We start from the raw sequence: 115,343 nt of genomic DNA on the forward strand, positions 1-115,343 counted from the left end.
TCGATCAGGCGGCCGAGTTCGTCGTAGCCGTATTGCCATTCGCCGCCTTGCGGGTTGATGCTCCTGAGCAACTGGCCGCTGAGTACGTCTTCCTGCCAGCAGTGGCCCATCGGGTCTATGTGTTTGTAGATCTCATAGAAGGGCCCCCAGTAGTAATGGTCTTGGCGACCGAGGCTGTCGGTGACTCGGGTTTCGCCTTTTTCCAGGTCGTACTCGAAGCGATAGTCCTCGCCATCGCTGCCCCAATGGCGGATGACGCGCCACTCATGATCGGGTTGAGGTTCGAGCAGGGGCGGAAATTTGCAGAGGCTGCCGTCTGCGCGCACCGATTGCGGGCGTTGTGCGGGAACTTCGAAGCGTTGCCATTGATACTGCCGAGTCGCCCCGCTGGGGAGGGTTTGGCTGTCGAGGTAGCCTTGCGCCGTGTAGGTGAAGCTACGCAAGACCTGGCCGGTGGCATTGAGCACGTCTTGCAGCTGGCCGCTTAGGGTGTAGCGATAGCTGGCAAGGACTTCGGTGTGTTCGATCTGCGGATTATCGCCAAGCTTGATGTAGAGTCGTTCCACTTGGCTAACCCGCTTCGGGTGCTGGGTGTCATAACTCAGCCGAACGGTGGTGTGACTTAAATCGTCGCACACGTAGTGCAGCCGGCCTGTTTGATCGTAGAGCAAGCCCAAGGTGTTGAGATTGCGGTCACCCAGCTTGATCAAGCGTGAGCGTTTCGGGTTGTGCGGGTCGATCAGGAAGACCTGGTAGAGACCGGTGTAGATGTCCTCGACCACGGTCTGCCCGTCTTCCAACTGAAAGAACGCCAGCCCGTCCAGCACGCTGACGAAGGCATCACCTGCCTTTAGCCGACCCAGTTCCAGACGGGTGCCTTCTTCGTCGACATAGATCCACAATTCGCCACCCTCGGGATGAGGCACGCGCAGGATCTCCACTTCATAGGGCACGCTCCAGCCCATGCCGAACAGGCCGTCGCGGCGCAGGTCGTTGCTGTCGTAACCCCTGGTCCATTCGATGGGAAGCAGGCCCGGCAAGGTGAAGTCGAGGTCTTCGGGGCCTCCAAGAATTTTGCCGCCGGTTGAGACAAACACAGGGTTGCCCTTGCATCCCCCAATGCGCCACCACGGTTTGGGGCTACCTTTCGGTCGCGGCCGAAGCTTGATTTTGCGCGAGATCAACATACCGGCCACCATGCCGGTGAACTGCGCAATCTTGCTTTTGCCATTGCGGATATCCCGCACGGTCAGTGGCTCGCCACCTATGCGAACGTTGGGGGAAACATTGGCATCGTTGTCGATGGCAGCATCGCACGTGGTCTTGTCGCCGGCTCGGGCGGCAGGCTGCCCGTTGATGAAAACCTTGCTGGATCCTTGCGCGATGTAGGCATCGGGCATGGGAGGATGGCGTTCGCAGGTGACCTTATCCTGTTCCGCCGGCTCCGTTCCTGGGGCTGCTGGTGTTGTGACCGGCGGATTGAAGATGTCGTAGATCGCCATGCCCAGGCCGAGCACAGGAAGGAGCATGGGCGCGGCGGCCATCGCCATTGCGCCGATATTCTCCAGAAATGACGGTTCTGCCGCCTCTTCGGAAGCGTCCGCGTCGCCACCTCCTGAGCTGCGCCCTGCGGCCCGGGCAGCGGGCTTTCCGTTGATGTGGGTATTTTGCGAGCCGCTTTCAATCTTGCCAAAAGGCTCTGCCGGGAACACGCTGTTGGCGAGAGAATCACACCCGTCGGTGATGGCTTCACCGATGCTCTTTTCGCCTACGGGAATCATGCTGGCACCACCTACCAGGGCTCCGGCAATCACAGGGACAAGCACTGCCGCCGCACCGCCCGTGCCCACAACCGCGACAACGGTGCCGGCGATAGCCGCCGCAACGAGAGCGGTAGCGGCGGCGTAGGCCACCGCTTCTGCCAATGCACTCATCAGCTCGGCAGCCAGTGGTGGGTGAAGGATCGCGTCTCCTTCCCTGGCGGCATGTACGTTCTGCGCCATTGATGTGTGCTCCTTGCTGAACGGGCGTGTATGCAGATGGGTTGGGTGACCTGATCAGGCAAAGTGCAGGCTGTCTTTGATCGCGCGCCAATGGCTGATATCTGCCTCGGTAAGCGCGCTGTGTTTGCTGTAGTTCAGGACCAGCAGGCGTTGTTGCCCAGGCAGTTGGCAGGCCAACTGAAGCTGGTACATGGGCTGATTTGCGTGCGTGAACTGGAGGGCTGCTTCACGGCCTTCGACTTGTTTGTCTTTTCCAATAAAAACGGTCACGGCATCAGTGCAGGTCAACGCATTAAGCCGTTTGTGCAGCAGGTCCAGTTGAAAGGCGTAGGCCTCATCTAACGTCTGCTGGGCAGGCAATGCGCTGCGGGCAATAACCAAGGTGGTTTGCCGCTCGCGAAATTGCAGCATGTTCAATGTCGTGTCTTCAGGCATTTCATCGCCGAGGTCGACGGTGAGGTCCTGGGTCAGGTATTCGGCCATTCAGGTGTTCCTTGTTTGGAGAAATACAGGTCAGTTATCAACGGTCTCATTCCTGCTGAAAGTGGCTATTGGCTTCGTCCAGGAGCGCACTGGCATCTCGCCCGTCAGCGGCAACGGCAGCGGTGCCGCCTTCCACGTTGAGATCCAACATGCCGTCGGGGGTGTTGATTTGGCCGGACTTCAACCCGGTGATATTGAAGTTCTCGCAGGTGATGTTCAGCGTGCCGTTGGCCTGCAACTCGATCACCGTCTTGCCGCATTTCAGGCGTAAAGCGTTGCCCACTTCGACGGTGTATTCGTTAGCGACGGCGTCACTTTTGTTGCCACCTACTTTCAGCGTGTCATTGGCCTTCACCACCCGCATGCGGGTGCGGCCAACGGTGATGGTCTCGTCCTGACCCACCTGGCTGCTTCGGTCTGCACCAATCGATTGGGTCTGGTTGTTCTTGACCACCGTGTTCTGATCTTTCTGGGCATGGATAAACACTTCCTCCTGGCCCAGCTCATCCTCAAAACGCAGCTCATTGAAACCTTCACCCTTATGGGTTCGGCTCTTGATGGTCATCCGCGTCTTGTGTTTTGGAAGTTGATACGGCGGCAAATTGGTCTGTCTGTACGCGGTCCCCGTGGCGATCGGCTGGTCGGGATCACCGTCTAAATAGCTGATCACCAGCTCTTGACCCACACGCGGGATGGCCATGGAGCCCCAGGTCGCCCCGGCCCAGCCCTGGGTGACGCGGATCCAGCACGAGCTGTGGTCGTTGTTCTTGTCCGAGCGATCCCACGGGAACTGCACCTTGACCCGCCCCCATTCGTCGCAATAGATCTCCTCACCGGGAGGGCCGACTACCGTGGCGATCTGCGGGCCGTCGATGCAGGGTTTGTCGCGCAATGGGGCTTTCCACTCGGAGGTCCAGCGGATGGCACTGGCTTTCAACCTGTAAGACGTGCCCAGGCCGCTACCAAACGATTCCTCTTGCAAGCTGGTGTGTTGTTTACCCTCGTGCTTGATGGCGATGGTGCGCCAGCGGTCATTGAAGTCTTCACGGGGATGATCGTTGAGGTCGAAGGCCAACCCCGGTTGCAGGCGTTCATCATCGCCTTCCAGATGGGCCAGTTTGGCGTCATTGCGCAGGGCGGCCAGACGCGTCTTGGTGAAGGGCTTACCGGCGATATCACGCTTGTAACGACCGGGGTAGTCGTAGCGTTCGTAATCCTTGTGCTGGTTGTTCAGGTCCTGGTCGCCAGTGGCGGTGTGCTGCTGGTTGTAGCGTGGGTGGGTGAAGGTGTAGTCGCGCTGCACCTGGCGCGCAGTACGCACTTGTTCGGTGTAGTGGAAGCGGTTCAATGCCGGTTCCGTGGAATCACCGCCACTCATGGGTTGATAGATCACCGGGCAATTGGTGTGGGTGCCGATGGTACCCAGGCCGCCAACGCGGTCGGTGAGGACCAGGGTGTGTCCGTCGGCGCGGTGTTCGAAGGTGTAGAGCAGGCCTTCTTCGGCGGCGAGGCGAGCGATAAAGTCGAGGTCGGTTTCGCCGGCCTGCACGCAGTATTCGCGGGGTTGGTGGTCGAAGCAGATTTCGCTGCGGATGTCGGTCAGTTTCTGCTCGGCCAGCACGCTGGTGATGATGTCGGGCACGGTTTGGCCCTGGAATATGCGCCAGTTGGAACGCAGGTTGAAACGCGCCAGGGTCGGTTCGACCCCGGCGGTGTAGCGGGTACGGCGAAAGCCGGTGTCGCCCTGTTGGAACAGGCTGACCAGGCCGTGGACGTAGCGCACCGGGGTGTCGTCGCGCCAAATGGTGAACACCGCGGCCAGGTCGAGCACGCGGTAGAAGTCGATGGCCGGGTGGTGACTGACCAGTTCCAGTTCAAGTTTGAACGGCTGGGACAGGCCTTCTTCAAGGGTGAACGAAACCACTTCGAAGGGATCGCCCCGTAGCGGTTCGAAGGTGTAGCGCAAGTCGCTTTGGCGGGGCATGAAACCTCCTTGTGGTGAGTCCGGATCAGTTGATCAACCAACTGGCATCGCCGTTTTCCAGGATGCCTTCGTGGTCGGTGCTATCACCGACACGGGCTACGGCTTTGCCGTTGATGACCATTGAGGGCGAGCCGCTGATGATCACGGCACCGCAGCCCAGGGTGTCGCCGACACGGGCGATGGCGCGGCCGTTGACGGTGACGTTGCGCGTACCGCTTTTGACGGTGGTGGGGCCACACATAGGGCAATCATGGTCGTGACCGACCAGAACGACAGCAGGCATAGAGCCTCCTGATAAATGTCGCGTCAGTGAGTATTCCGCCGCCTGTGCGGCGGAACGTGCCGGTGGTGGTTAAGCCGGTTTACGCCAGTCATCCGAAGCTTCGGTACCCGCCACCACATGGCTCCAGCTGACCTTGCGATAGGCCAGGCTGGTCTTGATCAGTTGGGTGTAGTTTTCGTTATCGCTGTTTTGCGCGTGGGGCAGTACGGTATGAATGTCGACGACGGTGGCGTCCTCCAGCTTGGTGGTAAAGAAGTGCTCCTGCTTGCCGTCGCCCGAGGTGCGGAACCACTTGACCTCGACCGTGGGCAGCATTTCGCCGGTGGCCAGGGCCTGGTAGAGCATGGGCGAGGCTTTGCTCAGGGCGCTGGTAAAGATCAGCGGTTTATGCACGCGCTGGCCGACGGGCTGACCGCTTTGCGGGTCAGTCGGCGCGGAGATCTGGTGGTCGATTTCCTGAGCAAGGATTTCATCCTCGTGGCCTTCCACATAACCGTTGCCCACCGAATCGGCGGTGAAGGCGCCTTTGGTGATATGGCCCTGGTTTTTGCCGTGGATACTGATGTACGCAGGTGTTGGCATGACAAGCTCCTTGTCGCGATCAAATGAACGACCCGATGAGGTCGCAGGTTCTGGCCCAAAGGCCATGGCTTTGCAGGCGCTCGGATGAGCACGCTGAAAATCGGTTACAGGTTGAGAATCTGTTCCAGGGAGGCGAGCACTTCCTGGGTGATGCTGTTCAAGCGCATCGAGTAGATTGTGTAGGCGACCGTCAGCACGACGGCTGCCAGCGCCCACGGCGTCCACAACGGCCAGGCACGTTTGATCCGGTAGTTGCGCGGCGCGACGTTTTTCAGCGGGTCGGTCAGACGTTTGGGCGTCTCGCCGCGCAGGGGACGCAACAGGCCGTGCAGTTGGTCGATGATCTTTTGAATTTCGTCATCGCCCTTGATGTGAGCGCCGTATTTGCCTTTGAGGCCGGAGATCAGGCACTGGTACATGAACTCCAGCACATGTTGGTACCGGGCCGCTTCGGGGATCATGTTGTTCATGACGGTGAAGAACCTTTCACCACCTCGGGTTTCTTCATGAAACTGGCTGAGCAGGGAGCGGGCGCTCCAACTGGAGAGCCTGCCCCAGGTGGTGCTCATGACCACCTCGTCCAGCAGCAGGCACAGGCTGTAGGAGTAGGCTTTGAGCGTGCCGGCGTCGTAGTCGAGCCGGCTGACTTCTTCCATGATCGTGGTGATCTGGTTGCTGACGCTCTGGTACAGCGCGGGCACGTCATCGTGCTGGTCCAAACGACGCAGGCGGATGACCAACCCGATCAGGGGCGTGGCGGCATCGCACAGCGGGTTCCAGGCCAGGCCGCGCATGTCGAACTCGGGGTCTGCGAGCAGCGGTTCGGGTTTGGGCTTGGCCGGTTCCTCTACGGCGCCGGATTCCGTACTGCTGGTGGCCTGTTGCAAATAGCTGAAAATCCGGTTGCTGTCGTCCGTTGGCGGGTTGGTTTCGGTGGGCATGGTCTCACTCATCTTTCTCACTCCTGATCGCCCAGAACTGCAACTCCAGCTCCGGGAATTCGCCGGCGATGTGGAAACCGAACCCGCTGCCGTTGCTCAGGCTCTCCCAGGTGGGGTGATGGCGCTCGAGTTCGAAGTAACTGAAGCCGGCATGGAACGGCAGATGACGTGGCGCCACGGGCAGTGGGATCAACGGAATGCCCGGCAGTTGCAGACTGACCAGTTGTTCCAAACCTTCGGCAGAGCTGATCTTGATCTGCCGGGGCAGTTGCTGGCGCAGAGCCTCCGCGGGTAAGTCGGCGCGCACGGCGAGGATGAATTCGGCGTTGTCCAGCAGGCGCTTGTCATTCAAGGCAGCGGTGCGTACGCCGTATTGCTGCACCACGATCGGCAGCGACACTGCACGCGGTTGCAGCACGGTGCCCAGGGCACGGCGCAGGGTGTGTTCCAAAAGCTGGAAAGACTCGCGCAGGTTGTCGTGCTGGTAGGCCGGGTATTCCTGGGGCAGGTGGCCTTCATCGGTAAAGGTCACCAGTTCGCCGCAGGCCTGGGCCAGTGCGAGGTACAGCCGTTCCGGATGGACCTGGCGTTGACGAGTTAAATGCTGGAACAGCGGAAACAAGCGGTTGAGGGTTTGCAGCAGGTTGAAGTCGGTCACATCGGCCACCCCCGACTGCCCCGGCGAGCCGATGCGCTGGGCCAGGTTCTTGGCCCGCTCGCGCATCAAACCGGCCACTTCACCCAGGTAGCGGTGCAAGGCCGGCACGGCCTGCAAGGACAGGCTGGTGGGGTAGAAGTGCTCGTCCATCACCAGGCTGCCGTCCGGGCGCTTGTCCTTGATCCTGCCCAGGGCGATGCCGGTAAAGGCGCTGCGGTCGCTGCGTTCGAGCATCAGTTGCAGGTTGGGCACGGCCAGGTCCATGCCCACCTGGTCGCCGTCATCGCTGTGGGTATCGCGGATCTCTTCGCGGCGGGCGATATAGCGGCTATTGCCGTATTGGTCGGGCCAACGCACTTCGAGGGCGCCGTTGGAACGCAGCGGCAGCACCAGGTAGACGATCTGGTTGACGGCACTGCTGTCGGCGATTTCCAAAGGTGCGGGCGGTGCCAAATCATGGGGAATGTCGAAGACACTGCCGTCGGGCATGATCCCGCGGGCCTGGGTAATGGCGACCTTGCCGAAGCTCAAATACTCGGTGTTCAACACCAGTTCGCTGAAGCCGTAGAGGGCGTCATTCAGGCTGTGTACGCGCTGATGCACGGCGGCTTCGGCGGCGCGGGCCTGTTGCTGGAAGTGCTGGGGTTTGACGAATAAACCTTCATGCCAGATGACGGGGTTGCGTGAACTCATCGGTAATTACTCTGGGCAAAAGCGGCTGAAAAGGGCGTCATCGGGTTTCCCCTTTGAGGCTGACCTGGGTGGCGTCCAACTGCACCAGCACGGCGTATTGCCGGCCCTTGGGCTCGACGCGCAGATGCTGTTTCCACTGGCCGACATCGGCGCTGTGGTAGTTGGCGATCACTGCGATAAAACGGGTGTCCTCATCCAGGGGGCGCAGCTCGACAAACTTGAATTGGCCCGGCTGGAGCAGGTAGTCATCGGCGCGGATGTAGGTGCTGCCCAGGGTTTTTTTCAGATCCTCGGCCAAGGCCTGCGGGCTGGCGTTGACCAGCAGCGAATCATCGGTCAACTGCAACACCTTGAAGGCGATCGGCGTGGCGACGTGCTGCAGCGCCGGGTTGCCCCAGGGCGTGCTCAGGCTGACGCCTTGGGCGTCGTAGTCGCCCAGCAGCGTGTCTTCGAGGGGCGACATCGGCACCACAGGTTCGGGTTCCAAGATCAGCGGCGACTGGGCCGGTACGCTCTCGTAAAGGTGGTTGAGCAGGGTTTGCACTTTGTCGGTCAGTGCCTGCGGGCTGCTCGCCTGAACGTTGAGGGTGTAGGGCGAGCGGTTCGCGTCGTCATCGGGTGCGGTACCGGTGCTGATCAGGCGCGGATTGACGTGGTCGCTGGCGTGCAGGCTCAGGGAGTAACGGCTGGGCTGATCGTCGGGGCCGCCGACCGGAATCGACGGGGTCCAGATCACTTGGCCGACTTTGCCGAGCAGGGTGCAGCCGCCGAGGGTGAGGCAGGCCAGCAACAAGGTGCCCAGGCGCAGGTTGCTGAGCAGGCTGACGGGCTTCTTGGGTGCAGCCGCGCAAATGTCGGCCGGCGGTTTTGGTGGCTCCGCCGCATTCATCGCTCGCAGCGGATCCCCTTGTTCCACCCAATCAACGGGCTGGCAAAGGCGTTCGAACTCCGGGCAAGCAGCAGGTCGCGGATCGGGCAGGGGCAGTCCCGGTAAATCCTCCACGTGCCAGGCTTGCATACCTTCCGGCTGGCCCGAGAACAGCTCATCGAGCGAACGCTGACCTGGGCCGTGCTCACCGAGCTGTACCGCGACCCGGTACGCACCAATCTGCAACAGGTCGCCATCGTTCAGGCTCACCGCAACGTTGCGCCCTAGCGGCAAATCATGGCCATTGGCATAGGTGCTGCCACTGCGGTCGATCACGCAGAAGCGCCCTTCGACAACCCGGATTTCGCAGTGGTTGGGCTGTACGCTGTTGTGGCGATCCTCCAGGCACCAGTCCGCCGCGGCACTGCCGATGCTGCCGCCCTGTGGACCAAAGCGATGCGTGGGCAGATAGCCGTGCAGCAACTGCGCAGGATTACGGATAACCAAGGTCAGTTTCATGCGCGCCCCCGAATCCGCACCACGGCGGGATGACGTTGGTGCAGATGTTCGATAAAGCTGGTCCAGCCCAGGTGGGTGCCGTTGTCGCGTTGCAGGTTGAACGGCGGTACGTCCTCTTCGCGCAGCCCCAGTTCCAGGTCGTAGGCGGTGACGTCGCGCAGCAAAAAATCCATCAACTGGCGCAACCGCCCGAACTGTTCACCACTGGGCAAGAACTGCCGAAAACGTGCCTGGGTCAGGTTGGGAATCACCAAGGTGAACTTACTGGCGCGGGTCTTGCTGCGGTCACCCACCACAAAGTCGCTGCCCAGGGTGCCGTTGGCTTTGCCCAACACCGTGCGCTGACGCTGCGGCAAGGTCACCGAACGCGCCTCGAATTCACGGATGTACACGCCGTGCAGGTCGAAGCAGTGTTCAACGATGCCGGACACCACCGAAGGCGAGCGGCTGCGGCTGGCGATCAGGCCGGCAAAGCTCAACAACCGGCCCCAGGGCAGCGGCGTCGCGCCACGCAGATCGTTGTCGTTCAACCCGATCAGGGAAAACACATAACGCGAAAAGCGGTCGCTGGCCTCGGCCTGAAAGCGGATGTAGTAGCGGTACTTGCGCCAACTGTGGTGCAGCAGGGTCAGCAGGCGATGATTGAAAAAGTCCATGAACGCCGGGCGAATCCCACGTTCCTGGGCCTGCTCGTAGGCCAGGCGATCCAGGTAGTAGCCGGGCAGGGGCGAGTCGGTGCCGTGCAGGCCAAAGAAACTGGTCTGCAAGCGATAGCGCACTTCGTCGTGGCCGTCTTCCAGGCGTGCGGCCACGACCACGTCGGAGGCCGGAAAGCCCAATCCCGCATGGCTTTGCAGGCGCACACGGCGGCGCGCCGCCGCACTCAAGGGCTGCGCTTCCAGGTCATCGTCATGCAGGGCGTGCAGATGCTCCAGCAGACGGTGAAACGAGTAGTTCCGCGCATCGGCCAGCAGCACGTCGGCTAGATCACGGGTTGTCTGCCGGTCAACAGGGGCCATTCGTAGCACTCGTTGTTGGTGGTATTGATCACTTCCAGGCGATGGAAGGAGTTGATGCTTGCGTACAGGGCGAAGAAGTGCGAAAGCACGCTGCCGAACAGGTACAGCTCGCCCTCGCAGAGGAAGGCGTTCTGGTCCAGTTGCAAACGGGTCTGCAAGCCGCGCACCGGCTGGCCCTTCATTAACCAGTCGATGGGGGTGGTCACGGCCTCGCGGACGCCATTGAGGCGCTTGCGGGTGGCGCGGGCCTGTTGCAGGTCGTGCAAGGCGGCGAAGTCATAGGCGCGGATCACCGCCTTGAGCGGCTCGGCCGACAGCAACGACAGGTAGTTCAGCGACAGGTTGGAAATCAGCGTCCAGTGCAGGCTGCTGTCCAGCACCGGTCGGTAGCTGCGCGTCGGAGCAATCAGGTTGGTGTAGGTGGCAAACGACGGCGTGACTTCGGTGGACAGCGACACATCCCCTGCGCCCAGCATCTGCGGCAGGTCGCGATTGCTGCAGGTCAACTCGATGGACGCTGCTTCATGTTCGCCGATGTACAGGCTTTCATCGCCGCGCACGAAGGCGATGCGATGGCGCAAGCCCTCACGCCCGTGGGATTCCTCGATATGCGTGCGGAAATACAGCGCCGTGCGGCCCCGCGCGTGTTCGATCTCATGCTGGAACGACTCAAACGGAGTAAAGCGCCGCAACGGATCGCCCTTGCGCTCCTTGTCGGCGGCATCCCAACCGGCCACCTGGTCGACACTGAAAATCTCGTAAGCCTCAGGCTGACTGCCACTGGGGCTGATACGCCGTTCCAGGCTGCGCCCGTCCAGTGCGATAGGGTTGGCATCGTGGCGGAACAGGTTGACCGCCGGCGCGCAGTACAGGTGCAGGTCGCTGGTACGCAGGCGAATATCAGGCGGCATGGGCCGGCTGAACTGAAACTCGAAACGCAGGGTGCTGGCGCTGACATCGGGCCAAACATGAGCCAGCCGGGTCAGGCTGAAAAAGTGGAACCGCTGCGGGAATACAAAGTACTCCTGCAGGATGCGGTAGCCATCGAACACATTGCGCGGGTAGGGCAGCAACGCCTCTTCGGGGGTGAAGCCGGGAAAACCGATGTCCTTGGCCGACAGGCGATAGCGTTGCTTATTGATGTGCAGCGTCACGCTGTCCAGGTAATGGGCAAGCCACAGGTACAAGGTCAGCGCGGTGGCGTTATCGCCACCTAGATGAAAATCCAGCTGGTCGCAGGCCATGCTGGTCAGCGGTTGCTCCGTCAGCACCTTGAGGTCGATGCGCATCACCGAGGCCTCACGACTGTGGGCGTCGCTGACTTCCTGCAAGGCCAGCGGGTACAGGTTGACGTCGGTGCAGGTGCGAAACTGGCAGGAGATACCGTTCACCGGTTTGGCGAACAACGGCGTGCCCTTGGGAATCACCTGGCGCTGGCTGATCGCATTGGGCAGTGGTGTAAAGCGAATGATGGTCGCGCTGGGCAGAGGGCGCAGGTAGTTGGGCCAGAGCATCTGCAACAGCGGATGGGTCAGCTCTGGCAAGTCGTCGTCGATCTTCATCCCCAGCTTGGCGGTGAGGAAGGCAAAACCCTCCAGCAGCCGTTCCACGTCCGGGTCGCCGGCCTGATCGCCGAGAAATTGCGCCAGTTGCGGGTTGTCCTCGGCAAACTCGCGGCCGAGTTCACGCAGGTAGCGCAACTCCTCGGCAAAGCGTTGTTTCAAGTCCATCGCGTCCTCATCTCACGCGGGTGTAGCCGTCGCGGCCATGCATGGCCACCTCGATCTGCACCTGTTCTTCCTTGTGGTTGACCCGCACCTGACAATCCAGGCGAAAGTTCAGCTCCAGCGGCAGGTCCGGGTCGGGCTGATAGCGCACGCCCGTCACCGTGATACGCGGTTCAAACGCCTCCACCGAACGCCGGATATCGGCGCTGATGGCGACCACCAAATCACTGCTGGCCTGGGTGACGCCGTTGAAGTCGCGCAGGCCCAGTTCAGGGCTGCTTTGTGAGCAGCCCTGGCGTGAGTTGAGCACCTGTTCCAGGTGGCGTTTGATCGCCTCGACGCGCTGGCGCGCCTGCTCATCCGCGCTGCCTGGGCGGTAGCGCGGTGCGTCGGGTTCCAGGCGCTCGAACAGGCTGCCGCCCACTTATTGGGTGTCCAGCCGACCGACCAGCGAGATCTCGAAGTTGGCGCCCATGTACTTGAAGTGCGGGCGCACCGACAGCGACACCTGATACCAACCCGGATTGCCGGCCACGTCCTGAACCTCGATCTTTGCCGCGCGCAGGGGGCGTCGGCTGCGCACGTCGGTCGACGGGTTTTCCTGGTCGGCGATGTACTGCTTGAGCCAGGTGTTCAGTTCGCGCTCCAGGTCCTGGCGTTCCTTCCAACTGCCGATCTGTTCGCGCTGCAGCACCTTGATGTAGTGAGCCAGGCGATTGACGATAAACAGGTACGGCAACTGGGTGCCGAGCTTGTAGTTGGTCTGGGCTTCCTGGCCTTCGCGGGTCTTGGGGAAGTTCTTGGGTTTTTGCACCGAGTTGGCCGAGAAGAACGCCGCGTTGTCGCTGTCCTTACGCATGGTCAGCGGGATGAAACCGGCCTCGGCCAGCTCGAATTCCTTGCGGTCGGAGATCAGCACCTCGGTGGGGATCTTCGCCTGCAATTGGCCGAGGGATTCGTACAGGTGCACCGGCAGATCGTCCACCGCGCCGCCGGATTGCGGGCCGATGATATTCGGGCACCAGCGGTAGCGGGCGAAGCTGTCGGTGATGCGCGAGGCCATCAGGAACGCGGTGTTGCCCCACAGGTAGTTGTCGTGGTTGCCGTCGACGGTTTCGTTGTAGCCGAAGCTGCGGATCGGGTTTTCCAGCCCATCGTAAGGCGAGCGCAGCAGAAAGCGCGGCAGCGTCGCGGCAATGTATTTGGAGTCTTCCATTTCACGTAGGCTGCGCCACTTGGTATGGCTTGGCCCTTCAAAAATGTCGCTGACTTCCTTGACCGACGGCAGGTCCTGATAGCTCTTGAGGTTGAAGAACTCAGGACCGGCAGCCATCACGAAAGGGGCATGGGCCATGGCGCCCACGGAGGCGACGTAGCTCAGCAGCTTCATGTCCGGGGACGACGGGCCGAAGGTGTAGTTGCCGATCATCGCCGCGATCGGCTCGCCACCGAACTGACCGTAGCCGGACGTGTAGGCGTGCTTGTACAGGCCGCTGCGGGTGATGTCGCCAGCGTTGTCGAAGTCGTCCAGCAGTTCCTCTTTGGTGACATGCAGCACTTCCAGCTTGATGTTCTCGCGAAAATCCGTGCGATCCACCAGCAGCTTCAGCCCACGCCACGACGACTCCAGTTGCTGGAATTGCGGCTGATGTAGGATCACATCCATCTGCTTGCTCAATGCGCGGTCGATTTCGGCAATCATCTGGTCGACCCGGTGCTTGTTCACCGGCTGCTGGTGATCGCCGCTTTGCAGGATCTCGCTGATGAACGCAGCCACGCCTTGACGGGCAACGGCATAGCCCTCCTGGGACGGGCGGATGGTGGTGTTGGCCAGCAGTTGGTCGAGCAACGACGGCGGTTCGTCAGCCACCAATACTTGGGCGGCGGCGCTTTCCATAGGCATGCGGAGTACTCCGTTGAGAAGGGCGTTCAATTCAGTTGTTTGGCGTGTCGAGCACCAGGTTCAGTTCACTGGCCAGGCGTTGGCGGGCGGTTTCATCGGTCAGCAGGCTTTGCAGGTGTTTGCGAAAGGCCGGGACATTACCCATAGGGCCTTTGAGCGCAACTAAGGCTTCGCGCAGTTCCAGCAACTTATTCAACTCAGGTACTTGGCGGGCGACTGCGTCCGGGCTGAAGTCATTGATGCTTTTGAATTGAAGCTGAACGCTCAATTCAGTGTCGAAGTCGTTGTTAAGAACGGACGGAACAGTCATGCATAGAGCAACTTCTGCTTTGCTCAGTACTTCATTGAATGTGTCTTTATCTATTCGAATGGATTGCCTGTCTTCAAGGGCGCTTAGTTCACCATGGCCTTTGAAATCGCCCGTAATCAAAAGCTTCAGGGGCAGCTCAACTTCAGCTTGTTGATCACCGGTGGCCGGGACGTACTTGATGTTGACGCGTTCTTTGGGCGCGACGGAACCGTGAGTTTTCGACATGAGAAAAATCCATTTCGTAAGGTCGGCATATTAAAAACAGCTGTTTAAAGATTTGTCATGTAGGACGGTGCGGATGCGATTTGTGGGCGGTGGATGTAAGAAAAAAAAGTTGAGACTATTGCTGTAAGTTTTCTTACGCATTTGGCAGGTGTATCTGAGAGATGCTTCTTTTTGTTCGCGTTTAGCAGAAAGTAATGGGTCTTTTAGTTGCCTGTTTAATCGAACTTGGGCGACGCTTTTAAAGTTAATCAAAAGAACTTTGAGGGGAGGCGCTCATGTGCAACGGATGGCGAGGATGGAAGTGGGGGCTTTGCCTGACGGTCGTGGCCGTAATGGACGTGCAAGCAGCGACTCAAGATTGCCCTTCCATCGTCTCGCCCTTGAAGCGTCTGGAGTGTTTTGATCTGGCCGCTGGTACGCCCATCCATCACGCACCAGCGGCGCCACGTGCCCTTGGCCGGGTACTGCCGATTGTTGACCTAGTCCAGCGCAATGAGGCCAAGCGTCCGCCCGAGGATCAGCGTTTTCTATTGTCGTCATTCCCAGAGCCGGACAACGACCAGCAACACCGTCTGGTGATTTCAGCCCCAGCCTTGGGCGCGTTGCCGCCTCGGCCTTACTTGGCCATCAGCTGCGAATCGAAAATTTCCCGCCTGCAACTGGTGTTGGATGAACCGGCCAAGCCCAACAAGATACGCATACAGCTGTTCAAGGATGAGCGCCCGGTGTCCGAGGCCTACCAGTGGCAGGTCTTGGACGACGCTGGTCTGGTGGTGGATGCCGGGCGCGGGCTGCAGGCCATTGCCTTGTTGCGCAATATGGGCGGCGGCCAGCGCCTGCAACTGGAGAGTGACTATCCCCGGTTGCACGGCTTGGTATTCGACGCTGAAGGGCTGGGCGAACTGATCGAGCAGGAGCGCCAGGTATGTCGCTGGTGATCGACGTGCCGGTAGACACCGTCAAGCTGTTGCTGACTCCCATCGACCCGGAGCAACCCGCCGGGCATTTCGATATCGAGGACGAAACCTACCAGGCCATCGACCAGGAAATGGTCAAGCTCGGCGGCCTGCGCGAAGGCGACATCGACTGGCCGTATATCGACGAGGCGTCCCGTGAATACCTGGCGACCCAGTGCAAGCACTGGCGCATCCTCGGCCATCTGCAAGTGGCATGGCTGCGCACCCGACAGTGGGCGCGCTGGGCCGACTCCCTGGGCTTGATAGCCGGCATGGTCGAGCTGTATTGGGACAGTGCCTACCCCAAGCCTGGCCCGACCGGCTACCTCAACAAACGCAAGCAGGTGCAGCGCCTGTTGGGCGACTTGGGGCAGGTGTTGCCGACCCTGGAGCGCAGCAGTTTTGAGCCGGCCTATCAGGCGGCGGCCCAATTGGCCCTGGCCAACCTGCAACGGTGTGCCGAAAGCGCCAAGCTCGACCCGGCCCCGCTGGACGCGTTGCAACGCCAACTGGACAAATACAGCGAGCCGGTCGCTGCCACCGAGCCCGCCCGTGCGGCCACCTCCGGCGGTTTGCTGGAGTCAGCCTTTTTCAACAGCCCCAAACCGCAGGCGCCGAGCAATGAGCGTGAACAACGCCGCGCTGTGTTGAATATGGCCGAGCAGATCAATCAGCAAGACCCCTACGACCCCACCGGCTACCAATTGCGACGCTTCGGCCTGTGGTCGCATTTGCGCACCGCGCCGCTCATCACCCGTGACCGTCGTACCGAATTGACCGCTGTGCCCAAGGACATTGTCGATGGCTATCAGGACGCGCTGAACCACAACGCCCTGGACCCGAACCTGCTGCTGCGTATCGAAAAAAGCGTCTGCGCCTCGCCGTACTGGTTGCGCGGCAGCTACCTGGCCGCCCAGGTCGCCTCGCGCCTGGCGATGGATGAAGTAGCCGCAGGCATCCGTCAGACCTGCGAGCGGTTTGTCTGCCGCCTGCCAGCCCTGTTGGAACTGTGTTTCAGCGACGGCACACCGTTCGTTGATGCACAAACCCAGGCTTGGATCACCGGCGCCGATCAGGTGCAAACCACCGGTAGCCCGGTGCAGGAATACGCCGGCCTGCGCGACGAACTGACCACCCAGCTCAACAGTGAAGGCGTCGAAGTGGTGCTGCTGCGCCTGCAGGACCTGCACGCCAGCCATGACGCCCCGCGCCAGCGCAGCTACGCCACGGTGATTGCCGCCGACCTGCTGGCCTCGCGTGGCCTGTCATGGCTGGCGGATGATCTGTACGCCAGCGTTGCGCGACTGATGCGCGATACCACGGCGCAGGGCTGGGAGCCGGAGCTGTACCGGAAAGTGGCGCAACCCATCGACGACAGTCATTTGATTAAAGCGGTTAAGGAGTAGGAGCGATTTATGGGGATGGTCTGGGGTTACCTCAAACGCTGGGGCCTGCCGGTACTGCGCCAATTCAACCAGGCGGTGCCCGTACTGGTGCTGCTGGGCGTGGTGTTTTTATTGATTGCCATTTGGTGGCTGGGCCCACAGTGGACTTGGCGCGAGCACCAGCCGCTGAGTGAATTGGCGATGCGCGTCTCGGCCAGCGTTGTGGTGTTGGTGGTGCCGTTGTTGATCTGGGCATGGCGGGTGCGTAATCGCTACCACCGGCTGCAGCTTGAACGCCAACATGAGGCCGCCGTACAGGCCGACCCCTGCCTGCCTTATATCGAGGCGCAGGAACGGGCGCTGGACCGCAGCCTGGGCAATCTGCTGAACAACATGGAGCGCCGCCGTTCGCTCTATCAACTGCCGTGGTACCTGGTGCTGGGCGAGGAAAATGCCGGCAAGACCAGCCTGATTACCCGCTCCAACCAGAGCTTTGCCTTGTCCCATGTCACCAAGGCTGGAGTTCGGGTGCACCAGGAAGAGCAACTGGCTTATCCCGTGGACTGGTGGATCGGTGACGAGGCGGTATTGATCGACCCGCCGGGTGAGTTTCTCAGCCACCCGGAGCCAACGGCTGACAGCGTTGCGTCGCAGGGCAAAGTCAAACCGGTATTGCCGGCCGGCACCCACCCGCGCCTGTGGCGGCACCTGCTCGACTGGTTGGCGCGCAACCGCAGCCGACGGGCACTCAACGGGGTGGTGTTGGTAATAGATGTGCAGGCCTTGTTGGCGCAACGTCCCGAACAACGCAAGGCCCACGCCAACCTGCTGCGTACCCGGCTGTTTGAGCTGACCCGGCAACTGGGCACGCGCTTGCCGGTGTACGTGACGCTGAGCAAGTTCGACCTGCTGGAAGGCTTCGAAGAGTTCTTCGCCCGGTTGTCGCGCAGTGGGCGTGAAGACCTGCTGGGCTTCACCTTCAGCCTCGACGCGGTGGATGATTTCGATGCCTGGCTGGCGGAGCTGACGCGCCAATACCAAGCCTTTGTCGCCTGCCTGAGCGAACAGATTTTCGACGGCGTCAGGACCTCATCTGGGCTCACCGAACGCGATCGTTTACAGGCGCTGGTGCATCAGATGGCGGGCCTACGCCCGGCGCTGTTTGGCTTCCTGAGCGAAATGCTCGGCAGTGATCGTTTCACCACTCCGGCGTTGGTGCGCGGGCTGTATTTTTCCTCGGTCTTGCAGCAAGGCACCCTGAGCAACGTCTTCGTCAAAGAAGCCGGGCAGGCGTATCAACTGCCGCCCCCGCCCCCCGAGGTCAAACCGGCCGGTGGCACGGCGATCTACTTTGCCCAGCAACTGTTCCAGCGGGTGATCTACCCCGAAGCGGGCCTGGCCGGCGACAACATCAAGGTGGCTCGCAACAAGCGGCGGCTGCTGATCGCCGGGTTCAGTGTCGCGTCTTTGGGCGTTCTGGTGGTCATCGGAACCTGGCAGTTTTACTTCAATATCAACCGCGACAAGGCGGCCAGGGTATTGGCCAAAAGCCAGGAATTCAGCGGTCGCGATATCGATGCCAAAGTCGATAGCACCGGTCGCAACCTGTTGGCACCGCTGGACCAGATCCGCGACGCGGTGCTGGTGTACGGCGATTACCGCGAGGCCTGGCCGTTGCTGTCGGATATGGGCCTGTATCAGGGCCGGGCGATAGGCCCGACGGTGGATGAGGCTTATCTGAATCTGCTGTCCAAGCGCTTCCTGCCGGCGATTGCCAGCGGTGTGCTGGACGCCATCAATGCCGCGCCCGCCGGCAGCAATCAGCAACTGGCGGCCCTGCGTGTGTACCGCATGCTCGAAGAACGCCAAAATCGCCGCCCGGCCATCGTCGAAGAATGGGTCGCCAAGCAGTGGCAGCGCGCCTATCCGGGCCAAGGCCAACTGCAGGCCGACTTGATGGGGCACCTGGGCTACGCATTGAAATACGCCGACGCCGATCTGCCGCACTACCGGGAACGCATTGCCCAGGTGCAACAGCAATTGCGCCAGTTGCCCATGGCCGAACGGGTCTACATGAGCCTGAAACAGGACGCCCTGGAGCGATTGCACCGTCCGCTGGACCTGCGCAACGAAGTCGGCCCGGCGTTCGATATCGTCTACCGCCCGCTGAACACCGATCAAGAGGGCAGCGGCCTGCAGTTGCCGCCGCTACTCACCGCCAAGGGCTTCAAGGACTACTTCGAGCCCGGCACCGAGGGCATCATCGAACTGGCCATGATCGACCAGTGGGTGCTCGGCGAACGACAACGCCTGGACTACTCCGACGAAGACCGCAAAGTGCTGACCCAGCGGATTCGTGCGCTGTACAGCGCCGACTACGTGGACAGCTGGCGACGCGCACTGAATCAGTTTGCGGTCACCGACTTCGACGACCTCAGCCATGGCGTGGCGGTGCTGGAACAAGTCACCGGCCCGGCCACCCCCCTGCGGCGTCTGCTGGAAACCCTGCGCGACAACAGCGTGATCTACCCGGCGGTGCCCGTGGCCGAAGGCCAGGTGCCGCTCACGCTGGACAAGGTATCGGACGGCCAGCAACAAGCCGCCGGCATCCGCCGCGCGTTCTCCAACCTGGCTGAGCTGATCACCGCGCGAGGCGAGCAGCCGTCCTATTACGAAGAAACCCTGCGCTCGGTCAGTGCTGTCTACGACTACGCCAAAGCCGTGCACGACAATCCCGACCCCGGCAAGGCGGCGCTGAAAACCGTGCTCAACCGCTTCTCCCTGGGTGGTGCCGACCCGATTGCCAACCTGCAACGTGTCGCCGTGGGCCTGCCCGAGCCACTGAACCAACAGGTCAAAAAACTCGCCGATCAGACCTCACAGGTACTGGTGATTGCCGCCTTGCGCGAACTGGAAAAACGCTGGGACAGTGAAATCTACAGCTTCTACCGCGACCGCCTGGCAGGCCGCTATCCGTTCAAGGCCAGCGGCGAGGACGCCTCGCTGGAAGACTTCGAAGCCTTCTTCGGCCCGCAAGGTCGCCTACAGCAGTTCCACGATCAATACCTGAACGTGTTCCTCAAAGACAACCTCGACGCCCTGTACTCCGACAGCCTCGGCGGCTACCTGGTGCGCAGCGACGTACTGGAACAGCTCAAGAAGGTCGAGCGCATCCGCGACACCTTCTTCAACCACCGCGGCCACTTGGCCGTGCAACTCACCATCGAACCCCTAGCCCTGAGCGCCACCCGCCTGAGCAGCATGCTCAGCGTCGACGGCCAATTGATCCCCTACCAGCACGGCGCGCCGCAACGCACCGGGTTGGTGTGGCCCAACAGCCTGGGCAATAGCCAGGGCAGTCAATTGACGCTGGTGCACAGCACCGGCAACACGGCGAGCCTGAGCTATCGCGGGCCATGGTCGCTGTTTCGGCTGCTTAGCCGCGGGCACCTCAATGGGCGTACCGATACCCGCGTGGACCTGACCTTCGCCGTCGCCGAGGGGTTGATGCGTTATCGGATTTGGGCGGAGAAGGCCAATAACCCGATCACTCAGCGCAGTTTTGAAGGGTTTGTGTTGCCCAGGACGTTGTTGGAGGTGCGTCGATCAAAGAACACCATCAACAAGGTCGGGGATGTCGCTGCAACAGCGTTCAGCGAAGAGGGCAACTAAATAAGCGAATGCTGCATACAAGTAATCACAAGTGAAACAGGACGATTAGATGGCAATCAAGCTACAAATATTGACTGACGATCCAAAAGAAATTGAATTGATTAAGCGTTACTGGGCAGTCGATGAGTCAGGGCAATATCTCGAAAAGGTGAGTGCTCTAGGGGGCATTATTGAAATGGCTCAGGGTGTCACACTTGCCAGCTTCATACGGCAACGTTGCAATGCGTTCGATGAAAATCAGGTCTGTACTAGTTGCGCAAAATTGATCGAAATCAAAAATCGCTCCGAGGCCAAAAAGGTCCCTGCGCGATCCACTAAACTTTGTACCCCCTGTCAGAACGACCAGGACGCGATTGCGTTTGAAGCTGAAAAGGCGAAAGCCGCAGAGCTTGAACGGCAGTTGATCGAATATGCCCGTAAGCAGTCAAGCCGTACGGTGGACTATTCAGAGATACCGGATAATCAGGTGCTCCTTCTGTTGGCGTTAAACAGGGCCATTACGCCGAGATTGACTAACGGCGGCTTCACACTAGGTGACTGCCGCGGACTGGCACCTAGGTATGTCGGCGACTTTGTTATGCAATTGCGTGAGGCTGGACTGATTCTTGATGATCCCAGTAAAGCCAGGCCGGGCACTTATTATTGGGAGGGCGATGAGATTTGGATGTTGAGGGACCAGGTGGTCTACCGTTTGGTTCCAGATGCCGCATCAAGGAGTGCGGATGAGGTCATTCGTAGCCTGTTGGATAGGGTGTACACAAATGCTGAAGGGCTTTTTAACCTGTGGCTTGATTACTCAGTCGCTGATGTCATGCGCTATCTGGCTAACCAGTGCGACCTTTACCATCATGATCTGTCGGGACAAGAGCTGGAGGAAATAAAAAGTACGATGCGCTCAGCATTGGAAACCTACAGCGTTTCACAACTTTGGTCGGTGGTCTGGAAGGTCGTCAGAGACGCCGCAAGTTTAGCCAATCGCGAGTACTACAACCGTCCCAAAGCGGCTGCGACCATTCCTGGAAAGATTCGGCGTAACTTGGAGAAGGTGCAGCGCGAGTCTATTGAACTCAAGGCATGGAGTCGCCCGGACCAGCATCCCGTAGGCACATTGGGGATGGTGCTGGGTGAAATTCTGGGTGTTGACGAAAATAGCTCAGGGCACATGGTCTCTTCCCTTGTTAACTGGCTCACCGGGCAAGGGTGTTCACCTAGTGCCGGAGCAGAGCTTGACGAACCGATACGGGAATTGATGACCATAGCGTTGGCCCTCGATGTCAGCTCCTCAGTGATGCTGCGGTTTGCGGAGTTGATTCGTGCCGGCCATGACGTTGGTTCTGCCATTGAGGAAATTGGTGAGACGCTTCGGTCGTAAAGGCAGCGGGGAAATTTCAGAGGAAGAAGATGCGGGTAGCAAGCCTGTCCATCACGGCGTCTGGGTGGGGTGGGAGAGACGCTGCTGCTGAAGGCTGTCGCTATCATTTTGTGCGTTCTATGATCCGCAATGTTATCGTGCTATCACGTATGACTGCTTCGTCAGGGACTGAAAGGGGACAAGATGACCGATTTTGAGCAGCAACCTTTTGCGGACGCCGAGTTTGCAGAGAATCCGGAGCAACGATGCCCCTGCATACTGCTGTTGGACACGTCGTCGTCCATGAATGGCGCGCCAATCCGCCAATTGAACGATGCGCTGCAATTCTTCAAAGAAGAGTTGTATGCCGATGCAATGGCAGCGAAGCGGGTAGAGTTGGCAGTGGTGACCTTTGGACCGGTTAACGTTCAAACCGAGTTCACGACCGTTGATGGTTATTTCCCTGAAATGTTAGAAGCCAGTGGTGTTACGCCAATGGGAGAAGCCGTTGAGCGTGCGTTGGATCTGTTGCGTGAACGCAAAGAGCGTTACCGAGCCAACGGCGTCAAGTATTACCGGCCTTGGGTTTTCCTGATTACAGACGGTGCACCTACGGATAATTGGCAGGAAGCGCGCCGACGTGTTCATGAGGGCGAAGAGCGAAAGGAGTTCATGTTCTACTCCGTCGGTGTTGAGGGGGCGGAGATGTCGACTCTCACTCAGTTGGGAACACGTCAACCTCTCAAGCTGAAAGGTCTGGCGTTTCGAGAGCTCTTCGCTTGGTTATCGAGCTCGCTGAGCGCCGTATCGCAATCGAGTCCGGGGGATGCGGTTCCTCTCGCCAATCCGACAGGGCCAACGGGGTGGGCAGTTGCAGAATAGACTGCATTGGCGCTGGGCTGCGGCATCGTGTATTGGCACGTCGCATCTACGAATGGGTACGCGCAAGCAGGATGCGTTTAGCGTCATGCGCGTCCACCCAGATGCAATGTGTGCAATCGTTTCTGATGGTGCGGGCAGCGCCAGCCACGGTAGGCAGGGGGCAGCGTTAGTCTGTCGCACTCTGCTGGTCGATTTTCGTAACTGGTTTAAACAGCATGAGGTTTTACCAGGCGACGAAACGATCATGTGCTGGATTGACCACCTCCGCGATCATCTTTCTATGGTCGCGCAGAAGCGAGGCGTAACTCGGCGACAATTTGCTGCCACACTGGTCATGCTCGTGGTGTTCAAAGATCAGGTTTTGGCCTTACAGATCGGCGATAGTGCACTCGTGGCGCGCAAGGCGGGTGTGTGGGAGGCCATTTGCTGGCCGGAGAATGGTGAGTTTGCTTCGACGACCTATTTCGTTACCGATGATCCTGAAGTTCGTCTGCACACCTATCGCTTCGATCGGGAGCACGACGCGTTCGCGCTTTTTTCAGATGGGCTTGAGTCCGTTGCGCTGGAGCAGGCTACGCGACAACCTTTTGCTCGCTTCTTCGACCCGATGATCAAACCGGTGGATCAAGCACGGGCGGATGGGCGCCTTGCTGAGTTATCAGACGCACTCGCGCGTTATTTGCAAAGCCCTTCGCTATGTGAACGCACGGATGATGACAAGACGCTCATTTTGGTGTCGTATCGATGAGTTATACGCAGGTCAAGATCGGCGGTAAAACCGAGCGACTCGACAAGCAACTGGGCAAAGGCGGCGAAGGCGATGTGTACGCGCTGGTAGGGCGCGGAGATTGCGCGGTCAAGATCTACAAGTCCGAGTTGCGAGGTTCCCGCGAGAACAAAGTTCGAGCGATGATTGACGGGCGATTGGCTGGTGCAACAACCCTCGTGGCTTTTCCGGCCGAAGTGGTGACTGATGGCTCTGGCAACTTTCTCGGTTTTACCATGCGGCTGGTGGCGGGATACCGAGCGCTGCATGAGCTATACAGTCCAAAATCCCGCAAGATGCACTTTCCAAAGGCTGATTATCGCTTTCTGGTCCGCGTGGCTCAGAATGTCGCACGTGCTGTCGCCACAGTGCATCAGGCCGGGTGTATCATCGGTGACCTCAATCACTCTGGGGTTCTGGTAGGTCCCGATGCGACGGTCGCATTGATTGATGCCGACAGTTTTCAGTTTAGTTTGAAAGGCCACGCTTATCCTTGTGTGGTGGGCACCGAAGACTTCACACCACCGGAGCTTCATGGAGGTAGTCTTGCAAATGTCGTCCGCACTCAGGCTCACGACAATTTCGGCCTTGCGGTTGCTATTTTCCAGTTGATTGCGATGGGTAAGCACCCCTATGCCGGCCGTTATAGCGGCCCGGATCTATCTTTAGGCCAATCGATCGCACAGAATCGCTTTGCATTTTCAATGGTTCGACGGAACGATACACGTACCACGCCGCCGCCCGGCTCTGTGCTGCTCGCGGATTATCCTGGATCAATAGCGACGGCAATGGAAAGCGCGTTTGGTCTCTCACCATCGTCACGTCCGGACCCCGCTACTTGGGTCAGTTTGCTCCAAGGACTCGAGAGGGGATTGCGCCGCTGCGCAGACGTATCAACCCACTATTTTCCAGGCTCGGCAACTTCTTGTTTGTGGTGTCGGCTGGCGAGTCAGTCTGGGGTCGAAATGTTTCCCCAAGGTCTGGCTGTTGGTACTGTGCCGTTGGCAGGGCCTTTCGATTTAGAACGCGTGTGGGCGGCTATTCGAGCAATGCATCTCCCTGTTCCAGAGGAGGTTCTGCCGGTTTGGAATGGCACCATCGCTGCCCCCAGCGTTGCTGTGACGCAAGCAAAGGGTAAGCGTCATGATCCAGCGATCATGGGAGGCGTCGCTTTACTAATTGCAATTATTGGTTGTGTTTTCGCTCCAAGAGCAGCCTTGCTGTGGGGCGGTCTCGGCCTTTTCAGTTTAATTCGGGTCTTTGCTACCAATAAAGTGGACTCAACGCCTTTCCGCAAAGCCTATCAAGATGCTGACAGTAATGTGCGCTTGGCGTCTCAAGCTTATCTTCAAAAAATTGGTCTGCGAGAGATGCATATCTTGCATGCTGATTTGGAAGATACAGTCATTCGATATCGGCAGGTCGAAACGGGTCTTGCTCAGGCGCTCAGCCAACTGAAGTTGACACGCGAGGAGCGCCAGCGCGTAGTTTTCCTGGATCGATTTTTGATCCGACGGGCGTCCATACCTGGCATCGGAGCGGGGAAGACTGCCACGCTTGCTTCTTTTGGTATTGAGACGGCTGCGGACATCACAGCTTCAGCAGTTCGAGCGGTGCCAGGTTTCGGAGAGGCGCTGACAGCAAAGATGTTGGCTTGGCGTCAGGGACATGAGAGCAAATTCCGCTATAACGCCACACCCGATCCGTCCGATCTACAAGCAGAGCAGTCCACTCGTGCGGCGTTCGCAACTAAACAAATAGAGTTCCAAAGAAAAATTCAGTCGGGATTGGCTGCTTTGCAAGCTGCTATACCACGCTGCCTTTCTGCCAAAAACGCACCAGATCAGGCGCTCTCGCATGCACTCCAAGCGCGTGCAATCGCCCAACATGATTGTGCTGCGTTGGGGATTAGTGTGCCTGCGCCAGCTGCAATCTCCATCGATGTTCCCAAAAGAACGCAGATACAGCCGAGCAGAGCCCAGCCAGCGCCGGTGACCTCTCGTTCGTCGGTGTCGATTACCACGCGTTCATCTGCAACAAACGCTTGCCCGAGTTGCGGCGCTTCCATGGTTCGTCGTACCGCACGTAAGGGGAAGCATGCGGGGCGTCAGTTCTGGGGGTGTTCCAAGTTTCCCGCATGTAAAGGCACGAGAAGCTAAGGCTTCACTAGCCGGTCAACTGCGCTTTGCCGCGTCTCCCGAAGGTCAGAACGGCCAATGCAGTAAGCCGCGCTATTCACAGGCTTGCCATGCCCAAAGAAGTAGTCAATAATCCGGTCCATAGAAAGCGTTGTGATCTTAAAACTTCAACGATTTCATAGGGATAGATGGCTAGTAAGCGTCTCGTTTCCCGCTCCACTATCTGATTTTTATTCTCATCGTCAATCTGTCGTCACTCGCGCGGCGTTCTGTCTTAACAGGTCCAAATAGTCAGCCCACTGTTGAGCCGCTTCCCGGCGCTGCGCTAGCAGTTGCGCGCGTGCATACACAGCCCCCAGTGCACCTGGCATCCGGTGGGACAGCGACAATTCAAGCACGATGGGATCAATTCCCAGGTGCTCGTGGGCAATAGTCCTGTAGGTGGCACGAAAGCCGTGGGCAGTGATGCCGTACTCCGGCCAGATATGCTGAAACGACTTGAGCATTGACGTCGGGTTGATCGGGCGGCCTGGATAGACCGGCGAGACGAACACCCAACCTTGACCTTTGTCGTCCACCACGCGCGTTTGTCTGAGCTTACGCAACAGGATGAGTGCTTGTTCAGGTAAGGGCACGATGTGTTTGCTTTTGTCCAGATGTCTGGTCTTGCTCACTACGTAGCGCCAATCGGCGCCGACCAGGTCGACATCTTCCCAGCGCATCCGCACGAGATCGCCAGGGCGCACTGGCAACATGACCAACAGGCGCATCGCGTTGGCCACACTGCCGTCATCGCATTCATCCAGGCGTAAAAGGAACCTGCCCAGATCGGCTGGCCTTTCAATCGCCGGATTGCTGGTAACGACGTGGCGAATCCTCAACTCCTCGACATTGCTGAGCGCCACGTTGCGCTCCACCCAGCCGCGGCCTTCAGCGAAGCCGAGGATGGAACGGATGATTGTGCGTACACGGCGGGCCATAGCCATGAGACGTTGCTGGCGCAGTGCCGTGATGATGGCGGTGACGTGTTCAAGCTTGATCTCGCTGACCGGTTTACTGCCGACTGCGGGCAAAATGTGGTTTCTCAAGGCTCCGCGAAAACCCGCGATGGATTTGCTCACCAGATGGGCAGACTTGAAAGTCATCCACTGCTCAGCTACGAAGGCGAAGGTGCGCTGTTCACTGAGCCGCTGTGCCTCGATCTTGGCGGTTTTAGCCTTAAGCGGCGCGATGCCGTTCGCCACGTCGCGGCGTGCTCTGCGGGCAATCTCTCGCGCCTCCTTCAGGCCGATATCCGGGTACGAACCAATCGAAAACTGGTTTTCCTTGCCATACAGGCGATATTTCAAGCGCCAGAACTTGGAAGGAGGGTTTCCGATTTTGCGTGACGCGCTCACCTCCAAGTAAAGACCGGGGACTTCGCCATCGGCATGTTTGCCAGGGGTAGTCAGTGCGCGTACGAAAGCGTCGGTCAGTTTACGCTTGAACAGAGCGCCTTCTCGGGCGTGCATAAGTGGGGGCATCATTTTTTAAAAAATGAAAATATGCCCCCAATTATGCCCCCAAAAGCGTCAGAACCCCTTGGTATTGGACGGACGTCCATGGATTACAGATGCTGTAAGCAGATGTTTTATAAGCCTTTATAGAACATAGTAGAACTCTGTTACAAACTCTCGGGGTCCCCGAAGAACATCTGAATACGCGACCGCAACCAGCGCTCTCCCGGATCGTTATCCTGTGAACCGCGCCACGCCATGTGCAGTTCAAAACTGCGCACCGGCAGCGGCGGGTCTTCTGCGCGCAAGCCGCCGGCCGAGGTCAGGGCTTCGGCCGCGTAGTCCGGTACGGTGGCGAGGATGTCGGTGCCGGCCAGCAAGGTGCCCAGGCCATTGAATTGCGGCACGGCGAGTACGACGTGGCGCTTGCGCCCGAGTTTTTCCAGCTCTTCATCGATAAAACCGCTCAGGTCGCCGGCGAACGACACCAGGGCATGGGGGCGGGCGCAGAAGTCGTCCAGGCTCAGGGAGCCGGGCACGCTGTCGGCGCGCAGCAGTTTAGGCAGGCTGCGGCGCAGCACTTTGCGCTTGGCGTTGGCCGGCAGGTCGGCGGTGTAGCTGACGCCGATGGAGATTTCGCCGGAGGCTAGCAGGCTCGGCATCAGGATGTAGTTGACGCGGCGCACCACCAGCACGATGCCGGGGGCTTCGGCGCGCAGGCGCTTGAGCAACTGGGGTAGCAGGGCGAATTCAACATCGTCGGACAGGCCGATGCGGAATACCGCATTGCTGGTCGCCGGGTCGAATTCGGCGGCGCGGCTGACCGCAGTGGAGATCGAGTCCAGGGCCGGCGAGAGCAGGGCGAAGATTTCCACTGCGCGGGCCGAAGGTTCCATGCTGCGCCCGGTGCGCACGAACAGCGGGTCGTCGAACAAACCGCGCAGGCGCGACAACGCGGCGCTGATGGCCGGCTGGCCGAGGAACAATTTCTCGGCGGCGCGGGTCACACTGCGCTCGTGCATCAAGGTTTCGAATACGATCAAGAGGTTCAGGTCGACACGACGCAGGTCGTTACGGTTCATCTTGTGTCCTGGAAGAGTCAGCAAACTTGACGAGAGCAGTCACAGGGAGCCGTTGGGTTCCCTCTTGCAGCATGACCGGCATGAATCTTACGGGGAAAGACTGGTACTCTGCACCGGCTAATTGAGTTTTCCTACGATACTTAAGGTCTATTCATCAGACGCGGAATCAATGACAGGCATGTCGACTATTAATGGTGACCGATGGTCTTGCCAGGAAAGCCCAGATAAAGTTCATGGCATTAGAGGTTAATTTGGCGAGGTTTGCGATGTCCCGCACGATCCGTTTTCACAAGTTTGGTCCGGCCGAGGTGCTCAAATGCGAAGAGCATGCAGCCGCGCTGCCCGCACCGGGCGAAGTGCAGGTGCGTGTCGAAGCGATTGGCATCAGTTGGTATGACATTTTGTGGCGCCAGAACTTGGCGTCTTCCCACGCACGTCTTCCTTCGGGCCTGGGCCATGAGATGGCAGGGGTGGTCGTCGCCTTGGGCGATGGCGTGGAGGATTTGGCCGTGGGCGATAAAGTGGCCAGTTTTCCGGCCGAAAGCCCCAATGACTATCCGGTGTATGGCGAGCAGATCGTCCTGCCCCGTTCGGCCCTGACGCGCTATCCGGACGTGTTGACCCCCATCGAAGCGAGCGTGCATTACACGCCGCTGTTGATTGCCTATTTTGCTTACATGGATCTGGCACGGGTCAAACCGGGGCAGTTTGCATTGGTCACGGATGCCAGCCACTGTGCGGGCCCGTCCTTTGTGCAGTTGGGCAAGGCCTTGGGTGTACGGGTGATCGCCGCGACCAAGGACAGCGCAGAGCGCGAGTATCTGCTGTCGCTTGGGGCCGAGAAGGTAATCGTCACCGAAGAGCAGGACCTGCTTATGCAGATCAACAAGTTCACCGACAATCGCGGCGTAGACGTGGTATTCGATGGCCTGGGTGGTCCGCAGATGTCATTGCTTGGCGATGTACTGGCGCCGCGCGGCAGCCTGGTTCTGTACGGGCTGCAGGGCGGCAACCAGACGCCGTTCCCCGCGTGTGCGGCGTTTCAGAAGAATATTCAGTTCTATGTGCATTGCATCGGCAATTTCACCGGCAAGCCGGAACTGGGCATTGTCCAGGATCAGGTCGCTTTGCAACGGGCCTTGCGTGACATCAACCAGTTGACTGCTGACCGCGTACTGGTGCCGCTGAAAACCACGGTGTTCCCGTTCAATCAGTTCGTGGAAGCACACCGCTATATGGACGAATGCCCGTGCCGAGAGCGTGTGGCGTTGCAGGTTGAAGCTGTTTAGCGCGTAGGAAGATTCGTAATCGGCTGTTTCGGCCAGCTGGCGCATGGGGCAAATGCGCCATTTGACAGGGCTTAAGCCTCGCCCTTCGTGAAGTGCCGATCAGGCTCTTCAGTCCCTGAATCCTGCTCTTGTCCCCCGACGCCGCACTGAATCCCAGGGCGGCGTTGTTGTGTATGCCCATTCGACATGCCTTCGGCTGTTCATCTGCACTGGTTTTCGACCAAGTTCTGTATCTATTAATCATTAATCCATCACTGATAATTGCGACTTCACATTCATCTCAAGGATTGAGCAATGATTGAATTCATGATGCCGCTACCGACCATCACTCGAACTACGAGTGCATCACTCATTTGGACTTTTGAAAAAAAGTGGGTTGATAACAACTCACTGATCGAAAGCCTGGAAAGTTGCTTGAGTGTATTTGTCGGACGCTTCTTTAAATAATTGGTTAAAGCTGTGTAGGAAAATGTCAGAGCCTTCCTAGGAATGACAAAAATATGAAGTTTATCCACTGATATCAGTGGGTTGCGCAGATCATGCTGGCAACGCTTCTCGGTGATCAAAGCGAGTCATTTCGTTGCGCGGTGCTAGTGTCTAGTTATCGGCGCACGGTGCGAAGGGCGAATTTCCTACATGCGCAATGGGTCAAGCGGAAACTGTCAGCAGTAGCTTGAAACTGATATTTCAACTCAGGTAGTACAACTATGAGCACTATTCACGAACAGGCTATGAATCATGTTTATCAGCAAGTTCTGCAGCGTTTGATCGGGCACTTTACTCGTTCGGGCAGGACGGCACTCCAGTTGTTGGTCCAACGCATTGTGGTGGCCGCAGGGGGCATGGAGCAGGTCGGGGATTACAAAGTGCTGGTGGCCCATGGGGGAGGCGAGGTCAGCAGTTACACGTTGGCGCTGTTACGCGCCGCGCAGTTGACGATCGCTGGTCGCGCTCCCCGAACGTTTCAGTTACGCGTGGCGACGTTACGCCACGCCGGCATGACCGAAGGGCAACTCGATACGCTCAATCGGGGTTACAACCGCCTGTTTCTGCACGATGACTCACGCGTCGAATTACTCATGGTGGAAAACCAGGAGGTCCATCCCTTCAATCACCTGCGTCCCGCGTCTGCGGTCGGGCGCGCGAACAGCCAGCGCAATATGCTGATGGTGGGGCACCTGAGTTCCGGGGACTGTCGCGCGGCATTGTGCAATGAAACCTACCTGGCTCTCGGCGATTTCTACCAGCGCGTCACGACTTGGAACGGCGGAGTTCACGCCTTGGTCAGCGGTGACTCCCCACGTAAGCAAAGCCAGTTTCTCGCCTGGCTGAAAAGAACCGCCGAAGGCGCTGGCATCCCCCCAGCCAAGGGGCGGTCGCGGTCGCTTACCGAATTGTTCGCACGCATGGACGAGTGGAGCACCGGCTACTACCGCGATGTCTATGGCGAACACTACGTTGCGCATGAGAACCCCAGCCCTTCAGGACACCGCCATCTGGCTTACATCGGCATTGACGATCTGCTCAAGGACGTCGACCTGCAATCCGCGACGCTATTGTCCGATTTCATGGCGTATACCCCCGATCCGCTGGGCTTTCATTTCAGCCACCCAAGCTATTCCAATCCGTTGCTGATGGCGCATTTGCGGGGCCTGCAAGCCGAATGCCTGCGCGATCTCGATTATGAAGACGGTGTAGACGGCTTCGTCCAGCAGGCCGCTCACTACATGCGACGCCTGCGCATGCCCGAGGAATTGTTCGCCGAGGCCAGCTCCCGCGAAGGGCGTTTGTTGTCGAGCACCTTTGCCCAGCAATTCTTCGGCCTGGATGAAACCCAATTGGTCTGCCTGCTGTCTTCACCGTTCATTCATCACGGTCAGCGGCTGGAAGGTTATCTGCGCCAGTGCCATCCCGGCATGCTTGTGGCACTGCCCGAACTGCACAAAGCGTTGCAGGGCAAGCCGTCGGCCGAGATGCTGCAACAATGGTTTACCGACACCAGCGGCCTACCCCTGCCGTTGTTGCAACACCTGTATCGCAAACGACCCTTGACCTGCGCCAACGGTCAGCGGCGCAGTGACCGTGCCGTGGCGCATGGCGCGATCCCGGCCTTTCAATTGTCCGGGCGATGACCCAGCGCGGCGAGCGCCAGGCGGATTTCGCTTATCAGGCGGTCTATCGCTACATGATCAACCTGATCAACGAGGTCAGCACGGACACCCGGGTAAAATTGCCGTCGCTGCGCCAGTTGGCCGCTCGCATGAACGTGTCGATATCGACGATCCAATACGCCTACTCGTTGCTGGAGAAAGAAGGCCGGGTCTATTCGGTGGCCAAGTCCGGTTATTACGCTTGGCCGATGTCGGCCAATCCTACGGCGTGGTTGGGCGGGGACTTGCTCGACCGGCTTTACGCTGCGGCCCGGCGCCCCGCAATGGTGGTGCTCAGCGGCGATGAGCCTGCGCTGCAAGCTTCATTGGATGCCACCTTGCTGCGCCTGGAGCGTGAGTTGGTGCGCCAGTATCCCGGCCATTTGCAGCCGTGGGTCCAGCCGTGCGGGGTGTGGGAGCTGCGGGCAGCGCTGGCCGCGCGTTATACCTCGTCACCCACGCGGTGCTGGCACGCCGACGATGTTTACATCGGTGCCGATTTGCGTGGCGTGTTGGATATTTTGGTCGAAGTGCTGGGGCTCAAAGGCACCACGGTGATCGTCGAATCGCCTTGCGACTGGCTGATTCTGCGGCTGTTGCAGGATGCCGGCGTGCGCGTGATCGAGCTGCCCTGGACTGTCCAGGGGCGCTTGGACAGTGAAACCCTGGAGCGGCTGTTGCGCGATGAACCTGTGCATCTGGTGTTGCTCTCATCGGCGGTCAGCTTGCCTTCAGGCGTGGCGATGTCGGCCGAGGATCGTCTGACCGTGGCGCAGCGCTTGGATCACTACGGCTGCTGGCTGCTGGAAAACGACAGCCTCGGCGAGTTGAGCCGGGAGGTGCCACACACGCCTTTGCGCGACCTGGTCAACCCTGATCGGCTAATCGTGTTTTCGTCGTTCGAGAAAATCCTCGGCTCGGAAGCGCCCTACGGCTACTTATTAAGTCGGCGCATGAGTGCGGAGTTGCAACGCCAGTTTCTTTTGCGTTCTTTCCGCTTATCGTCAATACGGCAGCGCGCCATCGCTCGTTTGTACCAGAGCGGTCGTATCGAGCAGCATCTGTGCGCGTTGCGTCAGCAACTGCGCGAGCAAGCCGCGCACATGGGCTTGCGCCTGGCCCACCACCTGGGGGATCAAGTGACGTATCGCGTACCGGCGGCTGGCGCTACGTTCTGGCTGGGCTCGAACCGTGCGGTGGATATGCGCCAGGTATTCCAGTATCTGCTGGCGCGGCAGGTCGTGATCGCGCCTGGGGAACTGTTCAGCGTCAGCGGGTTGCATCATCAGTATTTGCGTGTAAGTCATGCCTTTAATGGGCAGCCGAGCCTGGAGAGTGCGCTGATGGCTTTGAGCGACGCGTTGCGCCAGGCGCAAACGGGTTGAAAATTCTGTTGTGTGTGTAGGATCGATACCGTCGCGCAGTAGTCCAACTCTCAGTAAACTGGCATTTTTTCCGAATTCTTCCTTTCCGAGGTTTATGCATGACAATCAGTCCTTTTGCGGGCAAACCGGCACCGGCCCAATTGCTGGTGGATATCCCGCGACTGGTCACGGCTTACTACACCGGCCAGCCTGATGCAGCGATCTCCACCCAGCGCGTGGCGTTTGGGACCTCCGGGCACCGTGGCAATTCGTTCGAGCTGAGCTTCAACGAATGGCATGTTCTGGCCATCAGCCAGGCCATCTGCCTGTACCGCGAAGCCCAGGGCATCAACGGCCCGCTGTTCGTCGGCCTGGACACCCACGCATTATCCACTCCCGCCGGTGCCAGCGCGCTGGAAGTCCTGGCCGCCAACGGCGTCCATGTCATGCTGGCCGAAGGCGACGAATACACACCGACCCCGGCCATTTCCCACGCGATCATTTGCTATAACCGCGGGCGGACCAGCGGCTTGGCTGACGGCATTGTGATCACGCCCTCCCATAACCCGCCGCAAAGTGGCGGCTACAAGTACAACCCGCCTAACGGTGGTCCGGCGGACACCCACGTCACCAAGTGGATCGAAGCCAAGGCCAATGAGCTATTGGCCAACCGGCTCGTTGGGGTCAAACGTATCACCCACGCCCAGGCGCTCAAAGCCGACACCACCCATCGCCATGACTACCTCAATAGCTACGTGGCCGACCTGATTAACGTGATCGATATGGACGCCATCCGCAGCGCCGACCTGCGCCTGGGCGTCGATCCGCTGGGCGGAGCAGGGGTGCGCTATTGGTCGGCGATTGCTGAGCACTACCGTCTGAACCTGGAGGTGGTGAACACCGAAGTCGACGCCACCTTCCGCTTCATGAGCGTCGACTGGGATGGCCAGATCCGCATGGACCCGTCCTCCAGCTACGCCATGCAAGGCTTGATCGGCCTCAAGGAGCGTTTCGACGTGGCCTTCGCGTGCGATCCGGACCACGATCGCCACGGCATCGTCACCCCGTCCGGCGGCCTCTTGGCGCCGAACAACTACCTGGCCGTGTCCATCGATTACCTGTTCCAGAACCGTCCTGACTGGCGCGCCGACGCTGCCGTAGGCAAGACCGTGGTCAGCAGTGGCCTGATCGATCGCGTGGCCACGCGCATCGGCCGACGTTTGTACGAAGTGCCGGTGGGCTTCAAGTGGTTTGCCGACGGCCTGTTCGAAGGCTCCCTGGGCTTCGGCGGTGAAGAAAGCGCCGGTGCATCGTTCCTGCGCAAAGACGGCACGGTGTGGAGCACCGACAAAGACGGCCTGATCCCGGCGTTGCTGGCGGCGGAAATGACCTCGCGCAAAGGCCTGGACCCCAGCCAGCTGTACCGTGGCCTGACCGATGCCCTGGGCGAACCGTTCGCCATTCGTGTCGACGCCAAGGCCACCCCAGCGCAAAAAGCCCTGCTGGGCAAACTGTCGCCGGAACAGGTGACCTCCACCGAACTGGCCGGCGAGCGCATCCAGCAGATCCTCAGCCACGCGCCGGGTAACAACCAGGCCATCGGCGGCCTGAAAGTGATGACCGAAAACGGCTGGTTCGCCGCACGCCCATCGGGCACCGAGGACATCTACAAGATCTATGCCGAGAGCTTTGTGGGTGAAGAACACCTTAAGCGATTGGTGCAAGAGGCGCAGGTGTTGGTAGACGGCGCCATCGCCGAATAACACCGCAACGCTTTGTAAGAGGGGGCTTGCCCCCGATGGCGGCATTTCAGTCCACTGGTCCAGGGACTGACCTGCCGCCAAGGGGGGGCAGGCGTCGCCGCCGATTTTGGCTGTAAGGCGTCAGGTCAAGCCAGATCGACCAGCACGATCTCACTGTCCTCAATGGCCGTAACCCGTAACAGCTGTTCATCCTCGATCGCTACGCCATCACGGGCTTGCGCCCGTACACCATTAACCTCAATCACCCCGGTGGCTGGCACCAGATACGCTCGGCGCCGGCCCTCCAGGCGGTACTCAGCGACTTCACCGGCTTTCAGGTTCGCCGCCACCAGGCGCGCATCCGCACGAATGCGCAGGCTTTCGCTATCGCCGGCCTTGCCACTGGCCAAGGTGACGAAGCCTTCGCGCTCACCCTGTGGAAACGGCTTGGCACCCCAGGATGGGGGCAGGCCTGCTTCATTGGGGATAATCCAGATCTGGAAAATCTTGGTTGGCGTGGCTTCCAGGTTGTATTCGCTGTGGGCAATCCCCGTGCCAGCGCTCATGACCTGCACATCGCCAGCCTCGGTGCGGCCTTTATTGCCCAGGTTATCGGCGTGGCTGATGGCGCCTTCGCGTACATAAGTGATGATTTCCATATCGCGGTGCGAGTGCTGGGGAAAGCCCGTGCCCGGGGCAATAATGTCGTCGTTCCATACCCGCAGGTTGCCCCAGTGCATGCGCTTGGGGTCGTAGTAGTCGGCGAAGGAAAAGTGGTGATGGGCATCGAGCCAACCGTGGTGGGCGCCGCCCAGGGCGCTGAAAGGTCGCAGTTCAAGCATGATCGTCTCCTATGGATGGTGCCTATCATCCAGCAGCGCTTGATCGAGAAAAAGCGTAAAAAACGCTCCATTCTTATCGACTGATTCGATTGGATTGCCGCGTTTCAACTTTCACTTCATCGCCTAACTGCCTGATGGCACAGCAATTGGCTGGTACTGCGCGGCGATTCCGGCGACCATGGGCACTGCTCACATCCCAGCCCATTGCAGGAGTCCGCGTGTCGCAACAAAAGCCTGATCTGCCCCCAGAACTGCTACCCCTGGCTCAGATGCCGTTGTTCAAACGCCTGGCGGCGCGTCTGTTTGGTCATGGCCTGACCCGCCTGCGCGCCCAGCACCGGTTTTCCTGGCTGCATGGGCAAGCCGATGGTTTTCGCAGTGGGCATGAAGCGGGCGTGGAATACGGTTATCGCGAGGGCAAGGCCGATGGCATCGAGGAGGGGCGGCAAGTATTGCTGATCCGCGATTTTCGCCCGGACGCGCACACAGCTCCCGGAATAGACGACAGCCTGTTCGATGACTGGCGCCTGCCGCTGACCGCCGACATCAAGAAGCGCATCAAGGCCGACGTCGCCCGTCTCTTACCGCCCCACGCTCAACCGAGTACGGCCCAGTGGAAGATGATCTTCAGCGAGACACCCTCAACCTCGGTGATCGCCGGGGCCGGCGCGGGCAAATCCACGTCATTGGTGTTGCGTATCCTGCTGCTGACCCATTACCTGGGCTTCGAGCTCAGCTCGATGACCGTGGTGACGTTTACCCGCGAGTCACGCCAGGATTTCATTCGCAAGCTTATGGAGATTATGAGCCTGTGGGGCCAACCCCTTGATGCCAAAGAGGCACAGGCGGTGGTGCGCACGTTCCACTCGCGCATCCTGCCGATGGTGCGCAGCCTGCCGGGCTTCGAGCGTTTGCAGGCGTTCGAAAACCTCAAGGCGGGCTTCGACGATGCCGACAGCAACCCGTTCGATCTGCGTATCAACGATGCCCAGCGCCAGCACCTGAACGCCTGCTACCAGCGTCTGCATCGCCAGCATCCGCGTTTTCGCGAGTTGATCGCGCCGCTGGCGCGCCACGGGTTACAACTCAAAGAACTGGAGCGCGACCATCCGGACGTGCAAAAACGCATGGCGGTGACTGAGCTGGCCGCCCAGCGTGACGAAGAATTGTGCGATTTCATCGAGGACCTGTGGTTTCGCGTCGGGGCCTGGCCGATCAAGGGCATTGAGCCGAATCGCCAAACTGTTGAAATCAATGGCGCGCATTTCCACTGCCATGGCTACATTGCCGAATTGGACGCGTGGGTAGTACTGGGCTTCGACCCACGGGAAAACCCCCAGGTCAGCCGCCCCAATGCCAAGCTGTCAGTGCGCGCAGAGTGGGCGGTAAAGCGCACCCTGTTTCAAGCTTTCTGTCGTAAGCCGTTGATATGGCTAGATAGTTATGAGTCATCCAAGCGCATGCTCAGCTGCCTGGCCGATGATGCCAGTGCCGGGCCAGGGTTTGATTACAAGGTCAAAGGTGAGCTGACATCGGCGCCGCTGCTGGACTGTTTTGTCACGGCCGCAGGCTTTATCGAGAACCTCGGACTGGACGTGCCCAGCGCCGTAGGTCGCATGAGTTTCGCCAAGGATGATCCGGACCGCTTGTTCTTCGAAGCGTTGAGTATTTTCTGGAAGGCGTTGGAAGACCATTTGCTCGACCAGAAGCCACCGATCATGACCTACAACCGCATGTTCTCGCTGTTCGGCGAAAACACCCCAGAAAACCTCAAGCTGCTCAGCGACCCGCTGTTAAGACCGTTGTCCCACTTGATGATCGACGAATTTCAAGACGTATCACCGCAAATCGTTGGATGGATTCGCGCCAGCCTGCGGGAGATCCGCAGTCGCGGCCCGGCCATGCACGTGGGGCGCGGCGCGCAATACTCGTCGTTGCTGTGTGTGGGTGATGACTGGCAATCGATCTACGGCTGGCGGGGCAGTTCGCCCAAGTACTTTATGGCCTTCGACCAGGAATTCCCGTCACCGAGCACCACCCGGGTGATGCTGAGCGAGAATTATCGCAGCCACCAGCACATCATCGACGCAGCCGAGCACATCGTGCGTGCCGCGCCGTCGATCCCGGGTAAGAAGGCTAAGGCCAGCGGTGCGCCCAAGGCTCTGGTGCCGGTCAGTGTGCTCGAGCGTGACGATGCAGCATTGGGGCGACGCTTGCTGGAGCATTATCAGCGTGGCGAATCAGTGTTGATGCTGTATCGAAAAAGTAGCGATAAGTTATTGATTCAGGAGCATATTCAGTCTGTAGTTAATCTGGATTCTAGCTTGCCCGCTCACTCGCGTCGGCTCAAGCAACTGACCTTTCACAGTGCCAAGGGCCTGCAAGCGGACGCGGTTTTCCTGTTGGGGGATTGTCAGCACGTCACCCGCTCGCCGTATAAAAACCAGGTGTATCGCATGGCCGGCTTGGGTAAGGACGGCGACAACGAGCCCTATGACACCGCGCAAAAGGACGAGGTGCTGCGCTTGGCGTACGTCGGCATCACGCGGGCGGTCAGCCATTGCTATTGGTACGTGGAGAAGCCCGAAGGCCAGGCGGCGAATATGCCCAGGGCCTCGGAGCGGGTGGATGGCAAAAAGGCGTTTTTCGACGATCACCGTCACTGAAGGCCCTGCGGGAGGGAGCATGCCCTCCCGGTGCTGTGAATCGGTTCAGGCCTGCAACGAGAGCGGTGGCACAAAGGATTCCAACTCATCCTCCACTGCCTCGATAATCCGCTCGACATCGGCGGCGTTCATCACCGTGGCGCAGGGGATGCCGGCGATGGCGATCAGGGTTTCGCCGCTGGCGCGGTCGAACAGGCGGGCGACCATGCTGCCCGGCGCATCCATGCTGCCTTCAAAACCCATCGGATGAAAATGCCAGCGCATCAGCTGGCAGGCGTTGGGGAACGTCACTTTGTTCATGTTGCCCACCTTGTTCATTGAGCGCTTCCTTTAGCTCGCGGCAGGGGGCCAGGACCGTCACTGGTCGAGGCGTGTAGGACTTAAAAATAGCATTCGTTCGCAACGCCAATGTGACTTTTTTCGCCCCGTTCGGCGGTTGTTTGCCTTTCCCTTGACATGGATCATGCCCTGTCCAAAAGTTGGCTAAAGGCCATTATTCGGCTGCAGTGCCTGCACATTGAAGGCAGGGCGGAATTTCGGCAATCTCCACGCTTTATCCGCCCCCAGAGCCCTTTATGCCCGACATCGCCCCCGACGCCGACAGCCAGCTCACCCACGCCACGGGCGAACTGGTGCTGCGTCATCACCTTTGCTGGCGTCATCGCGACCTGGACGGAGTAATGGCCTACTACCATCCGGACATCCAATACCACGACTTTTTCCAGAACCGTGTGATCGGTTACGCAGAGCTACGTGAATACCTGCAGGCGAGCATGCCGCGCGCGGCGGACGAGGCGATCGAGCACACCGACCGCATCCGTGCCGACGGCGACACGGCGTTTATCCAGTACCGCATCACGCTGCGTGGTGGTCAGGGGCTGGTGTCCTTCCGCACCAGCGAGGCGATTACCGTGCGTGATGGGCTGATCTGGCGCGTCAATGAATACGCTTCGCTGGTGCATGAGCAACCGGCCCAAGCCCTGCGGCCCACGGTCAGCCGCCTTGGGCTGTCGCCCCAGCAACTGGGGCATATGGCCAACGACTTGCAGCAGTATTTCGACAGCAAGCAACCCTATCTCGACCCGGAACTGGACTTGCAGCGGGTGGCCAAGGAATGCGGTTACAGCCGCAACCAAATTTCCTACCTGCTCAATCAGGTGCTGGGGCAGAGCTTCTACCGCTACGTCAACCAGGCGCGACTCCAGCATTTGCTGGCCGCGCTGAACACCGCCCAGGCGCCGATCAAGGTCGACGAACTGGCCTTTGCCGCGGGCTTCAATTCCCTCTCGGCGTTCTACAGTGCCTTTCGGCAGCACACCGGCCAGTCGCCCAAGGCCTATGTCAAACAAATTTCTCTGCGTGCACGCGCGCAAGACAGCCCCTGACGCCGCCCTCTAGGATCCCGTCTATCGAAACGCGGTAGAGGGAATGGGCATGTCGGTATGGCGCAACATCAGCTTATGGATGGATCAGGTGGACGAGCCGCTGGTGGCGCGGCCATCCCTGACGCATGACCTGGATGTCGACGTGGCCATTATCGGCGCCGGTTATACCGGGTTGTGGACGGCCTATTACCTCAAGCGTCAGGCGCCGCAGCTGAACATCGCAATCATCGAGGCGCAAACCGCCGGCTTCGGCGCATCGGGCCGCAATGGTGGCTGGTTGATGGGCAACCTGTTGGGCGAAGACCGTCTGCTGGCCGGGCTGTCTGCTGAGCAGCGCCGTGCTTCCTTTGATTTGCTGCACGGCATCCCCGACGAGGTGGCCCAGGTACTGGCCCGCGAAGGCATCGACTGCGACTACCGCAAGGGCGGCGCGCTGTATTGCGCTGCACGTTACCCCGAGCAGGAAACCAGCCTGCGCCGCTATCTGGACAAACTCTACGCCCAGGGCCTGACCGAAGCCGACTATCGCTGGCTGAGCCCGCAGCAACTGGCCGCGCAACTTCGCATCGCCAAACCTTATGGCGCGATCTACGCCCCCCATGTGGCGACCATCCAACCGGCCAGGCTAGTGCGCGGCCTGGCGCGGGTGGTCGAAGGCATGGGGGTCACCCTTTATGAAAACAGCCCCGTCACCCATTGGCAGTCCGGCAGCCTGCGCACTGATAAGGCCAGCGTACGCGCCACCTGGGTGGTGCCGGCTGTGGAGGGCTATGCCAACACCTTGCCACCTCTGGGCCGTTACCAACTGCCGGTGCAAAGTTTGATCGTCGCCACCGAGCCGCTGCCGAACAGCACTTGGGATGAGATCGGCCTCAGCCAAGGCCAAGCGTTCGGTGAGAGCAGCCGCCAAGTCACCTACGGCCAGCGCTCGGCCGATAACCGTTTGGTGTTCGGTGCGCGGGGCGGCTACCAGTTCGCCGGGAAGCTGCGCCATGACTTCGATTTGACCGACAGCGAAGTGCAACTGCGTCGCTACCTGTTTGGCGGACTCTTCCCACAGCTCAAGAACGTACGGATTACCCATTCCTGGGGCGGCAACCTGGGCATGTCGCGACATTTCCGACCGCACATGCTGTGTGATCAGCGCGCCGGTATTGCGCTATCCGGCGGCTACGGCGGGGAGGGTGTCGGTGCCACCAACCTGGGCGGGCGCACCTTGGCCGACCTGATTCTGGGCCGTGACACGCCGCTGACTCACCAACCCTGGGTGATCCGCGAGGGTGGTCTGGACGCCCTCAAGGCCTGGGAGCCCGAGCCGTGTCGCTGGCTGGGTTACAACGCGATCATCCGCAGTTTTGTCCATGAAGACCAGGTGTTGGCCAACCCCAACACCGCGCCCTGGCGGCGCAAGCTCGCCACGGGCGTGGCGGGGTTCATGGAAGGTTTTATGCACTAAGTCGTTTCATACACACGGGAGCCCCCATGAGCATCACTCAGTTCAAAGACGCGCTGAATGCGCATTTGCCGGATTCGTCCCCGGTCGCCGTGCCCTTGGGCGAGCCGATCGCGGTGGCGTCCACCTTGAGCGTCGAGCGCAACGACGGCGTCGAGACGGGCATCTGGCAATGCTCCCCTGGCCGCTGGCGGCGCCAGATCCGCGCCCAGGAGTTTTGCCACTTTATACAGGGCCGCTGCACCTTCACCCCCGACAACGGTGAAACCCTGCACATCCAAGCCGGCGATGCACTGATGTTGCCGGCCAACAGCACCGGAATCTGGGACATCCAGGAAACGGTGCGCAAGACCTACGTCTTGATGCTGTAACGCTTTGATCCTTGATCGCCTGCCATAACAACAGCCCTAAAACCGCCAGGAAATCGAACCATGAAAGCCATTGCCCTGTTGCCCTTGATGTGGGTGGCCTGCGTCAGCCAGGCCGCCGAAACGGTGAAAATCTACAACTGGTCGGACTACATCGCGCCGGACACCACCAAAAACTTCCAGAAAGAGACCGGCATCGGTTTTACCTACGACGTCTACGACAGCAACGAAACCCTGGATGGCAAGCTGATGACCGGTAAATCCGGGTATGACGTGGTGTTTCCATCCAACCACTTTATGGCCCGGCAGATCCAGGGCGGTGCGCTGAAAAAACTCGATAAGAGCCAGTTGCCCAACTGGAAAAACCTCAACCCGGTGCTGCTCAAGGCCCTGGAAACCAACGACCCCGGCAATGCCCATGGCTTCCCGTACCTGTGGGGCAGTACCGGTATCGGTTACAACATCGACAAGGTCAAAGCCGTGCTGGGAGACAATGCCCCGGTGGATTCCTGGGACTTGATCTTCAAACCCGAAAACATGGCCAAATTGCAGAAATGCGGCGTGGCGATCCTCGACAACGGCCCGGAACTGCTGCCGGCGGCGCTCAACTACCTGGGCTTGCCGCACCACAGTAAAAAGCCTGAGGACTACAAAAAGGCCGAAGCCCTCCTGATGAAAGTGCGCCCTTACGTGGCCTACTTTCACTCCTCGAAATACACCGCCGACCTGGCCAATGGCGATATCTGCGTGGCCGTCGGTTTCTCCGGCGACATCCTGCAGGCCGAAAGCCGCGCCAAAGAAGCCAAGAACGGGGTGAATATCGGCTACAACATCCCCAAGGAAGGCGCCGCGATCTGGTTCGACATGGTCGCCATGCCCGCCGACGCCCCCAACGAAACGGCCGGCTACGCGTTTATGAACTACCTGCTGCGCCCGGAGGTGATGGCCAGCATCACCAACTACGTGCACTACGCCAACGGCAATCAGGCGGCGGATAGCCTGGTGGACCCGGCCATCAAGGCCGATACCAAGGTTTACCCAAGCCCGGACATGATGGGCAAGTTATTCGCCCTTGAAGCGATGCCGCTGAATATCGACCGTGTTCGTACGCGGGTGTGGAACACCATTCGCACCGGGCGCTGAGCCACTGTGGAGCGGGAAATCCCGCTCACCACAAGTACTCTTCTGCTTATGTCCCGGTATTGGGGGACAAGCGGGTTAATACATTTAAGTAGTGGCGGTTTAATGTTGCCAATGACACCGTGACAATATAATCGCCAGCCTCTTGTGTGACGCTGTTCAAATTGAGCAGCGTTAAGGTTATTTAATATTTAAATAGGAGCGCTGTGTTTTTTGTCGGACGACAACCACCACACCCAATGAATACGGCCTGAGACTTCCAAGTGTTGTTTGCGTTGCACTTATTAAGCCGGCAAATAGATGTAGACGGAAGATTTCAAGTTGTGTCAGTTTTCTTACGCCTTCAAAAGAGGCGAGTGATAGGACGATCTCGCCAGCGGGGTTCCTATCGACCAAAGACTGATGCACTTGCAAACAAGGAAGTACGTTTATGTCAAAAGTAAAAGACAAAGCTATCGTGTCACTGGCGCAAGCCAGCACCGCTTACTCGCAAATCGATAGCTTCAGCCATCTGTATGACCGTGGCGGCAACCTCACGGTCAATGGCAAACCGTCCTACACCGTCGATCAGGCAGCCACCCAGCTGCTGCGCGACGGTGCCGCGTATCGGGACTTCGACGGTAACGGCAAGATCGATCTGACCTACACCTTCCTGACCTCGGCCTCTTCGAGCACCATGAACAAACATGGCATCTCGGGGTTCAGCCAGTTCAACGCGCAGCAGAAAGCACAGGCCGTACTGGCCATGCAATCCTGGGCGGATGTGGCCAATGTCACCTTCACCGAGAAAGCCAGCGGCGGTGATGCCCACATGACCTTCGGCAACTACAGCGGTGGCCAGGACGGCGCGGCGGCCTTCGCCTACCTGCCCGGCACCGGCGCAGGTTACGACGGCACCTCGTGGTACCTGACCAACAGCAGCTACACGCCGAACAAAACCCCGGACCTGAACAACTATGGCCGGCAGACCCTGACCCACGAAATCGGCCACACCCTGGGCCTGGCTCACCCTGGCGACTACAACGCCGGGAATGGCAACCCGACCTACAACGACGCGTCCTATGGACAGGACACGCGTGGCTACAGCGTCATGAGTTACTGGAGCGAAAGCAACACCAACCAGAACTTCAGCAAAGGCGGCGTGGAAGCCTACGCCTCCGGCCCGCTGATCGACGACATCGCCGCGATCCAGAAGCTCTACGGTGCCAACTACAACACCCGTGCCGGCGACACCACCTACGGGTTCAACTCCAACACCGGGCGTGATTTCCTCAGCGCCACCTCCAACGCCGACAAACTGGTGTTCTCGGTGTGGGACGGTGGCGGCAACGACACCCTGGACTTCTCCGGTTTTACCCAGAACCAGAAAATCAACCTCAATGAAACCTCGTTCTCCGACGTGGGCGGCTTGGTGGGCAACGTGTCCATCGCCAAGGGCGTGACCGTGGAAAACGCGTTCGGTGGCGCGGGTAACGACCTGATCATCGGCAATAACGCGGCCAATATCATCAAAGGCGGGGCCGGCAACGACCTGATCTACGGTGGTGGCGGGGCGGATCAGCTATGGGGCGGTGCGGGCAGCGACACCTTTGTGTTCGGTGCCAGTTCCGATTCCAAGCCCGGTGCGGCGGACAAAATCTTTGACTTCACCTCCGGTGCGGACAAGATCGACCTCAGCGGCATCACCAAAGGCGCGGGCCTGACCTTCGTCAATGCGTTCACCGGGCATGCCGGCGACGCCGTGTTGAGCTACGCCTCAGGCACCAACCTGGGTACTCTGGCGGTCGACTTCTCCGGGCACGGCGTGGCGGATTTCCTCGTCACCACCGTTGGCCAGGCAGCGGTCAGCGACATCGTGGCGTGATGCACGGGCGCGGCGTTCCGGCGCCGCGCCTCCAGGATGGAGCATAAAGATGCAGCGTTTTTCCCTATTTTTAGTCGCCTGCGTGGTGCAGGCGACGTGCGTATCGGCAGGAGCCCACGCCATGGCGAGCAGTCTTGTTTTACCTTCCAGCGCCCAGCTGGCCGGGCATTGGCAGATGCAGCAACAGGATCAGGTATGCGCCCTGGACTTGATCGAACAGGCCAACGCCTTGAGCGGCGATGTTGACTGTGTGGCGCAATGGTTGGGCGATAAGCCCTTGAGCTGGTCGCCGACCCCGGACGGGATCTGGCTGATGAACGCCGAAGGCACGGGCATCACTCACCTGAACCGGCAGAAAGAAGGCGAGTATCAGGCTAAGACAGCAACCGGCGCGGTAGTGAGACTGCACCGTAAAACTTAGTTGCAGTTATAACGCTATAACCCGTACTTATTAGTTGGCCGCTCCTTATATAAGGGGTTGGGGCAACTATTGCGTGTCGTTTGGTTCAAGGAAGAGCAGAAGATATGGCAAAGCCCCATGCCGTCGCGCCGTTATTCAAAGCGCTGGGTGAATACAAGAGCATTCTGATCAGCATCGGCTGTTTTACCGCGTTGATTAATCTGCTGATGCTGGTGCCGTCGATTTATATGCTTCAAGTGTATGACCGGGTGCTGTCCTCCCAGAATGAAACCACTCTGGTGATGTTGACGCTGATGGTCGTCGGCTTCTTCGCGTTTATTGGCACCCTGGAAGTCATCCGCAGTTTTATCGTGATCCGCATCGGCAGCCAGTTAGAGCGGCGTTTCAACTTACGCGTGTATAAAGCTGCGTTCGAACGCAACTTGCAACGTGGCCAGGGGCATGCCGGGCAATCCCTGGGGGATTTGACCCATATCCGCCAGTTCATCACCGGGCCGGCGCTGTTCGCGTTTTTCGATGCACCGTGGTTTCCCATCTACTTGTTTGTGATTTTCCTGTTCAACGTGTGGCTGGGCGTGCTGGCCAGTGCCGGCGCGTTGCTGCTGATCGGCCTGGCGTGCCTGAACGAATACCTGACCAAAAAACCTTTGGGTGAGGCCAGCGGTTACTCGCAGCAGTCGACCCAACTGGCGACCAGCCATTTGCACAACGCCGAAACCATCCAGGCCATGGGCATGCTCGGCGCGCTACGCCAACGCTGGTTTGCTGTGCACTCGCAATTCCTGGGCCTGCAAAACAGCGCCAGCGACACCGGTTCGGTAATCACCTCCCTGAGTAAATCCCTGCGTCTGTGCCTGCAATCCTTGGTGCTGGGCTTGGGGGCGTTACTGGTAATCCGTGGCGACATGACCGCCGGCATGATGATTGCCGGTTCCATCCTCATGGGCCGGGTGCTCAGCCCCATCGACCAGTTGATTGCGGTATGGAAGCAATGGAGTTCGGCCAAGCTGGCGTATCAGCGCCTGGACGCATTGCTGCGCGAATTCCCCCCTGAGGTCGAGCAGATGGCCTTGCCGGCGCCCAAGGGCCAGGTGAGTTTCGAGCAGGTCAGCGCCGGCCCGCCGGGTCAGCGCAATGCAATCTTGCATCACGTCAGTTTCACCCTCGGTGCCGGCGAAGTGCTGGGGGTGCTGGGTGCTTCGGGTTCCGGCAAATCGACCCTGGCCCGCGTGCTGGTGGGCGTGTGGCCGACCCTGGCCGGCACGGTGCGCCTGGACGGTGCGGATATCCACCGCTGGGACCGCGACGACCTCGGCCCGCATATCGGCTACTTACCCCAGGATATCGAGCTGTTCAGCGGCAGCATTGCCGACAACATCGCGCGCTTTCGCGAGGCCGACCCCGAACAAGTGGTGCACGCCGCGCAGCAAGCCGGTGTGCATGAGTTGATCCTGCGCTTGCCCCAGGGCTACGACACGATACTGGGAGACAACGGCGGCGGCCTGTCCGGTGGGCAAAAGCAACGTGTGGCCCTGGCCCGTGCCTTGTACGGCGCACCGCGCTTGATCGTGCTGGACGAGCCCAACTCCAACCTCGACACCGTCGGCGAAGCGGCACTGGCCAGTGCCATCGTGCAGATGAAGGCCCAGGGCAGCAGCGTGGTGCTGGTCACCCATCGCTCATCGGTGCTGGCCCAGGCCGACAAATTGCTGGTGCTTAACGAAGGGCGCTTGCAAGCCTTTGGGCCGAGCCAGGACGTGCTGCGCGCATTGTCCGGCCAACAGGAAGCGCCGAAGGAAAAACCCGGCGTGAGTTTCAGTCGTCAGTACCAGGCCGGAAGGAATCCAGGCGCATGAGCAGTATCACTCTTGAACAACGCGACGCCGGTTTCTTTGTGCGTATGGGCTGGCTGCTGACGGTGGTCGGCGCGGGCGGTTTCTTCCTGTGGGCCAGCCTGGCGCCGCTGGATCAGGGCATTCCGGTGCAGGGTACGGTAGTGGTGTCCGGCAAGCGCAAAGCCGTGCAAACCCTCAGCCCTGGTGTGGTCAGCCGCATCCTGGTGCGCGAAGGCGAGGTGGTCAAACAAGGCCAGCCGCTGTTCCGCCTCGACCAAACCCAAAGCCAGGCCGATGTGCACTCGCTGCAAGCCCAATACCGCATGGCCTGGGCCAGTGTGGCGCGTTGGCAGAGCGAGCGGGATAACCAGAGCAGCGTGGCATTCCCCGCCGAACTGAGCGCCAACCCCGACCCGGCCCTGGCGCTGGTGCTGGAAGGTCAGCGCCAACTGTTCAGCAGCCGTCGCGAAGCGTTTGCCCGCGAACAAGCCGGCATCCGCGCCAATATCGACGGTGCCGTGGCGCAACTGGGTGGCATGCGCCGCGCGCGCAGCGACCTGACCGCCCAGGCTCAGTCCCTGCGCGAACAACTGAGCAACCTGCAACCCCTGGCCGACAACGGCTACATCCCGCGCAACCGCTTGATGGAGTACCAGCGTCAGCTGTCCCAAGTGCAACAGGATCTGGCGCAGAACAGCGGCGAAAGCGGCCGGGTGGAGCAGGGCATTGTCGAGTCGCGCCTCAAGCTGCAACAGCACCGCGAGGAATATCAGAAGGAAGTGCGTAGCCAACTGGCCGATGCGCAGTTGCGCAGCCTCACCCTGGAACAGCAACTGGCCTCCGCCGGTTTCGACCTGCAACACAGCGAAATAACCGCGCCGGCCGATGGCATCGCGGTCAACCTGGGCGTGCATACCGAAGGCGCCGTGGTGCGCGCCGGCGAAACCCTGCTGGAAATCGTGCCCCAGGGCACGCGCCTGGAAGTGGAAGGGCATCTGCCGGTGCACCTGGTGGATAAGGTCGGCACCCATTTACCGGTCGATATTCTGTTCACCGCCTTCAATCAGAGCCGTACACCCCGGGTGCCGGGGGAGGTCAGCCTGGTCTCCGCCGACCAGATGCTCGATGAAAAAACCGGCGCACCTTATTACGTGCTGCGCACGCGTGTGAGCGACGCGGCGCTGGAAAAACTCCACGGTCTGGTGATCAAACCGGGCATGCCCGCGGAGATGTTTGTGCGCACCGGCGAGCGCTCATTGCTCAATTACCTGTTCAAGCCCTTGCTGGATCGTGCCGGCTCGGCGTTGACCGAGGAATGAGCATGAGAACCCTGTTCTTCGCCTTGCTGCTCACCTGCGCCAACGCCCAGGCGGCCATGGGCCCGTTCGATGTGTACGAGCAGGCCCTGCGCAACGACCCGGTGTTCCTCGGCGCCATCAAGGAGCGCGACGCCGGCCTGGAAAACCGCACCATTGGCCGCGCCGGGCTGCTGCCACGGCTGTCCTACAACTACAACAAGGGGCGCAACAACTCCCAGGCCACCTTGCCTGACGGCCGTGGCGGCAATTATCACGACGACCGCAACTACAACAGCTACGGCTCCACTTTTAGCCTGCAACAGCCGTTGTTCGACTACGAGGCTTACGCCAACTACCGCAAAGGCGTGGCTCAGGCGCTGTTCGCCGATGAAAGCTTTCGCGACAAGAGCCAGGCCTTGCTGGTGCGGGTGCTGACCTATTACACCCAGGCGCTGTTCGCCCAGGACCAGATCGACATCGCGCGGGCCAAGAAAAAAGCCTTTGAGCAGCAATTCCAGCAGAACCGGCACCTGTTCCAGCAAGGCGAGGGCACCCGCACCGATATCCTGGAAGCCGAATCGCGCTATGAGCTGGCTACCGCCGAGGAGATCCAGGCCCTGGATGAGCAGGACGCCTCACTGCGCGAACTGGGCGCGTTGATCGGCGTGCCGAGCGTCGACATCCATGACCTGGCGCCGCTGAATCAAGGGTTCACCGCCTTCACCCTGACCCCGGCCAATTACGACACCTGGCATGAGCTGGCGATCAGCAATAACCCGGTGTTGGCGTCCCAGCGCCAGGCCCTGGAAGTGGCGCGTTACGAAGTGGAGCGCAACCGCGCCGGGCACTTGCCCAAGATCACGGCCTATGCCAGTTCGCGCCAGCAAGAGTCCGACAGCGGCAACACCTACAACCAGCGCTACGACACCAACACCATCGGCGTGGAAGTCAGCGTGCCGCTGTATGCCGGCGGCGGCGTGTCGGCGTCCACGCGCCAGGCCAGCCGCGCCATGGAACAGGCCGAATACGAGCTGGAAGGCAAGACCCGCGAAACCCTGATCGAACTGCGGCGCCAGTTCAGCGCGTGCCTGTCAGGGGTGAGCAAGCTGCGCGCCTACCAGAAGGCCCTGGCGTCGGCCGAAGCCCTGGTGGTGTCGACCCAGCAAAGCATCCTCGGTGGCGAGCGGGTCAACCTCGACGCGCTGAACGCCGAGCAGCAGCTCTACAGCACCCGCCGCGACCTGGCCCAGGCGCGCTACGACTACCTCATGGCCTGGACCAAATTGCATTACTACGCGGGCAACTTGCGTGATACCGACCTGGCCAAAGTCGACGAGGCCTTCGGCCCGGTGAACCCACGCCCATAACAATAAGGACACCGTTTGATGAGCTCTGACTCCTTGCGTTTCAAACCCTTCACCGCCGGTTCGCTGTTGCTATTGTCCATGACGGCCCAGGCGCAGTACCTGGAGGCCGGCCAGCCCGGTAACCCGGCCAGTTGGCGCTCGGCCGAGTACCTGAGCGACTGGGGCCTGGACCGCCTGCACGCCAACGAAGCCTACGCCGCCGGTATCGATGGCACAGGGGTCCGGATCGGCGCGCTGGACTCGGGCTTCGATGCCAACCACCCGGAAGCTGACAAAGCCCGATTCCATCCGGTCACCGCCACCGGCACTTACGTGGATGGCACTCCGTTTAACACCACTGGCGCGCTGAACCCCAACAACGACTCCCATGGCACCCACGTCACTGGCACTCTGGGCGCGGCGCGCGATGGCGTGGGCATGCACGGTGTGGCCTACAACGCCCAGATTTATGTGGGCAACACCAACGCCAACGACAGTTTCCTGTTCGGCCCGACCCCTGACCCCAAGTACTTCAAGGCGGTGTACAGCGCTCTGGTGGATTCCGGCGTGCGCGCGATCAACAACAGCTGGGGCAGCCAGCCCAAGGATGTCAGCTACCAGACCCTCGGCGACCTTCACGCCGCCTACGCCCAGCACTACAACCGCAGCACTTGGCTGGATGCAGCCGCAGACGTAGCCAAGGCCGGCGTGATCAATGTGTTCAGCGCCGGCAACAGTGGTTATGCGAACGCCAGCGTGCGCTCGGCGCTGCCGTATTTTCAGCCGGAGTTGGAGGGGCATTGGTTGGCCGTCTCGGGGCTGGATAAAGCCAATAACCAGAAATACAACAAGTGCGGAATCGCCAAGTACTGGTGTATTTCCACGCCGGGTGCGCTGATCAACAGCACCATTCCCGACGGTGGCTACGGGGTCAAATCCGGTACATCGATGTCGGCGCCCCATGCCACCGGCGCCCTGGCGCTGGTGATGCAACGCTACCCCTACATGACCAATGAACAGGCGTTGCAGGTGCTATTGACCACCGCCACCCAGCTCGACGGCTCGATCACCCAGGCGCCCAACACCACGGTTGGCTGGGGCGTCCCCGACCTCGGCCGGGCGATGCACGGGCCGGGGCAATTGCTGGGGGCGATGAACGTCAACCTGGCGGCCGGGCAGGCCGATGTGTGGAGCAATGACATCAGCGACCAGGCGCTGCTCCAGCGCCAGGCCGAGGACCGCGCCGAACACGCCGCCTGGCAGCAGACCCTGATCGATAAAGGCTGGCAGAACGGCGTCAGCGCCAATGCCAGCCAGCAGGACCAGACCGACTATGGGGTCGGCAACGCCCGCGACCAGGCTGCCGCGACGCGTGTCTATGAAGGCAGCCTGATCAAATCCGGCGCCGGCAGCCTGGTGCTCAACGGCGACAGCACCTATCGCGGCGCGACCACCGTCAACGGCGGCCTGCTGGCGGTAAACGGCACATTGACCTCGGCCGTGAGCGTCAACGACAGCGGTACCCTTGGCGGCTCGGGGCGTATTGGCGCGCTGACGGTTAATCGCGGAGGCCGGGTGGCGCCGGGCAACTCCGTGGGGACCCTGCAAGTGGCCGGTGATGTGACGCTGGGCGCAGGCTCCACCTATGCCGTGGAGCTGACCCCCAGCAGCAGCGACCGCATCGTGGCGGGCGGCAAGGCGCTGCTCGACGGCGGCACGCTGACCCTGGCCCTGGAAAATAGTCCGACCTTGCTCAGCGGCGCACAGGCGCAGAGTCTGGTCGGTCGCCAGTACAGCATCCTCCAGGCCGCTGGCGGTATTGAAGGCCAGTTCGGTCAGGTGCTGCCCAACTACCTGTTCCTCGGTGGCAGCCTCGATTACGCCGCCGGCGGTGTGCAGTTGCAAGTGGTGCGCAACGACGCCCGTTTCGCCAGCGTCGGCGCCACGCGTAACCAACGCAACGTGGCCACCGCCGCCGAGCAACTGGGCGCGGGTAACCCGGTGTACGAAAGCATGGTGCGCAGCGAGTCTCTGGCCGCCGCGCAACAGGGGCTACAGCAGTTGTCGGGGGAGATCTACCCGGGGATCGGCGCGATGCTGATCAACGACAGCCTGCAATTGCGCGATGCGGTGGGCGAACGGCTGCGCCATGTACCCACCAGCGGCGAGCGCAACCTGTGGCTGAAGGCGCTGGGTGCCTGGGGCAAGACCGATGCGCGCAGCGAAACGGCGGGTGCCACTACCTCCCTTGGTGGCGTGCTGGCCGGTGTGGACGGCGCACTGGACGAGCAGACCCGTGTCGGCTTGGTCGCCGGCTACAGCGACAGTTCCCTGAGCCTGGGTAGCGGCACGCACTCATCGGCTTCCATCGACAGCTACCACGTTGGCGCCTATATCGGGCGGGAGTGGGGCAACTGGCGCATGACCGGCGGCGCTGCCTACAGCTGGCATCGCGGCGATGTGAAGCGCGACCTGCAATACGGCGACGTCAGCGGCAAACAGAAAGCCAAGCTGGAGGCGCGCACGGCCCAGCTGTTCACCGAAGCGGCGTATCGCATTCAACTGCAACCGCTGGCGCTGGAACCGTTCGCCAACCTGGCCTATGTGCACCTGGACAGCGATGGCTGGCACGAAAAAGGCGACGCCGCCGCCCTGCACCGCGGCAGCGACCGTCGCGACGCGGTACTCAGCACCCTGGGCGCACGCGTGTTGAAAACCGTCGCGCTCAATGACCACCAGCAGTTGGAACTCTCCGGTTCGCTGGGCTGGCAGCACAGCCTTACCGCCGTCGAATCCGAAGAGCACCTGGGGTTTGTCGCCGGCGGGCCTTCGTTCGCCGTGCGCAGTTCGCCGCTGTTGCGCGATGCCGCACTGGTAGGTGTGCAGGCCAGCCTGGCGCTGAGTGCATCGACGCGGGTCAACCTGGATTACCACGGCCAACTGGCTGGGCGTGAAAACACCCAAGGCGTGGGCCTGAGTTTGAACTGGCAGTTCTGAAGCGATCTACACACCTGCAATAAGAAAACTAAGGAAGGTCACCGTGAATATACGCAAATCAGGGGTCATCACCGCCGTACTGGCCAGCCTGGGGACGGCCCAGGCCGCGCCTTATGTGGAAACCGGCAAGCTGGGCGACGCGGCGAGTTGGCGCAGCAACGAATTCAAGGCCGACTGGGGCCTGGGCGCCGTCAACGCCGACAGCGCTTATGCCGCCGGCTACACCGGCAAGGGCGTCAAACTGGGGATCTTCGACCAGCCGGTGTACGCCCAGCACCCGGAGTTCGCCAGCCCCGGCAAGGTGGTGACGATTGTCACCGAGGGCATTCGTCAATACACCGACCCGTATATCCCGGTCAAAGCCGGCGACGCGTTTCGCTATGACGGCACACCGTCCCTGGGCTCCAACGGCAAACTGGGCAACCACGGCACCCACGTCGGCGGTATTGCCGCCGGCAACCGCGATGGCGGGCCGATGCACGGCGTGGCGTTCAATGCGCAAATCATCAGTGCCGAGAACGGCGATCCTGGGCCGGAAGACGGGATCATCCTGGGCAACGACGGCGCGGTCTACAAAGCCGGCTGGGACGCTCTGGTGGCCAGCGGCGCGCGCATTATCAACAACAGTTGGGGTATCGGAATCGGTGACCAATACGCCCAGGGAGGCCGCGACCCGGCGTACCCGAATTTCACCGTCAACGAAGCCCAGGCGCAGTTCGACAATATCCGGCCGATCCTCGGCACCCTGGGCGGCGGTGCCTATGACGGTGCGATCAATGCCGCGCGCAGCGGGGTGCTGACCATCTTCGCCGCCGGCAACGATTACAACCGCAACAACCCGGACGCGATCTCGGGCCTGGCGTACTTTGTGCCGGACATCGCGCCGAACTGGCTGTCCGTGGCCGCATTGCAGCAAAACCCGGATACCAGCAGCGCCAATCCGTACGTGATCAGCACCTTCTCGTCGCGCTGCGGTTACGCGGCGAGTTTTTGCGTGTCGGCACCGGGCACCAAGATCTACAGCTCGGTGATCAACGGCACCAGCCTGGACAACCTCACCACCGACTACGCCAACTTCAACGGCACGTCCATGGCTGCGCCTCATGTGGCCGGTAGCGCGGCGGTGTTGATGGAACGCTTCCCGTATATGAATGGCGAGCAGATCTCCACGCTGCTGAAAACCACCGCCACAGATCTGGGCGCGCCGGGCATCGACTCGTTGTATGGCTGGGGCATGATCAACCTGGGCAAGGCGGTCAACGGCCCGGGGATGTTCGTTACCGCAGAGGATATTCCTGCCGAATTCCGTATCGACGGCGCGTATGGCAGCGGCCAGTTCGTTGCGGACTTGCCGGGCATCGGCGCGGTAGTAGATGCCGGCAAACCGACCCAGCGCGTCTGCAACGACGTGCACTGTGGGCTGGATGTATGGAGCAATAACATCAGCGGGCATGGCGGCCTGACCAAACAGGGCATCGGCGCCTTGGTGCTCACCGGCACCAACACCTACAGCGGCCCGACCCTGGTGAACCAGGGGCTGCTGGCGATCAACGGTTCGGTGACATCGGCTGTGACCGTCGGGCAGAGCGGTGTGCTGGGCGGCTCCGGTCGCGTCGGCTCGCTGCTGGCAACCCGCGGCGGCACGGTGGCGCCGGGTAACTCCATCGGTACGCTGAATGTGGCCGGTGACGTAACCTTCGAGCCCGGCTCGACCTATGCGGTGGAACTGTCTCCTACCAGCAGTGATCGCATCGTGGCCGGTGGTACCGCCACCCTCAACGGCGGCACTGTGACCCTGGCTCTGGAAAACAGCCCGACTCTGCTCAGCGGCGCCCAGGCGCAGAGCCTGATCGGTCGCCAATACAACATCCTGCAAGCCGCTGGGGGTATCAACGGCAGCTTTGGCGCGGTTCTGCCGGATTATCTGTTTATCGGCGGCACCCTGGACTACGCCGCCTCGGGCGTTCAACTGGATGTAGTGCGCAATGCCAACAGCTTCGCCAGTGCCGCGGTTACCGATAACCAACGCGCCGTTGCGGCTGCCGCTGAGCAATTAGGGGCGGGCAATGCGGTGTATGAGAGCCTGCTGACCGCGCCGAATGCCGCTTCGGCGCAGGATGCGTTCCAGCAATTGTCCGGTGAAATCTACCCGGCGCTGCAGACGGCACTGCTCAATGACAGCCGCTACCTGCGCGAAGCCGTGGGCGAGCGCTTGCAGAACGGCGAGATGGGCGCCACCAGCCAGACTGTCGACAGCCGTGGCAACGTGTGGGTCAAGGCACTGGGCGCGTGGGGCAAGACCGACAGCCGCAGCGACACCGCAGGCTATACCACCTCCATCGGCGGCATGCTCGCCGGGGTCGACGGCGCGCTGGATGACGACACCCGCCTGGGTTTGGTCGCCGGTTACAGCGACACCTCGCTGAATATGGGCAGTGGCACCCACTCGCGGGCAGCGGTGGACAGCTACCACTTCGGTGCGTACGCCGGGCATGAGATCGGCGCCTGGCGCCTGAGCGGCGGCGCTACCTACAGCTGGCATCGCGCCGATGTGAAACGCGACCTGCAATACGGTGAAGTGGCTGGCAAGCAGAAAGCCAAAGTCGATGCGCGCAGCACCCAGGTGTTCGGCGAAGCGGCGTACCGCGTCAACCTGCAACCGCTGGCGCTAGAGCCGTTTGCCAACTTGGCCTATGTGCATCTGGACACCGATGGCGTCAACGAAAAAGGCGACGCCGCCGCACTGAAAACCCGTGACGACCGCCGCGACCTGGTGCTCAGCACCCTCGGTATGCGCGCTCTGAAAACCTTCAACGTCAATGACCACCAGACACTTGAGGTGTCCGGCACCTTGGGCTGGCAGCACAACCTGAGCAGCGTGGACGCCGAACAGCACCTGGCATTTGCCTCGGGCGGTCCGTCGTTCGCCGTGGAAAGTGCGCCGATGGCCCGTGATGCGGCCTTGGTGGGCGCTCGCATAAGCCTGGCGTTGAGCAAGGACGCGCGGGTGAATTTTGACTACAACGGCCTGTTGGCGAGCAAAGACAAGGTGCATGGCGTGGGCTTGAGCCTCGACTGGGCATTCTGAGCCGAGAGCGGGTTTGCTGTGGCAAGCCCGCTCACTACCAGGGCAAGCGTTTAGAGGGTGATGGACGTTCTCGATAAATTTAACAACAAGAGAGGCAATATCATGGGCGTGTTTGACTATAAAAACCTTGGGGCCGAGGGCTCCAAAGCGTTGTTTGCCGATGCCATGGCGATCACGTTGTATACCTACCACAACCTGGATAACGGCTTTGCCGTGGGCTACCAGCACAATGGCCTGGGCGTCGGCTTGCCGGCTACTCTGGTCGGCGCATTGCTCGGCAGTACGGACTCCCAGGGTGTGATCCCAGGCATTCCCTGGAACCCGGATTCGGAGAAGGCCGCGCTCGAAGCGGTGCAGAAGGCCGGCTGGACGCCCATCAGCGCCAGCACCCTCGGGTATACCGGCAAGGTCGACGCCCGGGGCACGTTCTTCGGCGAAAAGGCCGGCTATACCACGGCCCAGGTCGAGGTGCTGGGCAAGTACGATGACGCGGGCCAGTTGCAGGAAATCGGCATCGGTTTTCGCGGCACGTCTGGCCCAAGGGAGACGCTGATCACCGACTCCATCGGCGATCTGGTCAGCGACCTGCTTGCGGCGCTGGGTCCCAAGGATTACGCGAAGAACTACGCCGGCGAAGCATTCGGCGGCTTGCTCAAGAACGTCGCCGAGTATGCGGCGGCCCACGGTCTGAGCGGCCAGGATGTGCTGGTCAGCGGCCATAGCCTTGGCGGCCTGGCGGTCAACAGCATGGCCGATTTGAGCGAGGCCAAGTGGTCCGGGTTCTATAAGGACGCCAACTACTTGGCCTACGCCTCACCGACCCAGAGTGCCAGCGACAAGGTGCTTAATATCGGCTACGAAAACGACCCGGTGTTCCGCGCTTTGGACGGCTCATCCGCCAACCTGTCGACGCTCGGTATTCACGACAAACCCCACGAGTCCACCACTGACAACATTGTCAGCTTCAACGATCACTACGCCTCGACCCTGTGGAATGTGCTGCCGTTTTCCATCGCCAATCTGCCGACCTGGATCTCGCACTTGCCGACCGGCTACGGCGACGGCATGGGGCGCATTCTGGAGTCCGGGTTCTATGAACAGATGAACCGGGACTCGACGATTATCGTGGCCAATCTATCCGACCCGGCACGGGCCACCACTTGGGTGCAGGACCTGAACCGCAACGCCGAACCGCACACAGGCGACACTTTTATCATTGGCAGCGATGGCGATGATCTGATCCAGGGCGGCAAGGGCGCGGACTTTATCGAAGGCGGCAAGGGCAATGACACGATCCGCGACAGCAGCGGGCATAACACCTTTTTGTTCAGCGGCCAGTTTGGGCAGGATCGAATTATCGGTTATCAGCCGACGGATAAACTCGTGTTCGAGGGTGTGGCGGGCAGCGGGGATTACCGTGATCACGCCAAGGTGGTGGGTGGGGATACGGTGATCAGTTTCGGGGCGGATTCGGTGACGTTGGTGGGCGTTAGCGGGGTGTTGGGGGAGGGGGTTGTGATCGGCTGAAGGGGCAGGGAGGGGGCTGGTTGGGTGTTACCGGGGGCTAGCCCCCTCCCACCTTGGTCCCCCTTCCACAGTGTGCTTTCCTTCAGACTGGCGCTTTTGCGCGTTGGGATCAGTCTTCTTTGCGGACGGTGGCCACGTCATCGGCTTTGACGCGGATGCGCTTGCCGGCGATATCGGTGAATTCGTAGAACCCGTCTGCGGTTTTGGTTTTAGGTGAGTCTTTGGTCAGGTATTGCGTGCCGTTTTGCAGCGTGACGACGGTTTGCGTGGCGCAACCGGCCAGTGCCAGAAAAGTGAGCGCAACCAGTGGCAGACCCAGATTCTTCATGTTCATAACCCTTACCTTTAACCTTGAAAAGTCCCGCGCCAGACGCAGCGGGGTATAAATGTTACGCCATCGGCTTCCCCATCAGATCACTTTTATACAAAAAGTTGCGTGCGCCATTTATCTATTACCGATTGCAACACAGCCACGGCAACGGCACTCTGTATGCATAACCAGTATTTGATCACCGCGCGCCATGGCCAACCCCCTCGACGATCCGCTCTACTACCTGCATAACTTCCGCCAGGTCCTGCGTTGGCTGGGGCAGCGCTATGCCGATTTGCTCGATACTGACGAACAGCATTTCATTCAGCAATTCGACAGGTTGCCGCAGCCTTCCCAGGCTCTGTTGGTGCGTATGGTGATGCGCAAAGGCGTGCACTTTCGTGCGGGCAAACTCAACTATGTCGAGATAGGTTGCCCCCATGCGGCCGCCGCGCCGTTATTGGCGCTGGGCTGGGTGGACGGCCACTGTCTGCTGGCCATTGAGGAGCTGTTCGCGCTGTTGCAAAAAAGTGAATTGCTCAGTGCGTTCAAACCCTGGATCGAACAACCCAAAGGCAAGAAAGCCGACTGGCTGGAAGGGTTGGCTGCGCGATTCAACGAGCCGCGCAGTTTTGCGCAGTGGTGCCCGGACCTGGTCGACACGCTCTACAGCCTCACGGTGATGGAATTGTGCGACCGCCTGCGCCTGATGTTCTTTGGCAATTTGCATCAGGACTGGTCCGAATTCGTATTGGCGGACCTGGGCATCTACACCTATGAAAAAGTCGAGTTCTGCGCCGAGTCCCGTGGCCTGCGCAGCCGTGACGACGTGCACGGCTATCTGTTTCTGCACCAGTGTCAGCACGCCTTTGAAAGCGGCGAGGCCGTGGACGAGGTCCTGGCTCGGATCGCCAGCCTGCGTACCGACAACCCGTGGCTGGAAAAGCGTCGGGCCAAACTGTTGTTCCAGGTGGGCCAATCCTGTGAACGCAGCGCCGAATTGGGGTTGGCGCAGCAGATCTACCGCGCCTGCACCTACCCCGGTGCCCGCGCGCGCTTGATCCGCGTACTGGAACGCCAGGAGGATTACGTCCAAGCCTTGGCCCTGGCCAGCGCCGCGCAGCAGGCACCGGAAAGCGCCGCCGAACAGCAGCACTTGCTGCGTGTGGTGCCGCGCCTGCGGCGCAAACTGGGTGAACCGGCGCTGCCCAAACCCAAGCCGCGTCCGGTCACGCGCCTGGACCTGGACCTGGCGTTGCCCGAGCCGCAGATGTCCGTTGAATACTGCGTACAGGCCCATCTCAGCGCGCCGGACGCGCCGGTGCATTACGTGGAAAACGGCCTGATCAATTCGCTGTTCGGCCTGCTGTGCTGGGAGGTGATTTTCGCGCCGTTGCCCGGTGCGTTTTTCCACCCGTTCCAGCGTGGCCCGGTGGACCTGCACAGTGAAGACTTCCACCAACGCCGCGCACCGCTGTTCGCCGCCTGTTTCGAGCAACTGCAGGACGAGCGCTACAAAACCACCATTCGCCAGCGTTACCGCGATAAATGGGGCATCCAGTCGCCGTTCGTGTTCTGGAACCTGCTCAGCGAAGAGCTGCTGGAGCAAGCCCTCGCATGCCTGCCCGCCGCCCACCTGCGCTACTGGTTCGAGCGCTTGCTGTTGGACATCCGCGCCAATCGCTCCGGCATGCCGGACCTGATCCAGTTCTGGCCGGCGCAAAAAACCTACCGCATGATCGAGGTCAAAGGCCCCGGCGACCGCCTGCAAGACAACCAACTGCGCTGGCTGGAGTTCTGTGGCGAATACCAGATGCCGGTCACGGTCTGCTACGTGCGCTGGGCGGAGCAACCGGCTTGAGTTACAGCGTGGCGGTACGTGCCTTGTGTGAGTTCACCGCCAAGGTCGGTGACCTGGACCTGCGTTTCACCCCGTCGCCCAGCGCCCAGGAAGGGATCGTCGGCCACCGCACCGTGGCGTCGCGCCGCAGCCCGCATTATCAAAACGAAGTGGCCCTGGAAGGCGAGTACCAGCAGCTCAAGGTGCGGGGCAGGGCGGACGGCTACGACCCGGACAGCCAGCGCCTGGAAGAGGTCAAAACCTACCGCGGCGACCTCGACGCCCAACCCGCCAACCACCGCCAACTGCACTGGGCTCAAGTCAAGGTGTATGGCTGGCTGATGTGCCAGAAACTGGGGCTGACAGAGATCGATCTGGCGCTGGTCTACTTCGATATCGTTGGCGAGGGCGAAACCCTGCTCAGTCAGCGCTTCCAGGCCCACGCCCTGGAAGCGTTCTTCAACCAGCAATGTGCGCTGTTTCTGGATTGGGCCCGGCGGGAGATGGATCACCGAGAGGCGCGCGACCGCGCGGCGCAGAACCTTGGCTTCCCCCATGCCGACTTTCGCCCCGGCCAGCGGGTTCTGGCCGAGTCGGTGTACAAAGCGGTCAGCACCGGCCGGTGCCTGATGGCCCAGGCGCCCACCGGCATTGGCAAGACCATCGGCACGATTTTTCCGCTGCTCAAGGCGTTGGCGCCGCAGCAGTTGGACAAGGTGTTCTTTCTCACGGCCAAAACCCCTGGGCGCAAGCTTGCTCTGGATGCCGCCCAGGTGCTGTTCACCCGCAACCCGGACTTGCATGTGCGTGTGCTGGAACTGGTGGCACGGGACAAAGCCTGCGAGCACTTGGACAAAGCCTGTCACGGCGAATCCTGCCCCTTGGCCAAAGGTTTTTACGACCGCTTGCCCGCCGCACGTAGCGCTGCGGCCAAGCTAAGGCTGCTCGACCAGCGCAATCTGCGTGAGGTCGCCCTGGCCCACAACGTTTGCCCGTATTACCTGAGCCAGGAAATGGCGCGCTGGGCTGACCTGGTCGTAGCCGACTACAACTATTATTTCGACTTCGGCGCCATGCTGTTCGGCCTCGCCCAGCTCAACCAATGGCGCGCCGCGGTACTGGTGGACGAAGCTCATAACCTGGTGGAGCGCGCGCGCGGGATGTACAGCGCCAGCCTTGATCAGTACCGCCTCAAGACGTTGCGCGACGAGGCGCCCGAGGCCCTGAAAAAGCCTTTGCAGCGCCTCAATCGCGAGTGGAACGCGCTGCACAAGGCGCAAGTGGCGCCGTACCAGGCTTATGACGCCAGGCCCGATAAAATGCTCAGTGCCTTGAGCCTGTGCGCGAGTGCCATGGGCGATTACTTCAACGATCACCCCGAAGCCCTGGCCGGCGACCTGCAAGCTTTTTACTTTGACGCGCTGCAATTTGCCAAAGTGGCCGAGTTGTTCAACGAACACTTCATCTTCGACATCACTAAACGCTCCTTGGGCGGCAAACGCAGCAGCTCGACCCTGTGCCTGCGCAATGTGGTGCCCGCCGAGTTCATCCGCCCACGACTGACCGCTGCCCGCAGCAGCGTGTTGTTTTCCGCCACGTTAAGCCCGCGCCATTACTACGCCGACTTGCTGGGCTTGCCTGCGGACACGGCGTGGGTGGACGTGGCGTCGCCGTTCAAGGCCGAGCAATTGCGGGTGCGCATTGTCGATGAGATCTCGACCCGATTCGTGCATCGCGAGGCGTCGGTGGGCCCCATCGTTGAGCTGATCGCCCAGCAATACGCGCAGCAACCCGGTAACTACCTGGCGTTTTTTTCCAGCTTCGATTACCTCCAACAAGTGGCGCAGCGCCTGGCCGAACAGCACCCGCACATCCCGCTGTGGCAGCAGTCACGGGGCATGGCCGAGGCTGAGCGCCAGGGCTTTCTCGACCAGTTCACCGAACATAGCCAAGGGGTGGGGTTCGCCGTGCTCGGCGGCGCGTTTGGCGAGGGTATCGACTTGCCCGGCGCGCGCTTGATCGGCGCATTTATCGCCACCCTGGGCCTGCCGCAGCTGAACCCGGTCAATGAACAGATGAAGCGGCGCATGGCCGCGATTTTCGGTTCAGGCTACGACTACACCTATCTGTATCCAGGCCTGCAAAAAGTCGTGCAGGCAGCCGGCAGGGTTATCCGCAGCCAGCAGGACCAAGGCGTGGTGATGTTGATCGACGATCGTTTCGGTGAGGCGCGGGTACGGCCGTTGTTGCCGAGCTGGTGGGCAACTTCGTCCTGACCTCATGCACCCCGGTTCTTGGCTATCAGCCCCCGAGCGGCGCTGATGACCGAGCATTTGGCGCAAATGATGCTGGTGCAAATCCCGCACCTCCCTCACTCTTTCCTCGCATTCTGGGCCATTCCAAGGAAGCCAACCATGAACGATAGCCAGATGAGCACCCTCAAGGTCAACGGTATTGAACTGTGCGTGCATATCGCCGGGCCGGAAAATGGCGCGCCCATCTGGTTGCTTCATGGCTTTCCCGAATGTTGGCACTCCTGGCGCGAACAGATCCCGGCCCTGGCTGCGGCAGGCTATCGGGTGTTCGTGCCACAGATGCGCGGTTACGGGCCATCCAGCTCGCCGGCCGAGATCGCTGCCTATGACCTGTTGACCTTGTGCGCCGATATCCAACAGGCCATGGATCATTTCGGGCATACCCAGGTGGTGATGGTCGGGCATGACTGGGGCGCAGTGGTGGCCTGGCATTTGGCATTGCTTGAGCCTGAGCGCATCACCCGCTTGATCACAATGTCGGTACCGTTTGCCGGGCGTGCGCGCCGGCCGGTGATCGAGATCATGCGCGAGCTGTATGCCGATCGCTTCAATTACATTCTGTATTTCCAGGCGCCTGGAGTGGCCGAACGCGAACTGAACGCCGATATCGAGCGCACGTTGCGGCTGTTTATGCAGGATCAGGATGTGTTCCTCCAGCAAAAACCTGCCGACGCCACCTTGCTTGAAGGCGTGCCTGTGCCGGGTCCGCTGCCCGGTTGGTGTTCCCAAGAAGATTTGGATGTGTACGTGCAGACCTTCACCGAACATGGCTTTCGCGGCCCGTTGAACTGGTACCGCAATTTCGAGCGCAATTGGCAGCGCACCGAGTTCTTGGCCGGGCGGCAGGTGATGCAGCCGACGTTGTTCCTGATCGGCGACCGCGATCCGGTAGGTGTCTTCGAAGCCCACACACTCAAACGCATGCCTGACTGCGTGCCGCAGTTGGAGCAGCATGTGTTGCCCCACTGCGGTCACTGGATCCAGAACGAGCAGGCCACGCAGGTGAATGCGCTGCTGCTCGACTTCCTGGGCCGCCCCTGAGGCCTCAGACCACTTCGAGATAGGAGCTGTGAATCGCCCGCGCCAATTCGCGCACGGTGTCGATAAACTCCGTAAGCCGGCTGTGCAGGCCGTCTTCGAGAATTTCATCGATCCCGGTGTAGCGCAGCCGCGCTTCAAACTCCGCCGCCAGGCGTTGCGCCGTGCGCCCGTAGCTGCCGGGCAGGTCGGCGAGGATGTGGTTCAGTTCCTCGACACAGGCATGCAGTGAACGCGGCACGTCGCTGCGCAATAACAGTAGCTCTGAGACCGAACGGGCATTCAGCGCGTTCGGGTACAGCTGCGTATAGGCTTCGAACGACGACAACGCGCGCAGCAGAGCGCTCCACTGGTAATAACCGCGCGCCGAGAGGTCGCTGACTTCTTCCGATTCTTCGCCAAACATCTCATAGCGCGCATCCAGCAGGCGCAACGTGTTGTCAGCGCGCTCGACAAACGTGCCCAGGCGGATGAAGCGATAGGCATCGTTGCGCATGATGGTGCCCGATGTTGCCCCGCGAAACAGGTGCGACCGCTGCTTGACCCAGTCACAGAAGTGGCTAATGCCGTGTCGGCCCAGGCCGCCGGCGGCGATGCTGCGCATTTCCAGCCAGGTGGCGTTGAGGTTCTCCCACATATCGGCGGTGATACGTCCGCGTACCGCATGGGCGTTGCCCCGCGCGGCGCGCAGGCAGTTATAGATGCTGGCGGGGTTTTCTTCGTCAAGGGCGAAGAAGTGCAGCATGCGCTCGGCGTCCAGTTGGGTGTGACGTTCCAGATAGCTGTCCAAAGTGCCGCTGCTGAGCAACGACATGGCCAGTTCGTCCAAGCCGTCGCTGCGCCCGGCCTGGGGCATCAGCGACAGCGAATAACTGACTTCGAGCATGCGCGCCAGGTTTTCGGCGCGCTCCAGGTAGCGGGACATCCAATACAGGTCTGCGGCGGTTCTACTCAGCATGATTCAGTCCTCCACCACCCAGGTGTCCTTGGTTCCGCCGCCTTGCGACGAGTTGACGATCAGCGAGCCTTCCTTGAGGGCCACCCGCGTGAGCCCGCCAGGTACCAGGCGGGTCTCCTTGCCCGACAGCACGAACGGGCGCAGGTCGATATGCCGCGGGGCGATGCCGTTTTCCACAAAGGTCGGGCAGGTCGACAGGCTCAGGGTCGGTTGAGCGATGTAGGCGTGAGGGCGGGCCTTGATGCGCTGGCGGAAGTCCTCGATTTCGGCGGCGGTGGATGCCGGGCCGACCAGCATGCCGTAGCCGCCCGAGCCCTGGGTTTCCTTGACCACCAGTTGCTCAAGGTTGGCCAGCACGTGAGACAGTTCCGCCGGTTTGCGGCACTGAAAGGTCGGCACGTTCTGTAGCACCGGCTCTTCATTCAGGTAGAAACGGATCATGTCCGGCACATAGGGGTAGATCGACTTGTCGTCGGCCACCCCGGTGCCGATGGCGTTGGCCAGTACCACGTTGCCGGCGCAATAGGCGGCCACCAGGCCAGGCACGCCGAGCATGGATTCGGGGTTGAACGCCTGCGGATCGAGGAACGCATCGTCGATACGGCGGTAGATCACATCCACCGCCTTGGGCCCGTCGGTGGTGCGCATGAACACTTTCAGGTCCTGCACGAACAGGTCGGCGCCTTCCACCAGTTCCACGCCCATTTCCCGGGCCAGGAAGGCATGTTCGAAAAATGCGCTGTTGAAGCGGCCAGGGGTCAGCACCACCACGTTGGGGTTGTCCAGGCGGCTGGAACTCTTGAGGGTCTTGAGCAGCAGGTTGGGGTAGTGATCCACCGGCGCGATGCGCTGCCGGGCGAATACCTCAGGGAACAGGCGCATCATCATTTTGCGGTCTTCGAGCATGTAGCTCACGCCGCTGGGGGTACGCAGGTTGTCTTCAAGCACGTAATAAGTGCCGTCGCCATCACGCACCAGGTCGACGCCGGAGATATGCGAGTAGATATCGCGGTGCAGGTCCAGCCCGACCATCGCTTTCTGGTAACCCTCGTTGCCCAGCACTTGATCCGCCGGAATGATCCCGGCCTTGATGATGCGTTGATCGTGATAGATGTCGGCGAGGAACAGGTTCAGCGCATTGACCCGCTGGATACACCCGCGCTCGATCACGCGCCATTCACTGGCAGGGATGCTGCGGGGGATGATGTCGAAGGGGATCAGGCGCTCGGTGTCCTGTTCGTCGCCGTACAGGGTGAAGGTGATTCCGGCGCGGTGAAACAGCAGATCGGCTTCACGACGACGCTGGGCCAGCAGTTCCGGCGGCGTATTGGCCAGCCAGCGGGAGAAATCCTGATAATGCGCACGGCACACGCCGTTTGCGTCATTCATCTCATCAAAGAAAGATCGAGCCATTCCGGTACCTTGTCAGTGCCTTGGGTTGCGCGAGCGGCACTGCCGTTTTGAACAACGCATGTTTTTATGAGCCCGTGGCGCGGGGTGCCAGCGGGCCTGGTCCTTACTTTCTCAGGATGTCGGCTCTGGGTGGGGGGGGGGTAACGAATGCTCCTGTTTCCAAACAGATGAATCCATAAAGCAATGCCTGTGCCGAAACCCCACGTTCCAACACATCCGCCCGCGTAGTGAGCGAGCCTGCTCGCGCCAGGCTGCGCAGCGGCGCCCCGCCAGCCACCCAGAAAGGTGCACCCCACCTTCAACAAACACGCCACGCACCAACGCGGTGCACAACAAACTTGAACTCCCCACACGGCCTGTTCCTCTAACGGGGTCTATACACCCCGTGGACCATCCCCGTGCCCAGAATCATCTCCCCCCACACTCCGGAAGCGGCGCTGAACGACCACAGCGAACACAACGCCAAGATCTTCGGTTCGCCCAAGGACCGCCTGGACTTCTATCGCCGCGAGATCCAGTACGAAACCTCCATCCTGGCCAACCGCACCGACGCTTACCTCACCGCCCAATCGTTCCTGGTGATCGCCTTCGTGTCAGGCATGGGTAACCTCAACCCAGAGTGGGGCAAGCTGTTTACCCTGATCGTGCCGCTGTTCCTGGCACTGCTGGGCATTCTCAGCTCGCTCAACGCCTGGCCGGGCATCCGCGCGGCGTATGACATCATCGATCACTGGCACTTCAAGCAAAGCCAATTGCTGCACAGCGAACCGGTGATGGGCCTGGCCTATGACGAGTCGCCGCTGTTTTCCGAGCGCGAGTCGTCCCACAAGGGCTATCGCAAGTCCCTGCTGTTTTCCGTGCGCACGCCGTGGATTTTCATGGTGTTCTGGATTCTGCTAGGGGCTTATGCGTTCTATATCCAGGTCGACAACCCAGGCGGTTGAGCAATCCGGCGGAACTTCGGGGCAGGGCGCGGCACCTTATGTCTATGCAGGCTGTAGTTACCCAATCACTGCGCAGAGGTGAAACATGAGCACTAGCAACGATCCCCAAGTCAGCGACCGTAACGATCCCGCCATCGACGGTGGCGAGCCGGCACCCGGCACCGCCGCCGATGCCCCTAAGGACCCCAAGCCTGCCGCCGACCCCAAGGCCAAGGACAACGACTACAGCCCCGACTTCAAGCCCGAGCGCGAGCCCAAGCCTGAAACCGACGCCGACATCGACACCCAGGGCGGCTAGTTAGAGGAGACGATCATGGCTCATCAACCGGATGAAGAACTCAACGACCCAGGTAACGAAGACCCGGGTTCATTGATGGATGACGCCGAGGTGCCGCTGATCGAAGCGGATGAAGAGGGCGCTGCTGGCGACATCGGGCATCTCTGACTTCTCATTCACTTCAAACGCCTCCTTAACAGGGGCTCCAGCGTGTCCACCGGCAACGGCCGGCTGAACAGATACCCCTGGATCTGATCGCAACCGGCCTCTTTCAAAAACGCCCATTGCGCCTGGGTTTCGACGCCTTCGGCCACCGCCAGCAAGCCCAGGCTGTGGGCCAGTTGGATGACGATCCGAACAATCGCGGCGTCCTGGGGGTTACTGGTGACTTCGCGGATAAAGGCAATGTCGATTTTCAGCGTGTCGATGGGAAAGCGGCGTAGGTAGGCCAGGCTGGAATAGCCGGTTCCGAAGTCGTCGATGGCGATTTTCACGCCCATGGCACGCAAGCGTTGCAGGCTGACGATGCTGTGCGCGGTGTTCTCCATCAGTGTGCCTTCGGTGATTTCCAACTCCAGCCAATGGGCGGCAACCCCGGTGCCGGCCAGTATGTCGGCTATCTCTGCGATCAGATCGCCCTCGATCAATTGATGGCCGGAGACGTTCACCGACACCTCCACCGCGCCGATATCGCAACGCTGCCAGGCCGCTATCTGTCGGCAGACAGTCTCGATCACCCAATGCCCGACTTGGCCAATCAGGCCGAGACTTTCCAGGACCGGCACGAACACCGCCGGGGACACCGGCCCATAGTCGGGCCGATCCCAACGCAGCAGCGCCTCCAGGGCACAGATTTCACCGCTGGCCACGTGCACTTTGGGTTGGTAATGCAAGGCGAACGCCTGGCGCTGCACCGCTTGGCGCAAGGCGTTTTCCAGGTCCTGGCGCACCGGGTCGTAGACGTTCGAGCGTGCGGTTTGATCGTGGTGCCGTTGCAGGCGCTGTTCGAGCATCGCGCTGTGCTGTTTCAACTGGTCGCCATGGGCTTTGAGCCGCAGCAGGTTGCGCACCCGCAGCCACAGCTCGACACGATCCACCGGTTTGCTGATGAACTCCTCTGCGCCGGTCTCCAGACCGCTGAGGCGCGCACTCGATTCACTCAAGGCCGAGAGCATGATGATCGGTATGGTCGCGGTGGCTGGGTTGCCCTTGAGCTGGTTAGCCACTTCGTAACCGTCCATGCCGGGCATCATGATGTCCAGCAGGATCAGGTCCGGCGGCTGCTCGGCCACCCTAAGCAGGGCTTCCTCGCCGGTGCCCGCGCTCAGGGTCTGGTAGCCCTCGTGCTGCAGCAGGGTTTCCAGCAACTTGCGAACCTGGGGTTCGTCGTCAACGATCAACAGCGTGGCGGGTGAGCTGGCCATGGAGAGGACTCATACGAATGGTGTGGGGGGCGGGTGGAGCAGCGTTTCAATGACCTGGTACAGCGCCTTATAGCGCAGAGGCTTGATCACATAGGCGTCGCACCCGGCCAGGCGGGTTTTTTCGCGGTCTTCCTTCATGGCCATGGCGGTGAGCGCGATGACCGGGATATGCGCGGTCAGGGCGTCCTGCTTGAGCACGCGGGTGGCGGCCAGGCCGTCCATGCCCGGTAACTGAATGTCCATCAGGATCAGCGCCGGCTGTTGCGCGCGGGCCAGGGTCAGGCCGGACTCGGCGTCGGCGGCCCATACCACGCTGTGGCCGGCACTGACCAACAGCAAACGGGCCAGGCGCATATTGGCTTCGTTGTCTTCGATGATCAGGATATGGGCCATGGTGCCTCCGTCGTCCGATGCAGCGGTAACCACACCACGAAGCGCGTACCCAAGCCTTCGCGACTGGCCACCGCGACACTGCCGCCATGCAGCTCAGTCAGTTGCTTGACCATGGCCAGGCCCAGCCCGGTGCCTTCGAATTTGCGCGCCAGGCTACTGTCGATCTGGCTGAAGGCCTTGAACAATTTGCCCATGTCCTCTTCCGCGATGCCGATACCGGTGTCGCTGACGCTCAGCTCCAGGAAGGTGCGGTGCGCGCCGGTCTGCAAGGTATCAGCGTGGCTGGGCCAGTCGCCGGGAATCAGACCGACCTGTTCGCGAGGGGCTTCACGAACCGCCAGGGTCACGCAACTGCCGTGCTCGCTGAACTTCACCGCGTTGGCCAGCAGGTTGTAGACGATCTGTTTGGTCTTGCGCAGATCCAGCACCAGTGTGCCGAGGTCCACCGGGCTATCGAGCTTGAGCTGGATGCGTTGCAACGCGGCCTTTCCGCGCACGATCAGCAAGCTATTGGCCAATACATCGGCCAGCGCCACGGGCTCCAGCTCCAGGTCCATCATCCCGGCTTCGACCTTGGACAGGTCGAGGATGTCGTTGATCAGCGACAACAGGTGCTGGCCGCTGGTGAAAATGTCGCCGATGTATTCGCGCTGGGTGTCGCTCATTTCGCCGACCAGCCCATCCTTGAGCGCCTCGGAAAAGCCGATCACCGCGTTTAATGGGGTGCGCAGTTCGTGGGACATGGTCGCCAGGAACTCGGATTTCATGTGGCTGGCGTGCTCCAGCTCCAGGTTTTTGTCTGCCAGGGCGCGTTCGAAGTCTTTGCGTTCGGCCTCAACCTGCTTGCGCGCAGTGTTGTCGGTGCCGATAAGCAGGTAGCCGATGAGCGTGTCGCTGCGGTTGCGCAGTGCGGTTACCGAGACCATCGCAGACAAGCGGCTACCGTCCTGGTGGATATAAGTCAGCTCGTAAATGTCCTCAATGCCGCGCGAGGCTTTAAACACCAAGGCTTCGAAACCCGGCGTGATCGGCGTGTCGAGTTCCAGGCTGAGGGCGGCGGCGCGGGTGATCAGTTCGGCGGGATCGGAAATGTCGGCGGGGGTGACGCGGTTGACCACATCGGCGGCGGCGTAGCCCAGCATGCGTTCGGCGCCGACGTTGAAGATCTGGATCACACCTTTTTCGTCAGTGGCGATGCTGGAGAAGTGCGCGCTATTGAAAATGGCGTCTTGCAGCGCGCCGGTCTTGATCAGGCTTTTCTGGCGTTTGAATTCGTCGATCTTGGCCGCGCGTGACTGCAGGTCGGGCGGGCTGTGGGTGGTTTTTTTATCCATCGCAAGGGCGGTTCCATGACGTTCAGGCCCGACACCGTTCATGACCGTGTCGCAGAGCATGCTCACAGAAAATCGCGCACAGGCGATGAGGAGGAGATGAGGTCTTAGGACAATAGCAGCCTATTGCCATAGACCTGCAAATAAAACAGTGGGCGTTTGCCTACGCTAAAGCGCAGTGGCCGCGCTTGCTCGACCTGCAACGCAGCAAACGCCCCATGACGGCCATGTGGATGGGTTTAAAGCTGCACGCTGCTGATCACCTGAGTACCGTCATCCGGATCGGTGACACTCTCGAAACCTAGATCATGGGTCAATTGACGCATATGCGCATTGGTGGCCGCGTCCACCGTATACATGCGCGTGTAGCCATTTTTTTTCGCCGCAGCCATCAAGTGCTGCATCAGCACGCGCGCCAGGCCCAGGTGCTGCCAGGCATCGGCCACCACCACCGCGCATTCGCACGCCTGGTCCTTGGCGGCGGCGTAGCGCGCCACGCCGATTTCCACCAGTTGGCCGTTATCGTGCACCAAGGCGATATACGCCAGGCGTTCCTGGTTATCGACGTCCATCAATTGATCGAGCAATGTCTTGCCCGGCTCGCAGACCTCGCCCAGAAAACGCTGATGCCTGGACTCGCGGGACAAGCCCTTGATGAAGTTGTATTCGCGCTCGCGGTCTTCGGCGGTCAATGGACGCACCAGCACGTGGCGGCCATCGTCGAGCCGGTCGATCCAGTGTTCGTGGGGCACCGCCGCATAAACAGGCGCGGCTTGCCGGTTGAGTGCTTCAGTATTAGACATGACGGAACCTCCATGGGGTGAAATGGCCGGGTTATTCCAGCATCTCGGGTGACACCACCCACACACTGCAGGGCATGCGGTACAGCAGCGTTTCAGTGGTACTGCCCAGCAGCCGCGACAGACCGTGATGACCGACCCGGCCCATGACGATCACGTCGATGTTGTAGGCGTCGGCGAAGCTGGACAACACCTTCGCCGGGTTGCCCAGAATCATGTGGCGCTGTTCCGGCGGGATGCCGTTACGCGCCGCCAGGTCGTTGAAGGCTTCGCCCTGGGCGGCGAACAGCTGCTTGGCCGCCTGCGACGAGAAGAACGCCGCGCCACTGCCGAACTCATATTCCTGGGTGGCCAGGTCGGACAAGTCATGGGCGTAAACCATCTGCACATCGGCCTCGCAGGCCGTCGCCAATTTGCTCGCTTCATGCAGGATGCGGTCGTTGAGGCCCTGGTAGCGACCGTCGCGGTGGAATGGATCGACCGCCGCCACGATCCTGCGTGGCAGAGCGTGATGCACGCCGTGCACAAAGTGCAGCGGTACGGGGCATTCGCGCAGCAGGTGCACATCCATCGGCGTGAACATCAAGCGCGAGAGTCGCGACTCATGGGCCAGTGCCTTGATCACCAGGGCCATGGGTTCTTCCTTGAGGCGAATCAACAGCTCCTTGAGCGGATCATCGACCCAGGCCACCTCGGTAGTCACCGTCAGCCCCAGTTTGCGCAACGGCCGCGCCTGGTCTTCAAGCCATTGGTGATGGCGCTCCACATAGCCCAGACGCATCTGCTCCAGGGCCTGTTCGTTGACCAATCCAGCGGTGGCCAGACCTTCCAGGTAGTCGAACGCCAGAATATGCAAGGCGGCGCCTTCGGCCTTGGCCAACGCGGCGGCGCGCTCGAAAGCGGGGCTGTGTTCCATCAACGGTGAAACCAGCAGCAAGAAACGGGCTTGAGCAGACATGTGCGATCTCCCTTGGATTACCAGTGGCATCTAGGGTCGATCATGGCCCCGACCGTTGGGCGGCGTTTGATCTGCATCAAGTCGCCGCCACGCCGGGCGGAGCGAGCGACGTGCGGTCAACGAGGGGATCGTTGATGATAATCAACGCGGCGTGCGGCATCCTGGCGCAGACTGCGAAGAGCGATGCCGGTCCGGGCGTCCATCGAAGCCGAGAGGTTGTTTATGTCCATCACGCCAGGGGTGCTGTTATGAGCCAGACCTTGGGCCTGGCCGGCGCCGCTGCGGCGTTGGGTATTGGCATGCTGGTGGGGCTTGAGCGCGAACGCCACAAGGGCGAAGGCGAGCATCGCGATTTTGCCGGGTTGCGCACCTATTCGATCACCGCATTGCTCGGTTATGTGACCCAGCAGGTCGGCGGCGCCTTGCTGTTGGGCCTGATCGCGCTGTGCCTGGCGCTGCTGGTCAGTACCGCGTACTGGAAAAGCCAGGCCAAAGACCCGGGCATCACCAGCGAAGTGGCGTTGTTCACCGTGCTGGTACTGGGCGCCCTGTGCGGCGCGGCGCCCGAGTTGGCCACGGCGATTGGGGTGGTGATGGCTGGATTGCTGGTCTATCGACAGAAACTGCACGAATTCGCCCGCAGCCAACTGAGCGACGCTGAAATGCGCGACGGCCTGTTGCTGCTGGTGGTAGCGCTGGTGGTCTTGCCGCTGGTGCCGGACCGCTTTATCGGCCCTTATGCAGCGATCAATCCGCGCACCATCTGCACCTTGACCGTACTGCTGATGGCGGTCGGCGCCCTGGGGCATGTGGCGGTGCGGGCGTTGGGCCCGCGGTATGGCTACGCGGTCGGTGCCATTGCGTCCGGGTTCGCCTCCAGCACCGTGACCATCGCCGCCATGGGCCATATCGCCGCCAGGGAACCGCAGCAGTTGCGCACGCTGGCGGCTGCGGCGGTTTTCTCCAACCTGGCCACGGTGGCGCAGGTGGCCTTGATTCTGGGCACGGTAGAGCCGGCGTTGCTGGCGCAAATGGCCTGGCCGTTGCTGGCCGGTTTTGTCGCCATCGCGGCTTACGGCATTTGCCTGATGCTGCGCACCCCCACGTCGGCCGCCAGCGAGGCTATCAAGGTGGGCGGTGCATTCGATCTCAAACTGGCGTTAATCATGGTGCTGATGATGACCGGCATTACGTTTGTCTCATCGGCGATGCTGTATTACTTCGGCGAATGGGGCGTAATGGTCACCGCCACCCTCAGCGGCTTCGCTGACGCGCATGCGTCTACAGCTTCGATTGCCGCCCTGACCGCCAGCGGCCAATTGGCCGTGCAGGCGGCGCCGATTCCGGTGTTGTTGGCGGTCAGTTGCAATTCCCTGAGCAAGTGCCTGGTGGCCTGGGTCAGCGACGGCCGCCGCTTTGCCGGCTATGTGATTGGCGGCCAAGCATTGCTGACCGCCGCGACATGGCTGGGCCTACTGATCGGTTGAAACGGCTCAAAGAGGGATGTGCAACGTGGCCCGCAGCCCGCCGCCGGCACGGTTGTCCAGACGGATCTGACCGCCCAGGCGCTGGGCGATGGTGTGGACGATGGTCAAGCCCAGGCCTGCACCGTGGGCATTGCCACGGCTGTAGAAGCGCTCGAACAAGCGCTCGCGGTCCTGTTCGTCGATCCCGGGGCCCTGATCGTCCACCGTCAGCTCGAATGCCGTGTCGGTTTTGTGCAACCCGACGGTAATTACACCCTGTTCCGGAGAGAAATTCGCCGCGTTGGTCACCAGGTTGGTCAGGGCGATCGCGATGGCCGCGCCGTCGGTGGTCACGGTGCAAGGGGCATCGTCCGCGTCGAACGCCAGTTCCAGGCCCTTGCTCAACAGCCAGGGCGTGAGTTGGATCAGGCTGTCGCGCACGGCGGCGGTAAGGTCCAGGGGCTGTAAGGGCGGTTGCCCCGCGCTCGGCTCCAGGCGCGCCATGGTCAGCAACTGGTTGACCAGGCGGCTGGTACGGTCCACGCCAGTGATCAGGAAGGCCAGGGATTCGCGGCGTTCAGCCTCGGTGCCGGCCTCCAGCAGGTTTTGCGCATGCACCCGCAGCACCGCCAGCGGGGTTCGCATTTCGTGGGCCGCATCGGCGATAAAGCGTCGTTCGCGACCCAGCAGGTCCTGGAGCTGCGCGAGCATACGGTTCAGCGCGGCCTGCATGGGTTCCAGTTCGGTGGGCAAGGGCGTCAGTTGCATCGGCTCCAGGGAGCCGGAGTGCCGGGCGCGTAACGTCGCGGCCATATCAGCCAGGGGCTTGAGCCCCCAACCGATGGCCAGCCAGACCATCATCGCCAGGATCAGGCTGCCCAGCACGTTCGGCCACAAGGTGTGGCGCACGATACGACCGACCAGGTCGGCGCGCACGTCGTCGCGTTCGCCGACCCAGATGCGCAGGCCGCTGTTCTTGTCCTTGAGCAAAAAACCGCGCCATTGCCGGCCATTGAGGTCGTCCACATTGCTGTAGCCGGGCTGTTCGGGCGGAGTGGCGAACGTGGGAGCGCTGGAGGTGAACACCAGGCGTTCGCCCTGGGGGCTCCAGACCTGGAAAGCCACCTTGCTTTCGTATGGATGCCCGTCGACTTTGGGGTTGGCCTCGGCCAGCGCCTTGTTGAAGGCGCGGTACAGGTCGGCTTGCTGCTCGTTCGCCAGCGGCAGGCTCATCAGGCCTTGTAGCAACCGGGCGTTTTGCGCCAGTTGCGCATCGTAGACTTCGGCAATTTCGTGGTTGCTGTCATGCAGGTTCAATGCGCTGATCAGCAAAAAACCGCCGAGCAGCAGGCCGATAATCAAGGTCAGGGTGCGGCGGCGAATCGAGGTCACACGCGATCCTCCACCAGATAACCCACGCCGCGCACAGTGCGGATCAATTCGCTGGAGAACTTTTTGCGCAAGTGGTGGATATGCACCTCCAGGGTGTTGCTTTCGGCTTCTTCGTTCCAGCCATACAGCAACTGGATCAACTGGTCGCGGGTCATGACCCGCCCCGGGGGCGAAAGCAGTTCATGCAGCAGTTGGTATTCCTTGGGGGTCAGCGACACCGGTTGATTGTGATAACTGACTTGCTGGGTGCTGGGGTCCAGGCAAATGCCCGCATGTTCGATCAGCACCCGCGCCCGGCCGGCGCTGCGCCGCAGCAGGGCGCGCAAGCGGGCCTTGAGTTCGGCCAGGTCGAAGGGCTTGATCAGGTAATCGTCGGCACCGGCGTCGAGCCCGGCGATGCGGTCTTCGGTGGCATCCCGCGCGGTCAGGATCAGCACCGGTACGGTGGCACCGCTGTCGCGCAGGCGGCGCAGCACCTCCAGCCCGCCCATGCGCGGCAGGCCGAGGTCGAGCACCACCACGTCGAAGGTTTCGCTGAGCAGGGCATGCAGGGCGCTGCTGCCGTCCTTCAACCAGTCGACGGTGTACCCCTCGCGCGCCAAAGCCTGGTGAATCCCTCCGCCCAGGGCTTCGTCATCCTCGATCAGTAATAGACGCACGCGCGCTCCTGTCAGTTGAGTTGCTTGGCGATCTCGGCCAACAGGCTCTCGATCTCTTTGCGCCGCCCGGCGTCGGCGCGTTCCCGACCTGGGCGGGGAGCCGCCAGTAGGGCCTTTTGCAGGGCGTCGCGGGCTTGGTCATAACGTTTTTGCCGGTACAGGTGATCGCCCCAGAAGTACAGACTATCAATGCCTGTCGGGTTGACTTGCAAGGCCTGTTTAAGCAACTGCTCGGCCTTGTCGGCGTCACCGAAACCAATCGGCCAGCCCGGAACGCGATCGTACAGCGCCGCCAGGCTGGTATAGGCCGAGCCTTGCAGGGCGGTGGGGTCGAGGCCGAGCGCGCGCTCCAGGTCGGCCTTGGCGGTCTTGGCCTTGCTCAACGCCCCGAGTCCGCCCTGGGCACCGGCCCAACTGCTGGTGACGATACCCGACCAGATCCAGGCTTCGGCGGCCTGCGGACGGGCCTGGGTGAAGGCATTCGCCTGGCCGGCCAGTTGCTCGAAGGCCTGGGTGCGTTGTGCCTCAGGCAGGCCGTATTGGATCTCGGCCCAGCGTTGTTGGATCGTGGTCAGCCGTTGCTGGTCGGCGGCGTCCAACGCCCAGGTGAGGGGGCTCAGGGCACTGAGCACAAGGGCGGCAATCAGTGTTCTCATGGGGTTAGTCCTTGTTAACAGGGTTATCGCTCAAGCGGCGCACCAGCGGCAGTTGTTTACGCAGGCCACGGTCGACCAGCTTCGGCAGCAGGCTGTTGAGGCGCACGAAGAAACGCTCCGGCCAGCCCAGGTACAGGTCGCGACGGTCGTCCACAATCGCCTTGATCACTGCCGACGCCACGGTGTGCGGGTCGTCGACGTTGGACTTGAGCGCCTCGTTCAGGGCCTCGGCCGCCGCGCTGTTCATTGAGGTGCGGGTGGCGCGCGGCGCTACGTACAGCACGCCGACGTGGGTGTCGGCCAGTTCGCGGCGCAGGGCTTCGGAAAACCCGCGCAAGGCAAACTTGGTCGCGCAGTAGGTGGCATAACCGGGGTAGCCGATGGAGCCATAGGTGGAACCGACATTGACCACCCTGGCGCCCGCCGCTTGTTTGAGCATCGGCAACAGCAGCCGAGTCAGACAGATCGGCGCGCCGATATTCAACGCGAGCATCTGGTTGATCTCGGCGTCGTCCAGTTGCTCAAGCATGGCGAAGTGGTTGATCCCGGCGGTATTGATCAGCAGGTTGATACCGCCGATGGCTTCGGCCGCCGCCAGTACCTTGCGCCGGTCGGCCAGGAATGTCAGGTCGGCGCTGACCCAGCACAACTGCTGCGGGTATTGCGCAAGCAGCACATCCAGCGGCGCACGGTGGCGCGCCACCGCCAGTACCTGCGCGCCACTGGCGCACAGCATCGCCGCTATCGCCAGGCCGATGCCGCCGCTGGCGCCGGTCAGCACCACTCGGGCCTCAGACAGGCGCATGGGTGGTCTCCCCGAGGCGTGGCAGGTTGCGGAACATATCGGTATAGAGCGCGTAGACCACCTTGGACGCACGGATCACCGCGGCTTGATCCTCCGGGTCGTCGAGACGGTTCATCAGGCCGCGATAGGTCTGCATATGGCCGATATCCAACGCCCCGTGGGAGTTCAGATAACTGAACGCCTCGGGCGGCAGCTGCAGGCGCTCGCGGATGCTGCCAGCGGCGTGGGTGGCCAGGGCGATACTGGTGCCTTCCAGTACGTTGACCATGCCGAACAGGCCGACCGGGTTATCGCGGGCGATCAGGTCGTAGAGGTAGCTGACCATCAGCTCAATGGGCAAGCCAGGGCGACCATCGCGCACGGCGAGCCTGTCACCGCCGCAGGCCTCGATATCATCCAGTACCCAATGTTCATGGCCGTATTCGTCTTCGATGTACTCGCACACCGCCTTGCGCAGCCATTCCAGGCGTGACGGCAAGCGTGCGCCGCAGGCCATCATCAACGGCACTGTGTGGCGGACGTGGTAATAGGCCTGGGCCAGAAAGGCGCGGTAGCTGTCGAGGCTGACCTTGCCTTCCAGGGCGTCGCGAATGATCGGCAGGCTGAACAATGCCTGGCGTTCGTGCTGGGTGGCGTCTTGCAGGGTGTCGAAGAAATTCACGATGGCGTGTCCTCATTCAAAGGTTGAGTAAAGTGGGCGTGGTAACGGGCGACGATGGCGTCGCGCCGAGGCCGGCCATTGGCGGTGAGCAGGCCGTTGGCGGCGGTGAAGGGGGCGTCCAGGCGCGTCCATTGGTGGACCTGGGCATAGTCCGGCAGGCCGGCATTGGCCTCGGCCACAGCGGCGGCCAGTTGGGCGTCGCTGCAGTCGGCGCGATGGGGCCAGAGCAGGGCGTGGTTGTGGGGCAGGGCTTCGCCGTAGACGAATGCTTGGGCAATGTCGCCGCCCTGGGTCAGTTCGGCCTCGACCCAATCCGGGTTGACGTTGCGCCCGTAACTGGTGACGAACTGGTGTTTCTTGCGCCCCTTGAGGTACAGAAAACCATCTTCGTCGAAGGCCCCCAGATCACCACTGGGCCACCAGGTGTCGGGCTGTTCGGTCTGGCCGAGGTAACCGAGCAGGGTCGAGCCTTTGATCAGCACTTCACCATCCTCGGCCAGGCGGATATCCACATGGGGCAGGGGCCTTCCGACGCTGCCCGGGCGCTGCGCCTGCGGCACGTTGAGGCTGACCACCGAGGCGCACTCCGACAGCCCGTAGCCTTCGAAAACCGGCATGCCCAACTGCTGGGCACGCTGCAACAAGGCCTTGGACACACGGGCGCCGCCCACGGCGGCAAAGCGCAAGCCCCGGGGGCTGAAAGCCTTTTGCTCGGCGGCGATGACCAGCATCAGCAGCAGTTGCGGCACCAGGATCAGGCTGTGGGGTTGGCGCGCGGCCAGGCAACCGAGCAATTGCGCCGCATCCACCGCACTGGCGCCCTGAATACCCAGGCTTTTTTGGCTCGGCACACTCAAGGTGGCGCCGGCATACAACGCGGCGTAGCAGCCCAGGTTCTCCAGCAGAATCGCCAGGGGCAGCAGCGCCAGGTGATGGCGCGGTTCATTGACGTGACTGGCCTGGTACAGCTCGCGGGCTACCCGCAGCAGGCTCTCGCCACTCAGGCATACGCCTTTGGGCGCGCCGGTGGTGCCGGAGGTGAAGGTGACTTTGGCGGTGCCCAGGGGCATTGAGGGTCGCCCGTCGAAATGCCGGCACCAGAAATCGCCGACCTTGTGGTAGCCCAGACCCTCCAGCTCCTGGCTCAGATAGGGTTCGGCGATGACCCGCTCGGCGTGGCTTTGCTCCAGGCAGTGGGCACGCTGAGCCGCGCTGAAGAACGGTGGCAACGTCAGGCAGGTCAGGCCCTCGAACAGCACCGCCAGGTCCCAGAGCATGGCATCGACGCCATTGTCCAAGGCCAGCGCCACGACCTGTACGCCCTCATCGCGCAGACGTTCGCGCCGATAGGCCACCTCGGCGAACAACGTGGCGTAGTCCATTTTCAGTGAGTCGCCCCACAAAGCGATGGCACCGTCGTTACGTTCGGCATGGCCACGCAGCACGGCGTGGAATCGCAGGGTTTCAGGCGACATGGCAAGTGTCCTCAAGGGTGGTAGGCAGGCCCAAGCGCGAAAACAGGCCCATGTTGCGCAAATGCGTGAAGCCGGCGCGGATATTGCCCACATGCACCCACGGCTGGCTTTCGTAATAACGGCCCCAGTTAAGGCGCTCATCGCCCAAGCGTTGCGGGTCGGCGGCACACAGGGTCACGGGCTTGAGCCCAAGGCGATGGAAGCTGTTGACCAGCCCCGCGTTGCCGGTAAAGGCCACCCACTCCAGCCCCCCCATGGCCAATAACCAAGTGATGGCAATGATGCTCAGGCGTGCACTGCCGTTATCACTGGCGGCCAGGTTGCCGACCTCGGCGATGGCGCGCCGCTCCACTGGCTGGCCGGCAGCGGCGCAGACCAAGGCCTCGATCGGATGATCCAGGTAGTGCTCCAAAAACAGCGCTTCGCTGCGGGCCAGGCGTACCCCGGCGACGGCGCACAACTCGCCGTCGGCCTGGCTGACGCCAAACAATTGCGGCATGAAGTGGCGGATGTCTGCGCCATGGGCCAGGCGAAAGCGCTGCTGGATGAACGCTTCGAAGACCGGGCGCCGAGGGTCGTCGGGCAGGGCGCGGCTCAGGTGCAGCGGGGCGCTGTCGGCGTGGCCGAACAGCAGGGGCAACGGGATGTTCCAGTTGAAATCGGGCATTTGGCGGTTCGCCTCCCACGTCAAGTTGGGAGGAGTATCAGCAGCCTTTCTTAACGAAGTCTGAAGGTGGGCGTAAACATCGTCGTTCGGTCTTCAGACTGGCTTAAGACTGCCAGGGCAGGGTGGCGCGGACTTTCCAGGCCGGCCTCGGCCAACACTTCCTCAAAGGCGACTTTTCCATGAACCAATATTGGGTAACGCAGCGCTACGCCCGGTTATCGATGACCCTGCACTGGCTGATGCTGGCGCTGTTTGTCGGTGTCTATGCCTGCATCGAAATCAAAGGCCTGCTGCCTCGCGGCAGTGTGGCGAGGAGCTTCATGGCGGGCACTCATGGGCTGCTGGGGATGGGTATTTTCCTGTTGGTGTGGGTGCGCTTGCTCGGGCGTCTGGCTCCTCGTCCGGCCATCGTGCCGCGGCCTCCCATCTGGCAAACGGCGTTGGCGCACCTGATGCACCTGGCCCTGTATGGCTTGATGATCGTGACGCCGCTGCTGGCCTGGCTGATGCTTAGCGCCGGGGGCAAAACCCTGCCGTACTTCGAGTGGTCCTTGCCCGCCCTGGTGGCGATGGACCCGGACCAAGCCAAGGTGTTCAAGCACTGGCATGAGTGGCTGGGCAATGCCGGTTATTGGCTGATCGGCCTGCATGCGGCCGCCGGGCTGTTCCATCACTACTGGGTGCGCGACAACACGCTGATACGCATGCTGCCTAAATCGCGTAATCGCTGAAGTTGCGACAAATCAGCTTGATGAAACGTTTCTTCTAGCGACAAATGGCGCACGCAAGCGCTTGCGTAAGTAAATGTATCTGATTAGAGTCGGTGCCAATCGGCTCTGATCCAAAGGGGGCCGAACGACAAAAATAATAAAACCAGGAGCTCAGACATGAGCCTTGAACCCTTGCTGGAGATGCAGGGCATCAGCAAAACCTTCAACGGTTTGCGCGTGCTCAAAAATGTCGGCCTGAAGGTTTACCCCGGCGAAATCCACGCCTTGATGGGGGAGAACGGCGCCGGCAAATCCACTTTGATGAAAATCCTCTCCGGCGCTTATCAGGCCGATCCCGGCGGTGAAATCCGCATCGGCGGCGAGCCCATCGCCACGTTCAATCCCGCCACCGCCAAAGCCCTCGGCATCGCCGTGATCTACCAGGAACTGAGCCTGTGCCCGAACCTGAGCGTGGCTGAGAACATTTACCTGGGCCGTGAACTACGGCGTGGTTGGACCATTGACCGCGCCGGCATGCAGGACGGCTGCGTCGAGGTGCTGCAACGCCTGGGCGCCGAATTCACCCCGGCCACGCGGGTCAGCAGCCTGTCGATTGCCGAGCGCCAACTGGTGGAGATCGCCCGCGCTTTGCATGCCCACGCCAAGATCCTGGTGATGGACGAGCCCACCACGCCGCTGTCGTCCCGCGAAACGGATCGCCTGTTCGCGTTGATCAAACAGCTGCGCAGCCAAGGCCTGGCGATCATCTATATCAGCCACCGCATGGCCGAGATCTACGAGCTGTCGGACCGTGTATCGGTGCTGCGCGACGGCCAGTACATCGGCGAACTGACCCGCGAGGCGCTGTCGGCCGAGGTGCTGGTGAAAATGATGGTGGGCCGCGACTTGTCAGGGTTCTATAAAAAGGACCACGCGGCGTACGACCCCGGCGCCGTGGTGATGCGCGTGCGCGACATGGCCGACGGCAAACGCGTGCGCCAGTGCAGTTTCGACCTGCATGCCGGTGAGGTGCTGGGCATTGCCGGGCTGGTGGGGGCAGGGCGCACCGAGCTGGCGCGCCTGATCTTCGCCGCCGACCCGCGCACCAGCGGCACCCTGGAAGTGGTGGGCAAGACCGTCACCCAACTGCGCACCCCGGCGGACGCGATTCGTGCCGGCGTGGTGTACCTCACCGAAGACCGCAAGGCCCAGGGCCTGTTCCTCGACATGAGCGTGGCCGACAACATCAACGTCTGCGCCTGTGTGCCGGATGCCCGCGCCGGTGGTGTGCTCGACCGGGCGCACGCCGCGCAACGCTCGAATGACGCGATCAAGTCGCTGTCGATCCGCGTGGCGTCGGGCAAGGTCAACGTCGGCGCGTTATCCGGTGGCAACCAGCAGAAAGTCCTGCTGGCGCGCTTGCTGGAGGTCAAGCCCCATGTGCTGATCCTCGACGAACCCACCCGTGGCGTGGACATCGGCTCCAAATCCGAGATCTACCGCATCATCAATCAGCTGGCGCTGGCCGGGGTGGGCATTGTGGTGATTTCCAGCGAGCTGCCGGAAATCATCGGCACCTGCGACCGCGTGCTGATCATGCGCGAAGGCCAATTGGTGGCCGAAGTCGGCGGGGCTTCCGGCCACGCTATTTCCCAGGAACGTATTATCGACCTCGCCACCGGTGGCGATCAGGTGGCTGCCCATGGCTGACTCAAACAACACAATGACCCTCACACCCATAGGCAAAGCCGAACGCGCCCGCGAGCTGATGCGCACGGTCGGCATGTTGCCGGTGCTGGTGTTGCTGCTGGTGGGCTTTGCCCTGGCCAGTGAAAACTTCCTGACCTTGCAGAACCTGTCGATCATCACCCAGCAAGCCTCGGTGAACGTGGTGTTGGCGGCGGGCATGACCTTTGTGATTCTCACTGCCGGCATCGACCTGTCGGTGGGCGCGATCCTGGCGGCGTCGGCGGTGGTGGCGTTGCAGGCGTCGATGTCGCCGCAATTCGGTATGTTCGGGATCGCCGCCGGTATCGGCTTCGGGCTGTTACTCGGGCTGGTCAACGGTGGGCTGATCGCCTTTATGCGCCTGCCGCCGTTTATCGTCACCCTCGGCGCGCTCACTGCCATGCGTGGGCTGGCGCGGCTATTGGCCGACGACAAGACGGTGTTCAACCCGGATCTGCCGTTTGCGTTTATCGGTAACGACTCGATCCTTGGCGTGCCATGGCTGGTGGTGATTGCCGTGGCGGTGGTGGCGCTGTCGTGGTTTATCCTGCGCCGCACGGTGATGGGCGTGCAGATCTATTCGGTGGGCGGCAACCCAGAAGCGGCGCGGCTGTCGGGGATCAAGGTGTGGAAGGTGCTGTTGTTCGTCTACGCCATGTCCGGTGCGCTGGCCGGGCTGGGCGCGGTGATGAGCGCTTCGCGCCTGTTTGCCGCCAACGGCCTGCAACTCGGGCAATCCTACGAGCTGGATGCGATTGCCGCGGTGATCCTTGGCGGCACCAGCTTTACCGGCGGCGTCGGCACCATCGGTGGCACGCTGATCGGCGCGCTGATCATTGCCGTGCTCACCAATGGCCTGGTGCTGCTGGGGGTGTCGGATATCTGGCAATACATCATCAAAGGCATCGTGATCATTGGCGCGGTGGCACTGGACCGTTATCGCCAGTCCGGCGCGCGCACCTGATTTATCTCCTACAACAATCACAAGAGAGAAGCGCATGAACCTTAAACGCATCGTTCCCGTCATCGCCCTGGCCGCCCTGATGTCCCAGGCAGTACAGGCCCGTGAACTCAAAGCGCTGGGCATCAGCATGGGCTCGCTGGGCAACCCGTATTTCGTAACCCTGGCCGACGGTGCCACGGCGCGCGCCAAGGCGTTGAACCCCGACGTCAAGGTGACCTCGGTGTCCGCCGACTATGACCTGAGCAAACAGTTTTCCCAGATCGACAACTTCATCTCGTCCAAGGTCGACTTGATACTGCTCAACGCCGTCGACCCCTCGGCCATGGCCTCGGCGATCAAGAAAGCCCGCGACGCCGGCATCGTCGTAGTCGCCGTGGATGTGGACGCCAAGGGCGTGAACGCCACCGTACAGACCGACAACGTCGAAGCCGGCAAGCTGGCCTGCCAATACCTGGTGGACAAGCTCTCGGGCAAAGGCAATGTGATTATCCAGAATGGCCCGCAGGTCACCGCCGTGACCGACCGCGTCAAGGGCTGCAAAGCCGCATTGGCCGGCGCGCCGGACATCAAGGTGCTGTCCGACGATCAGGACGGTAAAGGTTCGCGCGAAGGCGGGCTGAACGTGATGCAGGGCTATCTCACCCGTTTCCCGAAAATCGACGGCCTGTTCGCGATCAACGACCCCCAAGCCATCGGTAGCGACCTGGCAGCCAAGCAGCTCAAGCGCAGCGGCATCATCATCACCTCGGTGGATGGCGCGCCGGACATCGAAAATGCACTGAAGAGCGATACGCAGATCCAGGCCTCCGCCAGCCAGGACCCGTGGGCCATGGCCCAGACCGCCGTGGATGTAGGCAATGACATTCTCAACGACAAAGCCCCGGCCGACGCGGTGACGTTGCTCACGCCGAAACTGATCACCCGCGACAATGTCGGCAGCTACAGCGGCTGGTCGAGCAAACACTGAGTCCGTCAGAGGAACCGTGCCATGGTCACCATGGACGATGTGGCAAGCCGCGCCGGGGTGTCGACTTCAACCGTTTCCCATGTGGTGAACGGCACCCGTAAAGTCAGCGCGGCGACGGTGCTGGCGGTGCAGCGTGCGATCCAGGATCTGGGTTATATCCCCAACACCCTGGCGCGCTCGCTGGCCCGTTCCAGCACCAGCACCATTGGCGTGGCGATTTCGGCGCTGTCCAATCACTACTTCAGCGAGACCGTGCACGCGATTGAAACCGAGTGCGCCAAGCACGGCTACATGATGCTGTTTGTCGACACCCATGATGACCCGCAGCAAGAGTTGCGGGTAGTGACGGCGCTGCATCATCGGCGTGTCGACGGTATTGTGCTGGCGCCGTCGAATGGGTCCCTGGCCCTGGAGTACCTGCGTGCCAACCAGATTCCGGCGGTGCTGGTGGATCGGATGATGAGCGCGCAATTTGATCAGGTCGGGGTGGAAAACGCGCGGTCCACGCAAACCTTGATCGAACACCTGATAAGCCACGGACACAGCCGTATCGGCTTTATCGCCGGGCGTGCGGGGTTCAGTACCACGGATGAGCGGGTGGCCGGCTACACGGCGGCGTTGCAGGCGGCGGGGTTGGCCGTTGATCCGCAGCTGTTGGTCAACGGCGGTTCCAGTACCGAGCCGGCTCGTCAGGCCACGGTGCAATTGTTGGGCCTGGAGTCGCCACCGACGGCGATTATGGCCGGTAATAACTTGATGACCCTGGGCGCGATGCACGCTCTGCGTGATGCGTACCTGGAGGTCCCGGCGCAGATGGCGTTGGTGGGGTTTGATGATTTTGATTGGGCAGACTTTTTCGTGCCGCGACTGACCCTGATCGCCCAGCCTGTGCAGGCGTTGGGTGCCCAGGCGGTCAATCTACTGCTGCAACGCATGGCGTCGCCCGCTGCGCCCACCCAGTGTGTGCGCCTGGCACCAACCCTGCGAATACGCAATTCCTGTGGCTGCCACTGATTGGAATCACATACGTATGAACAGTCCGGTTTCCTTGGGCATCGATCTCGGCACCTCTGAACTCAAAGCCATCCTGATGGACCTCGACGGCAACGTCCTGGCCCATGCCGGCGTGCGCCTGAGCGTTTCACGACGCCACAGCGGCTGGTCAGAACAGGCGCCGCAGGATTGGTGGCAAGCCTGTGTGCAGGCGCTGGGCCAGCTGCGCAGCCATCCGGCCTATACCGATGTGGCCTGTATCGGCCTGTCCGGGCAGATGCACGGCGCGGTGCTGTTGGGTGCGGACGACCGGGTGCTGTATCCGGCCATCCTGTGGGATGACTCCCGCGCCGTGGCCGAGGCAGAACGCCTGGGCGTAGATTTCGCCGATGTCACCGGCAGCCTGCCGATGGCCGGGCTTACCGCGCCGAAGTTGCTGTGGCTGCAGGAGCATGAACCAGAGGTGTTCAAGGCCATCGACTGCGTGTTGTCGCCCAAGGATTACCTGCGGTTGTGTCTGACTGGCGAGCGCATCAGCGAGATGTCCGACGCCGCCGGTACGCTGTGGCTGGATGTGGCCCGGCGCGAGTGGTTCATGCCGATGCTGCGCGCCACCGGCCTGGCGCCGTGGCAGATGCCTCGACTGGTTGAAGGCGGCGCGCCAAGCGCGCGGTTGACCGCGACGCAGCTGGGACTGTCGCCCGAGGTGGTGATTGCCGGCGGTGGCGGCGATAACCCGGTGGCAGCGGTGGGCATCGGTGCGGTCCATGCCGGGGACGGTTTCATCACCTTGGGCACCAGCGCGGCGATTGTGGCGATCACTGACCACGCCGCCGGCAACCCGGCCAGCGCGGTACATAGCTTCTGCCATGCGCTACCGGATCGCTGGTACACCATGGGCGCCATGCTCGCCGGTGCCAGTTGCTTACGTTGGGTCACGCGGTTGACCGGGATGGCGGATGAGCAAACCTTGCTAGCGCAGGTCCAGGCGCAATTACCGATCGAACAGGCCGTGCCGCTGCACACGCCGTTGTTCCTGCCGTACCTGGCCGGCGAACGCACGCCGCACAACGACCCCTTGTTGCGCGGCGGCTTTATGGGGCTGGGCCATGACTGCACACCGGCGATGCTCGGCTATGCGGTGATGGAGGGCGTCGGCTTCGGCCTGCTGGATGCGCTGCACGCGGTGCAATCGGCCGGTGCACAGGTCGGCGCCTGCGCTTTGGTAGGCGGCGGCGCGCGCAGCGAGTATTGGGCGCAGTTGCTGGCCAACATCCTGCAACGGGAGATCTACACGTTGCACGGCAGTGAACTGAGCGCCTGCATCGGCGCGGCGAAACTCGGGTTCATGGCAGTGGGCGAGGGCGCAGACTTGCTGGGGGCAGGTATGCCAATCAAGGCGCGCTACTTGCCGGATGCGACACAGAGGGATGTGTTGCAAGCACGCTATCGCCAGTTTCAAGGGCTCCTGAGCGCTGCCAAAACGTTGAGCGCCTGACTTTTTGCGGTGAGGGGGCTTGCCCCCCGATAGCGATGCGTCAGTGACAGTTGGGCTGACTGACCACTGAAGCGAGGGCAAGCCCCCCTCCCGCATTGTGGTCTTAAGTGATTTATTGATCCGCCAATGGCGGCAGTCGACGTTTGACCGGGGTTTTCTTGACGATGGCGGTGTTGGTTTCAGCGTAGGCATTGATACGGTCGAGGAGGGTGTCCAGGTGATCCATGGTGCGCACGTGCAGGCGCGCGATAAAGCAATCTTCGCCCGTCACTTTGTCGCACTCGGTGAATTCGGGAATCGCCTGGATCTGACGTTCTACCTCCTGCAATTTGCCCGGCAACGGGCGGATGCGCACGATGGCTTGCAGCAAATAGCCGAAATGTTTAGGGTCGATGGCGACGGTGTAATGAGTGAGCACACCGCGTTCCTCCAGGCGGCGCAAGCGCTCGCCCACGCTGGGGGAGGACAGCCCGGTGATGCCGGCCAAGGCTTTGAGGGACAGGCGTGAATCGTCCATCAAGGCGGTGATCAGCTGCTGGTCGATGGTATCGAGCATAGGTTTTGCCTAATAAATAAAGGTGAACACAGTGTTTTGCCTTTTTCAGGCGCTGGAGCGGCGAATAAGCAGATTGCCATAATTGAGCCTCACTTGAGGAGCTTCAATCATGGAACCATCCATTCGTCGCGGATCGTGGGAAATGATCGCCGCCATGCTTATCTCGGGCACTATTGGCTGGTTTGTGCTGGTGTCGGGCGTGTCGGTGATCGAAGTGGTGTTCTGGCGTTGTTTGTTCGGCGCATTCGCGCTGTTGCTGGTGTGCGCGCTGCTGGGGTACCTGCGCTCGGATCTGCTAAACGGCGCAGCACTCGGCTTAGCCATCATCAGTGGTGTGGCCATTGTCGGAAACTGGTTGCTGCTGTTCGCCTCTTATTCCCGCGCATCGATTGCCATCAGCACGGCGGTGTACAACGTGCAGCCGTTCTTGCTAGTGCTGCTGGCAGCGGTGTTTTTGCGAGAAAGTATCACGCTGCAGAAACTGGTATGGCTGAGCATAGCCTTTGCCGGCATGCTGGCGATTGTCGCCGCCCATGGTGAGCAAACGGACGGTGGTGATTACCTTGCCGGAATTGCCCTGGCCCTGGGGGCAGCGGTTTTGTATGCACTGGCCGCGTTGATCATCAAACACTTGAAAGCGGTGCCGCCACATTTGCTGGCCTTGATCCAGGTGACTACCGGCGCGGTGCTGCTCGCCCCCTTGGTGCCATGGAATAGCATGCCGGTGACGACCACTGCGTGGGCGGCATTGCTCGCCCTTGGCGTGGTGCATACCGGGTTGATGTATGTGTTGTTGTACGGAGCGATTCAAAAGCTGCCGACGGCGCTGACCGGCGCGCTGTCGTTTATCTACCCGATCGCGGCGATCTTCGTCGATTGGATCGCCTTCGGGTATCGTCTGGGCTGGCTGCAATGGCTAGGGGTGGCGGCGATTCTGCTGGCGGCGGCGGGGTTGCAGCGGGGCTGGTGGTGGCCCGGCTCCCGTAGCGTCAGTGCGTGCCCTGATAGATAAGTTTGTCCGGGTTGAAGTGTTCGACCACGCTGCCGGGTTGCGGCAAGCCCAGGATGTGGCCCTTGATCTTGCCCACCACATGCATTTCACACGGCTTGCAGTCGAATTTCAGGGTCAGCACTTCGTCGCCGTGGATCAATTGCATCGGCGCCACCTTGGTCTTCACGCCCGTGACGCCCTTGGCCTGTTTAGGGCACAGGTTGAACGAGAAGCGCAGGCAGTGCTTGGTGATCATCACCGGCACTTCGCCGGTTTCTTCATGGGCTTCGAAGGCCGCGTCGATCAACTTCACCCCGTGGCGGTGGTAGAAGTCGCGGGCTTTCTGATTGTAGACGTTGGCCAAAAACGACAGATGCGCTTCCGGGTACACCGGCGGCGGTGTGGTTTCGGCCTTGCGCCCACCACGGGGGTGCGCCGCGATACGGGCGGCGGTCAGCGCTTCGATGACTTCGCGGCGCAGTGCCTTGAGTTGCGAGTTGGGGATGAAGAACGCCTGCGGCGCATCCAGCTCGATGGCAGTGGCGTGGTATTCGGTGGTGCCCAGTTGGCCGAGCAGGTCGCGCAAGGTATCCAGCGCCTGTTCCGGTTTGTTGGCCACGCCGAACGGGCCGGGCAGGGTGACGCTGGCGCTGATGCCTTCCTCGCTGGTCGCGGTGACGTGCAACTGCTCTTCACGCAAACGCGCGACCCAAGCAAGGCCGATACGGCGCTCGGCCGAGGTCTTGAGCAGCGCCTGCTGCCAGTTATGGTCGAGGTTGCGGTTCAGCGGATGGTTGGGGCGCAGTTGGTGCAGGCCGGCCGGCATTTCATTCGGCTCGACGCGATAGCGGTAGCGCTTCTGGCCGTCTTCCTCGAACTCGCCCTTGGGCTCGGCGATGTTGGCGCGGAACCCCACCACTTCACGCTTGACCAGCACGTTCAGGCCATCGCCATTGGACAGTGGCTCATGGGTAACCACTTGCAGGTCGCGCTTGCCGGCTTTTTCCACCAGACCCACCGGCAGCCCGGTGAAAGTCGGGGTGTCGAAGGCGCCGATGTCGATCTTGCGCTCGCTGACAAAGTAGTCGGTGCTGCCACGGTGGAAGGTTTTTTCCGGGTCGGGCAGGAAGAAATGCGCGGTGCGGCCGCTGGAGGCACGGGCCAGGTCCGGGCGGTCTTCGAGGATGTCGTCCAGGCGCTGACGGTAGTAGGCGGTGATGTTCTTCACATAGCCCATGTCCTTGTAGCGACCTTCGATCTTGAACGAACGCACACCGGCCTCCACCAGCGCGCGCAGGTTGGCGCTCTGGTTGTTGTCTTTCATCGACAGCAGGTGTTTTTCAAAGGCCACGACGCGGCCTTGGTCGTCCTTCAAGGTGTACGGCAGGCGGCACGCCTGGGAGCAATCGCCGCGGTTGGCACTGCGGCCGTTCTGCGCGTGGGAGATATTGCACTGCCCGGAGAACGCCACGCACAGTGCGCCATGAATGAAGAACTCGATGGCGGCATCGGTCTCGTCGGCGATGGTGCGGATTTCCTGCAGGTTCAGCTCACGGGCCAATACCAGTTGGGAGAACCCGGCCTGATCGAGAAACTTGGCGCGGGCCAGGGTGCGGATATCGGTCTGGGTACTGGCATGCAGCTCGATGGGCGGGATATCCAGCTCCATCACCCCCAGGTCCTGCACGATCAGCGCGTCGACACCGGCGTCGTAGAGCTGATGGATCAGCTTGCGCGCCGGCTCCAGCTCGTTGTCATGCAGGATGGTATTGATGGTGGTGAACACCCGGGCGTGGTAGCGGCGGGCGAACTCGACCAGTTGAGCGATATCGCTCACTTCGTTGCACGCGTTGTGGCGCGCGCCGAAGCTGGGGCCGCCAATATAAATGGCGTCGGCGCCGTGCAGGATGGCCTCGCGGGCGATGGCCACATCGCGGGCAGGGCTGAGCAATTCCAGGTGGTGCTTGGGCAAGGACATAGTTTTTTTAGTCAGGCTTGTCACGGTTGAGGCGCGCATTGTAGCCGTGAAATGCCTGACCGGCATCACTTCAAGCCTTGGCCGCCATCGCGGTGACTTCCACGCGCATGCCCTCTACCGCCAGCGCCGCGACGCCAACCGCCGCACGCACGGGCCAGGGCTTGGCGAAAAATCGTTTGTAGACCTCATTGAAGGCCGCGCGATCGGCCATATCCGTCAGATAAATGGTCAGGTGCATCACCCGATCCATGGAACTGCCGGCTTTTTCCAGGGCGACTTTCAGCGCTTGCAGCGTGCATTCGCTTTGCAGGGTGATATCCCCCAGTTCCAGGCTGCCGTCGGCGCGAGTCGGGATCTGGGTCGACACCAGGATACCGTTGAAGCCGACAACGTCGGAAGAAATGGACTCGGCATCCGGGTCCGGAGTGTAAGACAGATCGTGGTTGGCCATGGGCACCTCTGGTGGGCAAAAACACAAAGGCGCCATGGTCCTCGAAATCATTGGCCAGGGCAAACCGAGGGCTATGGCAATACGCTTTTTTGACGCCAGAAAATAAAAATTAAAGCCGCGTAAAGTCGCTAAATCCGGGGCCGATAGCTACTTTAAGAAGCAGGTTCTCCGTACGGCAGAGGGTTCGTCATGTTCAATAACGCATTAAAAACAGAACTGGCGGCCAGGAAGGCCGAAGTCAACGAATACAAAGGGCTGAACGCTGCGTTGGAGCGCTCCATGGCGGTGGTCGAATTCGACCTGAATGGCAAGGTGCTGCGGGCTAACGACAACTTCATGAAAACCATGGGTTATAGCGCCGATCAACTGGCCAACAAATCCCATCGCGACTTCTGCTTGCCCGCACTGACCAACAGCCCAGCCTACAGCGAGTTCTGGGCGGATCTGCGTGCCGGCAAATTTGTCTCGGGGACCTTCAAACGGGTGGGTGCCAACGGCAAAACCGTCTGGTTGGAGGCCAGCTACAACCCGGTGCTGGATGAACGTGGCCAAGTGCTGAAAGTGGTCAAGTATGCCCTGGACGTCACCAGCAAGGTCGAGCAGGAAGCCGCAACCCGCAGCAAACTCGCGGCGCTGGACCGTGCCATGGCAGTGATCGAGTTCGATCTGAGTGGCCATGTACTGGACGCCAATCCCAATTTCCTCAATGTCATGGGTTACTCCCTGGCCGAGCTCAAGGGCAAGCACCACCGCATGTTTTGCGAGCCGAGCCTGGTCAACAGTGGCGAATACGCCGACTTCTGGCGCCGCTTGAACAACGGCGAATTCTTCACCGGGCAATTCAAGCGCATCGGCAAACATGGCCGCACGGTGTGGCTGGAAGCCAGTTACAACCCGGTGTATGACCTGGACGGCACGCTGCTGAAAATCGTCAAGTTCGCCAGCGATATCACCGAGCGCGTGGAAAAATTCGAGGAAGACTCGCGCGGCGCCTCGCGTGCCTACCATATCTCTTCGGAAACCGAGCGGTTTGCCGAACACGGCACTCAGGTTATCCACGACACCGCCACGGAAATGCGCCGGATTGCCGAAAACATCGGCGCCTCTGCGCGATTGGTGGGGCAGTTGGGTGACCGTTCGGAGCAGATTACCGCCATCGTCAATACCATCCGCGGCATTGCCGACCAGACCAACCTATTGGCCCTCAACGCGGCCATCGAAGCGGCCCGCGCCGGTGACCAGGGGCGCGGCTTTGCGGTGGTGGCCGACGAGGTTCGCCAGTTGGCCGGTCGCACCAGCCGTTCCACGGCGGAAATCGCCGAGATGATCGGCATGATCCTGTCGGAAACCCGCGACGCGGTGAGCAGCATGAATGCCACCCAGGAAGGCGCGCAGCGTGGCGTCAACCTGGCGGATCAGGCGGGTTCGGTGATTCTGCAGATACGCACCAGCACCAGCGATGCCGTGAAGGCGGTGAGCATGTTTGCGTCGAAGCTGGATGAATCGGAAGTGATTCCGAAAACTGCGGTGGGCTGGGTTGGCTGACCGAGGGGCAGACCCGCGTGGGAGGAGGGGGCAGCCCCCTCGATCCACGGGGGTAGTTACTCTTTTACGTCCATGAATTCTTTGGCCCAGGCTACGTAGCTCTCGGGCAACGTATAGGTGTGGGTCAACTCGGTGGCACTGAGGTTCGAAGTGCTGTGGGTCAGTTGGCGTTGGGCGCGCAGGCTGTCGTAGGTCGCCTTGATCGCCGCGAAGTACGCGCCATGGCCGGCCACAATGACCCGCACACCCAGGCTGGCCAGGCGTTGCGCGTCGTTGAGTTTGGGATTGCCGTAGGTCACCAGCATCAACGGCACCGTGAGGTCTTCCGCAATTTTCTCCAAGTGCTCGAAGTCGCTGACGCCCACCATGCAGATGCCATCGGCACCGGCTTTCTGATAGGCCAGGGTGCGTTCGATCACCGCTTCGGTCGGTAATACGCCGGCGTTGGTGCGGGCAATGATCGACAGCTCTGGGTCAACCCGCGCTTCCAGCGCCGCGCGAACTTTACCGATACCTTCGTCTATGGAAATTAAATCCGTGGACTTGCGCCCGAATTGCGCCGGCAGCAGCGTGTCTTCGATGGTCAGTGCTGCAACGCCGGCACGTTCCAGTTCTTCAACGGTGCGCATCACATTCAGCGCATTGCCGTAACCGTGATCGGCATCGGCAATAAAGGGCAACTGCGCGACACGACCGATGCGGGTGGCTTGCTCAACGAACTCACTCAGCGTGATCAACGCAAAATCGGGGGCCGCCAGAACCTGCAACGAAGCCACGGAGCCGCCCAGGATACCGACCTCGAAACCCAGGTCGGCGGCAATCCTTGCCGACATCGGATCAAACACGGAAGCGGTTTCAACGCACGCAGGCGTTGCCAACAATTCACGAAAATTAACGCGCAAGGCTGAGTGGGACTTTTTTGGCATGATCTTTCCTGGTTGGGGCCATTGACGACATACGATCAATGCCTATTGGTAGACGTGTGAGACTACCACGTAGGAAAACGCGGGATTATGACGTTTGAGAATGGGGTATGCGGGAAGCACATAGGGCGGGGTTGATGATTTACATCCAAGACCCTGACACATAATTTAACATAATATACATTATGCGTAATTCAATGTTACATAATCAGAGGCGATGCCCGTCACATTTCAACGGGCAAAACCCCTCGCTGTGTCAAACCTGAGCGAACCCGCCATCCACGAACATCTCGCTGCCGGTCATAAAACTGCTTTCGTCCGACGCCAGGAACAATGCGGCCGCTGCCACCTCTTCGGCTTGACCAATTCGGCCCAGAGGAATCTGCCCAGTCATGTCGTCAATGATTGCGTCTTTCTGACCGGTGCCGCTCAATGCCAGGTCCAGCCCCGGTGTCGAGATCGGTCCAGGAGAAATAACGTTGACGCGAATGCCTGTTCCTTTAAGGTCCAGCGCCCAGCTTCTGGCGAAATTGCGCAGTGCCGCCTTGGTTGCGCTGTAAACGCTGAATGCTGGTGTGCCCATGGTGCCAGTCGTAGAACCGGTGAGCATGATCGAGCTGCCGGCGCTCATCAGTGGCAGCGCGTTTTGCACGGTGAACAGTGTGCCTTTGACGTTGATGCCAAATGTGCGGTCGAACGATGCTTCGGTAATTGAACCGATAGGCTCGAAATCACCTAGGCCTGCGTTGGCGAATAGCACATCAATCCGACCCTTAGTCGCCTTGATCTGCGCGAAGATGCGTTCCAGATCACCCAGTTTGGCAATATCACCCTGGATGGCGATGGCGTGCGGGCCGATCAGGTCGAGCGCCTTGTCGAGTTCTTCTTGCCTGCGGCCGACGATGACGACCTGCGCGCCTTCCTGCGCAAAGCGAATCGCGCTGGCCAAGCCTATGCCGCTGTTGCCACCGGTGATGACTGCAATCTTGCCGTTGAGCCTGCTCATGTTGGACTCCAAGTATGTGGAGGCACAACTGTAGATCCGGACTATTCTTTTGAATAGTATGCACCTTTTGGTAAGTACCCTATGGAGTGCCCGAATCATGGCTAATACGTCATTCAACTGCGGCCTTGAAGCTGCGCTCGCCGTGATCGGCGGCAAATGGAAACCGCTGGTGCTCTACAACCTGGCGAAGGATGTCCATCGCTACGGCGAATTGCGCCGCGCCATCGGTGGCGTGACCGATAAAGTGTTGATTCAGCAACTCAAGGAATTGGAGCGCGATGAGATCATCGTGCGAATCGATTTTCAGGAGATCCCGCCGAAGGTCGAGTATTCCCTGACACCGTTCGGCGAATCCCTGGCCACTGCGCTGGGCACCTTATGTGCCTGGGGCACCGAACATATGCAGACGGTGGAACGTATCAGCCAGCGACGTGCGGCCGCCCTCGCCCAGTCTTGAGCCCCCTCTTCTGGCATCCAACTCAACTAAATGACTATTTAGTTGAGTTAAATCAATAGCTTACGAAATCAAAGCTGAAACCGATCCACCGACTGCGACAGCTTGCCAGCCAGGTTCGACAGCTCGTCCGTGGTCGACGCTGTCTGCCCTATCACACGACTGTTGTTCTCCGACATCCCAGCAATCATCTCCACCTGATGGGAGATTTCATTGCTGGCCAGGCTCTGTTCACTGATGGTGCGTGAAATGTCGTGCACCAGTTCCGTCGTGTTGAGGGTTGCCTGCAGGATCTCGCGAATGGCGCGTTCCACATCGGCGGTAACAGCCATGCCTTTGTCCACTTGAGCGACGCCCTCCTCCATGCTGGTTACCGCTTCCCGGGTACTTTGCTGGATGCGCCCAACCATGCTGGCGATTTCCTGGGTCGACGCACTGGTACGCCCCGCGAGGCTGCGCACTTCATCGGCCACCACCGCAAAACCGCGGCCCTGCTCCCCGGCCCGCGCCGCTTCAATGGCTGCGTTGAGGGCCAGCAGGTTGGTTTGGTCAGCGATGCCTTTGATCACTTGGATGATGCTGTAGATCGCCTCGGATTCCTTGTCCAGGGTGCGGATCACCTGGGCCGATTGCTGGGAGGAACGGGCGATACCGTCCATGTCGCTGACCACCTGGTGTATGACTCGCCCACCGTCCTTGGCCAGGGCTTCGGCCTGGTTAGCCATTTCCAGTGCGTGCCCGGCGTGGCGGGTGATTTCTTCGATACTGGCAGTCATTTCACTGGCGGCAGCGGCCATGGTGCTGGCGGCTGAACTTTGCTGCTGGCTGCTGTTGGCGACTTCATGACAGCCATGACTCAGTTGTTCGGTAACGCCGGTGATGCCGTGTGCGTTGCTGCGCACTACGTCGATCATGCCGCGCAAATCACGCTGCATGGTCGCCAGGCTGCGGATCAGCGAACTGGCTTCGTCTTTGCGATGCGGCTCGACAATGGTTTCGCTCAAGTTGCCCCGGGCGATGCTGGCGGCAATCCGGCTAGCGGACTGCAGTGGGCCCATGATGCTCAGCATCACCCAACGGCCTTGCGCCAAGAGCAGCAACAGGCTGGCAATCAGCACCGCCCCCAGGGTGAAATTGGCACTGCGAATTGTCTGTTGGGTGCTGGCGCCGGTCTGCTGGGTATTGCTTTCGATCAGCTCGCTCAGCGTTGCCAGTTGATCTTCCAGTTGGGTGAACGCCTTATTGAACGTCTCCAATTCGCCGCGAGCGGCTTCCGGGTTGTCCAGGGCCAGCGCGACGATGCGTTCGGCAGCGCTGATATAGGTATCGAGCGCTGGCTTGGTGCTTTCCAACTTGGTCCTGAGCGTCTCGTCCAACGGCAGCTTGAGGTTCTCTGCCAGCATCTGGCGAAAATGCTCCGCGTGCTCCTTGAGCGAAATGCTGACTTCGTCCTTGCTACTGGTGCTCTTACCCAGCCCAACCAACATGGCAGACAACACATCGGCACGCAGAGCGTCGTGCATCATGTCGGCTTCCATATGGTTGCGCAGCACCGTCATGCTGACCTCATTTTCGCGCACGGCGTCGCTCATCCGAGCGTTCCCCAGATAACTGACCAAGCTCATCAGCATGGCAGTCAACAATCCAGTCGCAATCAGCAGCATCAAGCGTAATTTGATCGTCATGCGGGTATCCCTGTGCCTGGAACGCCGGTTGAAAAGCCAACCGCCTGAGCGTCGTTAGTACCGTTATCGGCATCTTGTCCCTGTTATTGAAGCCTAAGTTTGCGGATCTGCGCGGATCCCTTAAGCTGAGCGGCCTTTGCTTGGCCCGGAATTGCTCCATGTCTCGACGTATTGCCCATCTCGCCCTGCTGCTGGGGTTGATCACCGCCATCGGCCCCTTCGCCATCGACAGTTACCTCCCTGCCCTCCCTACCCTGGGCGCGAGCCTGCACGCATCACCGGCGGCGGTGCAGATGAGCCTGACGGTGTTCTTTATCGTGATCGGCGTGTGCCAGCTGTTTTACGGGCCGATCAGCGATGTATTCGGGCGCAAGCCGCCGATTTATGCCGGGTTGGTGATTTTCGCGGTGGGCAGCATCGGTTGCGCATTGGCGCCGACCATTGAAGTGCTGATTGCCTTTCGCGCAATGCAGGCGTTCGGGGCCTGCGCCGGCATGGTGGTGCCCCGCGCCATTGTGCGCGACCTGTACACCGGCCATGAAGCCGCGCGGCTGATGTCCCTGCTGATGCTGGTGATGAGTGTTTCGCCGATTCTCGCGCCGTTGGCCGGCAGCCTGGTAATTTCCCTGTGGAGCTGGCGCGAAGTGTTTGCCGTGCTGGCGGTGGTGGCTGTGCTGTGCCTGGTGATGACTGTCGTGCAATTGCCCGAGACTCACCCGGCGGAGCGCCGCCTGGGTAAAACCCTGGGCAGCGCCTTCAGCAGCTACGGCGGTTTGCTGCGTGACCGTGTATTCATGGGGTTGTCGTTGGTGTGCGGCTTCGGGCTGGCCACGTTTTTCGTGTTTATCGGCAGCGCGCCGTTCGTGTACATCGAGCACTTCGGCCTGACGCCGACCCAATTCAGCCTGGCATTCGCCCTTAACGCCGCGTCGTTTTTCGCCATGAGCCAACTGACTGCGCGCCTCAGCGCGCGTTTTGGCCTGGCGCCGCTGATTCGCGGTTCGGTGATCGGTGTGGCGGTGGTGATGAGCCTGCTGGCAATCACCACGCTGTGGTCCGGCAACCTGGCCTTGATGATGTCGCTGCTGTTTATCGGCTTTGGTTTTCTCGGCCTGCTGCTGCCGGCGGCCGGCGTGCTGTCCATGGAGGACCACGGCGCCGTAGCGGGCTCTGCCTCGGCGTTGCTCGGCGCGATTCAAATGATCACCGGCGCGGTGTGCATGAGCCTGGTCGGTGTGTTCGCCGACCACACGCCAGCGCCGATGCTGGTGGGGATCGCACTGTGCGCCGTCGCGGCACTCCTCACGGTGCTGTGGACCTTACGCCGCTTGCCAGCGCATTTGGCGAGCGCCCCGCCCTCCTCCTGACAGGCACCATTCGTCGGGCTTGGCCGGCATCCATTACAACTATCGGCGGGCCGAAAAACACTAACTCCATAGCTGTTTCACACACCTATGGAGACCGACAATGACTGATTACCCACGCCCGCCGTTCGCCCCGCAAGCCCAAAGCGTTCCGGGTACCCAGAAAAAAATGGATCCGTACCCGGACTGTGGCGAACAGAGCTACAAGGGCTCCGGCCGCCTGGCCAACAAAATTGCCCTGATCACCGGCGCCGACAGCGGCATCGGCCGCGCAGTCGCCATCGCGTTTGCCCGTGAAGGCGCCGACGTGGCCATCGCCTATCTGGATGAGCACGAAGACGCTCAGGAGACCGCGCGTTGGGTCGAAGAAGCCGGCCGTCAGTGCCTGCTGCTGCCCGGCGATATTGCGCAAAAAGCCACCTGCCAGGCGCTGGTGGACAAGACCGTCGAACAGTTCGGCCGTATCGATGTGCTGGTCAATAACGCCGCGTTTCAGATGAGCCATGAAACCCTCGAAGAAATCGAGGATGAAGAATGGGTCAAGACCTTCGATATCAACATCACCGCCATGTTTCGCATCTGCAAGGCGGCTTTGCCGCACATGAAGGCCGGCAGCTCGATTATCAACACCACATCGGTCAATTCCGACATGCCCAAGCCGACATTATTGCCCTACGCCGCCACCAAGGGCGCCATCGCCAACTTCACCGGGGGCCTGGCCCAGATGCTCGGCAGCAAGGGGATTCGTGTCAACAGCGTCGCCCCTGGCCCGATCTGGACGCCGCTGATCGTGGCCACCATGACCGACGAGGATGTGCAGAACTTCGGCAGCGAAACCCCGCTGGGCCGCCCCGGGCAACCGGTGGAAGTGGCGCCGATCTATGTATTACTGGCCTCGGACGAAGCCAGCTACATCTCCGGCTCGCGTTACGCCGTCACCGGCGGCAAGCCTATCCTCTGACCGTTCTACAAATCGAACCGATCCACTGCCCGCCGCCGCTCATTGTCGTCGCGAACGTCATAGCTGGCGGTGGTCTGGATATTGGTGTGGTGCGCCAGTTTCTGCGCAATCGACAGGTCATGCTCCTCGATCACTCGCGTGATGAACGAGCGGCGGAAGTCATGGGGCATGATCTTCACGCCGACCTGTTCGCCGCGTTGGCGGGCGATGTAGTAAATCGCGTGTTTGGTGATGCGTTCACGGGTGATATGACTGCCACGGCGGATGCGGTTAAACAGAAAGCTGTCATCCTCCTCGCCCTCCTTGAGCTGATCACGACGAAACGCCAGCCACGCCTGCAGTTTGGCAAAGGCCCAATCCGGCGCGTATTTGACCAGTTCCTTATTGCCCTTGCCGATGACCCGCAGGCTGCGTTCGGCGAAGTCGACCTGCGCGAGGTCGAGGTTGACCGACTCCGATTTGCGCATGCCTGAGCCGTAGAGAATGCCGATCACCGCGGCATCACGCAGGCCCTGGGGACGTGGGTCGGCGGCGCAGGCTTCCATCATTTCGCGGATCAACGTGCGGCGCAGATTGCGCCCCTGACCCAGGCGCGTGCCGGCGGATGCCTTGACCGTGCGCATCTTGAGCAGGTGTTCCTGAGTGATCAGGCTCATGCGCCAGGCTTCATTCATCACCCCACGTACGGCATTAACGTACAGCGATGAGGTGTTGGGTGCGTAACCGTCTTCGCGCAGCGCCGCCACCAGGGCGATGACATGTTCGGGCTGCAGCAGGTGCCAGTCGATCTCTTCAAGATTGATGTCTTCGTAGCCCAGGCGGTCGGCGGCGTCTTGCAGCACATAGCGCATGGTCAATTGGCTGGAAGGTGCCAGGCGGGTGAGGTAAAGGGTCAGGGGGTTGCGCAGAAACTCAGTCAATGTAATTCAGCCTTTGGATTAAATACCCCGATCAACTCATTGTTTCATCGAGGTATTTAGTGAATTGGCGAAGGCCGAGTCTAGCGCATGACCGACCCTGGCACAAAATCACGGGGCGGTTTCTTCGTCCTCGGTGGGTTCCTGGGGCTGGGTCTGGGCCTGGCTCCATTCGGCGTCCTGTTTCTGCATCAGGGCAAACCAGTGCTGACGCATGAACGGCAAGTACGCCTGCGGTGCCTTGGCGAAATCCTTCTCGTCGCGGTAGCAGCCCGGCAATGGCAGCTCGGTGCCCTGCTCCTTGTACTGACTGACCAGCGCCTGTTGGCCGGCCACGCTACAGTCCTTGGGCAACGGCATGCCGCGCAGCGCGCCAGCCTCTTCATCCCACCAAGCCGCCCCGTAGCGGTCGACGCCGCGCAGGCGGTACTTCTCGGATTTGCCCACATGCATGATCAGCTTGAATTCATTAGGGCTGACGTCGCTGGTGCAGGTCAGCGAATAGCCGACGACGGTCTGGGTGATGCCATCCCCGTTCAGGTCAGTGACTTTGGTGGCGGTTCGGTCGAAACGCAGGGCCGCATCGAATTGGCAGTGCTGCACATCGTCGTAGAGCATCCACATACGCTTGGGGCGTTTGCCGTCAATCAGGTACTGGGCGGCGTAGACAAATGCAGACTGGGTGCCGTCATCGTCCCGTTCGTTGAGCTGCTCGGCGAGTACCAGCAGGTTTTTGCCCTGGCGGTCGTCCCAGGTGTAGGCCGCGATCTGCTTGCCGCGTACTTCCACGCCTTCGGGCACCTGATCGATGCTGGTCAGCGCCACCCCGTCGTCCGCCCGCACCGTGGAAATACAGGCCACGCCCAACAACAACCCCATCAATACCGGCCGCAACTGGCCGCGTAAAAGCTGCACGCTATTCATCCGTCTGCCCTGGCAATAGATGGCTTACTTTACCGGCACTTGAGCGCCAATGCAGAGAAGATTCTTCATGTGGCGCTGAACTGCCCATTGTGCCGTTGAGGGTGGAACCAAGGCCTTTGAAAATCGCTCCTATTCAACCGCCTAATAGAACCCGGACGCCCCTGGGTGGCTTAGCTGAACCCTGGCTGTCTACCTGTCAAATAAACGAGTTTTTCATCCGGCTTTCATATTCGTTCCACATTTTTACGCTTAATCTTAAACCCAGTACTTCATAGCAATCCGCGCTTTACCGGCTAACCTGTTGATTATGTTTCATCTTTAGCTGTGCATTAACGCGCGCTCGCCTTTGTTTTGCTGCTGCTTTAACGCTCCAAGCTGCGCTAACCCCCGAGGTCATGAATCTTTGAAACCCTACCCTATTCATTGCGTGTCGATCGTTATCCCGGTCTACAACGAACAAGACAGCCTGCCTGAGTTGTTGCGTCGTACCACGGCAGCCTGCAAACAGTTGGCCTACGAATACGAAATCATCCTGGTGGATGACGGTAGCCGCGACAATTCCGCTCAATTGCTCGAAGACGCCGCCGCAGAGGATGGCAGCAACGTTGTCGCGGTGATCCTCAACCGTAACTACGGGCAGCATGCGGCGATCATGGCCGGGTTCGAGCAGTGCCGGGGCGAGGTAGTGATCACCCTGGACGCCGACCTGCAGAACCCGCCGGAAGAAATCCCGCGTCTGGTTGAACAAGCCGCCCTGGGCTACGACGTGGTCGCCACCGTGCGCAATAACCGTCAGGACTCCGCCTTCCGCCGCTGGCCGTCGCGGCTGATCAACCTCGCGGTACAGCGCTCCACCGGCGTGGCCATGACCGACTACGGCTGCATGCTGCGCGCCTACCGCCGCACCATCGTCGACGCCATGCTCGCCTGCCGCGAGCGCAGTACCTTCATTCCGATCCTGGCCAACGGTTTTGCCCGCCACACCACTGAGATTCTGGTGCACCACGCCGAGCGTGAACACGGCGAATCCAAATACAGCGCCATGCGCCTGATCAGCCTGATGTTCGATCTGCTGACCTGCATGACCACCACCCCATTGCGCCTGCTGTCCATCGTCGGCTTCAGCCTGGCGGCGCTGGGCATGCTGTTTGCCTTTGCGTTGATCATTCTGCGCTTGGCCTTCGGCGCGCAGTGGGCCGGCGACGGCATGTTCGTGCTGTTTGCGGTGCTGTTCGTGTTCACCGGGGGCCAGTTCATCGGCATGGGCCTGTTGGGTGAATACCTGGGCCGCATGTACAGCGATGTGCGCGCCCGCCCGCGTTTCTTCATTGAAAAAGTGCTGCGCAACCAACCGGCGGCACCGGCGCCTGTGGTCGTCGTCGACGGCCTGGCGTCTTCCCATACTTCTACTTCTCCCGATCAGGTTCAGTCATGAGTTCAAAAGCCGTTGTATTTGCGTACCACGATATTGGATGTGCAGGCATTGAAGCGCTGCTCAATGCCGGTTACGACATCGCTGCCGTGTTCACCCATGCCGATGATCCCAAGGAAAACAATTTCTACGGCTCCGTGGCCCAGTTGTGCGCGCGCAACGGCATCCCCGTGCACGCGCCGGAAGACGCCAACCACCCGCTGTGGGTCGAGCGCATCGCCAAACTCAAACCCGACTACCTCTTCTCGTTCTACTACCGCAACCTGCTGAGCGAAGCCCTGCTGGGCACTGCCAGCAAAGGCGCGTTCAACCTGCACGGTTCGTTGCTGCCTAAATACCGCGGCCGCGCGCCGGCCAACTGGGTGCTGGTCAATGGCGAAACCGAAACCGGCGTGACCCTGCACCGCATGGTCAAACGTGCTGATGCCGGCGCGATCCTGGCTCAGCAAAAAGTCACCATCGAGCGCAGCGACACCGGCCTGACCCTGCACGCCAAACTGCGTGACGCGGCCACCACTCTTCTGCGTGACGCCCTGCCGCAACTGGCTGCGGGCAAGCTCACGGAAACCGCTCAGGACGACAGCCAGGCCACCTATTTCGGGCGCCGCACGGCCGCCGACGGCAAACTGGAGTGGAAAAAACCGGCTGAAGAATTGTTCAACCTGGTGCGCGCGGTCACCCAACCCTACCCTGGCGCCTTCTGCGCCGTGGGTGAGCACAAGCTCATCGTGTGGCAGGCCGAAGTGGTCAAGGGCAACGATGGCCTTGCGCCGGGCCGGGTGATCAGCGTCAACCCGCTGCGCATCGCCTGCGGTGAAGACTCCCTGGTGATCACGTTCGGTCAGCGTAACGACAACGGTCTATACCAGGCCGGCCCGTCCCTGGCCGACGAACTGGGCCTGGTGGACGGCTCCGTGCTGCGCGGCGCCGAATCCGGCCGTAAGCCACGCCGCACCCGCGTGCTGATCCTGGGGGTGAACGGCTTTATTGGTAACCACCTGTCCGAACGCCTGCTGCGTGACGACCGTTACGAAGTCTACGGCCTGGACATCGGCTCCGACGCCATCGAGCGCCTGCGCAGCCACCCCAACTTCCATTATGTGGAAGGCGATATCAGCATCCACACCGAGTGGATCGAGTACCACATCAAGAAGTGCGACGTGGTCCTGCCGCTGGTGGCCATCGCCACGCCAATCGAATACACCCGCAACCCGCTGCGCGTGTTCGAGCTGGACTTCGAAGAAAACCTCAAGCTGGTGCGCTACTGCGTCAAGTACAACAAGCGCGTGATCTTCCCGTCGACCTCGGAAGTCTATGGCATGTGCCAGGACCAGTACTTCGACGAAGACACCTCCAACCTGGTGGTCGGCCCGGTCAACAAGCAACGCTGGATCTACTCGGTATCCAAGCAGCTGCTGGACCGCGTGATCTGGGCCTACGGCGACAAGGGCCTGAAGTTCACCCTGTTCCGCCCCTTCAACTGGATGGGCCCACGTCTGGACCGCTTGGATTCGGCGCGTATCGGCAGCTCCCGGGCAATCACTCAGTTGATCCTGAACCTGGTGGAAGGCACGCCGATCCGCCTGTTCGACGGCGGCGAGCAAAAACGCTGCTTCACCGACATCGCCGACGGCATCGAAGCCCTGGCGCGCATCATCGATAACGATAATGACGCGTGCAACGGCCAGATCATCAATATCGGCAACCCGGAAAACGAAGCCAGCATCCGCCAGTTGGGTGAAGAGCTGCTGCGCCAGTTCGAGGCCCACCCGCTGCGTGGCAACTTCCCGCCATTCGCCGGTTTCCGCGATGTCGAAAGCAAGGCGTTCTACGGCAATGGTTATCAGGACGTGGCGCACCGCAAACCGAGCATCGAAAACGCCAAGCGCCTGTTGAACTGGGCACCGACCGTGGAGATGAGCGAAACCATCGGCAATACCCTGGACTTCTTCCTGCGTGAAGCCATGCTCGAACAGGCGGACAAGCGCTGATGCAGGCAGGTCTTCGCATCGACGTCGACACCTACCGTGGCACCCGCGAAGGCGTGCCACGGTTGCTCGAATCCCTGGATGAAGCCAGGGTAAAAGCGACGTTCTTCTTCAGCGTCGGCCCGGACAACATGGGGCGCCACCTGTGGCGCCTGATCCGCCCGCAGTTCCTGTGGAAGATGCTGCGTTCCAACGCCGCCGGCCTGTATGGCTGGGACATTCTGCTGGCCGGCACCGCCTGGCCAGGCAAGCCCATTGGCCGCGACCTGGGGCATTTGATGCGCCAAGCCAAGGCCGCCGGGCATGAAGTCGGCCTGCACGCCTGGGACCACCATGGCTGGCAAGCCAACACCGGGCGCTGGAGCGAGGCACAGTTGATCGAGCAGATTCGGCGCGGCGTGGACACCTTGAACGACATCCTTGGCGAGCCCATCGATTGTTCCGCGGCCGCCGGCTGGCGTGCCGATGAACGCGTGGTGCAAGCCAAGCAGGGGTTCAACTTTCGCTACAACAGCGATTGCCGGGGTACCAGCCTGTTTCGACCGACACTGGCCGATGGCAGCGCGGGCACGCCACAAATTCCGGTGGACCTGCCGACCTTCGACGAAGTGGTCGGGCCGGTGGTGGCCGCCAACGACTTCAATCGCTACATCCTTGATCGCTTCGCAGCGTCGAAGCTCAACGTCTACACGATCCATGCAGAAGTAGAAGGGATTCTGATGGCTAACGATTTTCGCCAGCTGCTTGCCCAGGCAAAGCAGCGCGGCATCGACTTCACACCTCTGGGCGACTTGTTGCCCACCGATCTGACCCGCCTGCCCCAGCAGCAGCTGGTGCGTGGCGCGTTGAGCGGCCGCGAGGGGTGGCTGGGAGTGCAGCAGGCATGATGCGCCGATGGGCATTGCCCCTGCTCCTGTTGGCATTCGCGCTGTGTTACCTGGCGCCGCTGGCCACCCATGGCCTGTGGATTCCCGACGAGACCCGCTACGCGCAGATCAGCCAGGAAATGCTGCTGACCGGTAAATGGGCCGCGCCACACTTTATGGGCATCCGCTACTTCGAAAAACCGGCCGCCGGCTATTGGATGATCGCGCTCGGCCAGGCGATGTTCGGGCAGAACCTGTTCGGCGTGCGTTTCGCGTCCGCCTTGAGCACCGGCCTGAGCATCCTGCTGGTGTATCTGGTAGCGCGCCGCCTGTGGAATGACCCGCGCAAAAGCCTGGTCAGCACCTTGCTGTATATGAGTTTTGTCAGTGTGGCGGCCCTGGGCGGCTACGCCAATCTCGACCCGCAGTTCACTTTTTGGGTCAACCTGACCGGCGTAGCTTTGTGGTTTTGCTTCGACAGCCGTACCCGCAACGGGCGCCTGGGCGCGTGGGCACTCTTGGGCTTTGCCTGCGGCATGGGTTTTATGACCAAGGGTTTTCTCGCCTGGTTGCTGCCGGTATTGATCGCCCTGCCCTACGCGCTGTGGCAGAAACGCTTACGCGAGCTGCTCGGTTACGGCCTGGTGGCGGTGCTGGTGGCGGTGGCCGTCAGCTTGCCGTGGGCGCTGGCCGTACACCTGCAAGAACCGGAGTTCTGGCACTTCTTCTTCTGGCACGAGCATATCCAGCGCTTCGCCGGCGAAGATGCCCAGCACGCCGAGCCGTTCTGGTACTACCTGCCCTTGCTGGTCGGCTTCAGCCTACCGTGGGTGGCGCTGTTGCCCGCCACCGTCAAACAGGCCTGGCTGGAGAAACGCACGGCCTCTATCGGTTTCCTGTTGCTGTGGCTGCTGATGCCCTTGGCGTTTTTTAGCCTGGCCAAAGGCAAGTTGCCCTCCTACATCATGCCGTGCCTGTTGCCGCTGGCGCTGCTGATGGGCCATGCGCTGGCCGATAAACTGGCCCAGGGCCGTGGCCGTGCGCTGCGCATCAACGGCTGGCTGAATCTGGTATTGGGCATCGTGGCGTTGCTGGCATTAAGTTGGTTCCAGCTGAAAAAGCCTGTGTATGAGCACGGTACCGAAACCCTGAGCCTGGTACTGGTCTTCGTACTGTTAATTGGCTGGATCTTCACCAACCTGCTGCAAGCGGCACGGCCGCTGCATCTTTGGGCGGCGCCGGCCATCGGCAGCTGGTTGCTGGTGGTCCTGGCCCCGGCGGCCTTGCCCCACTCGGTGGTTTATAACAAAACCCCGGATCAGTTCATCATCGATCACCTACCGGAACTGAAACAGACCGGCGCCCTGCTGAGCAATGACCTGGGCGCCGCGTCGGCCTTGGCCTGGCGGGTCAAGCGTGCGGACGTGACCCTCTATAACACCGTCGGCGAAGTCAAATACGGCTTGGCCTTCGCTGATGCAGCCCATCACAAGGTCGACATGACCCAGGTTCAGCAATGGATGAACGACGCGCGCAAACGCGGCGCGGTCGGCGTGGTGATGCGGGTCAAGGGTGACGACGAAGTCGCCGAAGTGAACCTGCTGCCCCAGGACGGCAAGCGCTATGAGCAAGGCAATCTGGTGATTCTGATCTTCCCGCAGGTCTCGTCATGATCACCCTGTTGCTGCTATTGGCCGCTTGCTTGCTGACCTGCATGGGCCAGGTCTCGCAGAAATTCGCCGTGGAAGGCTGGCGTGACCAGCCGCCCGGTTGGGCACTGAAGCTGCGTTCGCCGTGGTTGTGGTCCGCACTGCTGTGCCTGGGCTTCGGGCTGTTGGTATGGCTGCTGGTGTTGCAACGCCTTGAGGTGGGCATCGCTTACCCGATGCTCAGCCTGAATTTTGTGTTGGTCACCCTGGTGGCGCGCTTTGTGTTCAAGGAGCCCATTGATACTCGGCACTGGCTGGGCGTCGCGCTGGTGATCGCCGGTGTAGCGCTGCTGGGGCGTCAGGTATGAGCCGGGCGCGCGGGTTTGCCCTGGCGTTGGGCAGCGTCGGCCTGGTCAGCGTGGCCCAGTTGGGCATGCGTTGGAGCATGACGCGTTTACCGCTGCCCCATGAATGGCTCAATGCGCAGATCGATCTCGCAGCCCTCGGGGTGGTGTTTCTGGCGATCTGTGCCTATGCCCTGTCGATGCTTTGTTGGTTGGTGGCCCTCAAGCACCTGCCGCTGGGGCGGGCCTATTCGCTGCTGAGTATCAGCTACGCGCTGGTGTATCTGCTGGCGGCCGGCCTGCCGGTGTTCAACGAACATTTTTCGCTTTCGAAAACCCTCGGGGTGGCATTTGTCATCCTGGGTGTGCTGGTTATCAACTCTCGTCGCACTTGCTCTACAAGTCCCAGGAATGCCCCATGAAAATCAGCGTATTTGGTAGTGGTTACGTCGGCCTGGTGCAGGCCACTGTGTTGGCCGAAGTCGGTCATGATGTGATCTGCATGGACGTCGATCAAAACAAGGTCAAGCAGCTGCAGCAAGGCCATGTGAGCATCTTCGAGCCGGGGCTGGCCGCAATGGTCAAGGAGAACCTCGAAAGCGGTCGGCTGCACTTTACCTACGACGAGAAACTCGCCGTCGAACATGGTGAAGTGCTGTTTATCGCGGTGGGCACGCCGTCGGATGAAGACGGATCGGCCGACCTGAAGTACGTGCTGTCGGTGGGTGACGCGGTGGCACGCCATCGAATCGAGCCGGTGATCCTGGTGGAAAAATCCACCGTGCCCGTAGGCACCGGCGACACCCTGCGCGCGCATATCGAGAAAGCCTTGCATCTGGCCGGGCGCAGCCTGGAATTCGATATCGTCTCCAACCCTGAATTCCTCAAGGAAGGCTCGGCGGTGACCGACTGCCGCCGCCCGGACCGGATCATCATCGGCTGCGAGCGTGAAGAAGTGCGCGAGGTGATGCGCGAGCTGTACGCGCCCTTCAACCGCAACCACGACCGCATCATATTTATGGACCTGCGCAGCGCCGAGCTGACCAAATACGCCGCCAACTGCATGCTGGCCACCAAGATCAGCTTTATCAACCAGATCGCCGAGCTGGCCGAGCACCTGGGCGCCGACATCGAGGCCGTGCGCCTGGGCATCGGCGCCGACTCGCGCATCGGCTACCACTTCATTTACCCCGGCTGTGGCTACGGTGGCTCGTGCTTCCCCAAGGACATGCGCGCGCTGATCCACAGTGCCAAGCAAGCCAACTGCTCCAGCGATCTGCTGGAAGCCGTCGAGGCGATCAACCAGCGTCAGAAGAGCAAGCTGTACGAGCGCATCAATGCGTTCTTCAAAGGCGAACTGCGCGGCAAGACTTTCGCCTTGTGGGGCCTGGCGTTCAAGCCCAACACCGATGACATGCGCGACGCCCCCAGCCGCGTGCTGATGGAGGCCTTGTGGGCCGCCGGCGCCCAGGTGCGCGCCTTCGACCCGGAAGCGATGCAGGAAACCCAGCGCATCTACGCCGACGAAAGCCGCCTGATGCTGATGGGTACGCCGGAGTCAACCCTTGTAGGCGCCGATGCGCTGATTGTCTGCACCGAATGGCAGCAATTCAAGGCGCCGGACTTCGACCTGATCCACCAGCGCTTGAAAACCCCAGTGATCTTCGATGGCCGTAACCTCTATGACGGCGAGCGTCTGGCGCGCAAAGGCTTCCAGTACTTCCCGATTGGGCGCGGCGACTCCTGCCAACTGCCGATTCCCCAGCAGCAATGGCTGCCAGCGCTTGAGCTGGCGAAGGTCGCGGAAGCCTGAGACGTGAACAAAGCTCAGCCACTGCTGCTCACACCCACGCTTCGTCGGCAGTCCCTCGGTTTGGGCCTGCTGGCGTTGCTGCTGTTCATTGCCGGAAACTGGAACCAGGCAATCATCGGCTTCGATTCGCGGTTTGTGGTGTTTGCCCAGGAAATGCTGCGCCACGGGCCGAGCTTTTTCCCGACCACCTACGGCCAGCCCTATGCCGATTACTTGGCCACTTCGACGCTGCTCACCTGGCTGCTGTCGGTGCCGCTGGGGCATGTGACCAGTTTTACCGCGTGGCTGCCCACAGCGATTGCCTCGGCCTTGATCGTGACGCTGGTGTATCGCCTGACCGCGCCCTACTCCCAGCGCTGGGGCCTGCTGAGCATTGCGCTGTTGCTGTTGAGCAGCACCTTTATCAGTGAAACCCGCGCGGTGTCCCTGGATCAGATGCTCGCCGCCGTCACATTGGCAGTGTTTTACCTGGGTTATGCCCACGATCATTTCGGCGCGGGCAAGCGCCTGCATTGGCTGTACCTGTTATTGATCGTGGGGTTTGCCGTGCGCGGGCCAATCGGCCTGGTGGTGCCTACCGGTGTGCTGTGCAGCTACTACCTGATCAACCGCCAGTGGCGTCAGCTGTTCAGTTTCGGGCTGCTGGCCCTGGCGTTGCTGGGGGCCTGCGTGGGGCTGCTGTTGCTGCTGGCCAAGCTCAGTGGTGGCGAGAACTTCATGCACGACGTGATCCGCATGCAGTTCCTGGGGCGCATGGATGGCAGCGAAGGCTCCAGTGGCGCGCTGTATTACTTCACCAGTTCCCTGGGCAATTACGCCCTGGCCTACCCGCTGGCGCTGCTGGTGTTGTTGGGCATCGGCGTGGCCCGGCCAAAGACGCCTGAGCCGGCCCTGAAGCTGGTCGGCTATTGTGCCGCCGCCGCATTGCTGGTGATGCTGGGGCTGTCGATTCCCCAAGCAAAGAAGGCGCGCTACCTGCTGCCGATGTTGCCCATGGCGGCCATCATCGCCGCCTACCCTTTCAGCGCGATTCAAGGCCGCGTGTTCGCCTGGTTGCGGGGCTTGATGCTGGCGATATGGACCGCGTTGCCCGCACTGCTGATCGTCGGGTTGGTGGTGATGCGCCCACGTTACCCTGAGCAACTGAACCATTTGGCGCCGATATTCGCGTTGCTGGGAGCGTTGCAGGCGCTGGCGCTATTGGGCCTGTTCAAGGCGCGCCTGCGCCCTGTCGGCCCGGCAATGGCCGCCGTACTCGCGGTGTGGGCCACCTATATCCTGGTGGTCGAGCCGTTGGAACGCCGTGTATATGACACCCGCACCTTCACCCTGCAGGTCCATGAACAGGTCATGCAAGCGCGCGCGCCGGTGGTGCTGCATGGCCTGGGTAAAGACGCCAAGGCGATCAAGTACATGGTCAACCTCGATTGCGATCAGGTGCCGCTGTTTACCCAATTGCCTTCGGAACTGGCACCGCTGCAAGGGCCTGCCTGGCTGGTGATGAGCCAGGCGGATTATGAAGGGTTGCAGGAGCCGCGCTTGCGTTCCATCACCCCGACCCTCACCGGTGAATTCGACCGCAACCCTTATGTGCTGCTGTATCTGGCTAAATCGCCGCCGAAATAAACCTTGGCGGCGGGGCTCCCGGAGTAAAAACTCCTACGCAGCTATACGTAACGGCTGGTGTCATTTCACTTTCATGCCCTTGAAACCCAACGGTAAACTCGATCGCCAGTGGCGGTACTCATTTACCGCCACAGGCCAAGGATAACGACAAGGACGCTGTGGGCCGCAGCCACCACCGTGGTACTTCATGAGAGGAGAATGCCGTGCCAGACGATGTTCGTGACAATGTGCATGTGGGCTACCTGCCCGTGCCGCCCTTGGATCGCCTGATGGAGCTGCGTGATGCGCTGGTCGCGCTCAAAGGTCCACTGGGCAGCGAGCCAGCCTTGCAGGAGAACCTGCGCAGACGTTTATTCAACGAGGAGGCCGATGACCGCGTGCTGGGCAAAATCAACACGCCATTACCCAGTGTGATCTGTTCCATTCCCTTTGGCTGATGCCCTTCAATCCACTTTTTTTGTACTCAACCCTCATTAATATGCATTGGCGCCGAATCTTGCTGCACGGCACACTGCGCCGGTTCCTCCCCCAATTGCAGGAACGTTCAAGGACTTTTCCGGGAAACCAGAGGAGTCTTTTTTTTGCCCGCCGTTTTTATGGAACCGTTCAATGCTCGCTCGCTGGTTACCTGCCGCTATCAATACCCGTCCTTCCGAATGGAGCCGCGCCGCCATCGGCATGGCGCTGGGCACGCTGTTCAGTGTCTGGCTGTGCGGCCAAGTCTTCGGCATGGAGGTTGCGCTGCACTTGCTCGGGCCGTTGGGCGCCTCGGCGGTGTTGCTGTTCGCGGTGTCGTCCGGTGCGTTGGCGCAACCCTGGTCGATCGTCGGCAGCTATCTATGCGCTGGCATCGTGGCGCTGCTGGTGGCGCGGGTGCTGGGGCGCACCTTGGGCGGCGCATGCCTGGCGGCGGGAATGACCGTGGTGCTGATGTGCTGGCTGCGCTGCCTGCATCCGCCGGCCGGCGGCTTGGCCATGACCCTGGTGCTGGCGGACCCGGCGTCTGCTGCCCTGGGCTGGTACGAGCTGGGCGCCGTATTGATGGGCGCTGGCGCCCTGCTCGCCTGTGCGCTGCTTTACAACAACGCCACCCGCACCCGGTACCCCAAAGGCGCCGTCGAATCGCCCGCCGTCATGTTGAATAATCCCCAAGCCGCTCGGGACCCCGCCGTCACCGCTGCCGACCTGAAACTGGCATTGGCCGAGATGGAACAGTTCTACGACGTGGCGCCCACGGAGCTGGAGCAGCTGATCCACGCCGCCGAAACCCATGCGCGCCGCCGCAGCATCGGCGAAGTGCTGGCCAGCCGCGTGCCTTGACCGCACTGCTGCATAAATGCAAGAACGACCTGCATGATTCAAGGTTGTACGGGGCAAATTTGCACTGGTACGATCGCGAGATGGTCCGTTCGCGGGCCTCTTGATAAAGAACAATAAAAGCAGGGAGTTAGAGATGACTGCTCAGGTTTCATCCGAAGCAAACCGTGCCGAGACGCCTCAGGACGAGGTGCTGGCCGAGGTCCGTAATCATATCGGCCACCTTACCCTCAACCGCCCCGCCGGCCTGAACGCCCTGACTCTTAATATGGTGCGTTGCCTGACCGCGCAGTTGCAGGCCTGGGCCGATGATCCGGCGATCCATGCCGTGGTTTTGCGCGGCGCTGGCGACAAAGCCTTCTGTGCCGGCGGCGATATCCGCTCCCTCTACGACAGCTTTAACAGCGGCGACACCCTGCACCAGGATTTTTTCGTCGAAGAATATGCACTCGATCTGGCCATCCACCATTACCGCAAGCCGGTACTGGCGCTGATGGACGGCTTTGTCCTGGGCGGGGGCATGGGCCTGGTGCAAGGCGCGGACTTGCGTGTGGTCACCGAACGCAGCCGCCTGGCCATGCCGGAGGTGGCCATCGGTTATTTCCCGGACGTGGGTGGCAGCTATTTCCTACCGCGTATCCCCGGGGAGCTGGGGATTTACCTTGGCGTCACCGGGGTGCAGATCCGCGCGGCCGATGCGCTGTACTGCAGGTTGGCGGATTGGTACCTGGACAGCGCCAAACTGGCCGAACTGGACCAGAAACTCGACCGCCTGCGATGGCATGACACGCCTCTCAAAGACCTGCAAGGTCTGCTGGCCAAGCTGGCGGTACAACACCTGCCGGATGCACCGCTGGCGGCCTTGCGCCCGGCCATCGACCATTTCTTCGCCCTGCCCGATGTTCCAAGCATTGTCGAACAGTTGCAGGAGGTCACCGTAGCCAACAGCCATGAGTGGGCGCTGAACACGGTGCACCTGATGCAGACCCGCTCGCCCCTGGCCATGGCGGTGACCTTGAAGATGCTGCGTCGTGGGCGGCGCTTGCCGCTGGAACAGTGCTTTGACCTGGAGCTGCACCTGGATCGCCAGTGGTTCGAGCGTGGCGACCTGATCGAAGGCGTGCGCGCCCTGATCATCGATAAGGACAAATCCCCACGCTGGAACCCTCCGACGCTGCAGGCGCTCGACGCTGCGCACGTCGAGAGCTTCTTCCACGACTTCGAGCAGGTTGCAAAATAACTTATGCAAGACATTGAATACACTGAAGAACAAGTGATGATCCGCGATATGGCGCGCGACTTTGCCCGTGGCGAAATCGCTCCCCATGCCCAGGCGTGGGAAAAGGCCGGCTGGATCGACGATGGCCTGGTGGCGAAGATGGGCGAACTGGGCCTGCTCGGTATGGTGGTGCCCGAAGAATGGGGCGGCACCTATGTCGATTACGTGGCCTACGCCCTGGCGGTGGAAGAGATTTCCGCCGGCGACGGTGCCACGGGCGCGCTGATGAGTATCCACAACTCAGTGGGTTGCGGGCCGATCCTCAACTACGGCAGCGAACAGCAGAAGCAAACCTGGCTGGCGGACCTTGCCAGCGGCCAGGCGATTGGCTGCTTTTGCCTGACCGAACCCCAGGCCGGCTCGGAGGCGCATAACCTGCGCACCCGTGCCGAGTTGCGTGATGGGCAATGGGTGATCAATGGCGCCAAGCAATTTGTCAGCAACGGCAAGCGCGCCAAGTTGGCCATCGTATTTGCGGTAACCGACCCGACGTTGGGCAAAAAAGGCATCTCCGCATTCCTGGTGCCCACCGACACCCCTGGCTTCGTGGTGGACCGCACCGAACACAAAATGGGCATTCGCGCCTCGGACACCTGCGCTGTGACCCTCAACCAGTGCAGCGTGCCTGAAGCCAACCTGCTGGGCGAACGCGGCAAAGGCCTGGCCATCGCCCTGTCCAACCTGGAAGGTGGCCGTATCGGCATCGCCGCCCAGGCCCTGGGTATCGCTCGGGCAGCGTTCGAAGCGGCACTGACTTACGCCCGCGACCGCGTGCAATTCGACAAGGCAATCATCGAACACCAAAGCGTGGCCAATCTGCTGGCGGACATGCAGACCCGTCTCAATGCCGCGCGTTTGTTGATCCTGCACGCTGCGCGCCTGCGTAGCGCCGGCAAGCCTTGCCTGTCGGAAGCGTCCCAGGCCAAGCTGTTCGCCTCGGAAATGGCCGAAAAGGTCTGTTCCCAGGCCATGCAGATTCATGGCGGGTACGGTTACCTGGAGGATTACCCGGTGGAGCGCTACTACCGGGATGCGCGGATCACGCAGATTTATGAAGGGACCAGTGAAATTCAACGGATGGTCATCGCCCGCGAACTGAAAAACTACCCGCTCTAAATGCCGTATGTGGGAGGGGGCTTGCCCCCGATGCCAGTGGCTCAGCCTCGATAACTGCTGACTGATCCACCGCTATCGGGGGCAAGAGCCCCCTCCCACATGTTTACTGGTCCTTGAATTCCGGCGCGCGTTTGGCCACAAAAGCCGCCATGCCTTCCTTCTGATCCTGGGTCGCAAAAGCCGCGTGGAATACCCGACGCTCAAAGCGCACGCCCTCGGACAGGCTGACTTCGAATGCACGGTTCACGCTTTCCTTGACCATCATGCTGATGGGCACCGATTTGCCGGCAATCAGCGTGGCGACCTTCAAGGCCTCATCCAGCAGTTCGTCGGCCGGCACGATACGGGCAACGATGCCGCAGCGCTCGGCTTCCACCGCGTCGATAAAGCGCCCGGTCAAGCACATTTCCATGGCCTTGGCCTTACCCACCGCGCGGGTCAGGCGCTGAGTGCCGCCCATGCCGGGCAGTACGCCCAGGTTGATTTCCGGCTGACCGAACTTGGCCCCGTCACCGGCCAGGATAAAGTCGCACATCAGCGCCAGCTCGCAACCGCCACCCAGGGCAAAGCCGTTAACGGCGGCAATGATCGGCTTGCGCCGGTTGGCCACACGGTCGCTGTCGCTGAACAGGTCGTCCATATAGATCTGCGGGTAGGTCAGCTCGGCCATTTCCTTGATATCGGCGCCGGCGGCGAAGGCTTTTTTCGAACCGGTCAGCACGATGCAGCCGATTTCCGGATTGGCTTCCAGGCCGTCCAGGGCCTGATTCAACTCGCTTACCAATTGTGCGTTCAGCGCGTTCAGCGCCTGGGGACGGTTCAGGGTGATCAGGCCAACCCGGCCCTGAACCTCAAGCAAAATAGTCTCGTAACTCATGTATCGGCTCCTTAGAGATTGCGTGAGATGACCATGCGTTGAATATCGCTGGTGCCTTCGTAAATCTGGCAAACCCGCACATCGCGGTAGATGCGCTCCAGGGGAAAGTCGTTCAGGTAACCGTAACCGCCGAGGGTTTGCAAGGCGGCCGAGCAGACTTTTTCGGCCATTTCCGAGGCAAACAATTTCGCCATCGAGGCTTCGACCAGCGCCGGCTTGCCGCTGTCCCGCAGCGCGGCGGCGTAATGCACCATCTGCCGCGCGACGGCGATCTGGGTGGCCATGTCCGCCAGGCGAAACGCCACGGCCTGGTGCTCGATCAGCGCTTTGCCGAAACTTTGGCGTTCGCGGGCATAGTCGCGGGCGGCTTCGAACGCGGCGCGGGCCATGCCGACCGATTGCGCGGCGATACCCACGCGGCCGCCCTCAAGGTTGGCCAGGGCGATCTTGTAGCCTTCGCCCTCCTCCCCCAGCCGGTTGGCCAGCGGCACCTTCACGTCTTCGAACAGAATCTGGCAGGTGTCGGAGGCATGCTGGCCGAGCTTATCCTCGACCCGCGCCACGCTGTAACCCGGTGAGTCCGTCGGCACGATAAACGCGCTGATGCCACGCTTGCCCGCAGCGGGGTCGGTGACCGCAAACACAATCACCACCCCGGCGTTCTGCCCGGAGGTGATGAACTGTTTGCAGCCGTTGAGCACGTAATGATCGCCCTCCAGCCGCGCGCGGGTTTTCAGGCTGCTGGCATCCGAGCCGGCCTGGGGCTCGGTCAAGGCGAACGCGCCAAGCATGGCGCCGCTGGCCAGGGGTGTGAGGAATTGAGCCTTTTGCTGATCATTGCCGAACTTGAGGATCGGCACGCAGCCCACGGAGTTGTGCACGCTCATGATGGTGGAACAGGCGCCGTCGCCAGCGGCGATTTCCTCCAGGGCCATGGCGTAGGCCAGGTAACCGGTGTCGCAACCGCCCCACTGTTCCGGCACCAGCATGCCGAAAAAGCCCAGTTCGGCCATCTCGCCGATGGCTTCTTTGGGAAAGCGGTGCTCGCGGTCCCACTCGGCGGCGAAGGGTTTGAGGCGTTCCTGGGCAAATTGCCGGGCCGCGTCGCTGATTTGCAGCTGTTCTTCATTGGGCAGCATGGGGAGCAGTCCTTAATACAGGCATTCGACGGCCATGGCCGTGGCTTCGCCACCGCCGATACAGATAGCAGCCACGCCGCGTTTGAGGCCTTTGTGGCGCAGGGCCGCGAGCAGCGTTACCAGGATGCGGGCGCCGGACGCGCCGATGGGGTGGCCCAGGGCACAGGCACCGCCATGTACGTTGACCTTGGCATGGGGGATCTGCAGCTTGCTCATGGTTACCAGGGTCACCACGGCAAAGGCTTCGTTGATCTCGAACAGATCGACCTCGTCCAGATTCCAGCCGGTCTTGCTCATCAGCTTGCGAATCGCCCCCACTGGCGCTACCGGGAACAGCCCAGGCTCGTCGGCAAAGGCTGCGTGCCCGTGGATCACCGCCAACGGCTTGAGGCCACGCTTGAGGGCTTCGGACTCGCGCATCAGCAGCAATGCCGCCGCGCCGTCAGAGATGGAGCTGGAGTTGGCCGCCGTCACCGTGCCGCCTTCGCGGAACGCCGGTTTCAACTGAGCGATCTTGTCCAGTTTGGCCTTGGGCGGTTGCTCGTCATGCAGGATGGTTTTCTGCTCCTTACCCACGGTGACCTGCAACGGCACAATTTCCGCGGCGAAGTGCCCGTGGCTGATGGCCTCTTGAGCACGCGTCAGGGAGGCGATGGCGAACGCGTCCTGGGCTTCGCGGGTAAAGCCGTTATGCAGGGCGCACTCTTCGGCAAAGGTGCCCATCAGGCGGCCCTTGTCGTAGGCATCTTCCAGACCGTCGAGGAACATATGGTCGAGCACTCGCCCATGGCCCATGCGG

Annotated in this window: 96 protein-coding genes and 2 pseudogenes (1 of these 98 running past the window's edge); 54 read left to right on the forward strand and 44 right to left on the reverse strand. The window is 61.1% G+C overall.

The genetic code is table 11. The features are described 5' to 3' along the window. The 13 genes from QRN41_RS04325 to tssB all read right to left on the reverse strand — a co-directional run. Positions 1-2,003: PAAR domain-containing protein (locus QRN41_RS04325; RefSeq protein ID WP_285421202.1), on the reverse strand; the 2,003-nt coding region annotated here is incomplete at its 3' end. Positions 2,004-2,057: 54 nt separating this feature from the next. Further along, positions 2,058-2,486, reverse strand: a complete 429-nt coding sequence (locus QRN41_RS04330; protein WP_285421203.1) for a DcrB-related protein — start codon at positions 2,484-2,486, stop codon at positions 2,058-2,060. Between the two features lie 46 nt (positions 2,487-2,532). Beyond that, complete coding sequence (locus QRN41_RS04335) at positions 2,533-4,470, reverse strand: type VI secretion system Vgr family protein (RefSeq protein ID WP_285421204.1); 1,938 nt, start codon at positions 4,468-4,470, stop codon at positions 2,533-2,535. A gap of 25 nt (positions 4,471-4,495) precedes the next feature. Continuing rightward, positions 4,496-4,753, reverse strand: a complete 258-nt coding sequence (locus QRN41_RS04340) for a PAAR domain-containing protein (protein ID WP_167417215.1) — start codon at positions 4,751-4,753, stop codon at positions 4,496-4,498. A gap of 69 nt (positions 4,754-4,822) precedes the next feature. Continuing rightward, a complete protein-coding gene (locus tag QRN41_RS04345) occupies positions 4,823-5,335 on the reverse strand; it encodes an Hcp family type VI secretion system effector (protein WP_167417214.1) in 513 nt (170 codons plus the stop codon). A gap of 104 nt (positions 5,336-5,439) precedes the next feature. Next, a complete protein-coding gene (gene icmH / locus QRN41_RS04350) occupies positions 5,440-6,288 on the reverse strand; it encodes a type IVB secretion system protein IcmH/DotU (RefSeq protein WP_285421205.1) in 849 nt (282 codons plus the stop codon). Next, entirely contained in the window at positions 6,281-7,627 is a 1,347-nt protein-coding gene (gene tssK / locus QRN41_RS04355; RefSeq protein WP_167417212.1) for a type VI secretion system baseplate subunit TssK, read from the reverse strand. The genes icmH and tssK overlap by 8 nt, the downstream gene beginning before the upstream one ends. A 37-nt stretch (positions 7,628-7,664) precedes the next feature. Beyond that, positions 7,665-9,014, reverse strand: coding sequence for a type VI secretion system lipoprotein TssJ (gene tssJ, locus QRN41_RS04360; RefSeq protein WP_167417211.1), 1,350 nt, complete (start codon positions 9,012-9,014; stop codon positions 7,665-7,667). Further along, positions 9,011-10,033: a type VI secretion system baseplate subunit TssG gene (gene tssG / locus QRN41_RS04365; RefSeq protein ID WP_285421206.1), complete on the reverse strand. Its 1,023-nt coding sequence runs from the start codon at positions 10,031-10,033 to the stop codon at positions 9,011-9,013. Before tssG ends, tssJ begins: the two co-directional genes overlap by 4 nt. After that, positions 9,997-11,763 (reverse strand): type VI secretion system baseplate subunit TssF, encoded by a 1,767-nt coding sequence (tssF, locus tag QRN41_RS04370; RefSeq protein WP_167417209.1) that lies wholly within the window; start codon positions 11,761-11,763, stop codon positions 9,997-9,999. The genes tssG and tssF overlap by 37 nt, the downstream gene beginning before the upstream one ends. Positions 11,764-11,770: 7 nt before the next feature. Beyond that, complete coding sequence (tssE, locus tag QRN41_RS04375; protein ID WP_167417208.1) at positions 11,771-12,184, reverse strand: type VI secretion system baseplate subunit TssE; 414 nt, start codon at positions 12,182-12,184, stop codon at positions 11,771-11,773. Further along, complete coding sequence (gene tssC, locus QRN41_RS04380) at positions 12,185-13,657, reverse strand: type VI secretion system contractile sheath large subunit (RefSeq protein ID WP_167417226.1); 1,473 nt, start codon at positions 13,655-13,657, stop codon at positions 12,185-12,187. A gap of 37 nt (positions 13,658-13,694) precedes the next feature. Then, positions 13,695-14,198, reverse strand: a complete 504-nt coding sequence (gene tssB, locus QRN41_RS04385) for a type VI secretion system contractile sheath small subunit (protein ID WP_285421207.1) — start codon at positions 14,196-14,198, stop codon at positions 13,695-13,697. A 332-nt stretch (positions 14,199-14,530) separates the two neighbouring features. Between tssB and vasI the strand changes: the two genes are divergently transcribed. The 7 genes from vasI (at position 14,531) to QRN41_RS04420 (ending at position 25,369) form a co-directional block, all read left to right on the forward strand. Beyond that, complete coding sequence (vasI, locus tag QRN41_RS04390; protein WP_167417206.1) at positions 14,531-15,136, forward strand: type VI secretion system-associated protein VasI; 606 nt, start codon at positions 14,531-14,533, stop codon at positions 15,134-15,136. Next, entirely contained in the window at positions 15,124-16,560 is a 1,437-nt protein-coding gene (gene tssA / locus QRN41_RS04395; protein ID WP_167417205.1) for a type VI secretion system protein TssA, read from the forward strand. Before vasI ends, tssA begins: the two co-directional genes overlap by 13 nt. 9 nt (positions 16,561-16,569) lie before the next feature. Then, the gene (gene tssM / locus QRN41_RS04400; RefSeq protein ID WP_167417204.1) at positions 16,570-20,211 is read left to right on the forward strand and encodes a type VI secretion system membrane subunit TssM; all 3,642 of its coding nucleotides are present in this window, start codon (positions 16,570-16,572) and stop codon (positions 20,209-20,211) included. A 49-nt stretch (positions 20,212-20,260) separates the two neighbouring features. After that, positions 20,261-21,583 carry a hypothetical protein gene (locus tag QRN41_RS04405; RefSeq protein WP_167417203.1) on the forward strand — a complete coding sequence of 441 codons (1,323 nt, stop codon included), beginning with the start codon at positions 20,261-20,263 and terminating at the stop codon, positions 21,581-21,583. A 183-nt stretch (positions 21,584-21,766) separates the two neighbouring features. Beyond that, positions 21,767-22,444 carry a vWA domain-containing protein gene (locus QRN41_RS04410; RefSeq protein WP_094065647.1) on the forward strand — a complete coding sequence of 226 codons (678 nt, stop codon included), beginning with the start codon at positions 21,767-21,769 and terminating at the stop codon, positions 22,442-22,444. Next, positions 22,434-23,192: a PP2C family serine/threonine-protein phosphatase gene (locus QRN41_RS04415; protein ID WP_425326808.1), complete on the forward strand. Its 759-nt coding sequence runs from the start codon at positions 22,434-22,436 to the stop codon at positions 23,190-23,192. Before QRN41_RS04410 ends, QRN41_RS04415 begins: the two co-directional genes overlap by 11 nt. Then, positions 23,189-25,369, forward strand: a complete 2,181-nt coding sequence (locus QRN41_RS04420) for a topoisomerase DNA-binding C4 zinc finger domain-containing protein (protein WP_285421208.1) — start codon at positions 23,189-23,191, stop codon at positions 25,367-25,369. Before QRN41_RS04415 ends, QRN41_RS04420 begins: the two co-directional genes overlap by 4 nt. Before the next feature lie 221 nt (positions 25,370-25,590). Here QRN41_RS04420 and QRN41_RS04425 read toward each other — a convergent pair whose 3' ends face one another. Together QRN41_RS04425 and QRN41_RS04430 are read right to left on the reverse strand one after the other, a co-directional pair. Further along, positions 25,591-26,859, reverse strand: a complete 1,269-nt coding sequence (locus tag QRN41_RS04425) for a tyrosine-type recombinase/integrase (RefSeq protein ID WP_285421209.1) — start codon at positions 26,857-26,859, stop codon at positions 25,591-25,593. 152 nt (positions 26,860-27,011) lie between these two features. Further along, entirely contained in the window at positions 27,012-27,926 is a 915-nt protein-coding gene (locus QRN41_RS04430) for a LysR family transcriptional regulator (protein WP_034113643.1), read from the reverse strand. 266 nt (positions 27,927-28,192) lie between these two features. Between QRN41_RS04430 and QRN41_RS04435 the strand changes: the two genes are divergently transcribed. From QRN41_RS04435 to pgm, 4 genes are all read left to right on the forward strand, one after another. Further along, the gene (locus tag QRN41_RS04435; RefSeq protein WP_285421210.1) at positions 28,193-29,215 is read left to right on the forward strand and encodes a zinc-dependent alcohol dehydrogenase family protein; all 1,023 of its coding nucleotides are present in this window, start codon (positions 28,193-28,195) and stop codon (positions 29,213-29,215) included. A 707-nt stretch (positions 29,216-29,922) separates the two neighbouring features. Beyond that, positions 29,923-31,347 carry a hypothetical protein gene (locus tag QRN41_RS04440; RefSeq protein WP_285421211.1) on the forward strand — a complete coding sequence of 475 codons (1,425 nt, stop codon included), beginning with the start codon at positions 29,923-29,925 and terminating at the stop codon, positions 31,345-31,347. Next, positions 31,344-32,750 carry an aminotransferase-like domain-containing protein gene (locus QRN41_RS04445; protein WP_123479761.1) on the forward strand — a complete coding sequence of 469 codons (1,407 nt, stop codon included), beginning with the start codon at positions 31,344-31,346 and terminating at the stop codon, positions 32,748-32,750. Before QRN41_RS04440 ends, QRN41_RS04445 begins: the two co-directional genes overlap by 4 nt. Positions 32,751-32,848: 98 nt before the next feature. Continuing rightward, entirely contained in the window at positions 32,849-34,492 is a 1,644-nt protein-coding gene (pgm, locus tag QRN41_RS04450; protein WP_285421212.1) for a phosphoglucomutase (alpha-D-glucose-1,6-bisphosphate-dependent), read from the forward strand. Positions 34,493-34,617: 125 nt separating this feature from the next. Here pgm and QRN41_RS04455 read toward each other — a convergent pair whose 3' ends face one another. Then, the gene (locus QRN41_RS04455; protein ID WP_167417199.1) at positions 34,618-35,313 is read right to left on the reverse strand and encodes a pirin family protein; all 696 of its coding nucleotides are present in this window, start codon (positions 35,311-35,313) and stop codon (positions 34,618-34,620) included. Positions 35,314-35,531: 218 nt separating this feature from the next. On the opposite strand from QRN41_RS04455, the gene QRN41_RS04460 reads away from it, so the two are divergent. Next, complete coding sequence (locus tag QRN41_RS04460) at positions 35,532-37,979, forward strand: UvrD-helicase domain-containing protein (protein WP_285421213.1); 2,448 nt, start codon at positions 35,532-35,534, stop codon at positions 37,977-37,979. Positions 37,980-38,024: 45 nt separating this feature from the next. On the opposite strand, the gene QRN41_RS04465 is transcribed toward QRN41_RS04460, so the two are convergent. Further along, positions 38,025-38,297, reverse strand: coding sequence for a DUF1652 domain-containing protein (locus QRN41_RS04465; RefSeq protein ID WP_034097780.1), 273 nt, complete (start codon positions 38,295-38,297; stop codon positions 38,025-38,027). Between the two features lie 257 nt (positions 38,298-38,554). On the opposite strand from QRN41_RS04465, the gene QRN41_RS04470 reads away from it, so the two are divergent. The 12 genes from QRN41_RS04470 (at position 38,555) to QRN41_RS04525 (ending at position 56,701) form a co-directional block, all read left to right on the forward strand. Beyond that, positions 38,555-39,364, forward strand: coding sequence for a helix-turn-helix transcriptional regulator (locus QRN41_RS04470; RefSeq protein WP_094065666.1), 810 nt, complete (start codon positions 38,555-38,557; stop codon positions 39,362-39,364). 49 nt (positions 39,365-39,413) lie between these two features. Next, positions 39,414-40,820 carry an NAD(P)/FAD-dependent oxidoreductase gene (locus QRN41_RS04475; protein ID WP_285421214.1) on the forward strand — a complete coding sequence of 469 codons (1,407 nt, stop codon included), beginning with the start codon at positions 39,414-39,416 and terminating at the stop codon, positions 40,818-40,820. A gap of 26 nt (positions 40,821-40,846) precedes the next feature. Continuing rightward, positions 40,847-41,188 carry a cupin domain-containing protein gene (locus QRN41_RS04480; RefSeq protein ID WP_034138125.1) on the forward strand — a complete coding sequence of 114 codons (342 nt, stop codon included), beginning with the start codon at positions 40,847-40,849 and terminating at the stop codon, positions 41,186-41,188. Between the two features lie 60 nt (positions 41,189-41,248). Further along, positions 41,249-42,328 carry a polyamine ABC transporter substrate-binding protein gene (locus QRN41_RS04485; RefSeq protein WP_285421215.1) on the forward strand — a complete coding sequence of 360 codons (1,080 nt, stop codon included), beginning with the start codon at positions 41,249-41,251 and terminating at the stop codon, positions 42,326-42,328. Positions 42,329-42,755: 427 nt separating this feature from the next. Next, positions 42,756-44,189 (forward strand): serralysin family metalloprotease, encoded by a 1,434-nt coding sequence (locus QRN41_RS04490; RefSeq protein WP_034138123.1) that lies wholly within the window; start codon positions 42,756-42,758, stop codon positions 44,187-44,189. A 49-nt stretch (positions 44,190-44,238) separates the two neighbouring features. Beyond that, positions 44,239-44,610 (forward strand): AprI/Inh family metalloprotease inhibitor, encoded by a 372-nt coding sequence (locus tag QRN41_RS04495; RefSeq protein ID WP_094065669.1) that lies wholly within the window; start codon positions 44,239-44,241, stop codon positions 44,608-44,610. Between the two features lie 104 nt (positions 44,611-44,714). Beyond that, complete coding sequence (locus tag QRN41_RS04500) at positions 44,715-46,466, forward strand: type I secretion system permease/ATPase (RefSeq protein ID WP_285421216.1); 1,752 nt, start codon at positions 44,715-44,717, stop codon at positions 46,464-46,466. Then, complete coding sequence (locus QRN41_RS04505) at positions 46,463-47,764, forward strand: HlyD family type I secretion periplasmic adaptor subunit (RefSeq protein WP_285421217.1); 1,302 nt, start codon at positions 46,463-46,465, stop codon at positions 47,762-47,764. Before QRN41_RS04500 ends, QRN41_RS04505 begins: the two co-directional genes overlap by 4 nt. Positions 47,765-47,766: 2 nt before the next feature. Then, positions 47,767-49,110 carry a TolC family outer membrane protein gene (locus QRN41_RS04510; protein ID WP_167417194.1) on the forward strand — a complete coding sequence of 448 codons (1,344 nt, stop codon included), beginning with the start codon at positions 47,767-47,769 and terminating at the stop codon, positions 49,108-49,110. Between the two features lie 18 nt (positions 49,111-49,128). Then, positions 49,129-52,086, forward strand: a complete 2,958-nt coding sequence (gene eprS, locus QRN41_RS04515; RefSeq protein WP_167417193.1) for an autotransporter serine peptidase EprS — start codon at positions 49,129-49,131, stop codon at positions 52,084-52,086. Between the two features lie 43 nt (positions 52,087-52,129). Further along, complete coding sequence (locus QRN41_RS04520) at positions 52,130-55,174, forward strand: autotransporter serine protease (protein WP_167417192.1); 3,045 nt, start codon at positions 52,130-52,132, stop codon at positions 55,172-55,174. Between the two features lie 102 nt (positions 55,175-55,276). After that, positions 55,277-56,701: a polyurethane esterase gene (locus tag QRN41_RS04525; protein WP_167417191.1), complete on the forward strand. Its 1,425-nt coding sequence runs from the start codon at positions 55,277-55,279 to the stop codon at positions 56,699-56,701. Between the two features lie 109 nt (positions 56,702-56,810). Here the strand turns inward: QRN41_RS04525 and QRN41_RS04530 are convergent, their stop codons facing one another. Further along, positions 56,811-57,035, reverse strand: a complete 225-nt coding sequence (locus QRN41_RS04530) for a YgdI/YgdR family lipoprotein (RefSeq protein ID WP_034097805.1) — start codon at positions 57,033-57,035, stop codon at positions 56,811-56,813. A gap of 187 nt (positions 57,036-57,222) precedes the next feature. Here QRN41_RS04530 and QRN41_RS04535 point away from each other — a divergent pair, with 187 nt between their 5' ends. The 3 genes from QRN41_RS04535 to QRN41_RS04545 all read left to right on the forward strand — a co-directional run bounded on the left by QRN41_RS04535 (position 57,223) and on the right by QRN41_RS04545 (position 62,207). Then, positions 57,223-58,872, forward strand: a complete 1,650-nt coding sequence (locus QRN41_RS04535; protein WP_167417190.1) for a VRR-NUC domain-containing protein — start codon at positions 57,223-57,225, stop codon at positions 58,870-58,872. Beyond that, a complete protein-coding gene (locus QRN41_RS04540) occupies positions 58,869-61,127 on the forward strand; it encodes an ATP-dependent DNA helicase (protein ID WP_285421218.1) in 2,259 nt (752 codons plus the stop codon). The genes QRN41_RS04535 and QRN41_RS04540 overlap by 4 nt, the downstream gene beginning before the upstream one ends. Before the next feature lie 138 nt (positions 61,128-61,265). Then, a complete protein-coding gene (locus QRN41_RS04545; protein WP_285421219.1) occupies positions 61,266-62,207 on the forward strand; it encodes an alpha/beta fold hydrolase in 942 nt (313 codons plus the stop codon). A gap of 4 nt (positions 62,208-62,211) precedes the next feature. Here the strand turns inward: QRN41_RS04545 and QRN41_RS04550 are convergent, their stop codons facing one another. Together QRN41_RS04550 and QRN41_RS04555 are read right to left on the reverse strand one after the other, a co-directional pair. Then, positions 62,212-63,162: an alpha-E domain-containing protein gene (locus QRN41_RS04550; RefSeq protein ID WP_034097812.1), complete on the reverse strand. Its 951-nt coding sequence runs from the start codon at positions 63,160-63,162 to the stop codon at positions 62,212-62,214. 3 nt (positions 63,163-63,165) lie between these two features. Further along, positions 63,166-64,575 (reverse strand): circularly permuted type 2 ATP-grasp protein, encoded by a 1,410-nt coding sequence (locus QRN41_RS04555; RefSeq protein ID WP_169867821.1) that lies wholly within the window; start codon positions 64,573-64,575, stop codon positions 63,166-63,168. A gap of 398 nt (positions 64,576-64,973) precedes the next feature. Between QRN41_RS04555 and QRN41_RS04560 the strand changes: the two genes are divergently transcribed. From QRN41_RS04560 to QRN41_RS04570, 3 genes are all read left to right on the forward strand, one after another. Continuing rightward, on the forward strand, positions 64,974-65,519 hold the full coding sequence (locus QRN41_RS04560; protein ID WP_034097814.1) for a hypothetical protein: 546 nt from the start codon (positions 64,974-64,976) through the stop codon (positions 65,517-65,519). Between the two features lie 85 nt (positions 65,520-65,604). Then, a complete protein-coding gene (locus QRN41_RS04565; RefSeq protein ID WP_034113680.1) occupies positions 65,605-65,817 on the forward strand; it encodes a hypothetical protein in 213 nt (70 codons plus the stop codon). Between the two features lie 15 nt (positions 65,818-65,832). Continuing rightward, complete coding sequence (locus tag QRN41_RS04570; RefSeq protein WP_259444982.1) at positions 65,833-65,964, forward strand: hypothetical protein; 132 nt, start codon at positions 65,833-65,835, stop codon at positions 65,962-65,964. An 8-nt stretch (positions 65,965-65,972) separates the two neighbouring features. Here QRN41_RS04570 and QRN41_RS04575 read toward each other — a convergent pair whose 3' ends face one another. From QRN41_RS04575 to QRN41_RS04595, 5 genes are all read right to left on the reverse strand, one after another. Continuing rightward, on the reverse strand, positions 65,973-67,220 hold the full coding sequence (locus tag QRN41_RS04575; protein WP_167417185.1) for an EAL domain-containing response regulator: 1,248 nt from the start codon (positions 67,218-67,220) through the stop codon (positions 65,973-65,975). Between the two features lie 9 nt (positions 67,221-67,229). Next, positions 67,230-67,613, reverse strand: coding sequence for a response regulator (locus QRN41_RS04580; protein WP_167417184.1), 384 nt, complete (start codon positions 67,611-67,613; stop codon positions 67,230-67,232). Next, complete coding sequence (locus QRN41_RS04585; RefSeq protein ID WP_285421220.1) at positions 67,598-68,947, reverse strand: sensor histidine kinase; 1,350 nt, start codon at positions 68,945-68,947, stop codon at positions 67,598-67,600. Before QRN41_RS04585 ends, QRN41_RS04580 begins: the two co-directional genes overlap by 16 nt. Before the next feature lie 236 nt (positions 68,948-69,183). After that, positions 69,184-69,747, reverse strand: a complete 564-nt coding sequence (locus QRN41_RS04590) for a GNAT family N-acetyltransferase (protein ID WP_034138109.1) — start codon at positions 69,745-69,747, stop codon at positions 69,184-69,186. A gap of 31 nt (positions 69,748-69,778) precedes the next feature. Next, the gene (locus QRN41_RS04595; protein ID WP_167417183.1) at positions 69,779-70,702 is read right to left on the reverse strand and encodes a universal stress protein; all 924 of its coding nucleotides are present in this window, start codon (positions 70,700-70,702) and stop codon (positions 69,779-69,781) included. Positions 70,703-70,950: 248 nt separating this feature from the next. Between QRN41_RS04595 and QRN41_RS04600 the strand changes: the two genes are divergently transcribed. Continuing rightward, on the forward strand, positions 70,951-72,189 hold the full coding sequence (locus QRN41_RS04600; protein WP_167417182.1) for an MgtC/SapB family protein: 1,239 nt from the start codon (positions 70,951-70,953) through the stop codon (positions 72,187-72,189). Positions 72,190-72,195: 6 nt separating this feature from the next. On the opposite strand, the gene QRN41_RS04605 is transcribed toward QRN41_RS04600, so the two are convergent. Genes QRN41_RS04605 through QRN41_RS04635 form a run of 7 tightly spaced genes read right to left on the reverse strand, consistent with a single transcriptional unit; the run spans position 72,196 to position 78,483 of the window. After that, the gene (locus tag QRN41_RS04605) at positions 72,196-73,560 is read right to left on the reverse strand and encodes a sensor histidine kinase (RefSeq protein WP_167417181.1); all 1,365 of its coding nucleotides are present in this window, start codon (positions 73,558-73,560) and stop codon (positions 72,196-72,198) included. Beyond that, entirely contained in the window at positions 73,557-74,219 is a 663-nt protein-coding gene (locus tag QRN41_RS04610; protein WP_167417180.1) for a response regulator, read from the reverse strand. The genes QRN41_RS04605 and QRN41_RS04610 overlap by 4 nt, the downstream gene beginning before the upstream one ends. A gap of 11 nt (positions 74,220-74,230) precedes the next feature. Beyond that, entirely contained in the window at positions 74,231-74,875 is a 645-nt protein-coding gene (locus QRN41_RS04615) for a tetratricopeptide repeat protein (RefSeq protein ID WP_167417179.1), read from the reverse strand. Between the two features lie 4 nt (positions 74,876-74,879). Beyond that, complete coding sequence (locus QRN41_RS04620) at positions 74,880-75,680, reverse strand: SDR family oxidoreductase (RefSeq protein ID WP_167417178.1); 801 nt, start codon at positions 75,678-75,680, stop codon at positions 74,880-74,882. Beyond that, entirely contained in the window at positions 75,667-76,341 is a 675-nt protein-coding gene (locus QRN41_RS04625) for an iron-containing redox enzyme family protein (RefSeq protein ID WP_040268316.1), read from the reverse strand. The genes QRN41_RS04620 and QRN41_RS04625 overlap by 14 nt, the downstream gene beginning before the upstream one ends. Further along, entirely contained in the window at positions 76,338-77,816 is a 1,479-nt protein-coding gene (locus QRN41_RS04630; protein WP_040268317.1) for an AMP-binding protein, read from the reverse strand. Before QRN41_RS04630 ends, QRN41_RS04625 begins: the two co-directional genes overlap by 4 nt. Beyond that, complete coding sequence (locus QRN41_RS04635; protein WP_167417177.1) at positions 77,806-78,483, reverse strand: thermostable hemolysin; 678 nt, start codon at positions 78,481-78,483, stop codon at positions 77,806-77,808. Before QRN41_RS04635 ends, QRN41_RS04630 begins: the two co-directional genes overlap by 11 nt. Positions 78,484-78,662: 179 nt before the next feature. Here QRN41_RS04635 and QRN41_RS04640 point away from each other — a divergent pair, with 179 nt between their 5' ends. The 6 genes and pseudogenes from QRN41_RS04640 to xylB all read left to right on the forward strand — a co-directional run bounded on the left by QRN41_RS04640 (position 78,663) and on the right by xylB (position 85,343). Next, entirely contained in the window at positions 78,663-79,214 is a 552-nt protein-coding gene (locus QRN41_RS04640) for a cytochrome b (RefSeq protein WP_167417176.1), read from the forward strand. Positions 79,215-79,370: 156 nt separating this feature from the next. Continuing rightward, the gene (locus tag QRN41_RS04645; protein ID WP_034113700.1) at positions 79,371-80,903 is read left to right on the forward strand and encodes a sugar ABC transporter ATP-binding protein; all 1,533 of its coding nucleotides are present in this window, start codon (positions 79,371-79,373) and stop codon (positions 80,901-80,903) included. 13 nt (positions 80,904-80,916) lie between these two features. Continuing rightward, the gene (locus tag QRN41_RS04650) at positions 80,917-81,885 is read left to right on the forward strand and encodes an ABC transporter permease subunit (protein ID WP_094065826.1); all 969 of its coding nucleotides are present in this window, start codon (positions 80,917-80,919) and stop codon (positions 81,883-81,885) included. 34 nt (positions 81,886-81,919) lie between these two features. Further along, on the forward strand, positions 81,920-82,852 hold the full coding sequence (locus tag QRN41_RS04655; protein WP_167417175.1) for an ABC transporter substrate-binding protein: 933 nt from the start codon (positions 81,920-81,922) through the stop codon (positions 82,850-82,852). An 18-nt stretch (positions 82,853-82,870) separates the two neighbouring features. Beyond that, positions 82,871-83,866, forward strand: a pseudogene (locus QRN41_RS04660) (LacI family DNA-binding transcriptional regulator); the annotation flags it as partial. Between the two features lie 16 nt (positions 83,867-83,882). Further along, the gene (xylB, locus tag QRN41_RS04665; RefSeq protein ID WP_167417173.1) at positions 83,883-85,343 is read left to right on the forward strand and encodes a xylulokinase; all 1,461 of its coding nucleotides are present in this window, start codon (positions 83,883-83,885) and stop codon (positions 85,341-85,343) included. 112 nt (positions 85,344-85,455) lie between these two features. Here xylB and QRN41_RS04670 read toward each other — a convergent pair whose 3' ends face one another. Beyond that, a complete protein-coding gene (locus QRN41_RS04670) occupies positions 85,456-85,899 on the reverse strand; it encodes an Lrp/AsnC family transcriptional regulator (protein ID WP_094065686.1) in 444 nt (147 codons plus the stop codon). 109 nt (positions 85,900-86,008) lie between these two features. Here QRN41_RS04670 and QRN41_RS04675 point away from each other — a divergent pair, with 109 nt between their 5' ends. Then, the gene (locus QRN41_RS04675; RefSeq protein WP_167417172.1) at positions 86,009-86,911 is read left to right on the forward strand and encodes a DMT family transporter; all 903 of its coding nucleotides are present in this window, start codon (positions 86,009-86,011) and stop codon (positions 86,909-86,911) included. Here the strand turns inward: QRN41_RS04675 and QRN41_RS04680 are convergent. Further along, positions 86,889-88,868: a peptidase U32 family protein gene (locus tag QRN41_RS04680; RefSeq protein ID WP_167417171.1), complete on the reverse strand. Its 1,980-nt coding sequence runs from the start codon at positions 88,866-88,868 to the stop codon at positions 86,889-86,891. The genes QRN41_RS04675 and QRN41_RS04680 overlap by 23 nt on opposite strands. A 70-nt stretch (positions 88,869-88,938) precedes the next feature. Further along, a complete protein-coding gene (locus QRN41_RS04685; RefSeq protein WP_034097850.1) occupies positions 88,939-89,319 on the reverse strand; it encodes a RidA family protein in 381 nt (126 codons plus the stop codon). Positions 89,320-89,508: 189 nt separating this feature from the next. On the opposite strand from QRN41_RS04685, the gene QRN41_RS04690 reads away from it, so the two are divergent. Next, on the forward strand, positions 89,509-90,864 hold the full coding sequence (locus QRN41_RS04690) for a methyl-accepting chemotaxis protein (RefSeq protein WP_167417170.1): 1,356 nt from the start codon (positions 89,509-89,511) through the stop codon (positions 90,862-90,864). 56 nt (positions 90,865-90,920) lie between these two features. Here the strand turns inward: QRN41_RS04690 and QRN41_RS04695 are convergent, their stop codons facing one another. Further along, positions 90,921-91,790: an oxaloacetate decarboxylase gene (locus QRN41_RS04695; RefSeq protein ID WP_167417169.1), complete on the reverse strand. Its 870-nt coding sequence runs from the start codon at positions 91,788-91,790 to the stop codon at positions 90,921-90,923. A 253-nt stretch (positions 91,791-92,043) separates the two neighbouring features. Further along, positions 92,044-92,793: an SDR family NAD(P)-dependent oxidoreductase gene (locus QRN41_RS04700; protein WP_285421221.1), complete on the reverse strand. Its 750-nt coding sequence runs from the start codon at positions 92,791-92,793 to the stop codon at positions 92,044-92,046. 97 nt (positions 92,794-92,890) lie between these two features. Here QRN41_RS04700 and QRN41_RS04705 point away from each other — a divergent pair, with 97 nt between their 5' ends. After that, complete coding sequence (locus QRN41_RS04705) at positions 92,891-93,250, forward strand: winged helix-turn-helix transcriptional regulator (RefSeq protein WP_167417167.1); 360 nt, start codon at positions 92,891-92,893, stop codon at positions 93,248-93,250. 68 nt (positions 93,251-93,318) lie between these two features. Here the strand turns inward: QRN41_RS04705 and QRN41_RS26250 are convergent, their stop codons facing one another. Together QRN41_RS26250 and QRN41_RS26255 are read right to left on the reverse strand one after the other, a co-directional pair. Next, on the reverse strand, positions 93,319-94,182 hold the full coding sequence (locus QRN41_RS26250) for a methyl-accepting chemotaxis protein (protein ID WP_371919190.1): 864 nt from the start codon (positions 94,180-94,182) through the stop codon (positions 93,319-93,321). Continuing rightward, positions 94,177-94,932 (reverse strand): annotated as a pseudogene (locus QRN41_RS26255) (MCP four helix bundle domain-containing protein); the annotation flags it as partial. The gene QRN41_RS26250 and the pseudogene QRN41_RS26255, both read right to left, overlap by 6 nt. Positions 94,933-95,090: 158 nt before the next feature. On the opposite strand from QRN41_RS26255, the gene QRN41_RS04715 reads away from it, so the two are divergent. Next, complete coding sequence (locus QRN41_RS04715) at positions 95,091-96,299, forward strand: multidrug effflux MFS transporter (RefSeq protein ID WP_285421223.1); 1,209 nt, start codon at positions 95,091-95,093, stop codon at positions 96,297-96,299. Between the two features lie 100 nt (positions 96,300-96,399). Further along, a complete protein-coding gene (locus tag QRN41_RS04720; protein WP_034138086.1) occupies positions 96,400-97,257 on the forward strand; it encodes an SDR family oxidoreductase in 858 nt (285 codons plus the stop codon). A gap of 5 nt (positions 97,258-97,262) precedes the next feature. On the opposite strand, the gene QRN41_RS04725 is transcribed toward QRN41_RS04720, so the two are convergent. Next, complete coding sequence (locus tag QRN41_RS04725; RefSeq protein ID WP_285421224.1) at positions 97,263-98,177, reverse strand: site-specific integrase; 915 nt, start codon at positions 98,175-98,177, stop codon at positions 97,263-97,265. 108 nt (positions 98,178-98,285) lie between these two features. Then, the gene (locus tag QRN41_RS04730; protein WP_034138084.1) at positions 98,286-99,098 is read right to left on the reverse strand and encodes a M949_RS01915 family surface polysaccharide biosynthesis protein; all 813 of its coding nucleotides are present in this window, start codon (positions 99,096-99,098) and stop codon (positions 98,286-98,288) included. Between the two features lie 403 nt (positions 99,099-99,501). Between QRN41_RS04730 and arnC the strand changes: the two genes are divergently transcribed. The 12 genes from arnC (at position 99,502) to QRN41_RS04790 (ending at position 112,528) form a co-directional block, all read left to right on the forward strand. Beyond that, positions 99,502-100,533 carry an undecaprenyl-phosphate 4-deoxy-4-formamido-L-arabinose transferase gene (gene arnC, locus QRN41_RS04735; RefSeq protein WP_034097905.1) on the forward strand — a complete coding sequence of 344 codons (1,032 nt, stop codon included), beginning with the start codon at positions 99,502-99,504 and terminating at the stop codon, positions 100,531-100,533. Continuing rightward, entirely contained in the window at positions 100,530-102,521 is a 1,992-nt protein-coding gene (arnA, locus tag QRN41_RS04740; RefSeq protein WP_167417162.1) for a bifunctional UDP-4-amino-4-deoxy-L-arabinose formyltransferase/UDP-glucuronic acid oxidase ArnA, read from the forward strand. The genes arnC and arnA overlap by 4 nt, the downstream gene beginning before the upstream one ends. Further along, positions 102,521-103,405 (forward strand): 4-deoxy-4-formamido-L-arabinose-phosphoundecaprenol deformylase, encoded by an 885-nt coding sequence (gene arnD, locus QRN41_RS04745; protein WP_285421225.1) that lies wholly within the window; start codon positions 102,521-102,523, stop codon positions 103,403-103,405. Before arnA ends, arnD begins: the two co-directional genes overlap by 1 nt. Next, a complete protein-coding gene (gene arnT / locus QRN41_RS04750) occupies positions 103,402-105,057 on the forward strand; it encodes a lipid IV(A) 4-amino-4-deoxy-L-arabinosyltransferase (protein ID WP_285421226.1) in 1,656 nt (551 codons plus the stop codon). The genes arnD and arnT overlap by 4 nt, the downstream gene beginning before the upstream one ends. Next, a complete protein-coding gene (gene arnE, locus QRN41_RS04755) occupies positions 105,054-105,401 on the forward strand; it encodes a 4-amino-4-deoxy-L-arabinose-phosphoundecaprenol flippase subunit ArnE (protein ID WP_285421227.1) in 348 nt (115 codons plus the stop codon). Before arnT ends, arnE begins: the two co-directional genes overlap by 4 nt. Further along, positions 105,398-105,799 carry a 4-amino-4-deoxy-L-arabinose-phosphoundecaprenol flippase subunit ArnF gene (gene arnF, locus QRN41_RS04760; RefSeq protein ID WP_034097914.1) on the forward strand — a complete coding sequence of 134 codons (402 nt, stop codon included), beginning with the start codon at positions 105,398-105,400 and terminating at the stop codon, positions 105,797-105,799. The genes arnE and arnF overlap by 4 nt, the downstream gene beginning before the upstream one ends. Next, entirely contained in the window at positions 105,796-107,190 is a 1,395-nt protein-coding gene (locus QRN41_RS04765) for a UDP-glucose dehydrogenase family protein (RefSeq protein WP_034097916.1), read from the forward strand. The genes arnF and QRN41_RS04765 overlap by 4 nt, the downstream gene beginning before the upstream one ends. A gap of 3 nt (positions 107,191-107,193) precedes the next feature. Continuing rightward, complete coding sequence (locus tag QRN41_RS04770; RefSeq protein ID WP_285421228.1) at positions 107,194-108,816, forward strand: ArnT family glycosyltransferase; 1,623 nt, start codon at positions 107,194-107,196, stop codon at positions 108,814-108,816. Positions 108,817-109,019: 203 nt separating this feature from the next. Next, the gene (locus QRN41_RS04775; RefSeq protein WP_034138079.1) at positions 109,020-109,253 is read left to right on the forward strand and encodes a type VI secretion system contractile sheath small subunit; all 234 of its coding nucleotides are present in this window, start codon (positions 109,020-109,022) and stop codon (positions 109,251-109,253) included. Between the two features lie 172 nt (positions 109,254-109,425). Then, the gene (locus QRN41_RS04780; RefSeq protein ID WP_285421229.1) at positions 109,426-110,136 is read left to right on the forward strand and encodes an HPP family protein; all 711 of its coding nucleotides are present in this window, start codon (positions 109,426-109,428) and stop codon (positions 110,134-110,136) included. Positions 110,137-110,269: 133 nt separating this feature from the next. After that, positions 110,270-111,373, forward strand: coding sequence for an enoyl-CoA hydratase/isomerase family protein (locus tag QRN41_RS04785; RefSeq protein WP_167417156.1), 1,104 nt, complete (start codon positions 110,270-110,272; stop codon positions 111,371-111,373). Between the two features lie 3 nt (positions 111,374-111,376). Further along, a complete protein-coding gene (locus QRN41_RS04790; protein ID WP_034138076.1) occupies positions 111,377-112,528 on the forward strand; it encodes an acyl-CoA dehydrogenase family protein in 1,152 nt (383 codons plus the stop codon). Between the two features lie 103 nt (positions 112,529-112,631). Here QRN41_RS04790 and QRN41_RS04795 read toward each other — a convergent pair whose 3' ends face one another. The 3 genes in view from QRN41_RS04795 to QRN41_RS04805 are tightly spaced (at most 12 nt apart) and all read right to left on the reverse strand, a layout consistent with a single transcriptional unit that may run on beyond the window. Next, the gene (locus QRN41_RS04795) at positions 112,632-113,405 is read right to left on the reverse strand and encodes an enoyl-CoA hydratase (RefSeq protein WP_034097928.1); all 774 of its coding nucleotides are present in this window, start codon (positions 113,403-113,405) and stop codon (positions 112,632-112,634) included. Between the two features lie 11 nt (positions 113,406-113,416). Further along, positions 113,417-114,544, reverse strand: coding sequence for an acyl-CoA dehydrogenase (locus tag QRN41_RS04800; RefSeq protein WP_034097930.1), 1,128 nt, complete (start codon positions 114,542-114,544; stop codon positions 113,417-113,419). A gap of 12 nt (positions 114,545-114,556) precedes the next feature. Further along, on the reverse strand, positions 114,557-115,343 hold the 3' portion of the coding sequence (locus QRN41_RS04805) for an acetyl-CoA C-acyltransferase (protein WP_169867794.1). Its footprint extends 398 nt past the window's final position; the window shows 787 of its 1,185 coding nt (coding positions 399-1,185); its start codon lies off the right edge, out of view; the stop codon is at positions 114,557-114,559.

Origin of the sequence: Pseudomonas sp. efr-133-TYG-23, from assembly GCF_030209215.1 — a bacterium.
Taxonomy (GTDB): Bacteria; Pseudomonadota; Gammaproteobacteria; order Pseudomonadales; family Pseudomonadaceae; genus Aquipseudomonas; species Aquipseudomonas rhodesiae.

What these genes read in the sequence shown, in the direction of transcription:
- QRN41_RS04455 (WP_167417199.1), bottom strand. Translation starts at nt 35,313, where the DNA reads ATGCTTGAACTGCGACCTTTCAGCGCCCTGGGCGGCGCCCACCACGGT.
- QRN41_RS04695 (WP_167417169.1), bottom strand. Translation starts at nt 91,790, where the DNA reads ATGCCAAAAAAGTCCCACTCAGCCTTGCGCGTTAATTTTCGTGAATTG.
- QRN41_RS04615 (WP_167417179.1), bottom strand. Translation starts at nt 74,875, where the DNA reads ATGAGAACACTGATTGCCGCCCTTGTGCTCAGTGCCCTGAGCCCCCTC.
- icmH (WP_285421205.1), bottom strand. Translation starts at nt 6,288, where the DNA reads ATGAGTGAGACCATGCCCACCGAAACCAACCCGCCAACGGACGACAGC.
- QRN41_RS04330 (WP_285421203.1), bottom strand. Translation starts at nt 2,486, where the DNA reads ATGGCCGAATACCTGACCCAGGACCTCACCGTCGACCTCGGCGATGAA.
- QRN41_RS04565 (WP_034113680.1), top strand. Translation starts at nt 65,605, where the DNA reads ATGAGCACTAGCAACGATCCCCAAGTCAGCGACCGTAACGATCCCGCC.
- QRN41_RS04690 (WP_167417170.1), top strand. Translation starts at nt 89,509, where the DNA reads ATGTTCAATAACGCATTAAAAACAGAACTGGCGGCCAGGAAGGCCGAA.
- tssK (WP_167417212.1), bottom strand. Translation starts at nt 7,627, where the DNA reads ATGAGTTCACGCAACCCCGTCATCTGGCATGAAGGTTTATTCGTCAAA.
- QRN41_RS04585 (WP_285421220.1), bottom strand. Translation starts at nt 68,947, where the DNA reads ATGGATAAAAAAACCACCCACAGCCCGCCCGACCTGCAGTCACGCGCG.
- QRN41_RS04600 (WP_167417182.1), top strand. Translation starts at nt 70,951, where the DNA reads ATGAGCCAGACCTTGGGCCTGGCCGGCGCCGCTGCGGCGTTGGGTATT.
- QRN41_RS04580 (WP_167417184.1), bottom strand. Translation starts at nt 67,613, where the DNA reads ATGGCCCATATCCTGATCATCGAAGACAACGAAGCCAATATGCGCCTG.
- QRN41_RS04790 (WP_034138076.1), top strand. Translation starts at nt 111,377, where the DNA reads ATGCAAGACATTGAATACACTGAAGAACAAGTGATGATCCGCGATATG.
- QRN41_RS04620 (WP_167417178.1), bottom strand. Translation starts at nt 75,680, where the DNA reads ATGCGCCTGTCTGAGGCCCGAGTGGTGCTGACCGGCGCCAGCGGCGGC.
- QRN41_RS04475 (WP_285421214.1), top strand. Translation starts at nt 39,414, where the DNA reads ATGTCGGTATGGCGCAACATCAGCTTATGGATGGATCAGGTGGACGAG.
- QRN41_RS04780 (WP_285421229.1), top strand. Translation starts at nt 109,426, where the DNA reads ATGCTCGCTCGCTGGTTACCTGCCGCTATCAATACCCGTCCTTCCGAA.
- QRN41_RS04765 (WP_034097916.1), top strand. Translation starts at nt 105,796, where the DNA reads ATGAAAATCAGCGTATTTGGTAGTGGTTACGTCGGCCTGGTGCAGGCC.
- eprS (WP_167417193.1), top strand. Translation starts at nt 49,129, where the DNA reads ATGAGCTCTGACTCCTTGCGTTTCAAACCCTTCACCGCCGGTTCGCTG.
- QRN41_RS04575 (WP_167417185.1), bottom strand. Translation starts at nt 67,220, where the DNA reads ATGGCCAGCTCACCCGCCACGCTGTTGATCGTTGACGACGAACCCCAG.
- tssM (WP_167417204.1), top strand. Translation starts at nt 16,570, where the DNA reads ATGGGGATGGTCTGGGGTTACCTCAAACGCTGGGGCCTGCCGGTACTG.
- xylB (WP_167417173.1), top strand. Translation starts at nt 83,883, where the DNA reads ATGAACAGTCCGGTTTCCTTGGGCATCGATCTCGGCACCTCTGAACTC.
- QRN41_RS04635 (WP_167417177.1), bottom strand. Translation starts at nt 78,483, where the DNA reads ATGCCCGATTTCAACTGGAACATCCCGTTGCCCCTGCTGTTCGGCCAC.
- pgm (WP_285421212.1), top strand. Translation starts at nt 32,849, where the DNA reads ATGACAATCAGTCCTTTTGCGGGCAAACCGGCACCGGCCCAATTGCTG.
- QRN41_RS04425 (WP_285421209.1), bottom strand. Translation starts at nt 26,859, where the DNA reads ATGCACGCCCGAGAAGGCGCTCTGTTCAAGCGTAAACTGACCGACGCT.
- QRN41_RS04595 (WP_167417183.1), bottom strand. Translation starts at nt 70,702, where the DNA reads ATGTCTGCTCAAGCCCGTTTCTTGCTGCTGGTTTCACCGTTGATGGAA.
- QRN41_RS04655 (WP_167417175.1), top strand. Translation starts at nt 81,920, where the DNA reads ATGAACCTTAAACGCATCGTTCCCGTCATCGCCCTGGCCGCCCTGATG.
- QRN41_RS04490 (WP_034138123.1), top strand. Translation starts at nt 42,756, where the DNA reads ATGTCAAAAGTAAAAGACAAAGCTATCGTGTCACTGGCGCAAGCCAGC.
- QRN41_RS04480 (WP_034138125.1), top strand. Translation starts at nt 40,847, where the DNA reads ATGAGCATCACTCAGTTCAAAGACGCGCTGAATGCGCATTTGCCGGAT.
- tssF (WP_167417209.1), bottom strand. Translation starts at nt 11,763, where the DNA reads ATGGACTTGAAACAACGCTTTGCCGAGGAGTTGCGCTACCTGCGTGAA.
- QRN41_RS04720 (WP_034138086.1), top strand. Translation starts at nt 96,400, where the DNA reads ATGACTGATTACCCACGCCCGCCGTTCGCCCCGCAAGCCCAAAGCGTT.
- QRN41_RS04705 (WP_167417167.1), top strand. Translation starts at nt 92,891, where the DNA reads ATGGCTAATACGTCATTCAACTGCGGCCTTGAAGCTGCGCTCGCCGTG.
- QRN41_RS04530 (WP_034097805.1), bottom strand. Translation starts at nt 57,035, where the DNA reads ATGAACATGAAGAATCTGGGTCTGCCACTGGTTGCGCTCACTTTTCTG.
- QRN41_RS04630 (WP_040268317.1), bottom strand. Translation starts at nt 77,816, where the DNA reads ATGTCGCCTGAAACCCTGCGATTCCACGCCGTGCTGCGTGGCCATGCC.
- QRN41_RS04570 (WP_259444982.1), top strand. Translation starts at nt 65,833, where the DNA reads ATGGCTCATCAACCGGATGAAGAACTCAACGACCCAGGTAACGAAGAC.
- QRN41_RS04670 (WP_094065686.1), bottom strand. Translation starts at nt 85,899, where the DNA reads ATGCTCGATACCATCGACCAGCAGCTGATCACCGCCTTGATGGACGAT.
- QRN41_RS04430 (WP_034113643.1), bottom strand. Translation starts at nt 27,926, where the DNA reads ATGAACCGTAACGACCTGCGTCGTGTCGACCTGAACCTCTTGATCGTA.
- QRN41_RS04485 (WP_285421215.1), top strand. Translation starts at nt 41,249, where the DNA reads ATGAAAGCCATTGCCCTGTTGCCCTTGATGTGGGTGGCCTGCGTCAGC.
- QRN41_RS04675 (WP_167417172.1), top strand. Translation starts at nt 86,009, where the DNA reads ATGGAACCATCCATTCGTCGCGGATCGTGGGAAATGATCGCCGCCATG.
- tssC (WP_167417226.1), bottom strand. Translation starts at nt 13,657, where the DNA reads ATGGAAAGCGCCGCCGCCCAAGTATTGGTGGCTGACGAACCGCCGTCG.
- arnT (WP_285421226.1), top strand. Translation starts at nt 103,402, where the DNA reads ATGATGCGCCGATGGGCATTGCCCCTGCTCCTGTTGGCATTCGCGCTG.
- QRN41_RS04545 (WP_285421219.1), top strand. Translation starts at nt 61,266, where the DNA reads ATGAACGATAGCCAGATGAGCACCCTCAAGGTCAACGGTATTGAACTG.
- QRN41_RS04685 (WP_034097850.1), bottom strand. Translation starts at nt 89,319, where the DNA reads ATGGCCAACCACGATCTGTCTTACACTCCGGACCCGGATGCCGAGTCC.
- QRN41_RS04590 (WP_034138109.1), bottom strand. Translation starts at nt 69,747, where the DNA reads ATGTCTAATACTGAAGCACTCAACCGGCAAGCCGCGCCTGTTTATGCG.
- QRN41_RS04345 (WP_167417214.1), bottom strand. Translation starts at nt 5,335, where the DNA reads ATGCCAACACCTGCGTACATCAGTATCCACGGCAAAAACCAGGGCCAT.
- tssG (WP_285421206.1), bottom strand. Translation starts at nt 10,033, where the DNA reads ATGGCCCCTGTTGACCGGCAGACAACCCGTGATCTAGCCGACGTGCTG.
- arnD (WP_285421225.1), top strand. Translation starts at nt 102,521, where the DNA reads ATGCAGGCAGGTCTTCGCATCGACGTCGACACCTACCGTGGCACCCGC.
- QRN41_RS04550 (WP_034097812.1), bottom strand. Translation starts at nt 63,162, where the DNA reads ATGCTGAGTAGAACCGCCGCAGACCTGTATTGGATGTCCCGCTACCTG.
- QRN41_RS04495 (WP_094065669.1), top strand. Translation starts at nt 44,239, where the DNA reads ATGCAGCGTTTTTCCCTATTTTTAGTCGCCTGCGTGGTGCAGGCGACG.
- QRN41_RS04405 (WP_167417203.1), top strand. Translation starts at nt 20,261, where the DNA reads ATGGCAATCAAGCTACAAATATTGACTGACGATCCAAAAGAAATTGAA.
- QRN41_RS04435 (WP_285421210.1), top strand. Translation starts at nt 28,193, where the DNA reads ATGTCCCGCACGATCCGTTTTCACAAGTTTGGTCCGGCCGAGGTGCTC.
- QRN41_RS04645 (WP_034113700.1), top strand. Translation starts at nt 79,371, where the DNA reads ATGAGCCTTGAACCCTTGCTGGAGATGCAGGGCATCAGCAAAACCTTC.
- QRN41_RS26250 (WP_371919190.1), bottom strand. Translation starts at nt 94,182, where the DNA reads ATGCAGCGTGATTTGCGCGGCATGATCGACGTAGTGCGCAGCAACGCA.
- QRN41_RS04800 (WP_034097930.1), bottom strand. Translation starts at nt 114,544, where the DNA reads ATGCTGCCCAATGAAGAACAGCTGCAAATCAGCGACGCGGCCCGGCAA.
- arnA (WP_167417162.1), top strand. Translation starts at nt 100,530, where the DNA reads ATGAGTTCAAAAGCCGTTGTATTTGCGTACCACGATATTGGATGTGCA.
- arnF (WP_034097914.1), top strand. Translation starts at nt 105,398, where the DNA reads ATGAGCCGGGCGCGCGGGTTTGCCCTGGCGTTGGGCAGCGTCGGCCTG.
- QRN41_RS04715 (WP_285421223.1), top strand. Translation starts at nt 95,091, where the DNA reads ATGTCTCGACGTATTGCCCATCTCGCCCTGCTGCTGGGGTTGATCACC.
- QRN41_RS04410 (WP_094065647.1), top strand. Translation starts at nt 21,767, where the DNA reads ATGACCGATTTTGAGCAGCAACCTTTTGCGGACGCCGAGTTTGCAGAG.
- QRN41_RS04445 (WP_123479761.1), top strand. Translation starts at nt 31,344, where the DNA reads ATGACCCAGCGCGGCGAGCGCCAGGCGGATTTCGCTTATCAGGCGGTC.
- QRN41_RS04465 (WP_034097780.1), bottom strand. Translation starts at nt 38,297, where the DNA reads ATGAACAAGGTGGGCAACATGAACAAAGTGACGTTCCCCAACGCCTGC.
- QRN41_RS04470 (WP_094065666.1), top strand. Translation starts at nt 38,555, where the DNA reads ATGCCCGACATCGCCCCCGACGCCGACAGCCAGCTCACCCACGCCACG.
- QRN41_RS04535 (WP_167417190.1), top strand. Translation starts at nt 57,223, where the DNA reads ATGGCCAACCCCCTCGACGATCCGCTCTACTACCTGCATAACTTCCGC.
- QRN41_RS04420 (WP_285421208.1), top strand. Translation starts at nt 23,189, where the DNA reads ATGAGTTATACGCAGGTCAAGATCGGCGGTAAAACCGAGCGACTCGAC.
- arnE (WP_285421227.1), top strand. Translation starts at nt 105,054, where the DNA reads ATGATCACCCTGTTGCTGCTATTGGCCGCTTGCTTGCTGACCTGCATG.
- QRN41_RS04795 (WP_034097928.1), bottom strand. Translation starts at nt 113,405, where the DNA reads ATGAGTTACGAGACTATTTTGCTTGAGGTTCAGGGCCGGGTTGGCCTG.
- tssA (WP_167417205.1), top strand. Translation starts at nt 15,124, where the DNA reads ATGTCGCTGGTGATCGACGTGCCGGTAGACACCGTCAAGCTGTTGCTG.
- QRN41_RS04505 (WP_285421217.1), top strand. Translation starts at nt 46,463, where the DNA reads ATGAGCAGTATCACTCTTGAACAACGCGACGCCGGTTTCTTTGTGCGT.
- QRN41_RS04700 (WP_285421221.1), bottom strand. Translation starts at nt 92,793, where the DNA reads ATGAGCAGGCTCAACGGCAAGATTGCAGTCATCACCGGTGGCAACAGC.
- tssJ (WP_167417211.1), bottom strand. Translation starts at nt 9,014, where the DNA reads ATGAAACTGACCTTGGTTATCCGTAATCCTGCGCAGTTGCTGCACGGC.
- QRN41_RS04510 (WP_167417194.1), top strand. Translation starts at nt 47,767, where the DNA reads ATGAGAACCCTGTTCTTCGCCTTGCTGCTCACCTGCGCCAACGCCCAG.
- QRN41_RS04785 (WP_167417156.1), top strand. Translation starts at nt 110,270, where the DNA reads ATGACTGCTCAGGTTTCATCCGAAGCAAACCGTGCCGAGACGCCTCAG.
- QRN41_RS04440 (WP_285421211.1), top strand. Translation starts at nt 29,923, where the DNA reads ATGAGCACTATTCACGAACAGGCTATGAATCATGTTTATCAGCAAGTT.
- QRN41_RS04680 (WP_167417171.1), bottom strand. Translation starts at nt 88,868, where the DNA reads ATGTCCTTGCCCAAGCACCACCTGGAATTGCTCAGCCCTGCCCGCGAT.
- QRN41_RS04730 (WP_034138084.1), bottom strand. Translation starts at nt 99,098, where the DNA reads ATGAATAGCGTGCAGCTTTTACGCGGCCAGTTGCGGCCGGTATTGATG.
- QRN41_RS04640 (WP_167417176.1), top strand. Translation starts at nt 78,663, where the DNA reads ATGAACCAATATTGGGTAACGCAGCGCTACGCCCGGTTATCGATGACC.
- QRN41_RS04650 (WP_094065826.1), top strand. Translation starts at nt 80,917, where the DNA reads ATGACCCTCACACCCATAGGCAAAGCCGAACGCGCCCGCGAGCTGATG.
- QRN41_RS04525 (WP_167417191.1), top strand. Translation starts at nt 55,277, where the DNA reads ATGGGCGTGTTTGACTATAAAAACCTTGGGGCCGAGGGCTCCAAAGCG.
- QRN41_RS04335 (WP_285421204.1), bottom strand. Translation starts at nt 4,470, where the DNA reads ATGCCCCGCCAAAGCGACTTGCGCTACACCTTCGAACCGCTACGGGGC.
- QRN41_RS04555 (WP_169867821.1), bottom strand. Translation starts at nt 64,575, where the DNA reads ATGGCTCGATCTTTCTTTGATGAGATGAATGACGCAAACGGCGTGTGC.
- vasI (WP_167417206.1), top strand. Translation starts at nt 14,531, where the DNA reads ATGGACGTGCAAGCAGCGACTCAAGATTGCCCTTCCATCGTCTCGCCC.
- tssB (WP_285421207.1), bottom strand. Translation starts at nt 14,198, where the DNA reads ATGTCGAAAACTCACGGTTCCGTCGCGCCCAAAGAACGCGTCAACATC.
- QRN41_RS04340 (WP_167417215.1), bottom strand. Translation starts at nt 4,753, where the DNA reads ATGCCTGCTGTCGTTCTGGTCGGTCACGACCATGATTGCCCTATGTGT.
- QRN41_RS04500 (WP_285421216.1), top strand. Translation starts at nt 44,715, where the DNA reads ATGGCAAAGCCCCATGCCGTCGCGCCGTTATTCAAAGCGCTGGGTGAA.